The sequence below is a fragment of the Sphingobacterium zeae genome, assembly GCF_030818895.1.
Classification (GTDB): Bacteria; Bacteroidota; Bacteroidia; order Sphingobacteriales; family Sphingobacteriaceae; genus Sphingobacterium; species Sphingobacterium zeae.
In genome coordinates, this window is record NZ_JAUTBA010000001.1 from 3229604 (window position 1) to 3344946 (window position 115343).

Annotated in this window: 111 protein-coding genes, 1 tRNA gene and 3 pseudogenes (1 of these 115 cut by a window edge); 72 read left to right on the plus strand and 43 right to left on the minus strand. The window is 39.1% G+C overall.

What is annotated here, in order from left to right:
- The 10 genes from QE382_RS13485 to QE382_RS13530 form a co-directional block, all read left to right on the plus strand.
- Positions 1-594, plus strand: partial view of a FixH family protein gene (locus QE382_RS13485; protein WP_307186351.1) — the 3' portion only. The gene continues 255 nt to the left of window position 1, outside the view; the window shows 594 of its 849 coding nt (coding positions 256-849); its start codon lies off the left edge, out of view; it ends in the stop codon at positions 592-594.
- Between the two features lie 117 nt (positions 595-711).
- Entirely contained in the window at positions 712-1560 is an 849-nt protein-coding gene (locus QE382_RS13490) for an MbnP family protein (protein ID WP_307186352.1), read from the plus strand.
- Positions 1561-1577: 17 nt separating this feature from the next.
- Positions 1578-2660 carry a cytochrome-c peroxidase gene (locus QE382_RS13495; RefSeq protein ID WP_307186354.1) on the plus strand — a complete coding sequence of 361 codons (1083 nt, stop codon included), beginning with the start codon at positions 1578-1580 and terminating at the stop codon, positions 2658-2660.
- Between the two features lie 34 nt (positions 2661-2694).
- Positions 2695-3561 (plus strand): MbnP family protein, encoded by an 867-nt coding sequence (locus tag QE382_RS13500; RefSeq protein ID WP_307186355.1) that lies wholly within the window; start codon positions 2695-2697, stop codon positions 3559-3561.
- Between the two features lie 2 nt (positions 3562-3563).
- A complete protein-coding gene (locus tag QE382_RS13505) occupies positions 3564-4625 on the plus strand; it encodes a cytochrome-c peroxidase (protein ID WP_307186356.1) in 1062 nt (353 codons plus the stop codon).
- A gap of 8 nt (positions 4626-4633) precedes the next feature.
- On the plus strand, positions 4634-5575 hold the full coding sequence (locus QE382_RS13510; RefSeq protein WP_307186357.1) for a transporter: 942 nt from the start codon (positions 4634-4636) through the stop codon (positions 5573-5575).
- Between the two features lie 20 nt (positions 5576-5595).
- Positions 5596-6093, plus strand: a complete 498-nt coding sequence (locus tag QE382_RS13515) for a c-type cytochrome (protein ID WP_307186358.1) — start codon at positions 5596-5598, stop codon at positions 6091-6093.
- 425 nt (positions 6094-6518) lie between these two features.
- Positions 6519-7199 carry a type 1 glutamine amidotransferase domain-containing protein gene (locus tag QE382_RS13520; protein ID WP_307186359.1) on the plus strand — a complete coding sequence of 227 codons (681 nt, stop codon included), beginning with the start codon at positions 6519-6521 and terminating at the stop codon, positions 7197-7199.
- A gap of 141 nt (positions 7200-7340) precedes the next feature.
- Entirely contained in the window at positions 7341-8660 is a 1320-nt protein-coding gene (mdlD, locus tag QE382_RS13525; protein ID WP_307186360.1) for an NAD(P)-dependent benzaldehyde dehydrogenase MdlD, read from the plus strand.
- A gap of 311 nt (positions 8661-8971) precedes the next feature.
- Complete coding sequence (locus tag QE382_RS13530; protein WP_307186361.1) at positions 8972-9337, plus strand: response regulator; 366 nt, start codon at positions 8972-8974, stop codon at positions 9335-9337.
- 28 nt (positions 9338-9365) lie between these two features.
- Here the strand turns inward: QE382_RS13530 and QE382_RS13535 are convergent, their stop codons facing one another.
- The 3 genes from QE382_RS13535 to QE382_RS13545 form a co-directional block, all read right to left on the minus strand.
- On the minus strand, positions 9366-11345 hold the full coding sequence (locus QE382_RS13535) for a PAS domain-containing sensor histidine kinase (protein ID WP_307186362.1): 1980 nt from the start codon (positions 11343-11345) through the stop codon (positions 9366-9368).
- A 164-nt stretch (positions 11346-11509) separates the two neighbouring features.
- Complete coding sequence (locus QE382_RS13540) at positions 11510-12796, minus strand: RNA polymerase sigma factor (RefSeq protein WP_307186363.1); 1287 nt, start codon at positions 12794-12796, stop codon at positions 11510-11512.
- Positions 12797-12840: 44 nt separating this feature from the next.
- The gene (locus QE382_RS13545) at positions 12841-13185 is read right to left on the minus strand and encodes a YciI family protein (RefSeq protein ID WP_307186364.1); all 345 of its coding nucleotides are present in this window, start codon (positions 13183-13185) and stop codon (positions 12841-12843) included.
- A gap of 189 nt (positions 13186-13374) precedes the next feature.
- On the opposite strand from QE382_RS13545, the gene QE382_RS13550 reads away from it, so the two are divergent.
- Both QE382_RS13550 and QE382_RS13555 read left to right on the plus strand, forming a co-directional pair.
- The gene (locus QE382_RS13550) at positions 13375-14484 is read left to right on the plus strand and encodes an NAD(P)-dependent alcohol dehydrogenase (protein WP_307186365.1); all 1110 of its coding nucleotides are present in this window, start codon (positions 13375-13377) and stop codon (positions 14482-14484) included.
- A 173-nt stretch (positions 14485-14657) separates the two neighbouring features.
- Complete coding sequence (locus QE382_RS13555; protein WP_307186366.1) at positions 14658-16655, plus strand: PAS domain-containing sensor histidine kinase; 1998 nt, start codon at positions 14658-14660, stop codon at positions 16653-16655.
- A 470-nt stretch (positions 16656-17125) separates the two neighbouring features.
- On the opposite strand, the gene QE382_RS13560 is transcribed toward QE382_RS13555, so the two are convergent.
- Positions 17126-17692, minus strand: a complete 567-nt coding sequence (locus QE382_RS13560; RefSeq protein WP_307186367.1) for a TetR/AcrR family transcriptional regulator — start codon at positions 17690-17692, stop codon at positions 17126-17128.
- A 121-nt stretch (positions 17693-17813) separates the two neighbouring features.
- Here QE382_RS13560 and QE382_RS13565 point away from each other — a divergent pair, with 121 nt between their 5' ends.
- Together QE382_RS13565 and QE382_RS13570 are read left to right on the plus strand one after the other, a co-directional pair.
- Positions 17814-18158, plus strand: a complete 345-nt coding sequence (locus QE382_RS13565; protein WP_307186368.1) for a nuclear transport factor 2 family protein — start codon at positions 17814-17816, stop codon at positions 18156-18158.
- Between the two features lie 48 nt (positions 18159-18206).
- Positions 18207-18635: a GNAT family N-acetyltransferase gene (locus tag QE382_RS13570; RefSeq protein ID WP_307186369.1), complete on the plus strand. Its 429-nt coding sequence runs from the start codon at positions 18207-18209 to the stop codon at positions 18633-18635.
- 358 nt (positions 18636-18993) lie between these two features.
- Here QE382_RS13570 and QE382_RS13575 read toward each other — a convergent pair whose 3' ends face one another.
- Positions 18994-19413 (minus strand): TonB-dependent receptor domain-containing protein, encoded by a 420-nt coding sequence (locus QE382_RS13575; protein ID WP_307186370.1) that lies wholly within the window; start codon positions 19411-19413, stop codon positions 18994-18996.
- Positions 19346-21358, minus strand: coding sequence for a TonB-dependent receptor (locus QE382_RS13580; RefSeq protein ID WP_307186371.1), 2013 nt, complete (start codon positions 21356-21358; stop codon positions 19346-19348). Before QE382_RS13580 ends, QE382_RS13575 begins: the two co-directional genes overlap by 68 nt.
- Positions 21359-21835: 477 nt before the next feature.
- On the opposite strand from QE382_RS13580, the gene QE382_RS13585 reads away from it, so the two are divergent.
- From QE382_RS13585 to QE382_RS13615, 7 genes are all read left to right on the plus strand, one after another.
- Positions 21836-22276 carry a cytochrome c oxidase subunit II gene (locus tag QE382_RS13585; protein WP_307186372.1) on the plus strand — a complete coding sequence of 147 codons (441 nt, stop codon included), beginning with the start codon at positions 21836-21838 and terminating at the stop codon, positions 22274-22276.
- 14 nt (positions 22277-22290) lie between these two features.
- Positions 22291-23973, plus strand: a complete 1683-nt coding sequence (locus tag QE382_RS13590; protein WP_307186373.1) for a cbb3-type cytochrome c oxidase subunit I — start codon at positions 22291-22293, stop codon at positions 23971-23973.
- Positions 23963-24601 (plus strand): SCO family protein, encoded by a 639-nt coding sequence (locus QE382_RS13595; RefSeq protein ID WP_307186374.1) that lies wholly within the window; start codon positions 23963-23965, stop codon positions 24599-24601. The genes QE382_RS13590 and QE382_RS13595 overlap by 11 nt, the downstream gene beginning before the upstream one ends.
- Before the next feature lie 7 nt (positions 24602-24608).
- Positions 24609-25205, plus strand: coding sequence for a c-type cytochrome (locus QE382_RS13600; RefSeq protein WP_307186375.1), 597 nt, complete (start codon positions 24609-24611; stop codon positions 25203-25205).
- Positions 25206-25265: 60 nt separating this feature from the next.
- Positions 25266-26153 carry a helix-turn-helix domain-containing protein gene (locus QE382_RS13605; RefSeq protein ID WP_307186376.1) on the plus strand — a complete coding sequence of 296 codons (888 nt, stop codon included), beginning with the start codon at positions 25266-25268 and terminating at the stop codon, positions 26151-26153.
- 185 nt (positions 26154-26338) lie between these two features.
- Positions 26339-27718, plus strand: coding sequence for a type III PLP-dependent enzyme domain-containing protein (locus QE382_RS13610; protein ID WP_307186377.1), 1380 nt, complete (start codon positions 26339-26341; stop codon positions 27716-27718).
- 178 nt (positions 27719-27896) lie between these two features.
- Positions 27897-28532, plus strand: a complete 636-nt coding sequence (locus QE382_RS13615; protein WP_307186378.1) for a peroxiredoxin — start codon at positions 27897-27899, stop codon at positions 28530-28532.
- A 37-nt stretch (positions 28533-28569) separates the two neighbouring features.
- On the opposite strand, the gene QE382_RS13620 is transcribed toward QE382_RS13615, so the two are convergent.
- Entirely contained in the window at positions 28570-28962 is a 393-nt protein-coding gene (locus QE382_RS13620; protein WP_307186379.1) for a winged helix-turn-helix transcriptional regulator, read from the minus strand.
- Between the two features lie 131 nt (positions 28963-29093).
- Here QE382_RS13620 and QE382_RS13625 point away from each other — a divergent pair, with 131 nt between their 5' ends.
- From QE382_RS13625 to QE382_RS13670, 10 genes are all read left to right on the plus strand, one after another.
- Complete coding sequence (locus QE382_RS13625) at positions 29094-29921, plus strand: DsbA family oxidoreductase (protein ID WP_307186380.1); 828 nt, start codon at positions 29094-29096, stop codon at positions 29919-29921.
- Between the two features lie 24 nt (positions 29922-29945).
- Positions 29946-30593: an NAD(P)-dependent oxidoreductase gene (locus QE382_RS13630; protein ID WP_307186381.1), complete on the plus strand. Its 648-nt coding sequence runs from the start codon at positions 29946-29948 to the stop codon at positions 30591-30593.
- A gap of 119 nt (positions 30594-30712) precedes the next feature.
- Positions 30713-31150 (plus strand): DoxX family protein, encoded by a 438-nt coding sequence (locus QE382_RS13635; protein WP_307186382.1) that lies wholly within the window; start codon positions 30713-30715, stop codon positions 31148-31150.
- A gap of 167 nt (positions 31151-31317) precedes the next feature.
- Positions 31318-32004 (plus strand): hypothetical protein, encoded by a 687-nt coding sequence (locus QE382_RS13640; RefSeq protein ID WP_307186383.1) that lies wholly within the window; start codon positions 31318-31320, stop codon positions 32002-32004.
- 90 nt (positions 32005-32094) lie between these two features.
- Positions 32095-32667 (plus strand): Crp/Fnr family transcriptional regulator, encoded by a 573-nt coding sequence (locus QE382_RS13645; RefSeq protein ID WP_307186384.1) that lies wholly within the window; start codon positions 32095-32097, stop codon positions 32665-32667.
- 89 nt (positions 32668-32756) lie between these two features.
- Positions 32757-33278, plus strand: coding sequence for a YceI family protein (locus QE382_RS13650; RefSeq protein WP_307186385.1), 522 nt, complete (start codon positions 32757-32759; stop codon positions 33276-33278).
- 10 nt (positions 33279-33288) lie between these two features.
- Positions 33289-34356, plus strand: a complete 1068-nt coding sequence (locus QE382_RS13655; protein WP_307186386.1) for an NAD(P)H-dependent flavin oxidoreductase — start codon at positions 33289-33291, stop codon at positions 34354-34356.
- A 574-nt stretch (positions 34357-34930) separates the two neighbouring features.
- Positions 34931-35722 (plus strand): hypothetical protein, encoded by a 792-nt coding sequence (locus QE382_RS13660; protein ID WP_307186387.1) that lies wholly within the window; start codon positions 34931-34933, stop codon positions 35720-35722.
- A gap of 123 nt (positions 35723-35845) precedes the next feature.
- Entirely contained in the window at positions 35846-36166 is a 321-nt protein-coding gene (locus QE382_RS13665) for a PD-(D/E)XK nuclease family transposase (protein ID WP_307186388.1), read from the plus strand.
- 69 nt (positions 36167-36235) lie between these two features.
- The gene (locus tag QE382_RS13670) at positions 36236-36505 is read left to right on the plus strand and encodes a hypothetical protein (RefSeq protein ID WP_307186389.1); all 270 of its coding nucleotides are present in this window, start codon (positions 36236-36238) and stop codon (positions 36503-36505) included.
- Between the two features lie 65 nt (positions 36506-36570).
- Here the strand turns inward: QE382_RS13670 and QE382_RS13675 are convergent, their stop codons facing one another.
- On the minus strand, positions 36571-37098 hold the full coding sequence (locus tag QE382_RS13675) for a DUF4468 domain-containing protein (protein ID WP_307186390.1): 528 nt from the start codon (positions 37096-37098) through the stop codon (positions 36571-36573).
- 218 nt (positions 37099-37316) lie between these two features.
- Between QE382_RS13675 and QE382_RS13680 the strand changes: the two genes are divergently transcribed.
- Both QE382_RS13680 and QE382_RS13685 read left to right on the plus strand, forming a co-directional pair.
- The gene (locus QE382_RS13680) at positions 37317-38192 is read left to right on the plus strand and encodes an AraC family transcriptional regulator (RefSeq protein ID WP_307186391.1); all 876 of its coding nucleotides are present in this window, start codon (positions 37317-37319) and stop codon (positions 38190-38192) included.
- A gap of 77 nt (positions 38193-38269) precedes the next feature.
- On the plus strand, positions 38270-38764 hold the full coding sequence (locus QE382_RS13685) for a VOC family protein (protein ID WP_307186392.1): 495 nt from the start codon (positions 38270-38272) through the stop codon (positions 38762-38764).
- A gap of 158 nt (positions 38765-38922) precedes the next feature.
- On the opposite strand, the gene QE382_RS13690 is transcribed toward QE382_RS13685, so the two are convergent.
- Together QE382_RS13690 and QE382_RS13695 are read right to left on the minus strand one after the other, a co-directional pair.
- Positions 38923-39666, minus strand: a complete 744-nt coding sequence (locus QE382_RS13690; protein ID WP_307186393.1) for a LytR/AlgR family response regulator transcription factor — start codon at positions 39664-39666, stop codon at positions 38923-38925.
- A 2-nt stretch (positions 39667-39668) separates the two neighbouring features.
- Positions 39669-41672 carry a sensor histidine kinase gene (locus QE382_RS13695; RefSeq protein ID WP_307186394.1) on the minus strand — a complete coding sequence of 668 codons (2004 nt, stop codon included), beginning with the start codon at positions 41670-41672 and terminating at the stop codon, positions 39669-39671.
- A 211-nt stretch (positions 41673-41883) separates the two neighbouring features.
- On the opposite strand from QE382_RS13695, the gene QE382_RS13700 reads away from it, so the two are divergent.
- The 6 genes from QE382_RS13700 (at position 41884) to QE382_RS13725 (ending at position 47515) form a co-directional block, all read left to right on the plus strand.
- A complete protein-coding gene (locus tag QE382_RS13700; protein WP_293883424.1) occupies positions 41884-42342 on the plus strand; it encodes a hypothetical protein in 459 nt (152 codons plus the stop codon).
- Entirely contained in the window at positions 42329-42838 is a 510-nt protein-coding gene (locus tag QE382_RS13705) for a hypothetical protein (protein WP_293883427.1), read from the plus strand. The genes QE382_RS13700 and QE382_RS13705 overlap by 14 nt, the downstream gene beginning before the upstream one ends.
- A gap of 55 nt (positions 42839-42893) precedes the next feature.
- Complete coding sequence (locus tag QE382_RS13710) at positions 42894-44573, plus strand: tetratricopeptide repeat protein (RefSeq protein WP_307186395.1); 1680 nt, start codon at positions 42894-42896, stop codon at positions 44571-44573.
- Positions 44574-44609: 36 nt separating this feature from the next.
- Positions 44610-45110 (plus strand): GNAT family N-acetyltransferase, encoded by a 501-nt coding sequence (locus QE382_RS13715; protein WP_307186396.1) that lies wholly within the window; start codon positions 44610-44612, stop codon positions 45108-45110.
- Positions 45111-45197: 87 nt separating this feature from the next.
- Positions 45198-45734, plus strand: a complete 537-nt coding sequence (locus QE382_RS13720) for a hypothetical protein (RefSeq protein ID WP_307186397.1) — start codon at positions 45198-45200, stop codon at positions 45732-45734.
- A gap of 152 nt (positions 45735-45886) precedes the next feature.
- On the plus strand, positions 45887-47515 hold the full coding sequence (locus QE382_RS13725; RefSeq protein ID WP_307186398.1) for a sensor histidine kinase: 1629 nt from the start codon (positions 45887-45889) through the stop codon (positions 47513-47515).
- Between the two features lie 226 nt (positions 47516-47741).
- Here the strand turns inward: QE382_RS13725 and QE382_RS13730 are convergent.
- Positions 47742-47832: transfer RNA gene (locus tag QE382_RS13730), tRNA-Ser, on the minus strand.
- A gap of 144 nt (positions 47833-47976) precedes the next feature.
- Between QE382_RS13730 and QE382_RS13735 the strand changes: the two genes are divergently transcribed.
- Together QE382_RS13735 and QE382_RS13740 are read left to right on the plus strand one after the other, a co-directional pair.
- Positions 47977-48447: a hypothetical protein gene (locus tag QE382_RS13735; protein WP_307186399.1), complete on the plus strand. Its 471-nt coding sequence runs from the start codon at positions 47977-47979 to the stop codon at positions 48445-48447.
- Between the two features lie 74 nt (positions 48448-48521).
- Entirely contained in the window at positions 48522-49034 is a 513-nt protein-coding gene (locus QE382_RS13740; protein ID WP_307186400.1) for a BON domain-containing protein, read from the plus strand.
- Positions 49035-49109: 75 nt separating this feature from the next.
- Here QE382_RS13740 and QE382_RS13745 read toward each other — a convergent pair whose 3' ends face one another.
- The 6 genes from QE382_RS13745 to QE382_RS13770 form a co-directional block, all read right to left on the minus strand.
- Entirely contained in the window at positions 49110-49835 is a 726-nt protein-coding gene (locus QE382_RS13745) for a tRNA threonylcarbamoyladenosine dehydratase (protein WP_293957436.1), read from the minus strand.
- 74 nt (positions 49836-49909) lie between these two features.
- A complete protein-coding gene (locus tag QE382_RS13750; RefSeq protein ID WP_307186401.1) occupies positions 49910-50575 on the minus strand; it encodes a TatD family hydrolase in 666 nt (221 codons plus the stop codon).
- A gap of 61 nt (positions 50576-50636) precedes the next feature.
- Positions 50637-51923, minus strand: coding sequence for an anthranilate synthase component I family protein (locus tag QE382_RS13755; RefSeq protein ID WP_307186402.1), 1287 nt, complete (start codon positions 51921-51923; stop codon positions 50637-50639).
- 3 nt (positions 51924-51926) lie between these two features.
- On the minus strand, positions 51927-53204 hold the full coding sequence (locus tag QE382_RS13760) for an adenylosuccinate synthase (protein WP_307186403.1): 1278 nt from the start codon (positions 53202-53204) through the stop codon (positions 51927-51929).
- A gap of 127 nt (positions 53205-53331) precedes the next feature.
- Entirely contained in the window at positions 53332-53823 is a 492-nt protein-coding gene (locus QE382_RS13765; RefSeq protein WP_307186404.1) for a Fur family transcriptional regulator, read from the minus strand.
- A 108-nt stretch (positions 53824-53931) separates the two neighbouring features.
- Positions 53932-56151, minus strand: a complete 2220-nt coding sequence (locus QE382_RS13770; protein ID WP_307186405.1) for a RelA/SpoT family protein — start codon at positions 56149-56151, stop codon at positions 53932-53934.
- A gap of 152 nt (positions 56152-56303) precedes the next feature.
- On the opposite strand from QE382_RS13770, the gene QE382_RS13775 reads away from it, so the two are divergent.
- From QE382_RS13775 to bshB1, 3 genes are all read left to right on the plus strand, one after another.
- Positions 56304-56936, plus strand: a complete 633-nt coding sequence (locus QE382_RS13775) for a DUF4294 domain-containing protein (protein ID WP_307186406.1) — start codon at positions 56304-56306, stop codon at positions 56934-56936.
- 19 nt (positions 56937-56955) lie between these two features.
- Positions 56956-57447 carry a glutathione peroxidase gene (locus tag QE382_RS13780; RefSeq protein WP_307186407.1) on the plus strand — a complete coding sequence of 164 codons (492 nt, stop codon included), beginning with the start codon at positions 56956-56958 and terminating at the stop codon, positions 57445-57447.
- 125 nt (positions 57448-57572) lie between these two features.
- On the plus strand, positions 57573-58304 hold the full coding sequence (bshB1, locus tag QE382_RS13785; RefSeq protein ID WP_307186408.1) for a bacillithiol biosynthesis deacetylase BshB1: 732 nt from the start codon (positions 57573-57575) through the stop codon (positions 58302-58304).
- Between the two features lie 98 nt (positions 58305-58402).
- On the opposite strand, the gene QE382_RS13790 is transcribed toward bshB1, so the two are convergent.
- The 5 genes from QE382_RS13790 to QE382_RS13810 are packed head-to-tail and all read right to left on the minus strand — an operon-like array spanning position 58403 to position 62465.
- Complete coding sequence (locus tag QE382_RS13790) at positions 58403-58933, minus strand: hypothetical protein (RefSeq protein ID WP_307186409.1); 531 nt, start codon at positions 58931-58933, stop codon at positions 58403-58405.
- A gap of 54 nt (positions 58934-58987) precedes the next feature.
- Entirely contained in the window at positions 58988-59797 is an 810-nt protein-coding gene (locus QE382_RS13795; protein WP_307186410.1) for a phosphate ABC transporter ATP-binding protein, read from the minus strand.
- On the minus strand, positions 59755-60606 hold the full coding sequence (locus QE382_RS13800; RefSeq protein WP_307186411.1) for a PstA family ABC transporter permease: 852 nt from the start codon (positions 60604-60606) through the stop codon (positions 59755-59757). The genes QE382_RS13795 and QE382_RS13800 overlap by 43 nt, the downstream gene beginning before the upstream one ends.
- Positions 60599-61495: a phosphate ABC transporter permease subunit PstC gene (gene pstC / locus QE382_RS13805; RefSeq protein WP_307186412.1), complete on the minus strand. Its 897-nt coding sequence runs from the start codon at positions 61493-61495 to the stop codon at positions 60599-60601. The genes QE382_RS13800 and pstC overlap by 8 nt, the downstream gene beginning before the upstream one ends.
- A 1-nt stretch (position 61496) precedes the next feature.
- Positions 61497-62465: a PstS family phosphate ABC transporter substrate-binding protein gene (locus QE382_RS13810; protein WP_307186413.1), complete on the minus strand. Its 969-nt coding sequence runs from the start codon at positions 62463-62465 to the stop codon at positions 61497-61499.
- Positions 62466-62613: 148 nt separating this feature from the next.
- On the opposite strand from QE382_RS13810, the pseudogene QE382_RS13815 reads away from it, so the two are divergent.
- From QE382_RS13815 to QE382_RS13855, 9 genes and pseudogenes are all read left to right on the plus strand, one after another.
- A pseudogene (locus QE382_RS13815) lies at positions 62614-64720 on the plus strand (ferredoxin-like domain-containing protein).
- Positions 64721-64732: 12 nt separating this feature from the next.
- The gene (gene cobA / locus QE382_RS13820) at positions 64733-65491 is read left to right on the plus strand and encodes a uroporphyrinogen-III C-methyltransferase (protein ID WP_307186414.1); all 759 of its coding nucleotides are present in this window, start codon (positions 64733-64735) and stop codon (positions 65489-65491) included.
- A gap of 2 nt (positions 65492-65493) precedes the next feature.
- Positions 65494-66072: a precorrin-2 dehydrogenase/sirohydrochlorin ferrochelatase family protein gene (locus tag QE382_RS13825; protein WP_307186415.1), complete on the plus strand. Its 579-nt coding sequence runs from the start codon at positions 65494-65496 to the stop codon at positions 66070-66072.
- Positions 66062-66763 (plus strand): phosphoadenylyl-sulfate reductase, encoded by a 702-nt coding sequence (locus tag QE382_RS13830; RefSeq protein ID WP_307186416.1) that lies wholly within the window; start codon positions 66062-66064, stop codon positions 66761-66763. Before QE382_RS13825 ends, QE382_RS13830 begins: the two co-directional genes overlap by 11 nt.
- A 53-nt stretch (positions 66764-66816) precedes the next feature.
- Positions 66817-67707, plus strand: coding sequence for a sulfate adenylyltransferase subunit CysD (cysD, locus tag QE382_RS13835; RefSeq protein WP_307186417.1), 891 nt, complete (start codon positions 66817-66819; stop codon positions 67705-67707).
- Positions 67708-67736: 29 nt separating this feature from the next.
- Entirely contained in the window at positions 67737-68981 is a 1245-nt protein-coding gene (locus QE382_RS13840; RefSeq protein ID WP_307186418.1) for a sulfate adenylyltransferase subunit 1, read from the plus strand.
- Between the two features lie 477 nt (positions 68982-69458).
- Entirely contained in the window at positions 69459-70790 is a 1332-nt protein-coding gene (gdhA, locus tag QE382_RS13845) for an NADP-specific glutamate dehydrogenase (protein WP_307186419.1), read from the plus strand.
- A 101-nt stretch (positions 70791-70891) separates the two neighbouring features.
- The gene (locus QE382_RS13850; protein WP_307186420.1) at positions 70892-71137 is read left to right on the plus strand and encodes a hypothetical protein; all 246 of its coding nucleotides are present in this window, start codon (positions 70892-70894) and stop codon (positions 71135-71137) included.
- 10 nt (positions 71138-71147) lie between these two features.
- On the plus strand, positions 71148-71483 hold the full coding sequence (locus QE382_RS13855) for a hypothetical protein (RefSeq protein ID WP_307186421.1): 336 nt from the start codon (positions 71148-71150) through the stop codon (positions 71481-71483).
- 121 nt (positions 71484-71604) lie between these two features.
- Here the strand turns inward: QE382_RS13855 and QE382_RS13860 are convergent, their stop codons facing one another.
- Both QE382_RS13860 and QE382_RS13865 read right to left on the minus strand, forming a co-directional pair.
- Positions 71605-73974: an endonuclease MutS2 gene (locus QE382_RS13860; RefSeq protein ID WP_307186422.1), complete on the minus strand. Its 2370-nt coding sequence runs from the start codon at positions 73972-73974 to the stop codon at positions 71605-71607.
- A gap of 22 nt (positions 73975-73996) precedes the next feature.
- Entirely contained in the window at positions 73997-74743 is a 747-nt protein-coding gene (locus tag QE382_RS13865) for a DUF4296 domain-containing protein (RefSeq protein WP_307186423.1), read from the minus strand.
- A gap of 73 nt (positions 74744-74816) precedes the next feature.
- On the opposite strand from QE382_RS13865, the gene QE382_RS13870 reads away from it, so the two are divergent.
- The 10 genes from QE382_RS13870 to QE382_RS13915 all read left to right on the plus strand — a co-directional run bounded on the left by QE382_RS13870 (position 74817) and on the right by QE382_RS13915 (position 82756).
- Positions 74817-75509: a YggS family pyridoxal phosphate-dependent enzyme gene (locus QE382_RS13870; RefSeq protein WP_307186424.1), complete on the plus strand. Its 693-nt coding sequence runs from the start codon at positions 74817-74819 to the stop codon at positions 75507-75509.
- Positions 75502-75954 (plus strand): GNAT family N-acetyltransferase, encoded by a 453-nt coding sequence (locus tag QE382_RS13875; RefSeq protein WP_307186425.1) that lies wholly within the window; start codon positions 75502-75504, stop codon positions 75952-75954. Before QE382_RS13870 ends, QE382_RS13875 begins: the two co-directional genes overlap by 8 nt.
- A gap of 21 nt (positions 75955-75975) precedes the next feature.
- On the plus strand, positions 75976-76767 hold the full coding sequence (locus QE382_RS13880; protein WP_307186426.1) for a DUF3298 and DUF4163 domain-containing protein: 792 nt from the start codon (positions 75976-75978) through the stop codon (positions 76765-76767).
- Positions 76768-76790: 23 nt separating this feature from the next.
- Entirely contained in the window at positions 76791-78053 is a 1263-nt protein-coding gene (locus QE382_RS13885) for an aspartate kinase (RefSeq protein ID WP_307186427.1), read from the plus strand.
- Positions 78054-79241, plus strand: a complete 1188-nt coding sequence (locus QE382_RS13890; RefSeq protein ID WP_307186428.1) for a THUMP-like domain-containing protein — start codon at positions 78054-78056, stop codon at positions 79239-79241.
- Between the two features lie 46 nt (positions 79242-79287).
- Positions 79288-80277, plus strand: a complete 990-nt coding sequence (locus QE382_RS13895) for an LLM class flavin-dependent oxidoreductase (RefSeq protein ID WP_307186429.1) — start codon at positions 79288-79290, stop codon at positions 80275-80277.
- Between the two features lie 57 nt (positions 80278-80334).
- The gene (locus tag QE382_RS13900; RefSeq protein WP_307186430.1) at positions 80335-81147 is read left to right on the plus strand and encodes a hypothetical protein; all 813 of its coding nucleotides are present in this window, start codon (positions 80335-80337) and stop codon (positions 81145-81147) included.
- Positions 81148-81158: 11 nt separating this feature from the next.
- A complete protein-coding gene (locus tag QE382_RS13905; protein ID WP_307186431.1) occupies positions 81159-81815 on the plus strand; it encodes a DUF1345 domain-containing protein in 657 nt (218 codons plus the stop codon).
- A 43-nt stretch (positions 81816-81858) separates the two neighbouring features.
- Positions 81859-82245: a hypothetical protein gene (locus tag QE382_RS13910; RefSeq protein WP_293940083.1), complete on the plus strand. Its 387-nt coding sequence runs from the start codon at positions 81859-81861 to the stop codon at positions 82243-82245.
- A 91-nt stretch (positions 82246-82336) separates the two neighbouring features.
- Positions 82337-82756, plus strand: coding sequence for a c-type cytochrome (locus tag QE382_RS13915; RefSeq protein WP_293957396.1), 420 nt, complete (start codon positions 82337-82339; stop codon positions 82754-82756).
- Positions 82757-83027: 271 nt separating this feature from the next.
- Here the strand turns inward: QE382_RS13915 and QE382_RS13920 are convergent, their stop codons facing one another.
- The 5 genes from QE382_RS13920 to QE382_RS13940 all read right to left on the minus strand — a co-directional run bounded on the left by QE382_RS13920 (position 83028) and on the right by QE382_RS13940 (position 86638).
- On the minus strand, positions 83028-83282 hold the full coding sequence (locus QE382_RS13920) for a hypothetical protein (protein ID WP_307186432.1): 255 nt from the start codon (positions 83280-83282) through the stop codon (positions 83028-83030).
- 215 nt (positions 83283-83497) lie between these two features.
- Positions 83498-83956 (minus strand): DUF5675 family protein, encoded by a 459-nt coding sequence (locus QE382_RS13925; protein WP_307186433.1) that lies wholly within the window; start codon positions 83954-83956, stop codon positions 83498-83500.
- Entirely contained in the window at positions 83904-84548 is a 645-nt protein-coding gene (locus QE382_RS13930) for a DUF6266 family protein (protein WP_293886390.1), read from the minus strand. The genes QE382_RS13925 and QE382_RS13930 overlap by 53 nt, the downstream gene beginning before the upstream one ends.
- Before the next feature lie 490 nt (positions 84549-85038).
- Positions 85039-85347, minus strand: coding sequence for a helix-turn-helix transcriptional regulator (locus QE382_RS13935; RefSeq protein ID WP_209580632.1), 309 nt, complete (start codon positions 85345-85347; stop codon positions 85039-85041).
- A gap of 100 nt (positions 85348-85447) precedes the next feature.
- A complete protein-coding gene (locus QE382_RS13940; RefSeq protein WP_307186434.1) occupies positions 85448-86638 on the minus strand; it encodes a hypothetical protein in 1191 nt (396 codons plus the stop codon).
- Between the two features lie 195 nt (positions 86639-86833).
- On the opposite strand from QE382_RS13940, the gene QE382_RS13945 reads away from it, so the two are divergent.
- The 3 genes from QE382_RS13945 to QE382_RS13955 all read left to right on the plus strand — a co-directional run bounded on the left by QE382_RS13945 (position 86834) and on the right by QE382_RS13955 (position 89003).
- On the plus strand, positions 86834-87235 hold the full coding sequence (locus QE382_RS13945) for a hypothetical protein (protein ID WP_307186435.1): 402 nt from the start codon (positions 86834-86836) through the stop codon (positions 87233-87235).
- Positions 87236-87286: 51 nt separating this feature from the next.
- Positions 87287-88297, plus strand: coding sequence for an AraC family transcriptional regulator (locus tag QE382_RS13950; protein WP_307186436.1), 1011 nt, complete (start codon positions 87287-87289; stop codon positions 88295-88297).
- A gap of 493 nt (positions 88298-88790) precedes the next feature.
- On the plus strand, positions 88791-89003 hold the full coding sequence (locus QE382_RS13955; RefSeq protein ID WP_307186437.1) for a hypothetical protein: 213 nt from the start codon (positions 88791-88793) through the stop codon (positions 89001-89003).
- A 49-nt stretch (positions 89004-89052) separates the two neighbouring features.
- On the opposite strand, the gene QE382_RS13960 is transcribed toward QE382_RS13955, so the two are convergent.
- From QE382_RS13960 to QE382_RS13970, 3 genes are read right to left on the minus strand one after another with little or no spacing between them, the layout of a single operon-like run.
- On the minus strand, positions 89053-90276 hold the full coding sequence (locus tag QE382_RS13960) for a TlpA family protein disulfide reductase (protein WP_307186438.1): 1224 nt from the start codon (positions 90274-90276) through the stop codon (positions 89053-89055).
- A 1-nt stretch (position 90277) separates the two neighbouring features.
- Positions 90278-91627 (minus strand): RagB/SusD family nutrient uptake outer membrane protein, encoded by a 1350-nt coding sequence (locus QE382_RS13965; protein WP_307186439.1) that lies wholly within the window; start codon positions 91625-91627, stop codon positions 90278-90280.
- A 29-nt stretch (positions 91628-91656) separates the two neighbouring features.
- Positions 91657-95019: a SusC/RagA family TonB-linked outer membrane protein gene (locus QE382_RS13970; protein ID WP_307186440.1), complete on the minus strand. Its 3363-nt coding sequence runs from the start codon at positions 95017-95019 to the stop codon at positions 91657-91659.
- 557 nt (positions 95020-95576) lie between these two features.
- Here QE382_RS13970 and QE382_RS13975 point away from each other — a divergent pair.
- From QE382_RS13975 to ligD (QE382_RS13980), 3 genes and pseudogenes are all read left to right on the plus strand, one after another.
- The gene (locus tag QE382_RS13975) at positions 95577-96077 is read left to right on the plus strand and encodes a helix-turn-helix domain-containing protein (RefSeq protein ID WP_307186441.1); all 501 of its coding nucleotides are present in this window, start codon (positions 95577-95579) and stop codon (positions 96075-96077) included.
- Between the two features lie 76 nt (positions 96078-96153).
- Positions 96154-96462, plus strand: a pseudogene (ligD, locus tag QE382_RS23570) (non-homologous end-joining DNA ligase LigD); the annotation flags it as partial.
- A gap of 22 nt (positions 96463-96484) precedes the next feature.
- Complete coding sequence (ligD, locus tag QE382_RS13980) at positions 96485-96970, plus strand: non-homologous end-joining DNA ligase LigD (protein WP_307186442.1); 486 nt, start codon at positions 96485-96487, stop codon at positions 96968-96970.
- 7 nt (positions 96971-96977) lie between these two features.
- On the opposite strand, the gene QE382_RS13985 is transcribed toward ligD (QE382_RS13980), so the two are convergent.
- On the minus strand, positions 96978-102329 hold the full coding sequence (locus QE382_RS13985; protein WP_307186443.1) for an NACHT domain-containing protein: 5352 nt from the start codon (positions 102327-102329) through the stop codon (positions 96978-96980).
- 279 nt (positions 102330-102608) lie between these two features.
- Between QE382_RS13985 and QE382_RS13990 the strand changes: the two genes are divergently transcribed.
- Both QE382_RS13990 and QE382_RS13995 read left to right on the plus strand, forming a co-directional pair.
- Positions 102609-103334 (plus strand): hypothetical protein, encoded by a 726-nt coding sequence (locus tag QE382_RS13990; RefSeq protein WP_307186444.1) that lies wholly within the window; start codon positions 102609-102611, stop codon positions 103332-103334.
- A 659-nt stretch (positions 103335-103993) separates the two neighbouring features.
- On the plus strand, positions 103994-105226 hold the full coding sequence (locus QE382_RS13995) for an IS256 family transposase (RefSeq protein WP_307186445.1): 1233 nt from the start codon (positions 103994-103996) through the stop codon (positions 105224-105226).
- 68 nt (positions 105227-105294) lie between these two features.
- Here the strand turns inward: QE382_RS13995 and QE382_RS14000 are convergent, their stop codons facing one another.
- The 3 genes from QE382_RS14000 to QE382_RS14010 form a co-directional block, all read right to left on the minus strand.
- The gene (locus tag QE382_RS14000) at positions 105295-106284 is read right to left on the minus strand and encodes an IS110 family RNA-guided transposase (protein ID WP_293882805.1); all 990 of its coding nucleotides are present in this window, start codon (positions 106282-106284) and stop codon (positions 105295-105297) included.
- Between the two features lie 806 nt (positions 106285-107090).
- A complete protein-coding gene (locus QE382_RS14005) occupies positions 107091-108182 on the minus strand; it encodes a sensor histidine kinase (protein ID WP_307186446.1) in 1092 nt (363 codons plus the stop codon).
- Positions 108183-108193: 11 nt separating this feature from the next.
- Positions 108194-108988 carry an alpha/beta fold hydrolase gene (locus QE382_RS14010; RefSeq protein WP_307186447.1) on the minus strand — a complete coding sequence of 265 codons (795 nt, stop codon included), beginning with the start codon at positions 108986-108988 and terminating at the stop codon, positions 108194-108196.
- An 841-nt stretch (positions 108989-109829) separates the two neighbouring features.
- Between QE382_RS14010 and QE382_RS23575 the strand changes: the two genes are divergently transcribed.
- Positions 109830-109955: a helix-turn-helix domain-containing protein gene (locus QE382_RS23575; protein WP_370877896.1), complete on the plus strand. Its 126-nt coding sequence runs from the start codon at positions 109830-109832 to the stop codon at positions 109953-109955.
- 623 nt (positions 109956-110578) lie between these two features.
- On the opposite strand, the pseudogene QE382_RS14015 reads toward QE382_RS23575, so the two are convergent.
- From QE382_RS14015 to QE382_RS14045, 7 genes and pseudogenes are all read right to left on the minus strand, one after another.
- A pseudogene (locus tag QE382_RS14015) lies at positions 110579-111274 on the minus strand (IS256 family transposase); the annotation flags it as partial.
- A gap of 63 nt (positions 111275-111337) precedes the next feature.
- Positions 111338-112042, minus strand: a complete 705-nt coding sequence (locus QE382_RS14020; RefSeq protein ID WP_307186448.1) for an SDR family oxidoreductase — start codon at positions 112040-112042, stop codon at positions 111338-111340.
- Positions 112043-112184: 142 nt separating this feature from the next.
- Positions 112185-112400, minus strand: coding sequence for a hypothetical protein (locus QE382_RS14025; protein WP_307186449.1), 216 nt, complete (start codon positions 112398-112400; stop codon positions 112185-112187).
- Positions 112401-112466: 66 nt separating this feature from the next.
- Positions 112467-112739: a hypothetical protein gene (locus tag QE382_RS14030; RefSeq protein ID WP_307186450.1), complete on the minus strand. Its 273-nt coding sequence runs from the start codon at positions 112737-112739 to the stop codon at positions 112467-112469.
- 103 nt (positions 112740-112842) lie between these two features.
- The gene (locus QE382_RS14035; RefSeq protein WP_307186451.1) at positions 112843-113763 is read right to left on the minus strand and encodes an aromatic alcohol reductase; all 921 of its coding nucleotides are present in this window, start codon (positions 113761-113763) and stop codon (positions 112843-112845) included.
- A 420-nt stretch (positions 113764-114183) separates the two neighbouring features.
- The gene (locus QE382_RS14040; RefSeq protein WP_307186452.1) at positions 114184-114654 is read right to left on the minus strand and encodes a ferredoxin reductase domain-containing protein; all 471 of its coding nucleotides are present in this window, start codon (positions 114652-114654) and stop codon (positions 114184-114186) included.
- 9 nt (positions 114655-114663) lie between these two features.
- Complete coding sequence (locus QE382_RS14045; protein WP_307186453.1) at positions 114664-115254, minus strand: flavodoxin domain-containing protein; 591 nt, start codon at positions 115252-115254, stop codon at positions 114664-114666.
- Between the last annotated feature and the right edge of the window lie 89 nt (positions 115255-115343).

Genomic DNA, 115343 nt, shown 5'->3' on the forward strand with positions numbered 1-115343 from the left:
GGGAAACCTTACGATAGTTCATCCCTTGACTATTACCCACAGATGGATATGGGAATGATGAAACATGGAGGACCTTTTGAACATCCTATTGCTTTAGGCGAGGGCTGGTACCGTGGGGCAATAGTGTTTATCATGGCCGATATACCGGATATGGGACCAGGCTGGCATTTGTATACCCTCTTGGAAAGGGACAATATAAAAGATACCGTGGCCATTAAACTTCCGGTATCAGCCGCAAAGACAATGCGCACCATGAGTTCCGGTACCCGGGATGATAGTCGCGTATTTATATCTAACCTGCTACCTGACACAGTAAAGCAAGGACAGCATCCCATCAAGTTTTTGATGAGTAGGATGGAGCACAATAATTTTCCACCATTGGATGGATACGTCATCAAGCTGAAAACAAATATGCCATCTATGGGACACGGCTCTTCGGGCAATAAGGATGCTGAAGGAATAGGAAATGGCTACTATGAAGGCGAAGTTAACTTTTCCATGGCCGGACAATGGGAAATCATCGTTGAACTGTGGAAAGACGGCAAGAAAGCGAATCAGGATGATATTAAATATTTTGTTCAGGTAATTAAATAGTAATTGAAATAAAAATATGGAATTAGCATAACATACGGCTGTTTTTTCAACTCCAAATAGCTTCCAAGTTTGCGATAATTTTATAACCAACACACATATAAAAAATAAATTATTAAAATGAAAAAAAATCTAATGTTTTTATTGACTGCAGTTGCAGGTATTATTCTTTCATCTTGTGAGAAAGAAGTAGTTAAAGAAATCTTAACAGACAGCCAGGGAACAGCAACGCTCAAATTCGACGCAAGATATGGTGACCAGGATTTTGAACTGAACAAAAAATATGATTTCAAGCTGACCAATGAAAGTGGCACCTACAATCTTCAATTTGATTTTAGCAGATTCCGTTACTGGGTCAGCAATGTCAAGTTGATCAATGCTGCCGGACAGGAAATCTTGGTACCCAATTCATATTACCTGGTAGAGGAAACCCAAGAACTGGTCGTTGATCACTCCAATGATGTCTACCCTGCTACAAAAAGAGAAGAAATCCAGCTCAAAAATATTCCGGTAGGACAATACAAAAGTATCAAATTTTCGATCGGTGTTGAGCCTAAATATAATGATAACTTCTCATTGACCACAGGGGAGCTTGGCGTGCTGAACGGAATGGGGTTTGATGATGGATGGATGTGGTTTACAAGCTACAAATTCTTGAACCTGAAAGGAAATATCTATTGGGCTGATGGCAATCCAAACAAAAAAACATTATTGTGGGATATCGGTTCCAATGATCTCTATACTGGTGCAGAGAAAGAAGTTACATTTGATAAAAATATTGAAATCAGTGGTACCAACACTTCCAATATCAATTTTAATGTCGATGTGAAAGAGCTTTTGTCAACCACCCCTTATCCTTGGGCCAATAATACCATCAGTCAGACAACAAAAGATCTGATGAAAGGCTTGCGCGATACGTTTCTTTCCAAGGCAATAGTTTTCAAAGGAACTGAATCCAAAACAAAATAAGATCAGTAGGGATGTCAATGTCAAAAAATAATAAGGTACTGCATTTTGGATTTTTGTTGTTGGCCAATCTAATGTTTTCCTGTCAGAAGGAAACCATAGAAACGGTTGATCCGGAAGATAATACGCCTTACGTAATGGAAGTGCCCGCCAACTTTCCAAAGCCTGCCGCTATGCAAGACAATCCCCTGACCAAAGCTGGCGTCGAACTCGGACGGCACCTGTTTTACGAACCCTTATTGTCCTCTACCATGACAGTAAGCTGCGCAAGCTGCCATCATCAGGATCGTGCTTTTTCGGATGGTCTGATCCTTTCAAATCTTGGTATCTCTGGCAAAGCCCTGGATCGGCATTCACCTGCATTGTTCAATCTGGCCTGGGCCAATAATGGACTTTTTTGGGACGGCGGATCCAAAAATTTAGAATCGCAGGCCTTTGGTCCTTTGACGCACGAGGATGAAATGGGAATTTACTTTCCCGAAATGGTCGATCGTTTAATGGCAAAACCTCTTTATGTCGGTCTCTTTAAAGAGGCATTTGGAGAAAATCCTACGGCTGCGGGTGTGGTGAGGGCCCTGGCCCAGTTTCAGCGCACAATTATATCCGCCAATTCAAAATACGATCGCTACAAAAGGAAAGAGGGACAGGTTAGCTTCAGTGAAGACGAACGGCTGGGTATGCAATTGGTTCAGTCAAAATGTGGAGGCTGTCATTCTACAGACTTATTTACAGACAACAATTATCACAATAATGGTATAGATACCGATTTTAGTGACGATTCCAAAGATTGGGTTTACAAGGGGCGATATCGCATCAGCTACGATATCAAAGACTTAGGCGCGTACAAAACGCCTTCTCTAAGAAATGTCATGGTAAGCGCTCCTTATATGCATGACGGACGCTTCGCAACCATTGACGAAGTCTTAAAACACTATCGATCCGGAATAAAAAACACAATATATACAGACCGGCTACTTTTTCAGGCTAATGGAAATCCGGGGATTGCTCTTTCAGACAGAGAAGTAAAAGCGATCAAAGCATTTTTGATCAGCCTTACTGACGAGAAGCTACTTTCAGAAGCGAAATACGCTAATCCAAAGTAAAGCATCAAAAAAAAAAAACATAAAAACAAAAAATATGAAAACGATTCAATTTAATATTTCGGTATTCATTCTTGCTATTTCACTCTTTTTAGCTGCCGGATGTAGCAAGAAGGATGCACCTGCACCTGACGATACTAAAAAAGGAGTGTTCTCCATCGAATTTGACAATATCGTTGGCGATGAGACATTGGGATTTGATCCCCGAACCTATAAAAATGCCAGAGGCGAAACCTTCCGGATCAAGATATTACGATACTATATAAGTAACATTAAGCTCTACAAATCAGACGGCAGCGAATATGTGGTACCACAGGAAAAAAGTTACTTTTTTATCGAAGGTTCGGATAAAGCTACGCGGTTTGCAAAAGTTGAGGTTCCCGAAGGAGACTATAACAAGGTAAAGTTTATTATTGGTGTAGATAGCGCGCGTAGCACTATGCCAACGGAAGCACGCCAAGGCGTGTTGTCCTTCAATCCGGAAGAGGGACACGACGGTATGTACTGGGGATGGAATCAGGGATACATTTTCTTTAAGCTGGAGGGGTATTGTGATGCGATATCTGACGATCAGCAAGGGGATCCAACGGGCAATAAACAGTTTAAATATCATATCGGCGGATATGGAGGTTATAATCCCAAAGCACCTACGCTTAACAATATCAAGGAGATTACGATGGATCTAAATCAGGCTGGCATTGCACAGGTACGCGAAGGCTTGCGAAGCAATGTGCATTTGTTCGTTGATGTGATGAAAGTGTTCAATGGGCCTTACACATTTTCCATTGTGCAGCATCCAAATGTCATGTTTAGTGAATTCAGTCAGAATATCGCCAACAACTTTACCTCCTTGTTTACACATGACCATACCGAAAACTTTGTAAAAAGCGAATCTGAATTGTAACTATGAAAAAGTTTATTGTCTTTGCACTGGTCTTAGGCCTGGTCTGGGCCTGTCATAAAGCAGATGATATTACGGAGGATATATTTCCTGGCTTTGTACGTCCGGATAATTTTCCAGAACCCGTTTATAAGTTTGAACGTAATCCCATCACTTCGGATGTCTTCGAGTTGGGGCGGCAACTTTTTTATGAACCGCGTCTGTCACGCAACAATACCATTGCCTGTGGGAGCTGTCATATCCTTTCAGCGGCATTTACCCATCATGGCCACGATGTGAGCCATGGTATTGACGATAGGCTGGGCATACGAAATCCGATGCCGATTTTCAATATGGCCTGGCAAAAGGAATTCTTTTGGGATGGTGGTGTTTTCGATTTAGATATGTCGCCGGTTAACGCAATTACAAATCCTGTGGAGATGGACGAGTCAGTGAGTAATGTCTTGAGCAAACTGCGCAAAGATTCCGATTATCAGCAACGGTTCAAGAAAGCCTTCGGTAGCGATGGGATTACAGACGAGCGGTTCTTTAAGGCGCTTTCCCAATTTATGCTTATGGCCATTAGTGCCAATTCAAAGTATGATCAGGTTATGCGGAACGAAAATGGGGCCTCTTTTACAGATGCTGAGAAAAATGGCTACCTCTTTTATCAAAACAACTGTGCTCGTTGTCACACAGAGCCTTTGTTTACTGATCGTGATTATCATAACAATGGATTGTCACCCAACCATGCCAACGATATCGGTAGGGATACCGTTACCCTGAATCACAATGATCGCTATAAATTCAAGACGCCTAGCCTGCGCAACCTATCCTATACAGGCCCTTATATGCATGATGGCCGATTCTTGACTTTGGATCGTGTATTGGAGCACTATCGCAATGGTATGGTCGATTCAAAAACCCTGGATCCGGGATTTCGGAAAGCGGACGGTACTTTGGGTGTCCACATGTCGGATGAAGAAAAGGCTAATTTATTGGCGTTTTTAAAAACATTAAATGATGCCTCTTTCGTAAACAACAAAATATTGAGGGAACCTGGAAATACGGGTTTCGTGGTAAACTAAAATTAAATATGAAGCGAATAAAGATAAAACTATTAGTTCTAGCTATGGCCCTATTGCCCCTTTCATCATGGGCATGTGATATCTGTGGCTGCGGGGTAGGTAGCTATTATTTGGGTATACTGCCCCAGTTTAACAAGCGTTTTTTGGGTGTACGTTATCAGTACAAGACCCTACAGACCCATCTTGGACCCACTGGCAATCGGACGCCGATAAGTGCGGATGAGACTTATCAGACAATGGAACTGTGGGGGGCATGGAATTTTGGAAGCCGCTGGCGGGTTATGGCAATTGTTCCCTACAATTTCAATGAGCGTAAGATCCCTGGAAGTGGCGATATGGGGAAGATGGATGGGCTTGGAGATGTGGTCGTTTATGGTTATTACAAAATCTTCGAACAAATGGGAGGTACCCGCTCAAACAAGATGTTTAACCATTCCCTTTGGATAGGTGCAGGGATTAAAGCGCCTACTGGAAAATATGATAATTCTCAGCGATCATCAGCCAGTCAGGATGAACCCAACAACTTTCAGCTGGGTACAGCCAGCACAGATTTTATGGTCAATCTGGCTTACGACATCCGTATTATGGACCTTGGATTGAACACCAATGTAAGCTATAAGATGAATACAGAGAACAAGTACGATTATCGTTATGCGAATAAGTTTTCCGTCAATTCATTATTATACTACAAATTCAATATAAAAGATAAAGTCCGTATTTCGCCCAACTTAGGAGTAGGTTACGAAACACAGCCTAAGGACGTCACTATGGCACGATATGATGTAGCACAGTCGGGAGGATATAGTTTGGCCGGAATAGGCGGTGTCGAAGTCAATATGGGTAAAATCAGTGTGGGAGCCAACTATCAAGCCTTATTGTCCCAGGATCTAGCCGACGGACGTGCCAAGTCAGGTCCACGCTGGCTCACCCATATTTCCTATAGTTTTTAATCACCATAATATAAAAAGAGATGAACAAAAGAATTAATGTAATCCTTTCCTGTATGGGTATCGTCGGGATGATCGCTTGCGGCGGTAATGGAGAAAACAAAAAAGAAAACGATACCAGTAAAGCAGCAAACCAAAACGTGGCATCGACAGATGCGGCAATGTTGGATTTTAAATCAGATGGATCCAAGGGAGTGGGGCCTGTCAGCACAATCGAACACAAAGCATTTGATGCACAGCTAGCCAATAAAGGTGTAGAGCTCTTTGTTTCCAAATGTGCCATGTGCCACAATTTTGAACGCACTTTAGTGGGACCATCGTTGGATGGCGTTGTAAAGCGCCGTACACCGGAATGGATTATGAATATGATGCTGGATCCATCCACTATGCTTGAAAAAGATGCCGATGCAATAGCGCTGAGCAAAGATTTCAGTTCGCCGATGATTAGCTTAGGACTTCAGCAAGAAGAAGCCAGAGCTATTTTGGAATATTTGAGAGAACGTAATAGCGCCTCAAAATAAGTTTACCCATTTTATTTTTTACATTAAATATGAGACAATGGTTGTACCAAAAGAAAAACTAGATTTTTTAAGGATATTGATTCCTCTTCAAGCGGAATCGTGATTATGCCTATAGCCCAATTTTTACATGCTAAGAGATGCCAACCATTTTATAGTATTTGGTGTTATTAAGAGGGAAAGCGATTAAACTATACTTTTCAAGAAGGTGTTTGGAGCATATGGTAAAACTAAAGTCAAGATATATATATATCAATAGTATATTTTGCACAATATAGTTTTAGTTGTAACTTTGATTACACGATTAGTTTTTAAACTTGCCTGATCGAATTTGATCTTTACGTTACATTGACAATTATTTTTACTCCATAAGGTAATGGAGAGATATTTTAACACTTTATAAAAAAAATCACTAAATATTAAAAAACATGAAAGTACTATTTGTAGTCACTTCCCATGATGATTTGGGAAATACAGGACATAAGACGGGATTTTGGGTAGAAGAATTCGCTGCTCCCTATTATTCATTTAAAGATGTTGGCTTTGAAATAACCGTTGCTACTCCAAAGGGCGGGCAGGCTCCAGTCGATCCAAATAGCGAGGTTCCAGATGCGCAGACCGCGGCGACCGAAAGATACTATAAAGATGAGGAAGTACAGCGAATTATTGCCAATACCGAAAAATTGAGCGATCAAAAAGCAGGCGATTTTGATGCCGTATTTTATCCGGGAGGTCATGGTCCGCTTTGGGATCTGGCAAATGATAGGGATTCCCAACAATTGATTCTTGATTTCTATAATGGCAAAAAACCTGTAGGAGCTGTGTGTCACGCACCCGGTGTCTTTAAAAATGTAAAATTCGATAACGGTGAAGCATTTGTTAAAGATAAAAACGTAACTGGTTTTTCGAATAGTGAAGAAGCTGCTGTCAAACTAACTGAGGTAGTACCATTTCTTGTAGAGGATGAGTTAAAAAAATTAGGCGGTCATTATACCAAAACAGATGACTGGGGTGTGCATGTGGTGGAAGATGGTTTTCTTATCACTGGACAAAATCCTGCATCTTCAGAAACTGTTGCGGAGAAGCTTATTACACTTCTAAAAAAATAATAATAGACGATGAAAGGCAGTTTGTACTGCCTTTTGTCATTAAGCGGCACAACAACTCTACTTAATGTCAAATTAGTCACATGCACCCCACCTTACCGTTGCTGGACAAAATTTTTGAAGGTGGGAAAAAATAATAATAAAATGAACACTGAAATTCAAAATAAGATAAAAAACGTATTTGAAAAACAAAAAGACTTTTTCAGAACGCAGACCACGAAGGAAATTACGTTTCGCAAAATGCAATTGCAAAATTTCCGCAAGGTCTTTGCGAGTTATACTGACGCAATCTGTGAGGCTTTGAATATCGATCTTGGGAAAAGCAGGAAAGAAGCAGAATATGCCGAAATTCAAATTGTATTAAATGAACTTGATGATATGATCCAGAATATGGAAGAATGGGTAAAACCAACTTTCGTTAAATCAAAACCGCATACTTCAGGAGCTGATATCATTAGTAAATATATTTACGAGCCCTATGGCGTGAATTACATTATCGGTCCATTTAACTATCCTGTTCAGTTGACTTTCAGCCCGCTCATCGGTGCCCTGATGTCGGGTAACACGGCTGTAATAAAACCATCTGAAAACACCCCACATGTTGCACAGGTTATTGAAGATATCGTAAAAGAAGCGTTTGATGAAAATTACGTTGCTGTATTTCAGGGTTCTATCGAAGAAAATAGCTTCTTATTGACTCTTCCGTTTGATTATATCTTTTTCACTGGAAGTCCAAAGGTTGGTAAGATCGTCATGAAAGCTGCCGCTGAGCAGCTTATACCGCTAACATTAGAGTTAGGTGGAAAATCCCCAACGATCGTTCATCACGATGCTGACCTAGAAAAAGCTGTTCAGCGTATTTCTTCAGGCAAGTGGATTAATTGCGGACAGACCTGCGTTGCGCCTGATTATGTTTATGTTCATGAATCTATCAAAGACGAATTTATAGACCGATTTAAGTCGTATTTGAGAGCAACTTACGAAGACAAATCATTAGGAAAAATAGGGAAGATTGTCAGTCAGCATCAGATCAAAAACTTAGCTTCTTATCTAGAAGCAGCGTCAGAGAAAGTGATCTATGGCGGTAAATACGATCTTGAGACACGTCATTTCGAAGCTACACTCATGACAAATATAAGTTGGGAGGATGATGTGATGCAACAGGAAATATTTGGCCCAATATTACCTATCCTCACTTATACTGATATAGACGAAGCTTTAAATGAAATTAACAGTAGACCAAAACCTTTGGCGCTTTATGTGTTTTCGGAAGATCAAAAATTTGCAGACGATGTGATCGCACGATCAACAAGCGGTGATGCCGAAATTAACAGTACATTGATTCACGTAGGATCTCATTATCTCCCTTTCGGTGGAGTAGGAAATTCGGGAATGGGTAAATATCATGGTAAGTTCAGTCTAGAGAATTTTAGTCATCAACGATCTATTCTCCAAGTTATGTAGGATGTAACCTCAAATTTAATACAATAGAGGCTGCTTTGGTAAGAAGCAGCCTCTATTGTATTAAATGACTGATCGGGATAGTCGTTTCATTGATAGCATGAATAATATCCAGCTGTGTAAGTTACGAGCTGATAAATTTTAAAGTTTTGAGACCTGATGCGACTTTCAATTGTAATTTCTTAAAAGAAATTTATCATACACCATAACTTGCACAGTTTTTGTTTAGGTATCGTGAACTATTTAACGCTGCATTAGGTTGGTTATATAAGACCGTTTGCGCTGTCAATTTATTGGGTTCCTTAAGACAAAATATGAAAACTGTTTTTATTCTAGAAGATGAGGTTGGTATACAGGAAGTACTTGAACTTCTTCTATCATCACAAAATTATAATGTCGTAACCTTTTCAACCGTGAAGGAGTTCAACTGTAGGGAAATGGCTGTTCAGCCGGATTTATTTATGCTTGACGTGATGCTGCCTGATGGACTCGGAACCGAGGTGTGCCGAGAGCTTAAATGCGATCCAATAACATCTAAGGTACCGGTATTATTGATGAGTGCTCACGCTAAAATTATAAAAACCGATGATCCCCATAGCGCTGATGATTTTATGAGCAAACCATTTGATATCAACGATGTTATTTCAAAGGTTGATAAGTTGACCGCACTTCAGGCATAACACAGGCACGAATATAATGCTATTGTGATTAATGGGGGAATGGTAGGCTGAAGGAAAAGATACTACCTTCATTTTGATCACTCTCTACGCCTATAGTTCCATCATGGAGTTCTACTATTTCCTTGCATAGATAGAGACCTATACCAAGGCCCGCTGTTCCACCAGTGCTAATTTCCTTCACCCGATAATAACGTTCAAATATTCGTTCCTGGTCATCAAATGGAATGCCTTTTCCATGATCTCGAATACTAATTTTGATATTTTTATCCTCCAAAACATAATCTGTAATTATCGTCGATCCAACAGCAGAATACTTTATGGCATTGCCAATTAAGTTATGTATGACCTGCGCTATCTTTTCTCGGTCAGCATATAAATTTACTGCCCCACAAGATTTAAAAATAAAGTTATGGGTTTTGACAGTGAAGCATATCTCTTCTTCAATTTCTGAAAACAACAATTTAAAATCAAAAACTTTTTTATCCATATACATCATACCCGATTCCAACCGCGACACATTGAGAAAGCCATTAATCATACTTGTCATATAGTCAACTTGCTTTATAGATTTACCAAGCATATTTTGAGGAGCAGCTTCCTTTGTATGAAAGTCCATTTGCTGTAACATTTGCAGATAAGCTTTAAGCGATGTTAGTGGTGTCTTAAGCTCATGACTCACCATACCCATAAAATCATCCTTCCGCTGTTCTTCTTTTTTTTGCTCTGTCACATCCCTAAGTGTACCATTAAGACTTAGTGGATTTCCATTTTGATCGTAGAATACTCTTCCATTTGCCTGAAGAAGCCTTATTTTTTTATCAATCTTATTTTTAATCCTATATTCCACAAAATAATGACCATCGGACTCAGGACTAATCGCGTATTGAATTGCTGCCAACACATGATCCATATCCTCTGGTAAAATGACAGATAAGGCTTCTTGAAGATCTGCATTTTCATAAGTTGAAAGGCCAAACCAAGTCTTGAGCATGGAGTTACCCGAAAAATGATTTGTAGCAATCTGATAGTAGAAAGTGGCGAGCTCACCAGCTTCTATTGCCAGGGCGAGCATCTGCTGATTATTTTCATTCCGTCTTCTTTCCAAAAACTGTTGGGTAATTTCTTCTAGGATGATAAGCACACCTGAAATGTCGCCATCTCCTGAAAATATAGGCTGATAGATAGAATTTACGATCGCTTCTCTCAAGCCATCTTTGTGCAACAGTTTTACCGAGAATTCTGTATTAATTTTAGGCTCTCCGGTTTTATATACGTGTTTAATCCATTCGTTAACCGGCTGTCCCTGAAGCTCTGGCCGCGCACTTTCATGAGGAAATCCGATTAACTCTGACTCTTTGCGCCCCCAAATCTTGAGGATTGCAGGGTTGGCAATTTCAATGAGATGTTCGGGACCGTTTAACATGGCAATACCCACAGGTGCCTGCGCTATGATTGCTCGGATATACTCTCGACTATCTGCAAGCTGCTTTATATAGCTATTGAGTTCTTCATTCGTGGCGGTAAGTTCCTCAAGCGTAGCAGCCATTTCCTCATTGAGTGCCTGCTCTATTTCTTCTTTCTGCTTTATCTGCCTTAAAAACTCCCGGCGTGAAGTTACTTCGAGTGCAGTATTAAGAATACACCATGTTTTCTGATCTTGGTCAATGAGCGCTCTATATTCGTAATCAAAATAGTCCAATGTTTCCTTTCCGTTCTTGATCAATACGGCGGGAGCCTCAGAAACAGCATACGTCTTTCCGGTATGCCAAACGTCTTGCAACAGTTTTAGAAACGGCTGCCCCTCGAGTTCGGGAATAGCTTCCATTAACGGTTTCCCGATAACAGAAGATTCTTTACCCCAAAGTTCCAACATGCCTGCGTTAGCAAAGCGGATAATCATATTCTCACCGGAATATATAGCGGTAGGTGCAGGGGAGCAACCTAAAGCCTGAATAATTAATTCAGCACTAAAGCAACTATCAAATGGGCCTTCGGTTTGGGAGTTCATACACCAGCAAAAGTATGGAAAAGATAATTTATATTTATGAATAATTGTACTAAAATGCGCTATATGTTTTCTCATGCAACTTAATAATAGCTATAGTCTGCATGTTCTTGCGCATTTTCTGATTTTATTGTATCTGGCCAACTAGATTATCCATTTTTTATCGATCACATGTCATGTGATCTTTCAGATTTCTTCAAAATGAGATTAAGCTCCTTTATCTTCTTTGATAAAGTTTGCCTTTCAGAATTGGATTTCGTTAGGTTGACTGCCAGTTCGTAATGTTCAATAGCTCTTTTAATGTTCACGTTGGAATACAGGTAACCTAACAATTCATGATAATAATTGCTTTCAACTAAATTTAACTGTTTGGCTACAGCAATAGCCTCTTCGTTGCCATAAACTTTGGCAAAAGCAAAGGTTCGGTTTAATGCAGTAATGGGTGAATATTCAATTAAAATTAGTTTGTTATAAAGCTTTAAAATGTAATCCCATTTGTATTTATCGGTCGTTGTAGTATGCCAATAAGCAATTCCCGCTTCCAAATGATATTTTGAAAGTTCATTACCGGTCGTTGCATTTATCAGATAATAATTGCCTCTTTCAATAAGCGACTTATCCCACAAACTTTTATCCTGCTTGTCAAATAAAACAGCTTCGTTTTTATCATTCGTGCGTGCCCTAAGTCGTGAACTCTGAAAACACATAAGTGCCAATAAAGCATTACTTTCAGCTGTGTTTGTCAATGGATTCTCCGTCAATAACAATGTGAGTCGCGTTGCTTCTGAACAAAGATCTATTTTGATTTGCTGTTTGTTTGATTTGGAAAAATAGCCTTCGCTAAACAGCAAATACAATGTTCTCAAAACAATATCCAATCGTAAGCAAATTTCAATTTTTGTTAAACTTTTAATTTGAAAATTATCTTTTCGTAGATTTGCTCTCGCTCTTTGTAGTCTCTTTTTGATGGTCTCTGAATTTGTCAAAAACGCATTTGCAATTTCTTCAATGCTAAAACCGCAAAGAATCTGAAGTGCCAGGCAAATTTGGCTCTCATCTGAGTTAACAGGATTACACACCGCAAAAATCATCGCTAATTGACTATCAGAAACCATCTTTGAATCACACTCGAAATTCGGTTCAACTTGGAAGTGAGGCTGTATTTCGTTTTTAATTTTTTTTTCAAAAACCGATAGTTTCTTGAAGTAGTCTTTGGTTTTGTTTTTTGCCACCACATAGAGCCAGGCTCTCGGATTTTCGGGTATTCCGTTGACAGCCCAATGTTGCGAAGCTTTTAAAAATGTGTCGCTGACAATATCCTCTGCAATTTCTATATGCTTTAAACCAAAATTACGACATAAAACCGCCGTCATTTTTGTATACTCATGTCGGAATAAATGAGGCAGAAGCTCCATGGTATAGAATTTTGTTACACACTGCATTAAAATACACAAAACTTTCCAACAACAATGCAGTTGGAAAGTTTGCTTGGATTTATCTAATTACGTTTGACAACTTCTCGAACTTCAATACTTCCCCCCACTTGGGTAAAAATTGGATTGCCTTTTGCTATTTCTACCGCTTCTTCAATGTTATTTGCTTTCACAACAATATAACCGCTGATAAATTCTTTAATTTCTGTATAAGCTCCATCTGTTATCACATTGTTGGGCTTCACTATTTTCGCACTTCCCTCAAATGGCAAAAGTGTATTGCCTTTATCCACCAATTTGTTCTGTGATGCAATTCCAGCTAACCAATTCATACGTTCCTCAATTTGTTCAGGAGAAGGTTTGAAGTCTGAAATGTCCTTTAATCTAAAAATTAATGCAAATTCTTTCATATGTATAAAGTTTTTATTGTTTGCACTTAAGACGACTGATTAACAAATATAGGGACAATATCACGTTAATTTTAATTGCTTCCAGTTGCATCCTAAATACAACGATGGATCAGATCGCATTTTATTGATCTACATCATGAAAAAAAAACTTATAAAGTGATAATTTCAACCTAACAAAAAGATAATACAATGGAAATTACAGCCGCATTAGTAAAAGAGAAAGGTGGAAAATTCGAATTGGAAAAAATAACCTTAGAAGAACCTCGACAAGATGAGGTATTAGTACGAATTGTAGCAACCGGAACTTGCCATACTGATATGGCTGCCCGAGACCAGCAGACCGGCGATACACCATTTCCTATCGTATTGGGACATGAGGGGGCTGGAGTTATCGAGAAAGTAGGAGATGGTGTGACAAACCTTAAGGTGGGAGATCATGTTGTGTTAACGTTCGGTTTCTGTGGGGAATGCTACACTTGTCAGCATGGTAAACCTACCTACTGCGAAAATTTCCCAGCTTTGAATTTTGGGGGAGCACGTATGGATGGCTCTCATAGTCATCATCGCAATGAGCAAGATATTTTCGATAATTTCTTTTCTCAGTCATCCTTTGCCACCTATGCAATAGCAAATAAAAGAAACACTATAAAAGTTTCTGAAAAAGCGCCGTTAGAGTTATTGGGACCGTTAGGCTGTGGTATCCAGACTGGGGCAGGAGCAATCATCAACTCGTTGAAAGTGTCTCCGGGAAAAACAATTGTTATCTCTGGTGCCGGTGCTGTGGGATTGGCTGCTTTGCTGGCAGCAAAAGCATGTTCGGCTGCGCAGATCGTGTTAGTTGATATCAATCAAGAACGTTTAGATTTTGCGTTGGAACTAGGTGCAACCCATACAATTAACAGCCGTAATGAGAATGTAGTAGAAAGTTTACAAAAAATTTCCCCAAAAGGTTTTGACTTTGGTTTTGACACCACGGGCCGCAATGATGTCATTAATAGTACCTTATCAAACCTGAAGTCCCTTGGACAAATGGGAATTGTTGGAGTGGCTACAAAGCCCCTTGAAGTTGAAATGAACGCATATGTACTTAAGGGAATTAAATTAATTGGAATTGTGGAGGGAGATAGCGTACCGACCGAATTTATCCCTGAGATGGTACAGATGTATCTGAATGGACAGTTCCCTTTTGATAAATTGATTAAGAAATATAAATTTGAAGATATCAATCAAGCCATAGAAGATTCCGAATCAGGAAAGACCATTAAACCAGTAATTCTTATTGGTGAGTACAACGCTTAATCAAAAATAATGTATAAGTCAGTAGCAGTAAATGTTGCTGACTTTTTATGTTGAATATTTAGGTCCATTACATCAGTTATTTATGGGTTAAAGTTAATAGGGCTAGAACTATTTAACATGTTATCGGTTTATAGCAAATAAATTGATTACATTTGTCTTATTGATCTTATCGCATGAATTCTCCCAAAAACATTGATCCTGAGTCGTTGCTCAGTGTACTTTTTCACTCACCAAATGCTACGGCAGTCTATCAGGGAGAAGACATAAAAATATTAACCGCCAACTTAGCAATGCTTAATTTCTGGGGAAAAGACAGATCCATTGTTGGTAAAAACCTACAGGATGCCGTTCCTGAACTGAAAGGACAGCCTTTTGTTGATATTCTCAAAGGAGTATGGTATTCCGGTGAAACTTACATCGCAAAAAACTGTTCCGCATTTCTTCAAAAAGATGGTGTGCTCCAAGAATTTTTCTTTGATTTTGAATACAAAGCTATTTTAGATGAAGCTGGCTGCACAGCGTATATACTGCATACTGCTTCAGAAGTTTCAGAACGTATGGAAGCGTTAAGACTTGCAGTGGAAAAGTCACTTGCGGAAAAAAATCTTAACGAAAAACTTTTTGCCATAAATGAGGAATTTAAAGTAATAAACGCAGATCTCCTATCTAAAAACGAGGAACTCATTACTTCAGAAGACAATCTTCATAAGCTATTTTCTTTGTTGCACGAGCAGCAGCAGCTTTTCCGAATTATGATTGAGCAGTCTCCTGTTGCCATGGCTACTTTGAAGGGTCCTGACTTTGTTGTGGATGTGGTTAATCAGCATGTTCTTGACATTTGGGGTAAAGATCGCTCTGTATTGGGGATGCGGCTTGCTGACGCGCTGCCTGAACTGAAAGATCAGCAATTCCTCGATATTTTGAAAAATGTTTATGAAACCGATCAACCTTTTTACGGAAAAGAGCTTAAGGCCCTACTTACCGTAGATGGGGAAACGCTAGAGCGCTATCTTAATTTCGTTTACCAGCCTACGAATGGACTCTCAAAGGAAGAAAAGCTTATTCTTATTGTGGCGACGGATGTTACAGAACAGGTAAATAGTCGAAAAGCAATCAATGAAATAAATACCCGACTGGAGATTGCAATGGATGCTAGTAGATTAGGTTCTACCGAGGTGCAGCTAGCAACTGGAAAGATGGAGAGTACAGATCGATTTAAGATGAACTACGGATTTATGCCAGAGGAGGAATTTTGTTACGCGGATCTGTTTGAGGCAATGTATCCTGAGCATAGGGATAGGGTAAAAGCACTCGTGCAGCAGGCCATTCGTACCAATGGAATTTATAGTACCGAGTACCCTGTCAAATGGCGCGACGGCTCCACTCATTGGATTCAGGCTCATGGACGTCCTCGTTACAATGATATGGGTGTGGCGGATCGGATGGTAGGCATGACATTAGATATTACCGATCGTAAACTTTTTGAGCAGCAGAAAGATGACTTTTTAAGTATTGTGAGCCACGAATTGAGAACGCCAATAACGGTTTTAAAAGCTTCCCTACAGTATCTTGAACTTTTAAAGGATAAGCCCTATAGTAATCTTCATTCAAAAATGATCAACCAATCTTTAAGGAGCGTGGAGAAGATGAACGAATTGGTGGCTGAACTATTGCAAATACGTCGCCTTACTGAGGGACAGCTTGAAATTAAGAAAGATTGGTTTAATATGTTTGATCTTCTTCAGCATACCTGTGACCATATTTGCTTTGAGAAAGAATATCAACTGGTTGTTTCGGGAAATCAAACTGCAAGCGTGTATGCCGATGAGCATAGGATCGATCAGGTTGTTATCAATTTTGTCAATAACGCCATGAAGTATGCGCCGATGTCGAAAGAAATTCATCTAAATGTCGAGGTACTGGAAAATCAATCGGTAAAAGTCTCTGTCCGCGATTTTGGCATAGGCATCGAGCAAGAAGCCCTGCCTAAATTATTTGACAGATATTATAGGGTAAGTCATTCGGGTAAAGAATATTCTGGATTAGGACTTGGTTTATACATCTGTTCTGAAATTATCAGAAAACATGAAGGCCAGATAGGAGCCCAGAGTGTTGTTAATGAAGGAAGTACATTTTGGTTTATCCTACCGAATGGCAAGTTACCTGATTAGATTATGCTGTTTGGTTCTGAATTGAACGCAGTCGCTGCAGAACTAGATTGTAATGGTGAACGCATTGATAAGCTCGCCGGATATATAGAGGGTATTAATGCGAATAAACAGACTAGCCTTACAGTCGCATCAATTCTTTTAGGCGCTGTGACGACGGTGACTGCTACCACTGTAAATAACAAAAAAGCTTCACAACGGATTTAGTATTTCAAAACAATAATGCCCAAATTTATCCAAGTTCCATCTGGGGGATTATTCCAAAGAAGAATTTCATCAATTCCGTAAATCTTTCCCTAGTCGAAACAACGAGACAGCGTTGGTTACAATACGGCTTGGACGACAAAAAGGATAGCTCACTGGAGAAACTCTACTTTAGAGATGGTGGTATTTTCGCCGCAGTAGAACTTCATGATCTGGCAAATATGCACAATGAATTGCAGGCAATACCCGATCCGACAAAGAAAATGGTTTTACTTATCCAAGATAGAAATTACTTTTAACATCATTGCGATCACGTTTTCTTTGGTCGAAGGAATTACATTATGAACAATTGTATAACCTTCGACAAAAGGGATAAGAAAGCTCACAATATCCTCAGGTTTGCAGCAAAATTTGGCAACCAGATTGATCATCCAAAGACAATATGTTTTATAATATGCTTCTACTGCATGCTGCAATTCTTTATTTCTGGAGGCCAAAGTCCATATTTCCTGAAACATTAGTGTTTGATGACTAGATTTGCTATTGATTAATAACATGCTCAATACTTTTTTCAGAAAAGTATTTTTATCGGGGAGACTATCCTCAGTTAAAAGTTTTATAGCCTCTGTAAGCTCCTTTTTACAACTTTCAAAGTAAAACTCAACTGTGGCAATGAAGAGGAGATTCTTATCCCTATAATAATATTGGAGATTACTTAGCGATATATTGGCACGTTTAGCAACCATTCTCATCGATAGCTTTTCCGCTCCTTGTTCAGTAAGGATCGCTATCGTTGTTGATAAAATGTGATTTAAACGCTCTTCTTTTTTATCCATCCTTCAAATTTAAAAATAAATCTTAAAAATTTCAGTTATTTAGGTCGAATGACCTATATTTGAGCTAGGTCAAATGACCTAGGTTTTAATTTCATAGAATAGCAATAAAAAACATTCGAAAATGAAAAATACAACAATTTTACACACAGCCAATGAATTTGTATCCAAAGGAGATAATGAAAGCTTCTTATCATACTGTACGCCGCAAACAAAATGGGTTTTCGTCGGTGATCGGATTTTAAATGGAAAAGATGAAGTTCGTGCTTACATGAAAGAGTTTTATAAAGAGCCGCCAGTTTTCAACGTTGAAAAGACAATTGAAGAGGGCGATTTTGTTACAGTGACTGGAGAAATCCGACTGAAAAGTAAGACCGGAAAATATGAACATTTTGACTATTGTGATATTTGGAGATTTGAAGATGGAAAGATAGCGGAGCTTAAAGCCTTTGTCATCCAGAAACCCTAATAATTTCTACAAAACACATCCATATTGAACTAATATTATAGATATATCATGATTAAAATAGTAGTTTTAAACAATACCAATGTTGATGCAAATATTCAAAATCAAGTTTTTGAACTATTTAAGCAATTAAGCCCCAATAAGCGACAATCAAGATTGGATGAAATTTTAACGGAAGATAATAAGGTTACCGTACTTGCATGCTTTTCGAGTGACAGAATAGTCGGCATTGCCTCAATGGCCGTCTATCGTGTAATATCGGGCAGAAAAGGCTGGATTGAGGACGTCGTCGTAGACAAGGAATATCGCGGAATGGGAATCGGGAGGATACTCATCGAAAAATTGCTAGCTATCTCCAGCGAACTGCAACTCAGTGAAGTGCTACTATTTACCGAAGAACACCGCACATCGGCTATAGAATTATATCAAAAGCTTGGTTTTAATAAAAGGGATAGCAACATCTATATATTAAAGAACTAATCAAAATTATACAAATATTATCGACGTAAAGATTTGAAGTCATTGCAGTTTCAATTTTGGTTGTATTAAATTTGTACTATTTTTTTGCAATATGAGAAAATAGCAGTAATTGGTGGATTGGGTAACTTATCAGGTGGTGATCTTTTTCTAAAGCTACTTAAAGATCAGCGTGTCTTAAAAGAACAAAATAACTATCATTTTATTTTTGAACAGCATCCCTACAGTCAGATAAATTCACCTTTACATCATGTAGAAGTATGAAGGATCCGATGTACACGTAAAAAAGAAGGATAATCCGATAAATTATCCTTCTTTTTTTCTAACTATCATATGAATAGCCAATAGGCTTATACATATATTAAAGTTTTACGGCTAAATTAGCGGAAAAACGCCTAGGCATCATTTGGTTGACGTAACTACCCCAGTATAGCTTATTTGTGAGGTTGTCCACTTTAAAGCTTATCCGAAATCTTTTGATGTCATAACCCGCCACAGCATTCATGACCACGTATTCCGGAATATGAAATTCACCATACTGACGCGATTGACTGATGTAGGCTTTGCTATTATAATTACCACCTGCACCAATTGAGAATCCCTGTAAGGCTGTAGCCTGAAATGCATAGTTTACCCATAAATTGACAGTTTGCGCTGGTCCCGTCCACTGACGTAATCCATCGATATCGGCATTTGTATTTATGGAGTAAGCTTTATTGTAAGCATATCCAGCAATAATATTGAAACCTTTGACCATGTTGACAATCAATTCTGTTTCCATGTCCGCTACTGATTTGTCCCCCGTCCTGTATAGTGAAACCATTGCGGGTGGGATCAGGTCTGAGGATATCGTTCACTTTAATATCATAATAACTTATTGTCGAGTTTAATTTGCCATCAAGCAAATTAAGTTTGAGACCAGCTTCCCATTGATTAGCATTGCTTGGCTTAAAAACCGTTCGTGCACCATCGGGCTGTATAGCAGGACCATTGTTTGCGAATCCGTTCATGTAATTTCCAAATAAAGATATTTTGTCTGGTATAAGCTGGTACACGAGTCCCAATTTCGGCGAAAGATTTGTTTGGCTAAACTTTCCGGTAACCGTATCAGCCGCCAGATCGTATGAGCCCCCAGATGCAAAGTGGTCAATGCGAAGGCTCGCCATGGCCAAAAAATTATGAGTTATATTAAAAACATCAGAAAAGTAGGCGCTATAAGTACTTTGTTCACTGATTGTACGTATGGGATTTAGTGTGGCTAAAAATGCATCTACAGTAGCTTTCGAAATATGAGTATAAGCTGGATCTTTTCCTTTTAGACCGATACGGTCGAACGGGTAGGCAATAATGAAGTTTTCATTGGATCGGGCGTTATAATAATCCAGCCCCACTACCAAACGGTTGCGATGGCCGGCAAGCTCAAAGTCTCCAGTGAAATTTTGTTGAATTTCAATACTATTATAATTTGAGTTACTATATCGGATGTTTCTATTCACACTGTCCTGCATAATTTCATTCCATACGCGGTAGCCAACACTGGAGTGTTTTGTTTGCGAGATCAGCGTTTGTGACTTCCACTTAGCTGACAATTGATAAGCGGCTTCAGCATAAATGCTAACGGATGGTTTAGATTCCGTTAGGTCGTTCCCATGATAATATCTCTTCCAGTTGATTCCCAAGCTTTCTGTGCTTTTTTTTGTGAATGACATTTCGGGAAATAGGCGATGGAAGTCATTTGCTTTCTGTTGATAGATCTCCGCATCGATCGAAATTGTTAAACGATCATTTACTTTATACAAGAGAGATGGTGCAATAAAAAGACGTTTGGTAAAACCTGCATCCATGTAATTGCCTTCATCGTGGTAAGCAATATTTGTGCGCATCAGAAGTCCAGCATCTTTTACCAGGGGGGTGTTAATGTCGGCAGTAATTCTATTCAGGTCGAATCCGCCCAATGTATATGAAATCTCCCCCTTAGCTATGTCGAAAGGTTTCTTTGTCACCCGGTTAATCAATCCACCAAACGAGGTCAAACTATTTCCAAATAAGGTGGCCGACGGGCCTTTCAATACTTCGATGTGTTCAATATTAGCGACTTCCAAACTATTATCTTTTCTATCCTGGATGCCATTCCTAATGAAACTGTTGTTCTCAAAACCGCGCATATAAAAAGAGTTGCTTCCATTGACCAGACCCTGGCTCACACCGGTTACATTTTTTAGCACATCATTGTACGTCACGATGACCTGTTCCTGCAAAATTTCCTTGGGCACAACATTGTATACTTGGGGATTCTCCAAATTTTTTAAAGGTAACTTTGCTACCTGTTCGGATTCTTTCTTTCCAAACCTGCGGTATCCCGAGATTTCGATGCCGTCAAGTACCCTTTCTTTTAGACTTAATACAAAGTCTACCACCATTTCCTGACCATTAAGTAATGTGATTTGTTTTGACTCCATGTTTGCGCCCAAATATTTGGCAGAGATTATATAATTTCCAGCTTGTAATGTGGTAAAGCTGTAATCTCCATTATTGTCAGTTTGGACTGTTTTTTTGCTTTCCGAAAGCGACACCGTTACAAATGGCATTCGTTCCCCAGTTTGTGATTTTATTGTACCACGCACTGCTGCTGCTTGGCAGAATGCTTTATGGGACAATAAAATCATAACTAAAATAAAAAAAATCCCTATGGGATTAAAAAAGTTAAAATTGATCGGTGGTTTCATGTCAATGATATAGATGATTATGACTACAAGGTTGTATTTAATATTTATTTAGAACAAATATAAATAATAAACCTGTACTCCAAAATACTATTTGAATTTTGTGAATGAAGCAGCGTACCTCATGTGGGTAGCATCCAACTACGGAAACATTTTTTTGAATTGACCTAAATGCTTTCGTTAAAAATTTCTTTAGAAAATGAAACGGCATAGAATTGAGCAAGTAATAAAAGTTATTCATTGTTTCTCCATGAATAGTACTATTTAAGATGTCGTTTATACCTTGATATATATTGCTATCCCCAATAGTTTTGCATACAAATATTATATACGAATACGATGGATAATAAGAATAGTAATGAAGAACATTTTAGACCTTATGGTACAATTGCATTTATGTTTATGTTGTTGATTTTAACGGCGCTTGTATGGTTTAGCGTTTATTACATTCAGATTGATAGAGCTTAAACAAATAATATCATGGTAGATAAATACGAACTAAGAGCGATTATATCAAGTGGAGTACTTTTGTCCCTATTTTTCTTTGCAGTATTATACAATTCATACAGCCGGAAAATTGATATGCCAACTTGTGTGCCTTTTGAGAAAACTTTTGAGAAATCGGCAGTAAAAAAGATAGATGATGGGCTATACGAAATTTATCTTGTCGCACATATGTGGACTTTTGATCCGGAAGAAATCGAGATACCTGCTGGTTCAACAGTTGACTTTTACCTAACCTCAAAAGATATCGTCCACGGTTTTCATATTAATGAAGAAGGTGTTAACATGATGGCTGTTCCAGGAACAATCAACAAAATTACCACCAAATTTGAGGAGGAGGGTACGTATCGCTTTGTATGTAACGAATTTTGTGGTACAGGCCATCAGAACATGATGGGTAAAATAATTGTGAAATAAATTTTGTAAACAATATGATGGTGAGTAATCAGTTTAAAACAACACTGCTTATCGGTCTAACTATGCCGATGAGCCTATTTATACTTGGCGTATATAACGGAGTAATGCAGACGCTTTATCGATCCGGAGTGCTTCATCAACATGCTACTGCAGGGATAAATTACTATCAAGGATTAACGATGCACGGAGTTATCAACGCTATTGTCCTCACAACGTTCTTTGCGGTAGTTTTTGGGCACTATACTATTACAAACTACCTTAAAAAGGAACCATCAAAGTGGTCCTACATGTTATCCATGATTCTCATGGTTATAGGTTCTGCGATAGATCTCGTTGTGATGGTATTGGGAAAAGCTTCAGCGCTTTACACTTTTTATGCTCCATTGCAGGCATCAGCTTTATTTTATATTGGGACTGCAATGTTAATAATAGGTAGCTGGATAGCATTCGCGGGATGGGTCAAGATCTGGTTTGAATGGAAAAAAGAAAATCCGTCGCTACATATGCCTATTGCTATTCTTGGAACATTCGTAAACTTCACCATGTGGTTTATGGCTAGCATTCCGGTCATCTATGAACTGCTCGTTTTGTTGACCCCTTGGGCCTTAGGCCTTACCAACCAAGTTAATGTACCAATGACCAGAACGCTGTTCTGGATGTTTGGTCATCCATTGGTATACTTTTGGATTTTACCTGCCTATGTAGGATATTACACCATGCTGCCAAAAATAGCCGGTGGAAAATTATATTCTGGCAATGCTGCTCGCCTGGCTTTGTTACTATTTCTAATCCTCTCAACACCTGTAGGCGTTCATCACCAGTTCAGCGAAGGTGGAATAGCACCTAGCATCAAGCTATGGGTAAGCATATTGACATTTGGAGTTTCCATTCCTAGCTTTATGACGGCTTTTACAGTAGGCGCTTCATTGGAATATGCGGGCCGTAAGCGAGGTGCTAAGGGACTTTTTCAGTGGATGTCTAGACTCCCTTGGTTAAGGGCTGACAATTATCTTTTCGGATATTTTATCTGCGGTTTGATTCTTTTCATTTTTGGCGGACTCTCGGGCATTGTCAATGGATCTTATACGCTGAATCAGTTGGTTCACAATACGGGCTGGGTGCCGGGGCACTTTCATATGACTGTTGCCGGACCATCCATTCTTTTTATCCTGGGTCTCACCCTTTTTATGTACCAGCACCTATCTGGAAAACCGATGACATCTAAATTTACGGTAACGATCATACCCTACCTGTGGACGGTCGGTGTCTCACTCTTGTCACATGGACTTATGGCTGGCGGATTGATGGGTGAGCCCCGTCGAACTAATATGGGTCTTACCTATACAAATCCGGAGAGTCCATTATACAATAGTCATTGGGTACCTTCATCAACCGTCACGATGGTCGGAGGTCTTATTATGGGAACAGCTGCATTACTCTACTTTATCTCATTTTTTAAAATGCTGTGCAATAAAGCTGTAGAGCTTCCAACAATCAGCATGCCCGAATCTGAAGAACTACATAATGAACGGGAAATACCACTATTGTTAAACATGAAACCTTGGATCATATTAGCGGTGATCCTAATTGGAAGTACCTATATTCCATCATTCAAAAATGTTTTTAAATATGGAAAACCTGTCGAAAGTAAATATCACATGGATAATCCATCAAATCTGATCGACAATGAAAAGTAAAACAAGAGTATATAGTTGGTTTGTTGCATTGGTATTAGCTGTGCCCTTATTAGCATTTATGTTGGTCCGTTATGTAGCATCAAACGATATCGCACTTCCATATTACGGTGAAAACTTTCTTGAGATAAAGAAAGGTGAGGCAAAGCATATTGGTGCTTTCGAATTTAGTAATCAGGAAGGTAAGTTGATATCCAGTGAATTTGTGAAGGGTAAAGTATGGATCGCCTGTTATTTTTTTACATCGTGTCCGACAATCTGCCCAAAAATGATTGCAGGCATGGGAGATATTCAAGAGGAATTTTCAGATGAACATCAGTTAAGAATGGTATCCTTTACGGTGGATCCGGACAGGGATACGCCTGCAGTATTAAAAGAGTATGCAAATATCCGGAACATCAATACCGTACAATGGAATCTAGTGACAGGTAGAAAAAAAGATCTATACAGGTATGCCCGTAAAGATCTTAAAATAATGGCGACAGATGGAGACGGTGGCCCACAAGACTTTATCCATAGCGATCGCATCGTACTTATCGATCAAAGCGGATATGCTAGAGGGTATTATGATGGCACCGAGGCAGCTGATATAAAACAGCTTATTAAAGATATAAAAAAACTATTAAAATAATTGAACCATGATGAAATTTATCGGGATTATCTTGATTGCTCTATTTTTCTTTTCATTTCCCATTTATGGGCAACGAAATATTGAAGCGGGAAAAAGTATATTCAAAAGCAGATGTGCATCTTGCCATTCAATAGACAAGCGAGTAATTGGTCCCGCACTAAAAGATGTAGATAAAAGACATGAAGAAAAGTGGATTATTGACTTCGTTCATTCTTCACAGACACTGATTATGGCCGGGGATGAAACAGCTAAAATGCTCTTTCAAGAATATAATAGAACAATTATGCCTGATCATAAGGACCTATCCCCAGAGCAAATTAGAAATATTATTGCCTATATTAAAAATGAAGGTAACGGTGTGCCCGCAAAAGCTTCAAAAAGATATGTGCCCGCATACACTAACCCTTACAAAGATAAAAATGGATTCGTTGATAAAATTTTATATCTAAATTTTGACGAAGCACAAAGTCCCCTAAAGTTTAGCGATACAACATCATGGCTGATTATTGCTTCAATTATTGCTCTACTGCTTACGATATTTTACTTGAGCGCTTATCTTAATTATGTTAGCGACACCTTAACTTCAAAAAAGAAACGAACATGAGAAGAAAGGGAGTCCGTAAAAAAAGTTGTATTGCTATAGAATTAAAAGCATATTTGAGAAATGGATAAAACTTACCCCACTTTTGATATCTGTAATTTGATAACGAATAAGCTATCAAATGACCTTTTCAATGCAGACAGGTTTCATGGCTATTTATTAAACAATCCACCGATCAAGAAAGTGCATAAGCACTCTTTTTATCATTTGGTATATTTTACTTCCGGTAAGGGACAGCATATCATAGACTTTAAATCTTATCCCATTGAAGCTGGCAGTATCTACTTTATGCGTCCCGGTCAGGTGCATAGGTGGGAATTTGAAAGCGATGTAGATGGTTACGTTATCAATTTTTCTGCTACTTTTTTCGATCAACTCGGCATAAATTCATCAATGATTGACCATTTCCCATTTTTTAATATTTTTTCCAGTGGTCAAATGTTAAAATTGAGTGAGAGTAACCGTGTCAATATAGTTTCCATTTTTGAAGATATTTTAAGAGAGCTATGCGAAAATCATCATCTAGCGCCAACAATCATTGCAGCCGACCTGCTTAGGCTATTTGTGTTATCAAGCAGAGAAATGGATGCTGAAATGCCAATTTTCGCCAAGACAAACTATAATTCTTTACTTTTTAAACAGTTTCTAGATTTGATAGAGGAGAATTTCAAAGAACTAAGGCTTCCGAAAGATTATGCTGCACTACTTTATATCACCTCCAATCACTTAAATTTTATCTGTAAAGACCAGATTAATATGTCCTCTGGAGAAATCATTCGGAATAGGATATTGCTGGAAGCAAAAAGAATGCTTGTAAACGTTGAGTTATCTGTTGCAGCAATCGCCATAGATTTGAATTTTTTTGATACATCTTATTTTATCAAATTTTTTAAAAAATACACACAATTTACGCCTGAGGCATTTAGAAAACAATATTACAACAAATCATAACAGTTCTTCAAACACTACACTATTACAAAATATAATCTACACATTAAAAGCGGGAGTTTGATCGGTTACGGTCGAAACTGTATGTGCTACATATGTAAATTACCATTTTTTACAGGATTAATACCGTTACTCAAGAGGAAAAATGTAATAGATTCGCATTATTTTTTAAAAAAGGGTATTGGTCTATGAAAGAACATTTAAAGCCACAAAAGGATATTGAGCTATCACCGGAATTTAATGTAAAAGATGGAAGATTATTTTATAGAGATATCGATCTATTTCGATTAGCTAAGGAATACGGCACGCCATTAAGATTTACATTTCTACCATCAATTACAGATCAAATTAAGGCGATGGATAATTTTTTTACAACGGTAATCGCACAAACTGGATATAGAGGGACATATACCTACTATTATTGTACGAAAAGTTCACATTTTCGGCATGTATTGAAAAAGGCCATGGAATTGAATATAGGTATCGAGATTTCTTCCGAATATGATATCGCATTGATCGAAGCCTTAATGAGGGAAGGAAGTATCACAACTCGCATAAAAGTTATTTGCAACGGATATAAAACACCGAGGTATCAAGACGGTATCATTTCGTTGATTGAAATGGGATCTTGTAATGTATTACCTATAATTGATAGTAAGAGTGAGCTTCAGCATTACATTAACAATTTATCGCATTTAAAAGAAATACAGATTGGAATACGTTTAAATCTTAGTTTTCTTCATTTCTACCCCCATGAATCGAGATTTGGACTCTCTCCTCAGGATATTAGAACTTTATTCAACACTGCTATTAAAACGAATAATTTTCTAAAATTTACCACACTACATTTCTTTAACGAAAAGGGAATGGCAGAAAACGATAGCTATTGGGATGTCCTAGAAGAGGTTGTAAAGTTTTATTGTGAAATGAGAAGGGTAAATTGTGATTTAACGACGTTGGATATCGGCGGAGGAATGCCCTTTAGGAATAATCCTGGAACCAATTTCGATATAATCCTTTTTGTTCATCGTATCGTGACTACCATTCAATATGTATGCCGGCAGGAGGGAGTACCTGAGCCAGACATTATCACAGAATTTGGAAAATATACTGTGTCAGAAGCAACCACTACTATATTTAAGATTCATGAGAAAAAAAGAGGCACACTTATCAATTGGGCTATAATAGATGGATCGTTCATTACCCACCTTCCCGACACTTGGGCGATTAGGCAAGAATATCCTGTTCTTCCAATAAATAATTTAGATCAAGAGCAATCACCTTTTGTTTTGGGTGGATTGACATGCGATAGTGCCGATATCTATCCGAATTCAGAAAAAAGGGAATTTATCAATTTACCTAATGGTGATGCCGAACAGTTTATTGCCTTTTTTCACACTGGAGCCTATCAGGAAGCACTCAGCGGATTTGGAGGTGTTAGCCATTGTATGATTCCAGATCCTAAACATATACTTATAGATAAAGATAATGATGGCAACCTTGCGATCAAGGTATTTTCTGAAAGGCAGAAGAGCAAAAATCTGCTACGCATATTAGGATATCAATAATATCTTATTCTTTTTAATTCGAATATCAGTTGCTCGCAGAGCCCCATATTTTCTCACGTGCTAACAATATATCATAAAGACCATTTTTTCTAGAATTAATACCACAATTATAAAAAAGCTTCCAGTAATTTTAATGGAGTAATTTTTATCAACAGATTATTTTTAAATATTAGGTATTATGACATTACATTTAGGTGACGATGCGCCCAATTTTGAGGCTAACACAACACATGGATTTATTAACTTCCACAATTTTCTTGGAGATAGCTGGGGGATATTGTTATCCCACCCCGCAGATTATACACCTGTATGTACAACAGAGTTGGGGCGAACTGCGCAGTTGAGCGATGAGTTTAAAAAAAGAGGCGTTAAGGCAATAGCCGTAAGTGTAGATGCTATTGAAGATCATCATGAATGGATTAAAGATATCAACCAGGTTAAACAAACAAATGTTGATTTTCCTTTAATTGCCGATCAGGACAGACTAGTATCAACTTTATACGATATGATCCACCCAAATGCATCTGGCACACAGACTGTACGTTCTGTATTCATCATTGATCCGCAAAAAAAAATACGCTTAACGATGACTTACCCAGCGTCAGCAGGTAGAAATTTCGATGAAATATTGCGTGTTATTGATTCCCTTCAATTGAGTGACCAATATAAAGTTGCTACACCTGCCGACTGGAACCTTGGCGACGATGTAATCATTTCACTCGGTTTAACTACTTCGGAAGCAATTGAAAAATTTCCTAAAGGGATAACAGAAGTCAAGCCTTATCTTAGATATACGCCCTATCCGAAAGAATAATTAGATACAGCTATTATTGTAATCGACAATCGGATACCTAATTGTCGATTACTGTCGTAGGCAAGTTTTCGTTCGATCCATTTAAGGTATTTTGTCTATGTTCAATTCCCCAAATGATCATAGCATCAATCACACTTTTAAAAGATTTCCCTGAAGTTGTAAATTCATATTCTATGATAATTGGAAAGCTGTCATGAACAATACGATTCACCATTCCGTTGAGCTCTAAGTCCCGCAGCTCTTTAGAAAGCATTCTCGGCGTAATTTTAGGAATTTCTTTTTCCAGGTCCTTAAAGCGTTTCCTGCCAAATTGCAAGGACGCCATAATAGGCAGCTTCCATTTACCAGCCAATACATTTAGGGTGTCATTTACCGCCAAAAGATAAGTCTCTGGACACTTCTGAATGACGTTGATATCGATCAGTTCCATTTTTCAATTATTATTATCCAAATTATTCACTATACTTTAGTATAGCACTATACAAAAGTAAGTAATTCCTTCGTAATTTTGTATAATCAAAACAAAGAACTGAATAATGAAGTGAAGGAAAACAATTTTTAGTGTTTTTAGTTGCGATTATAATTATTGGAAGCTTTTTCGCTTTCAATGAAAACGATACTTTTAAAAATAAAGATCAGCGAATGGAAATAGTTTCAAATCAAAAATTAAATGGGAAAATGAAAATTGAAATATGGAGCGACGTGATGTGTCCTTTTTGTTACATCGGGAAAGAAAAATTCGAAACTGCCTTAAGTGAATTTGCTTATAAAAACCAAGTAGAGGTTGAATGGAAAAGTTACCAGATTATGCCGGAATTGCAAACCCAACCCGATAAGAGTATTCATGAGGTTTTAGTGGATCAAAAAAGGATAAGCTTAGAGCAGGCCAAACAGCTTAATGGATACGCCACACAGATGGCAAAGCATGTAGGTCTGACCTACAACTTCGATAAAACAGTTCCTGTAAATACGCTAAAAGCTCATCAGTTTCAACATTTTGCTAAAGAAAACGGTAAGGGAGATCAAGCGGAAGAGATTATGTTTAAAGCCTACTTCACAGACGGTAAAAATGTTGATGACATTCCTACACTCGTTAGTTTGGGTCAATCGATAGGTTTAGACGGAGTGGCATTACAACAAGCCTTAGAGAATCAAATCTATATACAAGCGGTAAAAAAAGACATAACGGAAGCTCAGGAAATTGGTGTCAATGGGGTACCATATTTTGTTTTCGACAGAAAACGAGCAATTTCAGGAGCTCAAGATCCTAAAGTTTTCCTTGAGATACTACGAAAATCCTTTGAGGAGTGGAGAGAAGAAAAACCGAAAGGCAAACTTGACTTAATAGAAGGTGCTGTTTGTAAACCTGACGGTACATGTGAACAATAAATTTTAACAATAACATATAGCAAAATGAAAATAGCTGTTATCGGTGCTACCGGTTTTGTGGGTAGTCGAATCACAAATGAATTAGTAAATAGAAATCATCAGGTTTTGGCGATTTCGAGAAAAGAAAACACTTCGGATAAAAGTAATCTGCAGTTTGCACAAGTGGATGTCACAGATATTACTACTTTGACAGCATCCATAGAGGGGGTAGAAATAGTAGTGAATGCGTTCAGTCCAGACGCCAATAATCCAAATTTAGCAGAAGACTTTATGAAAGGTTCATTAGCCATTCAGGAAGCAGTTAGAAGTGCCGGTATTAAACGTTATATTATCGTGGGTGGTGGTGGAAGTTTGCTAAACGAAGAGGGCGTAGCGATCTTGGATACTTTACCGCAGGATTTGCCTTTTATCCCGAAAGCTCAAGCAACAAAAGCTTATTTTGATGCGATCAAACAGGAGAAAGATTTGGATTGGGCGTATTTTAGTCCTGCTTTGGAGATGAACCCAGGTATCACGATCGGCAGAACCGGTCAATACCGTTTGGGAACAGACCATCCGGTGATGAACGCGGACGGAAGAAATTTGCTTTCAGCAGAGGATGTCGCTGTAGTGATTGCAGACGAAGTTGAAAAACCTCGACATCATCAAACTAGATTTACAGCAGGGTATTGATGGTCAACGGATCATTCATAGTACTAGGTGGAATAATTCTAGAAGCATATATTTATCAAAGGTAGGTTAGGCTATCTGCCTTTGATTAATCTTGATTTATTCATTATTGATGTTTTATCATGGGAAATTTAATTCATACAGAAGCTAATATTTCATTATTAATATTAAGAGTGGTAGCTGGTATTATCATTTTGCCTTATGGATTAAAAAAAATAGGATGGAAGAAAAATAGTCCCGGAAAAAGTTTTCAGGGTACTATTGAAATGGGCGTTCCTTATTTTATTGTATTTTTGCTGACCGTAGCACAAACACTCGGCGCAGCTTCTCTCCTTTTTGGTTTTTTAGTAAGAATATCTGCTCTTGGTAACTTTATTGTAATGTCGGGTGCATTAGTTGTACATTTTAAAGACGGGTGGAGCATGAATTGGTATGGTAAAAAAAACGGTGAAGGGATAGAATATTTTGTTTTGATTTTATGCATCTTGTTCGTATTAATGTTAGACGGTGGAGGGTTATTTTCATTCGACCGCTTTTTAATGAACTTTTTTTGTTATTAACAAACAATTCGGTACACATCTGCTCAGTATTTGCCTCGGGTTGGTATCAAACAGAGTAAATTAGGTTCATAACATGGATTTGGTCTTGAGTAGCAATTCAAATGCAACAAAGCGGAAGTGATAAGTGGATACGGATTAGGAACAAACGTTAATTTAGCGTATAAAAAATGGAAAATAAAGAATTTAGATTTCAAGGACTGGATGCTAAAGCTGAATTACAGATTTCCTTGTGGCTTGTTATTCCCGCATTAATTATGATGTTTGGAACCTTGTATCTATCCCATCAAATTTTTTCGAATGCATTTTTTCTTTTCCCAATTATTATTGCGGCACTGATTACAATTTTAGGAAGTATCACACTACTGCAAATCATCAGCAATAAGATAAACGATAAGCAATGGATCATCAGAATCAGTAAACAAGAAACTATTAACGCAAGATTTAGAAATAATGTATATGATTTTAATCTGACTGATATCGTGATGATTAAAAATATGGGAAATAAAGGTGTTCGCTATTTAACCATTAAAACTAACGGTAGGCTTCTTAAAATAAGAGTCGGCCACACTGGCTTCGCTCCTTTTTCCACCGAAGCAGATATCACTGAGCTGGATGCATTTATAGCTTATCTAAGGCCATATATAGATCAGAATTTTAACACAAAAGTGCTCAAGAATGCAATAAACCCCAACGTTATTCCAAATTTTGGTGTATTTGTAAGAAAAGGCGAAAAAATCAAATACAGCATCATCAATAGGATGGAACCCTGGCAGGTTATTGCAATGATCTTATCCATAGGCATCATCACCATGATCATTTTTTTCAGTGTAATGGAATATTATTTTTTTAAGTAAAGTAAAAATGGCCGGAAAAAAGTTGTAGCGAACTATTAATTTAATCATCGTAGAGCCAATATGATGAAAGATTTAAATGTAAATTTAGACATGAGTAAAATTTTGCGAGAACAGCTCCGAAACTATATCGATATAACAGATGTGGAGTTTGATTATATTTTGAGCCATTTTAGCTTTAAGAAATTCAAAAAGCATCAATTCCTCATACAGGAAGGTCAGTTCGTATTAAATGATTACTTTTTGCTCTCTGGCTGTGTGAAATCATATTATACTGACGAAATCGGTAAAATACATATTCTTCTTTTCGCTATTCAGGATTGGTGGATAACAGATTACGAAGCCTATTATTATCATAAGAACGCAAAAGTCAATATTGATTGTCTAGAAGATACCGAAGTGCTATGCCTTAGCAATGAAAACAGAGAAAAGCTCTGCCGCGAATTCCATCAAGTCGAACATTTTTTCAGAAAGAAAACAAACCGCAGGAACGTGGCGTTGCAAAACAGGATCCTATCCTTACTGAGCAGCTCTGCAAAGGAGCGTTATGAAAAGTTTGTACAAGACTATCCATCGTTGGTGCAAAAGTTGCCCAAGCACATTGTTGCTGCTTATCTTGGTGTAACAAGAGAAACACTGAGTCGCTTATACGCGCCAAACAATTGATCTACCTCACATTTTTTTTGTGAGGTACGTCCTTTATATCTTTAAAGAATACCCTGAATTTTGTTTTGTCAAATTAAAAATTAAGCACAATGACAACATTTAACATTCAAACAGCAAGCAGCACTGTGAACTGGACAGGAAAGAAAATTCTGGGCTTACACACGGGAACTATTCAAATCAAAAGTGGTTTTTTGACTTTTGAAAACGATCAGATCATCGATGGAGAAATACAGATTGACATGACTTCAATTGTAATCACCGATATTTCTGACAAATCTATTTACAAGGAGTTTTTTGATCATTTAAACCACGATGATTTTTTCTCGGTCGATCAAATTAAGACAGCTTCTATGAAAATCAACAATGGAAGAAAGGAAAATATGCATTACTTCATTAGTGGTGATTTGACCATTAAGAATATTACACAGCCCATTCATTTTACGGCGACTGTAGAAATATTCAGCGATTTCTTGCATGCATTGGGCGAAATCAACATTGACCGGACATTGTACAATATTCGGTATGGCTCCGGAAAGTTTATACCGAATTTGGGCGACAAATTGATTTACGATGAGTTTGTACTACAGTTCAAATTAGTTGGGCAACGCTAAATTTATTCATATGTGGACAAAAACAAAATTCACTAAACTCCTTGGAATAGATTTACCCATCGTTCAAGGTCCCTTTGGTGGAAAACTATCCTCAGAGGATCTTACAGCACTAGTGTCAAATAAGGGCGGATTAGGCTCTTATGGTGGACAGCCGTATGATGCTGCCGAACTAATTTCTATATCTAGAGGCATCAGAAAATTGACCTCAAAACCATTTAACATTAATCTATGGGTTAATGATCAAGATGCTACGGCCGGAGATTTTGATGAAAGCAAGTTTCAGCAAGTTATCAAACTTTTGGAGCCATACTTTGAAGAGGTCGGTGCAGAACCACCGACATTTCCTTTGCCAGCGAGTCCTAAGTTTGAAGAGCAGATTGAAGCTATTTTTGAGATAAAACCAGCGGTTTTTAGTTTTGTTTATGGCATACCCTCTGAAGCAATTTTGGAGAAATGCCGGCGATTAGGAATCATAACGATAGGAACTGCTACTACGTTAGATGAAGCTATCGCTATAGAACATGCTGGAGTCGATGCCGTGGTAGCCACAGGCTTTGATGCAGGTGGGCATCGGGTTTCATTTCTGGATAAACCCGAAGAAAGTTTAATAGGAACGTTTTCATTTATTCCGCAAGTCGCGGATACCGTAAGAATCCCTGTCATAGGTGCTGGCGGTGTTGCCGATGCCCGTGGGGTAAAAGCGGCAATGGCACTGGGTGCCGACGCTGTTCAAATAGGAACAGCTTTTCTGGCTACCCGGCAATCTGGAGCAAGTAAAATACATCGTGAAAAATTATTTTCAAAAGAAGCCCGCTATACAACATTGACCAAAGTTTTTACAGGACGATTATCAAGAGGATTGAAAAACCGCTTGACAGAGGAGTTAAAAGAATTTCAAAATAGTTTGGCCCCTTATCCATTGCAGGGAAAAATTGTTGGTAAACTGGGGGCGTATCCTGCAAATTCCGAATCGGATCCTGAATTGAAGTCGTTTTGGGCAGGTCAGGCGGCCTCTATTCTTCAATATCATGACGCAGAAAAACTGATTGCAGCTATTAGTGCTGAAATGGAAAGATAAGAAGTATGTGCAATTTAAAAACGATCCGAAACTTACCTTTTACTCGTTACATCAATTATAGAAAAGCCGAGTTTTAAAGGTCGGCTTTTCTATACTCCATGTTGGCATTTGGGATTCGTTTATATGAATGTTAGATAGTTTTTCGCGACATAATCTTTAGGCTTCTTGATTTTTCCTTAGAGAACACTTTTTCAGCTGTTTTTGTTCCATATCGACTATAGTCTAGAGCAAAAAGGTTAAGAGCATTTGCCGAACCCAATGGTTCGGGTAAACCAACTTTATATAAACAAATCAGCAGCCAGTTTAATACTGGCTATTTTGTTAATTCAGATGAGATTGAACAGGATATTAGTAAAGTTGCTTTATACATCTTAGTCACTTTGGATTAAAGCTTACTCAGGAAGACTTGGATCATTTTTTTTGCCAGGATCAATGTCGATCGACAATAAATCGTGCGATTCACCCTTCAAATAACTGCGCATCTTTTCGCTCATAGCTCCCATAGCGAACGGAAAGTAATGCATATAACATATCAGGTTTTACGGCCTCTTGAATACTGTCCAAACGGTTTAACATGACATTTCTATACCGATATCTTCGTCTATATGCGTTGCTAACTACATTGCTATTTTCTCTCCATGTTTTTTCGCAAAAGCAATCAGGAGTGGATAGCAATGCGTTGGCAATTCAGTTCGTTGAGCGACAGCTTCCCGAGGGCGATTATACCGCAGCGGTGTTGGGAGTTCCACGTCCCAACGCAGCGCAACGTGCAATCGTTGAGAAAATGAAACAAGCCGTGACCGCCAATGAAGATTGGTTTTATAAAACAAGGAAGGAATTAAAACCAGGAGAGCCGATACCGTATCACGAGAATCTAGGTATTAGCGAAGAGGAGTATGCTGTTTTTATGAAGTTCTCCCAATCTGTCAAATTAGACAAAATAGGGGTTATTGAACTCAAGATCGTGCGTAAGGAAAATAGTTTACAATTTGAACCGAAAGATTTCGGCGACTATTTAAAATATCTAGTCTTCGATTTAAAAGACAAGAGGGTCAGGGTTGATAGTCTGGTATTGGAATACAAAGAGCAGATCACGATGGATGCCAAAAGGACAACATTGGTTGCAGGGCCATGGGTAGGTTACTCCTGGCAGCTCGAAGAAGTTAAGAAAGACGGACAATTAATTTCAGATCCAAATAAAGTAGTTCCTGCAGAAATGGGAGAATTGGATATAAAATCTATTAAGGTAATCATTGGCGAACTCGCTCATAGCAATCAGCGTTTTCTATATCTCAAGAGTAACATTGTCAATAAAGGACATTTGCTTGCAAAACAGGATTTAGCTCTTATATTAACAAAAAAATAAGCTGAAATCCAACGTCATGCTTAACTTATTGACTGATCGGAAGATTACATAAGGAGCTCAATTCTGCGGCATTATCTCATTTGTTTGCTTAAGATAACTTTTTATCTTGAATAAACCTTTAAAGTGAAACCGACCAGTGTCTGTAACGAAGTGAGGTTTTCATCATTGAGATGCAGCAGCTTCTTTCAAGAATTTTTTAAGGACCGTGCAGTGTACTATACCTCAAGTCTCATCAATAAACAATTAGCACGAGGTATGAAGGATAGTGATTATTACCTACCAGAGGTTTACTTTATTGGTATTTTGGAGTTTGACATGGATAGAAATAGAAGTTCTGGTATATCACGTGTCACAGAGCGTCCTTATTTCTATGATGTGGCACTGTGTGGCAAATTGACCAAAGCAGTGGTTGTACTTACTCAAACATTTGAGTACCATGGATAGATTGCCATCATTTTTCGATAAAATATCATTTAGATAGGAGAGATAGGTAAATTAACGGAGGAGGAGCTAATGTTATACGAAGCAAGTTTAAAACATAAGCGTGATACTGAGAGCGTATTTAATTCGGCCAAAAAATCCGGAGAAGCCTTGGGTCACGCTAAAGGCCTAGCAGAGGGTAAAGCTAAAGGTTTAGCAGAAGGAGAGCGTAGAAAAGCGCTTAACACTGCTAAGGCATTCAAGGAAATGGGGCTACCTATAGCTGATATTGCTAAGGGCACAACACTTTCTGCCGAAGAGGTCGAAAACTCTAGTACATCGGTGCTAGCGTGCTATAAGTGAAACCTCTCTCGCACCAGGCTAAAACCATCAATCATTTTATTTCCAACTTTGCGTTAATACATGACTTACCAATTATCGATATTGGCGGATTTTTCAAGAATGGATTTAATCAGCCCATTAAAGTACGCGTTTACGAATTGATGCCTTTTCTCTTTTTTGGGGTTACCGTTGCCTTTGAAATAAAATTTTTTCACATCCATTTTATTCCAAGTGCCGTTGTAGTTCATAATTTGAGCACTGAAAGTTGGACTGTTGATTCTTATTTTTCCATCTTTAAACAAAAAAGACAAGGTGTAATCGACATCGTAGTAAGCGATAGCGGATGTTTTAAGTCCTCTTTGTTGGTAGGCTGCTAAAGTTATCGCTTGCCCGGGAACCAAAGTCAAGCCTTCTTTGGGATTGGAATATAAGCTATTGATCGACTTTAATACATTGTCGTAAAGTTCTTGCTGTTTAGCGCCAGGAACTTCTACTACGGTATAATCTAGATTCTCTTTTGAAACGAAACCTGTTGGCGCTAGAGTAAAATATTGTGAAAATGCTAAATTTGTAAACAGAAGCAAAAATATTCCGATAAGGATGTAATTTTTCATATTCAATTGTTTTAAAGGGAATTAAATAAGTCAACTTTACAAAAAGATCTTTAATTCCATCAATTCTTTTTGCAATGTACTTGTTTGTAAAGAAAATTCAAAATTAAATGGTTGGAGAATTAAAAGTAGCTGGCGCGCCGATGAGACATTAGTGTGCATTTTATTATTTTCTTACCTTAGTTACTTTGAAACGATGAAAAAGATATAGGGTGCCCGGTATGATTTCTATAGAAGATTTTTTAAGCGAATATTTTGGTATCCTGCAAATTGATGCAGATGAGGTCAATTGTTGTGTAATCAGTTTAAAGGACTATCAGTATGTTATTGACGCCGTCAAGTTAAATTTTTACCTGGTCATTTTATGCCATCGGGGGGAATGTAATGTCACTGTTGGGCACCACGATTTTTCAATAAGTACATCTACCATATCCATCATTCCGCCACAAACACTTTTTTCCATTAAAACCTTTGCTAAAACTTTTGTAGCTGATTTTTTGTTTTTTAAATCCGACTTTATCAAGAAAGGATTTGTAAAAAGTGAAGTTATGGAAGAGCTGCTGCTGATCAATCCAGATTATCCTCCCATTTTTGATCTGGAAGAAACGAAATTTCTGGATTTCTCTTATAAATTCGCGAAGATAAGGGACGAGACAGAAAGTCAGGCACCTTTTTGTCTTGAAGTGTCCAGGCTGTATATTCTGCAGATTTTATATGACTATAACAGAGTCTGTGAATTGTGTCTATTAAATTCGGATAAGTTAATTAATCGGCAGTACCAAGTTATGTATGCATTCAGAAAACTCGTAGATAGAAATTTTCATCAGTACAAAACCGTGAAGGAATATGCAGACCTCATGTATCTGTCGTCAAAATATCTAAGCGAGTGCGTGAAAAATCAGACCGGCATATCTGCTCTCGCTCTTATTCAAAACAGGATCATGCTCGAAGCCGAATTGCTCTTAAAATATGCGACGCTTTCCGTAAAAAACATTTCTGATAAACTGGGTTTTACTTCCGCGTCCTCTTTTTCCCGTTTTTTCAAATCCGTAAAAGGTGTTTCTCCCATACACTACCGTGAAAAACCGAAAAATTGACAACATAATCGGAACTTCCGTAATTGTTTTAATCTGTTTTCATTTAGAAATTTGTTCGAGGAAATTAAAGCAAATTTATGAAGAAATTAGTGATAACAATGGCATCTGCTACTGCTTTAGCTTTTGCTGCATCCTGCACTCAGCAGCTAGATAAACAAATTTCAAATGGAAATAACAAGATGAAAGCGGTACAATTCAGAATAGCACGGCCTACCAACAATTTGGATGAAGTAGTTAAATTCTATAATCAAATGCTCGGTATGGAAATAATCGGCAAATTTGAAGATCATTTGGGTTACGATGGCGTGATGTTGGGTATGCCTGACAAAACCTATCATCTGGAGTTTACCCAGCAAGCGGAAAAGGCTCCTTTACCCGAACCAACAAAGGAAAACCTACTCGTTTTTTACTACGATAATGAAGACGATTATAAACGCGCAAATGAGCGTTTAAAGAATGCGGGAATTGGTGGCGTCGAACCTGAAAATCCGTACTGGAAAGATAAAAGTGTCACTTATGAAGATCCAGACGGGTGGAGAGTTGTACTGTTTAATGGAGTATATAATCCGTGAGGAGGATATTGAGGTGAATGATCCTGAGGTGTATGCTGCGCCAGATGGGGCAAGCTGTTGGTGTTCATCATTATGATTGATAAAGAGCTTTATTGACTTCACCTGCAGCAGGGATCATTTTGCGGTTATGCATTTTGGATCTTTACCTGCGGTGAAGTCTAATGCTCTTCGTTTTTCATGATTCTAAAGAAATATTCTCTGTTTGCTCGCGATATGGGAATGGTATCATTGTTTAGCATCATGATAATCCCATCCTTAGAAAAGCTAGTCACGAAATCTGTATTTATTAAATGCGACTGATGTACGCGTATAAAATTGGGTGAAATAAGGATATCTTCGTAATATTTCAATGGTTTGGAAACAATTATGTGCTGCCCGTTCTTGAGAATAAATGTTGTATAGGAACCCGAGGTTTCACACCTGATGATGTTTTTGAGCTGCACAACATGCATAGCCTCTATGGTGGGAAGCACTATTCTATCATGCTTTTTTGCGATACTCGAAGAAGGAGGAATAACATGTTGAAAATCCATATATTCAGATTTTTTGCCTGCTATACGATAAAGCGTCTCTCTTAACTCATGATGGTCTATTGGTTTCAGAAGATAGTCGATAGCATTAAATTTGAATGCCTTTATCGCATGCTCCTCATACGCAGTAGTAAAAACAAGATGGAAATTCTTATGACTAATCTGTTCAAGAACATCAAAACCGGTCCCGTTTTTTAGCATGATATCCATAAAAACCAGGTCTGGCTTTAAACGGTCAATAATTTTGACGGCTTCCGGCAGCCCTTCCGCGTAACCGATCACCTGGATTTGTTCGGACGCCACCATTTCAAGAAGGATAGAAAGGGCCTCTCTTAGATGATATTCATCTTCTATAATAACTGCTTTATACATTTTTATACGATTGGAATATTGATCGTGATTGTGCATCCATCACCAGAGCTTTGGGAGGTAAAATGAGGTATACGCTCGCCTGAGTCATTCTTTGCATAGAGTGCCAGTCTTTCATCTATTATTTTTATGGCCAATGGATCATGTTTGTTTTTTTGTTTTCCTGTTTGAGAAGCCTCCATTCCAATTCCATTATCTTTGATAACACAAATCAATACCTGCTCCATTGATTTTTTTGTAAATGTTATAACCAAGTTTCCTTTCCGATGTGACAAAGGTTTTAGCCCGTGTTCGATCGCATTTTCCACCAAAGGTTGTATGAGCAGGGGTGGTATTTTTTCGTCCATATTGATGTCGTCTGCAAATTCGATGCTATAATCAAACGAATGGTTAAGCCTCAGTTGTTGCAGTTCAATGTAACTTTTCAAGTTTGCGGTCTCCTCCTGCAAGGTTACTGATTCTTTTCTGGAATGATACAAGGTCTCTCTGGTTAGCCGTGCAAATTTATTCAGATAGGTGAGCGCTTTTGTACGGTCATCTTTCAGGATAATGCTCTGAATATTCGCAAGGCAATTAAAAATAAAATGAGGGTCCATCTGAGACTGAAGAAACCGTCGTTCCAGCGAAAGCTTCGCCAATAGGTTTTCAAGACTGTCCTTTTCCAGCAGGTTGAGCTTGAGTTGATCATTTATTTGCTGCTGTTTCAAGTTATCCGCTTGCTTCTGGTAAAATCGTTTTCTATAGTAAAAAGAAATGAAAATAAAAATAACAATAACCAGCAAGATCAGGGAAATTACATAGCCCAGATTCTTATTTTTTTCCTGAAGCAATTTTTCATTCTCTAACTGCTTTATTTTACGAATTTTTTCAGCCGATTCAAATTTTATTTCCGCAAGCTGTAAATTCCGCTGCATGGTTTCGTCGTAGGTAAGGCGATTATATTTGCTAAAGGACTGGTCATAACGATAATAAGAAGAATAATCTTTTTCGCTAGCGGCGACTTCCTTGAGGCTGGCATAAAACTGGGCTAATATTTCATGGTCTTTATACGGTAGCCGAAGCTGGTAAGCAATTCCTTCCAGAAACATTTTCTTTGCTCTGCTATATTCCCCCTGATACAATAAATATTTTCCACGCAATCCCAGACTGTTTCGGTAAGTAACCTTCACATTGTATTTTTTGCTTATGGCAATGGCCGTATCCAATTGCCGTGTAAATAACATGCCATCCATCAGCTTTGGCCGTCGTATCAACAGTGCCGCAAGATTAAGATGAGAAATAGCAATGTTACTCTTACTCGGTATCCTATTGTTGTTCACAGAAGCGTAGTCTGCAGTCTGCTTTAAAAATTGTACAGAGTTCTCCCATAAGGAAATGTTATCTGCGTGTTTATCTGTCAACCCTGTCAGGTAAGAGCCCATTGCCAATCGGGCGTGTAGTATGCTTTCAGCATTTGAAGATTGTTGCGCATGTTTCATCGCTTCGCGCACATATTTTTCGACCCGATCATCCGAACTTAAGGAAAAGCTATAAGAAATATCGGCGCATATCTGAGCGCATAGCGCATAATTTTTATGCTTTTCAAAAAGTGTATTGGCTTGAAGCTGGTAATTCAGCGCGGCTGTATTTTCATCGAAATAGGACTTGAGGTTTCCCATAACCATATACGCGTAAGCCTTTGCCCGCTCATCATTTGTTTGTGAGGAAATTTTGTAGGCTTGCTCGGCATAGTTATTAAATTCCTTTGGGCTATTCAGTCTTCGATAAGTTAATGCCAAAAAGGCAAGACAGATTGCTTCATCTTTTTTAGAATTTGATTTCCTGGCCAATAAGAGCGCGTTATTGAGCATTTGTTTCGCTTTCGCACTATCCGTAAATCTGTACGAGTATCCCTGGGATGCCAATGATTCTATTTTTGAGTCCTGGGCTTTCAGTGAAGCGTTGAATACCATCAACGGAATTAATATTGCATGGAAAAAATAGCGTTTGGTGAAATGTAGGTGATCCATAAAATGCTGCAATATTTTTTTTTCAAATATAGCTATTAAATCATTGGGTTAGTTTTTCGTATAGGGGCTCAAATCTACCAAACAACAAGTAAAAACGTCCAGATACAAATTACCCCTTGGAATCGATCGCTTTAAAATAGTAATATTGATCTGCTTAACTGACAAAAACACATCAGCGAAATAAACGTAAACGGCGTAAAACTTGATTAATATGGAAAATACAATTAAAAATTTTAAGAAAGAGGGTAACCGTTATATACTTAAACGGCAGTATGGATTCGGTATATTGATTGTCGCTGGTCTTACAGTTTTGGCCTGGTTCGGATACACATCTAATAATGCAGCGATGATGTGGATTTTTGGAATCTTCGCGGCACTATGTTTTTTATCCATTTATACAGAGCGCATGGTGATTGATTTAGATGCAAAAGCTTTGTTTATCAAAAGAGGTTTAAAAGCAGAGACATGCATTCCATTTTCAGATATTGCCCATTACCAGATGAGTAGGTTGATCTACATCTTTATACCCGTCAATACATCACTCAATGTACGCTATTTTTCAAAAGGTGAGGAGAAATTTGCCATTGTTGCACAGGGCCTGTCAAAACGTGGTATGCAGGATATTTTAAATGATATCGAAGAAATAACACGTCCTTATGTCGGAAATTAGCATGTATAAAATCGTTGACAGTGGTAAACTATTTAGTTTTACGCCCAATCGCCAAAGCGTTAAGCTATCAGTTTGGACACTTGTTGTTGTTTTATCACTGGTTTTACTATCCATTATCTTTTTTCATGATATCAACCGGGGAATGGCCATTCTTCTTGTTGTGCTCGGTCCATATCTCATTCTACATAGCCTTTATGATATTTTCATACGCGCCGAAATCTGCTACATGTTTGATCAAGAAGACCGAATTGTATATAGGAAAAAGCCGTTATTTCCTACAAAAAAGATCATGGCATTTGAAGAAATGGTCATTTTCACCAGCACCACCGGAAGCTATTGGCACTATGCCATTGGGGCAAAAAATAATCATCTGGTAAAAAGTTATAGGATCAGTGAAGACTTTAGGGAGGGAAGAAAAAAATCCGCAAATGAATCAGCATACGAGAGCGCTATTTTAGCAAAGCTCCATGAAATGCGGCAATTGCCCGTAGGTTAGAATCGAACTATATGGTTGTCAGTTTCTCTGAATTTAAAAACAATTAAACAAAATAATGAAAGATACATTGCATCAGCACGCATTAAAAGCACTTGCCGAAGACAATTATGCCGTGGCAGCGAAATTTTGGCTGGACGGCTATGCTCTTCCCCATAATTTGGAGGAACTTCATGAATTATTTTACCATATCGATAACCTCAATAAGGCAAGCATTGACCCTAATCTATGTGCCATATTGGGTCTTATAGCACTCGACTATAATGAAATATTTGAATCCAACAGGGAGATAGCTTTAGAAAAATGCTTAGACTGGGCTATTGGTGGGCTTAAAATTGATCCTCACCATTACCACTGTTGCCGGAATGCTGGATCTGCGTTGTACTGGCTTGAAGACTGGGATGGGGCTTTGCATTATTACGAAAGATCCTGTCAATTACGATCGTCTCCGGTGTTAGAGGTCCGCATCTTCCGAATAATGAATAGACACAATGCCTATCCGGATTTTTCGCAACTTCGTCCTTCTGTGGATTCGCAATCAGCTATGGAATTATACAACGCCGGGGTTGAAATCGATTATGTTCTCAGGCAATATGCCGGAATGTCCGAAGTCGAGAACCTACGACTCACCGAACTAAAAATAGAATTGTACACCCAAGCTTATCAACTTTTTAGAACCGTAGTTTTTACCGAGCAGACAAACAGTCTTAATTACGATCCACATACCTTCGCCATGTGCTGTAATAATCTTGCTCGGGAACTCAATTTCAAAGAAGCATATCAAGATGCTGTCACCATTGTCAACGAGGGCATAGCGCAAAGCAAATTTATGGTGATTCTTCTCAATAGAATGTACATTTATATGTGCGCTGGTATGCCCAAAAATGCCATTATGGATGGTGAAGAGCTTTTGCAAGAATATGTTGAAGAAATGGACGTTATTACCATAATTAGCACTATTGATGGGATATGTCTTAGTCACTCGGATATGGGTCAATACAAGGAAATGCTGTACTGGGCCGACCAAGGACTTGAATACTACCAATCGGTAAATCCAAGTGACCCGATCCTTCAAGATGAGGAAATTGTACGCTGTGTGACCAATTTTTACATATCGAAATCCAAAGCTGCGTCAATGCTTGGCTTAGATGTTGATAATTCGGCGGATTCCGAACAGGCTGACTCCTTACTGGAAAATATGCCTGACAATCCGAGTTTGATGATAAGCAGAGGAGAATCGTTTTTAAGGGATAAACAATGGGAAAAGGCGTTGGAGTGTTATAATCAGGCAGTACATTTCGGGCTAGAAAAAGGAATGGCAAGATCTGTTCAGGTTGCATTGTACAACCGAGGATATGTTTTAGAAGTGCATATGAAAGATAGTGAATCAGCTCTTAAAAGTTTTGAGCAGAGCATTGGGCATGGCAACACAGATTTTTGGTGTTATTACTGGGCCGTACACAGTGCATACCACTTGACAGAAAATGAAAAAACTGTGCATTACGGTACATTAGCAATCTCCATGCTGCCGGAGCAGCAAGAAATTACAGATGACATCGCGGCAGAACTATATGAACATATCGGTACATCGCTGATTGATATCGGACACTATACAGAGGCAGTGAAAAACCTTCAAATTTCGCTTGAACTTTGCTATAATCGTATCGCAGAAGATAACTTAAAAATCGCACGGGCAAACGCCAAAGAGCCAGGCTTTTTTAGAAAATTTTTCGGATAATAGCAAAATTTCAGTTTTATAAATTTACTATCGCTTATGGAGAATGCAATCATCAGGAAAATAGAAAAATCGGACAACGATGCGCTTTCAAAACTTATCAGAGCTGTTTTTGAAGAGCACAACGCACCAAAAGAAGGGACTGTTTATTCCGATCCTACCACTTCAGACTTATATGCACTTTTTAGCAAAGAAGACGCCGTGCTTTGGGTAGGTGAGGTAGATGGCGTCCTAGCGGGCTGTTGCGGGATTTATCCCACCGCTGGATTGCCGCCCTACTGCGCAGAGCTGGTTAAGTTCTACCTCAATCCAGTGTTCAGGGGGATGGGGCTTGGTAAAGCGTTAATGAATAAAAGTATAGAAAGCGCAAAGCGTCTAGGCTACAATAAAATCTATCTTGAGAGCTTTCCAGAGTTTTCAAATGCGATAAAAATGTATCAAAATATGGGCTTCAGATTACTTCAAAAGCCATTAGGGAATTCTGGACATCATGCTTGTTCAATATGGATGCTTCGTTGTGAAGAACCTACGAGTATTTAGGCTTTGTAAGCAATCAGCCAAGTGCTTAGGTATGGTAATTGTTAGAAAATAATGTGTAAGTATCTTTAAAAAACCAACTTCATTTGTATGGCTTTAAAAAAATTGGGCATAGTTTCGTTTACAGTTTTATCGTTTGTATTGCTTTGTGGATGCATAAAGAATAAACAGGCCATTCAATTGAAAAAAATTATAGACGAGAAGGAGGGTCAGACAACTGCTATTTTGATTGGCGAAAAAGGTATGGAATCTGCTAAACTGAACTATTTGATCGAAGGTGATTATGACAGAGCCCTATTAGTTGTCGATCAACAGGAAACAGCTTTCAATGTTATCCTTAAAGATTTAAAAAATGTAAATGTTGTGGGTATAAAAAAAGGTAAAGAGCTCCAGCAAGCTGAGATTGATTATTATACGGCGCTTAAAAAGCTATATCTCTTCTCGAAAAAAGAAGTTGAGCAGCAAAAGAAAATAGAGCAGGAAAAAAACGAAAAGAAATTCAGGATTGCCATCGATGAAAGATATAAACTTGCTTTGGATAAACAACGCTTATATCAGTTAGTTTACGAAGCGGATGATAAAAGGAATCGTATAAAGAAGCAATTTGAAGTTGAAAATAGTCTTTAAAAATTTCAATTTTCCCTAATATTCTAGCCTTTTTCAATTTTGCGGCTACCGCCATCAATCTTAATAGTCTCTTTCCAAAAGGACATCGCCTAAATATCATAAATAAAAAGCTACATTTGTGCAGTTAATTTTGATAATCTCGCAATATAATTATGGCTGATCTTACATCTTTCAATGAGCAAAAAAGGCTGGAAGCTCTCCATTCTTATGATATCCTCGATACAGACGCAGAAGGTGATTTTGATGATCTCACCCAATTGGCTGCAGCAATCTGTGATACGCCGATTTCGCTGATAAGCTTTGTCGATAAAGATAGACAATGGTTTAAATCTCATCACGGTCTGGATGAGAGACAAACTGACCGTTGCCATTCGTTCTGTTCGCATGCAATACAGAATCCAGCGCACCTCATGCAGGTTGAAGATGCTCAAAATGATCAGCGTTTTCAAGATAATCCGCTGGTTACAGGAAGTCCTGATATCCGTTTCTATGCAGGAATTCCACTTTTGGACAGCGATGGATATGCTTTAGGCTCACTATGCGTGATTGATAATAAGCCGAAAATTTTAAATGAAAGTCAGCAGAAAGCACTTCGGACGATTGGCAACCAGGTCATCGACAAATTATTGCTCCGTAAGAATAATAAAAAGTTGCTGTTAGCCAACAAAAATCTTATGGAAAGCAATATTAAATTAAAAGCAACTGAAGAGAGATTAAAAGAAAGTGAGAAGCGTCTGAAGGCAGCTATATCTGCAGCCAATCTCGCGACCTGGCAAATGGACTTCCATAACAGACAACTATCTCCATCGCCCAGAATGAAAGAGCTCTTTGATTTCAATGCCGATGAACCGATGTCCTGCGAGGATGCTGTAAATCAGATTGCAGAGTCGCATCGGCAGCAAGTCATCGATAGTATATATTCATCCTTTTCAAAAGTTGAACCGACCGAATTTGAGTTTCCAATTATTGGTTTCCATGATAAAAAAATAAAGTGGCTGTGTGCAAATGTGCAAAGCTATCAAGATATGGAAAGTCCAAATATTTCATATTTATCCGGGACAATTGCTGATATTACCGAAAGAAAACTTGATGAACAGCGTCGCACGGATATTGTCGGAATGGTCAGTCATGAATTGCGGAATCCATTAACAGCCATAAAAGCTTATGCTGATCTGGTTAACAGATTAGCTAAGAAAGCCGAAGATGGATTCTTATCGGATAAGATGTCTAAAATCGACAGCCAGGTAAAGAGGATGGAAACTTTAATCAATGGATTTCTGGATGTGGCTCGTCTTGGCGAAGGAAAAATCATGCTGGAAAAGTCTAAGTTCGACCTCGCCAATCTGATAAATGATACAGAAATTGATTCCTTGGAGAAGATTACTTCTCACAAGATTATTTTTGAACCCGCTGAAATATGCATTATAGAGGCAGATCGAAATAAGATTGAACAAGTGGTGGTCAATTTCATTAATAATGCTGTAAAGTATTCTCCCGATGAATCTGTGATTACCGTGAACTGCTGCATACAAGCTGGGTTTGTTACCCTAAGTGTGAAGGATCAGGGAATGGGAATACCCTTAAAATATCGTCCATTCATTTTTGACCGATTTTTCAGAGTTGAAAGTGATGCCATGAAAAATAAAAAAGGATTCGGTATGGGGCTTTATATTTGCAAGGAAATCATTGAAAGACATAACGGGCAAATAGGTATGCAGAGCAATGAGGATGTTGGTACCACATTTTGGTTTAGATTGCCTGTCGCTCTGGCATCAGCCTAATAAATTTATATTTTTAAATAGGAGCTGAGGCACAATATGCTTTTTCTTAAATTTATAAGGATTATCAGCTATCTTTTTTGCCTTTTTTTTGAATTAAGGTATGCCTTTTACAAACCAATCAATAAATGAGATCTTCTTATCGAGCAAAGCCGCTTCCAGCGCGTAGTTTATAGTGCTAAAAACAAAAATGCCACGAATAGCGATTATTCGTGGCATTTTTACAATTTGGCGGAAAGGGAGGGATTCGAACCCTCGATACAGTCATCCCGTATACAGTCTTTCCAGGACTGCTCATTCGACCACTCTGACACCTTTCCGTGTTTCAGTGCACAAATGTAGCAAATTTTTAAGTTATTGCAACTTTATTCGTACTATTTACCGGTCGATTTATTATATGCTATTGACACTAAGCGTATTGTTTTTATTTTTTTTGGAATAAAACTTATTGCTTATTTTTCGGGATGACAAATAATTATTTCGACATCAAACGTGAACTTCTCGATACAGCCCTAAAACGCACCGAAGATCGTATTTCCATGATAGCATCTGCTTTGGAGACAGCAAGGGATTCGAGTACCGACGACACCAAAAGTAGCGCTGGAGACAAATATGAAACATCACGTGAAATGATTCAACAGGATATCAATCGCTACCAAAAGCAACTTCTCGAAGCGAATAAAGATTTACAACAACTCCTCCATATAGAAGCTGCATTGAATAGTGACACCGACGTTGCTCGAGTAGGGACCCTCGTTCAAACCAATGTTGGCCTTTACTTTATCGCAACAAGTATTGGAGCAGTGAAAATAGGAGATAGTAATATTTTCATCATCTCGCCGCTAGCGCCCATCGGACAGCTACTTATCGGGAAGAAAATAGGAGATAGTTTTGTATTTAACAACATCGACCAAAAAGTGAGCGCAATTTATTAGGTATCCAAAAAGCTGAAATATTAAACAATAGTGCGCTTCATCTGTTCTTATAAAGTACAGATATGACGAATGACATGAAACTAAATAAATTACTTTTAACCCTATCAGTTGGAGCTTTATCCTTTATTCAAGCTTGTAGATCGCCCGAATCGGACGAAAAACTTAAATCAACAATCCAGGCGGCCTTAGAAACTACGCCTGGTATCGAGGTAAATGTGGAGGAAGGAAATGTTACCCTGGATGGACAGATAGGTTCCGACTCGCTTAAACAGAACATAGAAGACAAAACGAAGATGGCAGGTGGGGAAAATATAAAATCCATCCATAACAATATCGTGGTAAACCTACCTGAGCCTGAAGATGCGCGTGAGAAATATCATGAAATTATTGGTGGGGCGGTGGATTCTACTTTGACAAGAGATGTCAACTTGGTTCTGGCAGATTTTCCGACGATTACAGCGCAAGTGAAAGAGGGAATTATTGTTGCGACTGGTAACCTTGAAAAGTCAAAAATAGATACACTGAAGAAACGATTGGAACATATCAAACCGAAAGGCATTGATATGAAAGGTGTGATTAGCCGTTAAGATTTAAAAAGATAAGCTCCCCATCTTGCAATAGGGAGCTTTATCTCTTGTTCATATGTTTATTCTGTTACTAAGTTAAACATTTTCGATCAAATCGCGTATCGCAACCGATGCAATTGCCCCACCAAACGCAGCAGGCAGATACGACATGGTACCATAAGCTGATTTCTTAAAATTACTCCCATCGGTATATAGCAAAGAATCCTTATTTGGCAACTCGGTTGAGAAGGCTACTTTAACGCCATCCCGAATACCATGTTTGCGCAATTTCTTACGAATATGCTGGGCCAATTTACAGTTATAAGACTTACCGATATCTGCAATTTTTATTTTAGTGGGATCCACTTTACCTCCTGCACCCATTGAACTGACAAAAGGAATATTCGCTTCCAACGCTCTTCGAATAAAAAATAGCTTCGGCGTAATACTATCAATGGCTTCCACACAGTAGTCTGGTGCCAGTTCTAATAATGCAGGTATCTTTTCCGGGATGATAAAATCCTGTATCACCGTCAGATCCAATTCAGGATTGATCGCTAACAATCGTTGACGCATAATTTCCGCTTTCGCTTCGCCATGATTGGTCGCTAAGGCTGGAAGTTGTCTATTACGGTTGGATGGATCTACTGTGTCGCCATCAATAATGGTCATCTTCCCGACACCTGCGCGGCATATAAATTCCGCAGCAAATGATCCTACACCGCCTAAACCCAAAATCATCACATGTGAATTCGCTAATTTCTCGACCGCCGCTCTACCAATCAGCGCTTCGGTACGTGACAGCCAACTTAAATCTTTCATCTATTTAATCTGTTTTATATCATCATGATGCCCGACTATCTTCTGTCCAAAAGGAATAACCAAAGTAAGCTGGTTCATCTATTAAATACTGCTTTGTAATTGTGGTACAAAATCTCTTTTAATTCATCCAATTCAATTGATCTAACTTGTGCCACATAGCGATAAATTGCCGCAATTTCTACGGTCCGATCGGTATCGGTTTCTAAAAATAAATGCCTCAGTGGGACATCTATCAAAACTTTATCCTGGCTTCCATTTAAACAATGTTTGCCAATGGATAAATAATAACCTTGATCGACCAATTGTTCCGCCAAGGTCTCATTTTTACGGTAGCCATGAAAAACAACAGGACCTTTGAAATTTGCGCTCTTTAAACTGGCTATAACCTCTTGAAAAGCGCGTACACAGTGGATGATCAATGGTTTCTGATATTTCTTGGCTATGCAAACCTGCTGATCAAAAACCACTTGCTGTTCGTTGAGAGAAATGCTTATAGTTTTGTCCATACCGCATTCACCTATGGCTAAAACCTGCGACAGGCCTGACGCATCCTCCATCAGCTCTAATTCGCGTTGTGCATCCCCATCGATATACCAGGGGTGTAGACCGATTGAACAATCCGCCTGAGTAATACGCTCGGAATGGTTCAATGCGATATTCTTTATAGAATAAACCGCATCCGATTCGACCGGATAATTCCGATGCGTATGAATATCGATATAGGGAATCTGTGTTGCCAACGGCACAAAGGTCGAAAAAATACTTGAAGCAAAAAATATTCCCTACAAAATTAGTATAGTTTTATTCCTTCAAGCTAGCCCCTAAGGCCTTCAGGATCGCAGACGCCTTCAAAAGACATTCTTGATATTCTTGTTCCGCAACGGCCTGGTTGGTCACCGCTCCACCAGTATGAAAAGACAGGTATTGTGTTTTTGCATTGTAAAGCAATGAACGAATAACGACGTTGAAATCGAATTCATCGCGAACAGTATCAAAGTAACCGATAGATCCTGCATAGATGCCGCGCTTCCGAGCTTCAACTTGATCACATATCTGCATCGCAGCAATTTTAGGAGCCCCTGTCATGGAGCCTGCTGGGAAGGTATTCCGAAAGACATCCACGTTAGCGACCTGTGGCGACTGCATGCAGGTAATGGTCGAAATCATCTGATGCACTTGCTCAAAAGACTGGATTTCAAAAAGCCGTGTAGCTTCAACTGTTCCAGGCAACGCACTTCTTGTCAGATCATTGCGAACCAAGTCGACGATCATTACGTTTTCAGCAATCTCTTTCTTAGATCTCAACATATCCGCTATAATCTGTTGGTCTTCTCGTGGATTTGCCCCCCTTTTTGCCGTCCCTTTAATAGGTTGTGAAATCAGCTTTCCGAGTCGCTTCGCTAAAAATCGCTCTGGCGAAGCACTCATGATAAAATGATGTCCAACCTTAAAAAATGCACTGAAAGGAGTAGGCGATATGGTATTCAATCGATGATAAAGTTCAACAGGGGAAACATCAACATTTTCAGCAAAAAATTCCTGACAAAGATTTACTTCATAGATGTCCCCACGCTGAATATGTGCCTGTACATTTTCAAAAGCATTCAGATATGCTCTTTTCGTCCAGCGCGATTTTACCTCCAACGCCATTGGAAATGCCTCAGGAATCTGCGTATCAGAAATAGCTTGGTAAATTTCAACAGGATTCTCTGCTTCTATATGTACCTGCTCAGCAGTCCATCGAAGCGTAATGGCGGGCACAAAAAAATAAGCTTCTGGAAACTCGAGCTGATCCATCCCTGTGGTCTGTAATTCTTCAATCTCATTCTTAAGGTCGTAGGAAAGAAATCCAGGTATAAATTCAGATCGATGTAATTTCAAAAAAGCATCGAGCCCGTCAAATACATTTTTATTGGCACGGAACGAAAACAACGCCTTGACGGCTAATATTTGCTCAAATTTGCCCCATTGATCGGACATCCCATTACTATTAAAGAAAGAAATTTCATCAAATTGCCCCGACCAGTGCAGGGCTTTTTGATGAAATTTATCTTTAGAATCGAGAAGATCAAAACTTTCGATCCGCATAGTTTATTTTGACAATGCTAACGTTTGTTTACGATCAGGACCTACCGATAGGATTGTAATCGGCACTTCAAGAGCTTTCTCTAAATAAGAAATATAATTTTTTAATGCTTCAGGAATTTCTCCTTCAGACGTTATGCCTGTCAAATCTTGTTTCCAGCCCTCGATTTCTTCTAAAATAGGCTCCGCTTGATGTGTGATAATCTCATAAGGCATATAATCAATCACTTCACCGTTATATTTATAGTGCGTACAAGCGTAGATTTTGTCGAAGGTATCCAACACATCAGCCTTCATCATAATCAAGTCTGTAACGCCATTCAACATAATCGCATACTTCAACGCTGGAATATCAATCCAACCCGTACGGCGGGCGCGGCCTGTAGTGGCTCCGAATTCATGCCCCAGTTGACGTAACTTTTCACCGGTCTCGTCATGAAGTTCAGTAGGGAAGGGACCGCCACCCACACGGGTAGCGTAGGCTTTAAAGATACCGTATACTTTACCAATTTTATTTGGCGCGATACCAAGTCCTGTACATGCTCCAGCTGTCGTGGTGTTGGAAGAAGTAACGAATGGGTAAGAACCAAAATCAACGTCTAATAACGTACCTTGTGCTCCCTCAGCCAATACACGTTTACCTTCTTTCAAATATTGATTCACCAAATGTTCTGAATCGACATGTGGGATAGACTTAATGAATTCGATAGCATCTAAAAATGCTTGTTCCTTTTCACTAAAATCAGGTATATCACCATAATGTGAAAGAATATTCAGATGCTTTTCTTTCAGCTTTTGGTAACGCTCTTGAAAATCAGGAAGTGTCGTATCACCTACACGTAAACCATTTCTACCGGTTTTGTCCATGTAAGTTGGACCAATACCTTTTAGCGTAGATCCAATTTTTCCTGCACCCATATTTGATTCTGAGGCAGCATCCAATAATTGGTGTGTCGGCAGAATAAGGTGTGCTTTGCGCGCTAGTACCAAATTGCCTTTACCCACCGGATCAAAACCAGCTGTCTTTAGATTGTCTAACTCTCTTTTTAAGATAATCGGATCGATAACGACACCATTACCTATAAGATTTAGTGTACCTTCATTGAAGATACCAGATGGAATTGTGTTGAGTACGAATTTCTTGTTATCGAATTCCAACGTGTGTCCGGCGTTAGGGCCGCCTTGGAAACGAGCGATCAAATCGTATTTTGGACAAAATACGTCTACGATTTTACCTTTACCCTCGTCACCCCATTGTAAGCCCAAAAGCACATCAACTTGCATAGCTTTTAAAGTATAGTAATTAAATGTTATTAATAAAAATAGACTCTATTTAAAAATAAAATGTTCAGGAATTTTTCTCCTGAACATTCCTGAACAAATGTACTATTATATTTAAGAAAATATAAGATTAATTTGAAATAGCTGTGTGCACTACAGCCTCATCTTTTTTGTTCTTAAGTTGACAGTCTTGACACACACCATACAAATTGAGCGAGTGGTGCTTAATGTCAAATTTTAAAAGATCTCCCATCAGGCTCTGAATTTGGTTGATACGGGGATCACAAAACTCAACAACCTTATTGCACTCAATGCAGATCACGTGATCGTGCTGTTTGAAACCATAAGATTTTTCAAATTGCGCCATGTTCCTGCCAAACTGGTGCTTTGTAACCAGGTCGCAAGACACCAAAAGTTCTAGGGTATTATAAACTGTAGCACGACTGACACGGTATTTTTTGTTCTTCATATGAATATATAAAGACTCTACATCAAAGTGGTCGGTACGTGAATAAATCTCTTCCAGGATCGCATAGCGCTCTGGTGTTTTTCTTAGATTTTTGTTTTCTAAGTAGGCCTCGAAGATTTTTTTTACAGTTGCAAAATTTTCAGCTTGATTCATAGTAAAAATATTCTTGTACAAATTTACCAATTAGGATTGATATTTCCGCTATTAAAAATAGGGGCAAGGTAAGTGCTTAAACGCGATTTCGAATCCAAATGCTAAAGATTAGTTTTCCGATTCATACCGATTAACACCTGTTATCCCTCTAACCTGCTTCAAATTTCTCATTAAACTTTCAAGTTGAGCAGTATCATTCACATAAACCATAATATTACCATCAAAAATACCGTCATTACTTGAAATTGACAACGATCGGATATTGACCGTAAACTCTTGGGAAATCACCGTTGTTAGCTTATTTACCAATCCAACATCATCGATACCAACAATATGTAAACCCGTCAAAAATGCAGAATCTTTTGTGGAGGCCCATCGCGCTTTTAAAATTCGATAACCGTAATTTGCCATCAATTTTGAAGCATTGGGACAGCTCGTACGGTGAATTTTTATGCCGTCATTGACCGTTAAAAAACCAAAAATATCATCACCAGGAATTGGATTACAACAGGGGGCCAAAGTATAGTCCACCTTTTGCATATCATCACCAATCAAAATCGTATCGAATTCCTTCTTATTGATCTTTTCGACCAATCCACCAATATGGGAGTTAAATTGGTTGCCAGAAGAGTTATTTACATTGACTTCGGCGGCCTTTTCGTGAGCAACATACTCTCGTAATTGCCTCATATCCACTATTCCCTTGGCAACATTGTAGAACAGATCTTGTGAACTGGGATACTTTAGAAAATTGGCAATTTTATTAATATTGTCTGTGTTGTACGTTACTTTAAGTGATTTTAACTTACGCTCCAATATCTCTTTTCCGTCCTCGGCAACTCTGCGCTTTTCTTCTTTCAGGGAAGACCTAATTTTAGATTTGGCTTTTGCAGTGACAACAAAATTTAACCAATCTTCCTTAGGAGACTGCTTGCTCGATGTAATAATCTCGACCTGATCACCATTTTGTAGAATATGACTCAAAGGGACCAGTTTGTGGTTTACTTTAGCGCCAATACAGCTTGCCCCAATATCGGAGTGAATTTCAAATGCAAAATCTAAAGCCGTGGCATTGTTGGGCAGTTGTATCAGCGTCCCTTTCGGAGTGAAGATAAAAATCTCATCCGAAAACAGATTCATTTTAAAGTCATCCACAAAATCCATGGCATTCTGATCCGGACTACTTAAGACATCGCGCACCTTTTTGATCCATTGATCCAATCCAGAATCAGAATTTGATTCTTTGTATTTCCAATGCGCAGCAAACCCTTTTTCGGCAATTTCATTCATGCGTTTGGTACGAATTTGGACTTCCACCCACTGCCCTCTGGGCCCCATTACTGTGGTATGCAACGACTCATACCCATTTCCTTTTGGCGAGGAAATCCAATCCCTAAGCCGGTCGGGGTTAGGACGATACAAATCTGTGACGATGGAGTACACTTTCCAACACTCGGTCTTTTCCTTCTCATCCACGGCATCGATCACAATACGTATCGCAAACAGGTCATAAACTTCTTCAAATGGAATGGACTTTTTCCGCATCTTATTCCAAATGGAATGAATTGATTTGGGGCGACCAAATACCGAAGCTTTGATTCCCTGTTCCTGCAATATCTCCTTGATGGGATCGATAAAATCACCTATAAACCGCTCACGCTCCGCTTTTTTCTCATTCAGTTTTCGTGCGATAAATTTATAAGTATCCGGATCGGTATATTTCATCGAGAGATCTTCCAATTCCGATTTTATGGCATAAAGTCCCAGACGATGGGCGAGGGGAGCATACAGGTAACTGGTCTCCGAGGCAATCTTCAACTGCTTATCCCGAGCCATAAATTCCATCGTGCGCATGTTATGCAACCTATCTGCCAATTTGATCAGAATGACACGAACATCGTCTGCAAGCGTGAGCAACATTTTCCTAAAATTCTCTGCCTGCATGGAACTATTTGGATCAAAAATTCCCGAAATTTTAGTCAGTCCATCGATAATGCGACGAACTTTTTTACCAAACATTTCTTCAATTTCATCCAATGTTACATTGGTATCTTCAACTACATCGTGGAGCAACGCACACACAATAGATGTTGTCCCTAAACCGATCTCTTCGGCCGCGATCTGGGCAACAGCAATTGGATGAAAGATATAAGGCTCTCCTGATTTGCGTCGCATTTCCTTATGGCTATCCAATGCCAAGTCAAATGCCTTGCGAATCTCCTGCTTATCCCCACGCTGTAAAGTTGGCTTACAGGCGCGTAACAATGCACGGTAACGTTTCCTTATCTCTTTGTTTTCTGCTTCAATATCAATCACATAATCTTTCATAAACGTTGCAGGTAAATGATGTTTTTTGAGTAAATTTGTGTAATTTAGTTAATGTATTCTTGAACACTATTTTTCAAGCTAACTTATTTTGTAATAAATCTACCAAAATATTATAGCATTGACAAATTAAAAAGCGTTATATAATTGCCCAGATGAAGACAATTTTGTTTTGTTTGCTTTTTCTAACAGGGACTTTGTCCAGCCGGGCACAGTCGCAATCGCTTACGCTCCCTCTTTATGGAGAAGGAGCGCAGGAGACCGTAAATAGCTATATGACGACAACATTGCCAACGGGTGAAATACTACCGTGGTTTCCTATACCAACGGTCACCGTGGTCGCCAAGAGGACCTGGTCAAGTGAAGAAGCGCGCAGGGAATACCTCCGCTTTAGAAGAAATGTCCTGAAGGTTCTACCTTATGCAATCTATGCGCAAAAAAGATATGATCAACTCGATAGAGAACTTGCTTTGACGGCGGACAAAAAAGAACACAAAGCCCTAGTGGAGAAGTGTGAAAATGATGTCAAACAGATGTTTGATCGAGAAATCAAAAATATGACGATTTCTCAAGGCAAAATACTTATTAAATTGATCGATCGGTATACCGGGCATACCGGTTACGAAATGGTAAAGGAAATGAAAGGCGGCATTTCGGCATTTTTCTACCAGGGAGTGGCGAAAATATTTGGACACAACCTAAAGTCGACGTATGACCCCAAAGAAGATTTTGCTATTGAAAATATTATAAGGGAATTCGAAAAATCGAGACCTCAGCCTGTTATGTAACCCAGTAAAAGAAAACCAGATGAAAACAGTATATGACTTTGATGCGCTTCAGTTTAATGGTAAAAAAAAGTCCCTCCCAGATTTTGAAGGGAAAGTGCTGCTCATCGTCAATACCGCTAGTCAATGTCTACTGACCAGGCAGTTTAAATCGCTCGAAAAACTATATCAGAAATACAAAGACCAAGGTTTCGAAATCCTGGCATTTCCAGCAAATAATTTCCGAAATCAGGAACCATTAACTGGTAGTACGCTCGAAACATTCTGCCGGATCAATCAGCAGGTGAGTTTCCCAATTTTTAAACGCAGCCATGTTGTTGGTGCGTATACTTCTCCGCTATACCGATTTCTCTCCAATAAACAGGAAAATGGACGTATAAACAGCAAACCTTCTTGGAATTTCCACAAATACCTCATCAACAAAAAGGGAGAGGTCATAGATTTCTATTATCCGATTACTTCGCCATTATCACGTAAAATTTGCCACAATATCGAACGTCTTTTACAAGAGTGATCTTTAAACTGCTTACCTTTGCAACTGCTTCCTATAGCTTATTCTAAACGGCAACACTATACATCGTTGAAACGGGATGATTTTACTATCAAAAGGGAAGATAAATTAAACAGAGAATTATTTATATGCTAAAATTAGATCTACTTGTCATTGCTGTCCATCCAGATGATGCTGAACTAGGCGCTGGGGGTGTGATGGCAAAATATGTTGCTCAGGGAAAAAAGGTAGGAATTGTTGATTTGACTCAAGGTGAGCTCGGCACGCGCGGCACAGCAGAGACCCGATCTCAGGAAGCAAAAGATGCCGCAGAAATTTTAGGATTAACCGTTAGGGAGAATCTTGGACTGAGAGATGGTTTCTTTGAAAATGCCGAAATGGAAAAAATGGCGGTCATAAAAGCTATCCGGAAATATCAGCCGGAAATTATTATTACGAACGCCATTACCGACCGCCATCCAGATCACGGAAGGGCAGGACAAATGGTTAACGAAGCCTGTTTTCTAGCTGGTTTGAGGAGAGTGGAAACGTTTGACCAAAACAATCACCCTCAAGATGCTTATCGTCCTCGGCTGGTACTCCAATTTGTACAGGACTACTACATCAAACCTGATGTTGTCATTGATATAACGGATTATTATCCTATTAAAGAAAAATCTGTACTCGCCTATAAAACTCAATTTTACACCGGAGAAAATGTGAACCCGGATGAACCGCAGACCTATATTTCCAATCCCGATTTCATGGAATCAACAGCTGCGAGGGCACGCGAATTTGGACGCTATATCCAGGCGAAATATGCCGAAGGATTTACATCAAAAAAAATATTGGGTGTAGATGATTTATTTCATCTGAAGTAGCGAATAGAATATTTATCAGGCACTATAGTAAAAATAAAAAGTGGAATTATTCCTCTAAAAAATAATTCCACTTTTTATTTTTGCACAAGTGATCTAATTTAATTCTTATTCAAACTGATGGGGATTTTAATTTCGCTAATGTGAATACCATTGAAACAATCATCCTGACAATTATCGGGGACATAGCCTGCAGAAGAAATTAGACCATTGTTTTTGGCTTCGAAATAGACCTTCGAATCTTTTCTTTTTATCAGCCAATCCTTCTTTGCTTTCTCATAAACTTGATCTAGCGTAGACGCTTCATAACCTTCGTCGTGCGAGTTTAACTCGTCCTTGTTTTCTGCCCATTTAGTATCAGTCTGCTCTTGACCATCTGCGAAACGTGTTTTAGCTTCATATAATCTATACTTGACCTGACCGTTAAATACCATTATTGTGGTTTCGCTGTGAGTTCCTGTCCAGGAAGAGCTGGTAACAGTATACTGGTAGGAATTAGCATTCTCCTTTTTAAATTTTTGATAAGCTTCATAACTTTTATCAAATTCAGAAGGATATTCAAAATCTTTACTACAGGAACTAAAAAAACCTGACAGGACCAAAAGCATGGCAATAAAATAGCTACTTTTCATAATTAAGTTATTTAAATCCTCATTAGAACGACGATGCCAAGGCATTTGCTACACTCAGGAAATAAATCCCTTCACATACTGCTTGGTAATTTCATTTTGGGGATTTAACAAAACCTGTTCTGTTGGCCCAAATTCAAGAACTTCACCATTATAAACAAAAAGTATATAGTCTGACACCCGTCGCGCCTGCCGTAGGATATGCGTCACCAAGACGATGGTATAATCCTTCTTCAGTTCGATCAACAACTCCTCAATTTTGGCCGTCGATAATGGGTCCAATGCCGATGTGGATTCATCCCCAAGGATAATTTCAGGTTCCACAGCCAATCCTCTCGCCAAACAGAGCCTTTGCTGCTGACCAATGGACAACCCGCTAGCGGAGTGACTCAAACGATCCTTTACTTCGTCCCATAAAGCAACATTACGTAATTGCGTTTCAACAATCTTATCGAGCTCTTTCTTACTTCGGGTACCATGTATTCGTGGACCATAGGCGACATTATCGTAAATGGACATGGGCAATGGATAAGGTTTCTGTGAAAGCAAGCCCATCTTCTTCCTGATATGCGTTACTTCGGCGTTCTTACCATAAATATCCTCACCATTAACCAGAACGGAACCGGTTATTTCAACCCCCTTAGTATCGTCGACCAACCTATTCAGCGTTTTTAAAAGCGTTGTTTTCCCACATCCCGACGGTCCAATAATAGAAGTTACACTATTGTTTGGCAGCGCAAGGTTGATATTTTTCAGTATATGACGTCCGTCAATATACACGTTGAGATCCTTTATTTCAATATGCGGATCTATCAAGGGATTTACTATCGGCGATTCTTTTGTTTCGATTGAAGGATATGAGTGCATACGACAATAATTAAGATAATGATTGTTAAAACTAAAGCTGAGGCATACGCCCGACCCTGTACTTCGGGGATAGGGCTACTTAACTGAAAAAATATAGATAAAGGTAATGTTGCCGCCGGCTCATCGATATATTTAGGAAGATTATCGCTAAAACCAGTAGTCAATAAAACTCCTGCCACATCACCTATGGCACGACCAAAAGCTAATAAAACAGCTGTAAGTAGACCTGTACGAACACTTCTCAGCATTACCTTGGCCAATTCCCAGCGGGTGGTACCCAGTGAAAGGGTAACATTTTTCAGATCTTCCGGAATGGTCTTGATCAATTCGTCCACAGTACGCACCACAATTGGAATAGTCAGTAGCGTTACTGTAATAATACCCCCCAATAGGGAAGCCCGAATACCCAAATAGACCATAATTCCAAAACCTACAGCACCATACACAATCGAAGGGACGCCATACAATACATCGAACAATAATTTGGAAAACTGTGTTATCCTGGATTGCGTGCCCAAATAGATATTCAGATATAACGAAATCGGAATCCCGATCAGCGCAGAAAGCGCAGTTGAAACACCAGCCAAGTACAGCGAACCCAATATCGCATTTAAAATACCACCTTCCTTTCCGATGTAAAATCCACCTTTAGGCAGCTGACTGACCATTTCCCAATTGAGATAGGGAAGTCCCTTATACAATATCGTGCCGACTATAAAAAACAGCGAGGCTGTTACCGTTATACCCGAAAGATGCATAAAAACTTTAGCCACCTTTTCGCTCAATAGCCGTCTTTTCGTATTATCCACCCTGACCTCCTTCCAGCCGTCTTAATATGAGACGGGAAATTAAATTAAAAATAAATATGATCACAAATAAGAGCAGTGCTGAGAACATCAGCGCTGACTCATACAGAGGTATTGACATCATTTCCCCAAAATTATTCGCAATTAAGGCGGGGATAGGATATCCCGCATCAAATATAGAAGTCGGCACCTTTGCAACATTTCCACAGACCATTAATACCGCTATCGTTTCACCAAAAGCTCTGGATGTAGACAACACGATGGCCGCAACAATCCCTGGTCTAGCTTTTTTGAGTATAACGTGTTTGATCGTGTCCCATTTCGTTGCTCCCAAAGATAGCGAGGCAGCCTTCAGGTCATAAGGAATGGTTTGGAGCACCTCCACCATAATGGAAATCATGATCGGAAAAATCATCACAGCCAATACAATGCCTCCGGCAAGCACTGAATATCCAGCGGTTACAACACCAAAGATCGGTGCAATGTAAAGCTGAATCAACGGTACAATAAACAACACACCCCAGACACCATAAAGCACTGGTGGAATTGCAGCTAAGATATTGACCAGCGGCAGCATCATGTTTTTCAAGGCATCAGATGCATACTCTGTTAGGTACACAGCAGTTAATATACACAGGGGAACTGCAATTACAAGAGAGATCAGCGTAACAGCAAGGGTACCGGCTATAAATGGTAAAAAGCCAAAAGACCCTTTCATCGGTGACCACAGCTTACCCGCTAAAAGCTGAAAAATATCACTGTATTCAAACAAAGGAATCGATTTGACCGTCAAACCAACCGCTATAATAACCACAACTGAAAGTGATACTAGCAAGAGGAGGAAAGTGGTCCGCTTAACGAGGATATCTTTTACGAGACGAGTATTTAGCATGCTATAACTTATTAAGTTCTTCTTTGATCAGTGTTTCATTTAGTGGAACATAACCATTTTCAAGCAACTGCGACTGTGCATCTTTCTGAAGCACAAAAGAGATAAACTCCTTCAAAAGAAGTGATTCGGTCTTATTTCGCGTTACAAAGGTTAACTCTCTTGAAGGCGGAGCGGGATATTTCCCAGTGGCTACAGCCTCGGTCAATTGCGGTAGTGTACCATAAAACTGCTCATCATCTTCAACGTGTCCATTTTTGTTCAGATCCAAAGGAACAACAGCAATACGGTCAAAAACCTTGTTGGTTTTCAGATTGTAGACATAATTAATATTATTAAACCCAATCCCATGTATATCATCTTTAATAGCCTGCGCAATACCTGGGTCACCAAAAATGCCAATACCTTGCAGATCTTCTTGCTTATGACCAAAAAATTTGGCCCAAGTCTCCGCTGCGCCAGCGGCATCAGAACGCACATACACGTTGATAGGATCTGCCGTAAACTGCGGATCAATTTCCTTCCAGGTCTTAAACTTTCGATTTACAAAAATATTCAGCAATTCTTCGCGACTCAAACCACGCTTTAAAATCGCTGGGTAATTCGGGTTGGCCGGATTAATCGTACAGATAACAGCATCTTTTGCCACAATAATCGGAATAGCTCCTTTTTTTATTTCCTGCTCATGTAGATCTCTCGATACCATTCCAATATCAACCATACCTGTCAGCACATCGGCGATTCCTTTTCCAGCACCTCCAGCTGAAATATTAAAGCGAACATTCGGATGTATTTTTTTAAAATCCTCGCTCCATACTACAGCTAACGGATATAGTGCGAAAGCTCCCGATAGCGAAATATTACCTTCATAACCATGCTCCTCTGTATATCCATTCTTCACTTTAGGCGCGCAGGAAGTCAATCTGAACATCATTAAAACACATAAAATAAGCACAATAAAAGGCTTTCTCATCTTTACTCCTAATAGTCTACAGGTTTTGTATATTAATTTTTATAAGGCAAATATATATTAATTTGGTAGATATTATAGAATATTAAAAAAATATTTTTACATTTGACATCGAGAAAAGAATACCAAATCAATAGATTTTATTTGTTATATGCAAAGCTTCCGCACAGAATTAGAAAACCCTATCGTGGAAAAGGAAATTATCGAACTTGAAAAAAAGATTCGATTGTTCCATGAGGGAAAAATTGCCGACGAGAAATTTAGATCGTTGCGTTTGGCTAGGGGGGTTTATGGACAAAGACAACCTGGAGTTCAAATGGTTCGTATCAAACTTCCATTTGGAAAGGTTACCTTCAAGCAATTGCTTAAAATTGCAGCAATATCCGATGAATATGCAAGCAGCAATTTACACCTTACAACACGCCAAGATATACAGATTCATTACGTTAGTTTAGACCGCACTCCCGAGCTTTGGGCGAAGTTAGCTGAAGACGACATTACTTTAAGGGAGGCTTGTGGGAATACAGTCCGTAATGTCACTGCTTCACCAACTTCGGGCATCGATCCAAAGGAACCTTTTGATGTTTCGCCATATGCTCAGGCAACCTTTGAATATTTTTTGCGCAATCCCGTATGTGCGGAAATGGGGCGAAAATTCAAAATGTCATTTTCTGCCAGTGATGAAGATACTGCATTTTCCTATATTCATGACCTTGGTTTTATTCCAAAATTAAAAGTTGTTGATGGTGTGGAAATTCGTGGTTTTAAAGTGCTATTGGGTGGGGGATTGGGATCTCAGCCTTTCTTAGCATCAGTAACTAACGAGTTTCTACCAGAAGATGAACTAATCCCATATATAGAAGCTACACTTCGTGTTTTTGATCGTTATGGCGAAAGAAATAACCGAAATAAAGCTCGATTCAAATACCTTATTCAGAAATTAGGCTTGGAAAGAAGTGCTCAATTTAATTGAAGCCGAAAAAATCGCCACGAAAGTAAAAAGCTATCCGATCGACCAAACCAAAATCCAACAACCCTTATCACCAGACGACAGCCAGCTATCAATTATTGATCTAGACAGCGATTTAAATTATCAGATATGGAAAAACACCAATACATTCGGACAAAAACAAGAAGGATATTACGGTGTCTATGTGCGGGTATCCACGGGCGATATCGGTACAGATAAAGCGCGCGCGTTGGTTGCTGGTCTGAAGGATTTGGTCGCGGACGATATCCGTATCACGCAGAACCAAAGCTTACTGCTAAAATATGCAACAGAAAAGTCACTGCCTCATATTTATCAATTACTTCAATCGTTGGATCTAACGCAGGTCGGTTTCGATAGTACTGCGGATGTAACCACTTGCCCGGGTACGGACACCTGCAATCTAGGCATCTCAAACAGTACCGAAATGGCCCGGGTGATTGAATCTTATATCGCCGAATTTCATCAGGACTTCGTCTTTAATCGCGATTTAAAAATCAAAATTTCGGGCTGTATGAATTCTTGCGGCCAACATGGTCTGGCACATATCGGCTTTCATGGTAGTTCGGTTAAAGCGGCGGGCAAAGTCGTCCCCGCAGCGCAAGTTATGCTTGGGGGTGGAACAATTGGTAATGGTGAAGGGCGTGTTGCCGAGCGTATTATTAAAGTACCAACAAAAAGAGTTTTGCATGTTGTCGAATGGGTGCTCAATGACTATAAGAAAAATGCGGAAGCAAATGAAAATTTCCATGCTTACTACGACAGACAAAGTAAAAATTACTTTTATAATCTTTTAAAACCACTATCGGATTTAACCAATCTTGCAGAGGACGAATTTGTCGACTGGGGACATGAAGGAACTTTCCAGACGGCAATCGGGGTTGGCGAATGTGCAGGTGTCGTGATTGACTTGGTTGCCACGTTGATCTACGAGGCGGAAGAGAAGTTACAATGGGCAAATGAAACATTTCAAGAATCCAAATTCTCGGATGCGATTTATCATGCCTATAATGCCTTCGTACAAGCTGCAAAAGCCTTATTATTAGATAAAGGGGTTAGCGCAAGCACACAAAATATCGTCATCAACGAGTTCCAGGCACATTTCGTCGAAACAGGTGAATATAATTTTGGCCAAACGTTTCCGGAATTAGTGTTACAGATGAGTAAAAATGAACCAACGGAGCATTTTGCAATCAACTACCTTCAGGAAGCAACAAAGTTTATCAATGAAGTCTATCAACGCAAAAATTTAAAACCAATATTGGTGTAGAAGGGAATAGATATGTCAATAAAAGCAAAAGTAACATTAGTAGGAGCAGGACCCGGCGATCCGGATCTGATCAGCCTAAAGGGGATCAAAGCCATAGAAAAAGCAGATGTCATTTTATACGATGCCTTGGTGAATGAAGAATTACTGGATTATGCACAGGCTGAATGCATCAAAATATATGTTGGAAAACGAGCAGAACAACTTTCTACTTCACAGGATGAAATTAATCGCCTTTTGGTAGATTACGCCTTAAACTATGGCCATGTTGTCCGCTTAAAAGGTGGCGATCCCTTTGTTTTCGGTCGTGGCGGGGAAGAAATTGATTACGTACAACAATATGGTATTGAAACGGCAGTTGTGCCAGGTATTTCCTCCGCAATTGGTCTTACCGGACTACAACAACTTCCATTGACTTACCGTGGAATCAGTGAAAGCTTTTGGGTCATAACGGGCTCAAAGTCAGACGGCTCATTATCATCGGACCTTTATTTGGCGGTGGAATCCAACGCTACGGTAGTGATTTTGATGGGGTATGGTAAATTGGCTGAAATCGTAGCCATTTACCGCGAAAGGAATTTACATAACCTGCCTATCGCACTGATTCAAAACGGCTCGTTACCGAATGAAAAGGTTGTACTTGGCACAATAGACAATATTCTTGATGAATCTGTAGAGAAAAGAGTAGGAGTTCCTGCCATCATCGTAATCGGTGATGTTGTCGCGAAACACCGTTCATTTCACGAGATTAAAGAAAAAGCATTAGCATTGTAACCATGAATCAACTCTTTCCCATATTCATTAAACTTAATCAGATCCACACGTTACTTGTCGGGGGAGGAAAAGTTGCGCTGGAGAAATTTGAGGCTTTGGCGTCCAATGACAACGCTTTAAATCTGACCATTGTAGCCAAGGAAATCATCCCCGAATTTGCACAATTATTAAAAGAGTATCCGCAGATTGATCTATACGTCCGCCCATTTGCATCAGAGGATATGATAAACAAGCAGCTCGTCATTGCAGCAACCAATAACATGGAGCTCAACGAGCAGCTGCGTAATTTAACCAGGCAAAATAACATCCTGTTTAATGCAGCAGACAAACCTGAATTGTGTGATTTCTACCTCGGATCTATTGTTAAAAAAGGAAATCTGAAAATCGCCATTTCCACAAACGGAAAGTCACCAACGATAGCTAAGCGCTTGAAAGAGTTGCTAAATGACCTGTTACCGGAGGAAATAGACGAAACATTATCACTCATGAGCACTTATCGGGATCAGCTCAAAGGGGATTTCGAATTTAAAGTAAAGAAGTTGAACGAGCATACAAAAGATATATTAGGTCATGAACGTTAAGGAACTCAAAGAAATTATTGGAGATAAAAAAGGAGTGGAGCTCCTGCAGACCGTGACTTCATTGTTTCCTAAGGAAGTCATTTTCTCAACCTCTTTCGGCATAGAAGATCAGATCATCACGGAGTGGATCGGTAAAAATAATCTGGATATTCAACTTTTCACATTGGATACTGGACGACTGTTTAAAGAAACCTATTCGTTATGGAGCCGTACGCTAGAGCGTTATCCATTGCAGATTAAAGCATACAGTCCTGATAACTCGTTATTGGAAGATTTTATCAGCAAGAAAGGTCCAAATTCGTTTTATGAATCGGTAGAAAACCGCAAAGAGTGCTGTAGAATCAGAAAAATTGAACCGCTACAACGTGCCATCAGCGGAAAGAAAGTTTGGATAACAGGCATACGTTCGGATCAGTCTGTCAATAGACATGATATGGACTTTATCGAATATGATGAGGTCAATCAAATTATCAAAATACATCCTTTGTTTGACTGGACTTTTGAAGCGGTAAAAAAGTACTGTAAGGAGCACTATATTCCATACAATGTATTACATGACAAAGGTTTTCCGAGTATTGGTTGTCAACCCTGTACCCGTGCGATACAAGCGGGAGAAGATTTCCGTGCCGGGCGATGGTGGTGGGAAGATCAAAGTAAAAAAGAATGTGGTTTGCACGCTGTAAAATCATAAAATAGCGAAATACAGACCCAAATTCATCAAATCAAATTTTATTATTTCAGAGAATGGACTATTTAGATCATTTAGAAGCGGAAGCAATATATATTTTAAGAGAGGTCGCCGGACAATTTGAAAAACCAGCGCTATTATTCTCTGGAGGCAAGGACTCCATTACACTGGTCCACTTGGCAAAAAAAGCATTTAGACCCGGTAAATTTCCATTTCCATTAGTTCACATTGACACTGGTCACAATTTCCCCGAAACAATCACTTTCAGGGATTCACTGATTGAGGATATAGGAGAAAAACTTATTGTTGGTTATGTTCAAGACAGCATTGATCAGGGGAAAGTCGTTGAACAAAAAGGAAAAAATGCAAGTCGCAACGCCTTGCAGACAGTTACCTTACTCGATACAATTTCGAAACATGGTTTTGATGCCTGTATCGGTGGCGCACGCCGGGACGAAGAAAAAGCCCGTGCTAAGGAAAGAATCTTCTCCGTGCGTGATGAATTTGGACAATGGGATCCGAAACGCCAAAGGCCTGAGCTGTGGAGCATCTTTAATGGCAAAATAAATAAAGGTGAAAATGTACGCGTGTTTCCCATTTCAAATTGGACCGAGCTCGATGTTTGGAATTATATTAAACGCGAACAGATTGCATTGCCATCTATCTATTTCAGCCATGAACGGGAAGTCATTACGCGCAATGGGCAATTGATGGCTGCCGCCTCATTCTTAAATATCGATGCAGAAGATGTCGTAGAACGCAAATCCGTACGTTTCAGAACGGTAGGCGACATGACTTGTACAGCAGCTGTAGATTCAACGGCAACGGAGTTAGATGATATTATCGCTGAAATCAAGGCCTCAACGGTAAGTGAGCGTGGCGCTAGAATGGACGACAAAGTATCGGAAGCAGCCATGGAAGAACGCAAAAAACAAGGATACTTTTAATTCAAATCAAATACCTGATATTGACAACAATGAATATATTGAAATTTATAACGGCCGGTTCTGTAGATGATGGTAAAAGTACCTTGATTGGCCGATTACTTTACGACACAAACTCCATTTTGGACGACCAATTGGAAGCTATACAACGTGCCAACCGAAAAAATGACGATGGCACGGTAGACTTGGCTATATTGACGGATGGACTTAAAGCTGAACGTGAACAAGGCATAACAATTGACGTAGCCTATAAGTATTTCCAGACTGAACACCGAAAATATATTATAGCCGATGCTCCAGGACATATCCAATACACCAGAAACATGGTCACTGGCGCTTCCAATTCGGATCTTATAATCATTTTGGTTGACGCACGTAAAGGCGTAATAGAGCAAACAAAACGCCATTCGTTTATTGCTAAATTACTGGCGATGAAGCAGGTACTTGTCTGTGTCAACAAGATGGATATGGTCGATTATAGCGCTTCTGTTTTCGAACAGATCAAAGCCGATTATTTAACATTAGCGACCAATCTCGGACTTAAGGATATTGATTTCATACCAGTTTCAGCCTTAAAAGGAGACAATATTGTCCATAAGTCCGAAAGAATGAGTTGGTATGCAGGCGAATCTTTATTGGATTACCTGGAAAATGTGGAAATTCACGAACAGGAAGCGGCCAGTTGGAGGTTTCCCGTCCAATGGGTTGTACGGCCGCAAACCGATGATTTACACGACTATAGAGGTTATGCAGGCCGCGTACTAGGAGAGGGCCTGACGGTTGGTGACAAGGTTATCGTTTATCCAGCAGAAACTTTTAGCACAGTAAAAGCCATCGAATTAAACGGGCAACAACTTCAACGGGCTGAAAGTGGACAATCGGTCATTATCCATCTCAGCGATGATGTCGACATTAGCCGTGGTGACACAATTGCCAGCGTGGAAAACCCACCAAAATTCGAACGTAATATCCAAGCAAATTTGTGCTGGTTTGACAACAAACCTTTGGATACGGATCAAATTTACCTCGTTCAAAGTCACAGCAAATTAACCAAGGTTAAGATCGTAGATGTGTTATACAAATTTGATATCAATACACAGGAAAAAATATATCATGACCCGATCAAACTAAATGATATCGGTCGAATAGCCATTAAATCTGCTGAGAATCTGGTATTTGATTTACAACAGGAAAATGCCGCAAATTCTCAAGCCATTGTTATTGATCCACGCACAAATTTAACAGTCGGCGCATTGATGATCCAAGCTGTAGACTAACAAAGACGATTAATCGTAAATATTCAACCTAAATATTTATTAAGGAACTCAGACCATGTTTGGGTTCCTTTTATTACAACCAACATCCCAGTATTCGGCTTATTATTAAAACCTGCTGATTTACATAAATACTATGGAATCGATACAGAAGGAGCATATCCAAAACTTCTATTTAACATAATATAAATTATAAACAAAACTATGCTAAAAAAGGGTATAGGTTTTACACTAAAGCAGAATCATTTTACACCAAAACAGAATCATGTCCGCTTGTTACCAATAAAAATCGAACAAAATACGGCTAATACATTAATGCACATACATTTCAGCAATAAATAATCGGTTTTAAATGATAAATATAAAGTATGAAATTTCATTAAAATAGATTATTATTTGTAAATAATTAACAAATATTGGTTGTTCGTTAAAAAATACATAAATTAGTGCCAGCCAAAGGGAAATTTTACTAATTAAAACATGTCAAAAAATTATAACGACTTTATCTCCATCGTTGAGAAACGAAATCCAAATGAACCAGAATTCTTACAAGCTGTAAAAGAAGTTACCGAGGACCTTTTTCCTTACATTACAGAAAACCATCCCGAGTTTTTCGAACAAAAGATTCTCGAAAGACTTACTGAACCAGAGCGTATTATATCTTTCCGGGTAACTTGGTTGGACGATAACCATGAAGTACAGGTAAATCGCGGATACCGTGTTCAAATGAACAGTGCTATTGGTCCTTATAAGGGCGGTCTTCGCTTCGCTCCTTCCGTGAACCAAAGCATCCTTAAATTTCTTGCTTTTGAACAGGTATTTAAAAATAGTTTGACCGGGTTGCCAATTGGCGGCGGCAAAGGCGGCTCCGATTTTGATCCCAAAGGAAAATCGGATAATGAGATCATGCGTTTTTGTCAGAGTTTCATGACCGAGCTTTATCGTCATATTGGCGCTGACACAGATGTTCCTGCCGGAGATATTGGTGTTGGAGGACGTGAAATAGGCTATTTATTCGGTCAATTTAAGCGCTTGCAAAATAACTTTACTGGAGTTCTTACCGGTAAAGGTGAGTTGTGGGGCGGTTCTTATATACGTCCAGAAGCCACAGGTTATGGCTTATTGTATTTTGTTGACTGTATTTTCAAACATCAGGGAAAATCATTGAAAGGTAAAGTAGCGACTGTTTCTGGTGCAGGCAACGTAGCATTCTACGCGGTTGAAAAAGCATTACAGCTCGGTGCTAAAGTGATCACAGTATCAAACAGTTTAGGAACATTGTATGATCCGGATGGTTTTGATGCCGAAAAAATGGCCTTTGGAGCGACATTAGGAAGAAGTTTGGATCAATATCCATCCAAATACCCGAATGCTCAGTTCTTCCCAGGCCAAAAGCCTTGGCAATTTAAATGCGATATTGCATTACCTTGTGCAACGCAAAATGAATTGGACGAATCCGATGCTAAAATGCTAGTGGCAAATGGTTGTACCTGTGTAGCCGAAGGTGCTAATATGCCTTCCACAGCGGAAGCTATTAAAGTATTTCTAGATGCAAAGATCAGTTTCGCCCCAGGTAAGGCAGCGAATGCCGGTGGAGTTGCTGTCAGCGGCTTGGAAATGTCTCAAAACTCCATCCGTACACAATGGTGTACCGAAGAGGTCGACAATCGCTTAAAAACCATTATGGAGAGTATCCACGAAACCTGTTTAAAATATGGTAAGGAAAGTGAATTTGTAAATTACTTAAAAGGTGCCAATATTGGTGGCTTTATCAAGGTTGCAAATGCCATGAAAGCCCAAGGTATCGTCTAGAAAGCCTTTTTCTAATCATATCATAATCCCGAGCGCTCAAATGCATTGCATTTGGGCGTTTTTTTATACTTTTATACCAAATTTAAAAACAAGACATTTACATGAGACTAATAGCTGAACTCCCCCATCCTGATTGCAAGATTTCAATTTTTGGCATGAACCAGAAATTCATTATTAAGTTTGAGCAGGGTAATTTAGAGCAATCCTATAAAATTGCAGAAATGGATATCATCGGTGGTGTAAATGGTGTTTTTGATTTGCTTGATGAAGAATTTTTAAAAACTGTGATTGACCAATTCGCATTGATGCGCCAATCCTTTAATAATGCTTATAGTCGATACGAATAACAACAAGCTTATGTTGAATTACCTATATTTTGCAGCATTTTGGGCATGCCAGATTATCTCCTCTATCCTATTTAAGCTCGGGGGAATACATCCAAAATATAAATGGACAGCTTTGATTGTCGGAAATATTATTCTGCTGTCTGCAAGCTGGTTCCTTGTACAGTTATTTAAAAATGTATCTCAGCCAATTGTCATCGCCTTGTGCTCTGGTGGCACTTTCTTGACCGTGCAATTAGCCATGGCACTGTATTTTAAAAGTCCGCTGACCTGGATGCAGGTACTGGGTATGTTTGTCATTATCTCCGGTATGGTGCTGATAACCTTTGGCGGTAAAGAAACGATGTAGCCTCAATTTACAGGACGAAAGCTTCCGTTCGACGCCCAGTTAAACGACCCTATAAATTTTAAAAATTTAAACGAAAATTGGAGCTCACAATTGCAACCTTTTGAGCTCCAATTCATTTTGTCTACAGATAAGCATAGGTGATACCATCACCACCACGGTCTTGATGTTCGTCCTCAAAACGACTAACATGACTATATTTGCGGAGATAATCACGGATAAACTTACGCAAAATACCATCTCCTTTGCCATGGATAATTTTTAGCGATGGATAACCTATCATTACCGCCCTGTCCAGCACGCGTTCCAACTCATGAAGCGCATCCTCCGTTCGCATCCCCCTTAGATCAATTTCAGGCTTAAAGTCCGCCACCGAACCTGCAGATGTTGACCTTGATAAACTTTTGGCAGATTTTTTTCCTTCCCGTCCCACTAGTTTAATCACATTCTTCCGCTTTTGTACGGTACGCAATTCGCCCATAGCAAGAATAAGATTATTTTTAGCAATTTCTACCACCTGTGCCTCAGCACCATTATCTAAAATTTGAACCCAGTCCCCAACAGTTAATTCCGTAGATTCTTGAACGTTTTCTTTGATGGCCTGCTTTGCCGGCTTTTGTTCTTTAGGCAGTACGGCCTGGAGTGCCTGATCTAAGTTATTGCGCAATTCACGGGTCTTTTCTTTATCTGCTTTGACAGATTTAATTTGAGCAACCGTATTTTCAATGAGTTTATTTGAATTCTTTATAATCTGTTGCGCTTCTTCTTTAGCCTTCTTCAGAATAACTTTTTTATTTTCTTCTAGATAGGTTTGAAGTTCCAGGTATTCTGCTTTGAGGGTCTCAAGTTCTTTCTCCCGCTTAATAATCGCTACTTTGGTATCAAACACCTCTTTCTTCTCTCTTTCGAGATCAATCAAAAGGTTGTCAACTTTCTTTTGCTCCACACCAATTTTGCTTTTCGCAGACGACAATATTTCCTTGCCTAAGCCAATTTTTTGAGCAATTTCAAATGCATACGAACTTCCCGGTTTACCGATCTGCAGAATATACATTGGTTTCATTTCGCGGTTGTCAAATAACATCGAAGCATTCTCTAAACCGGGCGAATTGCTCGCAAATACCTTCAGATTAGAATAGTGTGTCGTCACTACGCCTCTAATCTGCTTTTTATTGAGCGATTCTAATACCGCTTCAGCGATAGGTCCACCAAACAAAGGATCGGTACCGGTTCCAAACTCATCGATTAAAACCAAGGTACGCCCATTGGCAAATTCCGTAAAATATTTCATTTTAGAGAGATGCGCACTATAGGTACTTAAATCACTTTCTATCGATTGATCATCCCCTATATCTGCAAATATCTGCTTAAAAACGCCCACTTTCGTCGTTGGGTCTGCAGGAATTAATAGCCCAGATTGCACCATGATCTGCAATAGGCCTACCGTTTTCATGCAGACGGATTTACCCCCTGCATTTGGTCCCGAAACAACAATTACACGCTGGACATCGTCAATTTGTATATTCAGCGGCACAACAGTATGATGGTGATTCAATAATAAAAGTGGATGCCTAGCATTCACCAAATTAATCTCCACTTCTTTAGACAATTCGGGCATTTCAGCCTCAATATCCAAAGCAAAAAGTGCTTTTGCACGTACAAAATCTACTTTTGTCAGTAGTCCATGATAAGAAAGCAACAACGGAAGGTGCGGACGAACTTTATTGGTCAATTCCACTAGGATACGAATCACTTCTCGTCGGCGTTCAAATTCTAAATCTCTAATTTTATTGTTGAGCTGAAAGACTTCTTCAGGCTCTATATAAGCCGTTTGACCTGTAGCAGATTCATCATGGATCAGACCTTTAAGCTTTCTTTTATTCTCCGCTAAGACGGGAATACAAAGCCTTCCATCGCGGATGGTAAGATTGCCATCGGCGGTCCATCCACTATCCTGCGCACTTTTAAAGATACTGTTAATGCGCTTTAAAGCTTCCTGCTCGGCCTTTTGAATCTGTTGCGTGATCTCCAGCAGCAATCGCGAAGCATTATTTTTGAGCTTTCCACGCTCGTCGATCACCATTTCGATATCGCGAATAATGCCTTTCTCTATCGGTAAATGTTCAAAGAGAATCTCAAGATTGGGATAAAGCCCCTCACGTTCGTTAAAATAACGGATGATAGCGTAGACAGTCTTTAATGAAAGTAATACTTTAAAGAACTCCTCTTCAAGCAAAAAAGCTCCCTCTACCCGAGCTTTTTCGATAATGGACCGAAGTGGAAAAAAATTCTCGACAGGAAATGCACTGTCATTCACCAGAAGGTCTTTAAACTCACTGGTCTGTCGTAAAAATCGATCAATCTGATCAAAACGGGTCTGCGGTTGAATTTTATCTACCAAATCCCTACCCGATTCGCTCAAGCATTTTTGTCTTATTTTATCTTTTATCTCGGAAAATCCGAGCTTATCTATTGCATTTATTGGATATACCATAGAAATCATATTCGTTGAATGGTTAAAGTTTTACCGGAGGCTTCATTTGCCTCGGCGGACTGAGCACTGGTCCTCTGTCCAGTTCTGTCGTTGGTAACTGCCGAAGTGGAACCTCCTTCGGTGTTCGTATAGTATCCTTACCCGAAATACTCCCTGCGCCCGAAGACGCATCAACTGGTAAAGTTGGACTGCCTACAGCTAGTTGATTCATAAGATAACCATCTACACTGATACCGGTTTTCATTTGGAAATAGCGATTAAAAGACGAAGCGGCTTCTCTAAAACTCAATTTTGCTGTATCTGGAGTATAATGAATAAGTGCGGCAATTCTTTCCTGATAAGCCTGTTGCGCACGCATAACCCGATTGGTACTATCCTGAATACGTACATTAACAATCGAGTCTCTGCTACGGATAGAATCTTGTTTTCTCCTATCAATATCTGCATAAAACTTATTTTCTTTCGTTAGATTTTCTTCCACTTTTTTATAAATAGCAGACATGACTTCTGCATCCTTTCCATAATAGTCCAGATTTTTTTTAAAAGAAACGGAATCCAAACCATATTTATCGAAGGTAACTTGGTACAAAGGCAATATGACTTTGCGCGCGCTGTCGATAGGCAAAATATTGAGGTATGAATCTGTCAATTGAATTTCGGTAAGTGCATCCACAAACTCACTTTCGGAGATAATATCTTTGCCCCCTGTACGTACACAGGCAGCAAATAAAAAAATGACTGCAAGTAGATTCAGTATTAATCGTAGCATTTCGTAGTTTTGTACAAATTTACAAAAAGCACCGACATTTGGCACTTTTTACATCATCAAAACTATATCGGAAATGAGTATTGCTAGTAATTTAGAAGCGTTAAGATTGGAGACTGAAGCTGTCGGCGTACAACTTGTGGCTGTATCGAAGACAAAATCCAACTCAGATATCATGGAAGCCTATGAGGCCGGACAACGTATTTTTGGCGAAAACCACGTTCAAGAGTTGGTTGAGAAAGCGGAGCTTTTACCCAAAGATATTCAGTGGCATATGATTGGCCATCTTCAAACGAATAAGGTCAAGTATATTGCTCCTTTCATCAGTCTAATTGCCTCTGTTGATTCGCTCAAATTATTGAAGGAAATTAACAAACATGCTCAAAAATCCAAACGCACCATAGATTGTCTTTTACAAGTTTATATTGCTGAGGAAGACACCAAGTTTGGTTTTGATCATGCTGAACTCATCGAACTGCTCCGCGACGATGAATTTCTTGCATTGAAGAACATCCGTATTTGCGGTTTGATGGGGATAGCCTCCAATACCGATAACCAGAAAGTAATAAAAGCTGAATTCTATGAGCTTAAAATGTTGTTTGATGGGGTAAAAGCAAGTTTCTACAGAAAAGATGAACATTTCAACATTCTTTCCATGGGCATGTCCTCCGACTATAAATTGGCGATAGGCGAAGGTTCGACCATGGTGCGTATAGGAAGTACAATCTTTGGAAAAAGAGTAATCAAACACTTTAAAAACAATGACTAAACCACTTATAAGAGAAGCTATTAAATCTGACTGCCCACGGATGCTCGAATTGATCAATGAACTGGCCATCTTCGAAAAAGCACCCGATGAGGTCACGGTCTCACTTTCTGAGTTTGAGGATGCAGGATTTGGAAAATCCCCTGTCTGGGGTGCATTTGTCGCAGAAGTAGCGGGCGAAATTGTCGGCATTTCATTATATTATACCAGATATTCAACCTGGAAAGGCCGAAGACTCTATTTGGAAGATCTAATTGTGACAGAAAATATGCGCGGATCAGGAATTGGAAAACTACTTTTCGATCAGACGCTGGCCCACGGCAAACAGTGCGGTTACCATGGCATGGTATGGCAGGTCTTAGACTGGAATGAACCGGCCATTAAGTTTTATGAAAAATATAAAGCGGACTTTGATGCCGGATGGCTCAATGTATCCATTACTTATTAAATAACGGAGATAATCAGTTCAATGCGGTTTCATTTTTCCTTAAAAATTTTAGTTATCAGCTATCTGTTTTACGCTTGCAATGGCCAAAGTGCACCTGCTGATGGTATTCAACTTGCAGATACACTCTCCTATAGTAAAAAAAGCATAGACGAGCATAGCAATTATTTTCTAAAGGAAGAAAATCGACTGGACACGACGTATTTTCGCGCAAAATATCCTGTTTTTGCGGAAGATAAGATCAATGATCTCATTACCGATATTGTTCATCTCGAAGGCGATACCAGTATGCAGGAGGCTGCCCATCGTTTTATTAATGCTTACAATGAATATGTAGAGGATAATAACGGCAGATCTACGGCAACCTGGAACCGGCAGCTACAGGTCGATGTGATCGCCAATACGCCAGTTTTTCTGGGTATTAGAACCCAACAAGAAGAGTATACGGGCGGTGCGCATGGTGACCACTTTACCCTTTATTCAAATTTCGATAGACAGTCAAACAAACAGATTGTGATTGATGACATTATTCAATCACAGCATAAAGATGAGTTTGTCAAAATCGCTGAGCAATATTTCCGTACAAAGGAAGGGTTAAGTAGCGATGAACTATTAAATGGAAAGTATTTTTTTGAAGACGGTAAGTTTGCGCTCGCAGCTAATTTTACGTTCGAAAAAGACGACATCCTATTTCATTACAATGTTTATGAAATCAAATCCTATGCTGAAGGGATGACTGAATTGCGCATTCCCTACGCCGCTTTCAGGCATTTGATTTCAGACAAAGGATTACAGTATATTCATAGTATTAAATAGCAATCAACTAAACTAATAAATAAATGCAGGTTTTTAAATTTGGAGGTGCATCCGTCAAGGATGCTGAAAGTGTCAGAAACTCAGCACGGATTATCTCAAAATACAAAGGCGACGCCTTGCTCGTTGTCATATCCGCTATGGGAAAGATGACCAACCTTCTCGAAAGATTGACCAAAGAATATGTTAATAACACGGGCAACCCACAGCAGACACTGGATGAGGCCAAACAATTTCACTTTCATATCCTTCAAGAATTATTTCCTGAGGGTGAACACCCGATATTTGATGAAGTCGCAAACTGTTTTGTCGAGATCGAGTGGATTTTAGAGGAGGAGCCTCAAGATTCATACGACTATCTTTTCGATCAAATTGTATCGATGGGTGAAATTATCTCCACAAAAATCGTTGCGGCCTATGTAGCTTCGATTGGTGAAAAAGTAAAATGGCTCGATGCACGTGATTATATATTCACGGACAATACCTATCGTGAGGCTGTCGTCGACTGGAACAAAACGGAAGAAAAAATTCGCGCAGAGCTCCCCGCTATTCTCGACGAATACATTGTCATCACACAAGGATTTTTGGGCTCTACTTCGGAGAATTTCACAACCACCTTAGGCCGTGAAGGGTCTGACTATTCTGCAGCAATATTTGCATCCTGTTTAAATGCCGAAAACGTAACGATCTGGAAAGATGTACCGGGGGTACTCAATGCCGATCCCAAATGGTTTGAAAAGACTGAACTCATTCCTGAATTATCTTATACCGATGCGATAGAGCTTACCTATTATGGTGCAACGGTCATCCATCCGAAAACCATCAAGCCCTTACAGAATAAGAAAATTGCATTGAATGTACGCTCTTTTGTCGATCCTGACTCGCCAGGAACAATGATCAGGAGTACGAATCAGACTTTGCCCGTTCCGTCTTTCATCTTTAAGGTGAACCAGATTTTCATTTCAATCTCGCCAAGGGATTTCTCCTTTATCGTGGAAGATAATTTAAGGGACATTTTCAATCTATTCCATGAGCACCGTATCAAAATAAATATGATGCATAATACAGCCATCAATTTCACCGTTTCGGTAGACGATACAGGAAAAAATCTGGTGGACTTAATTAACGAGCTCGAGCAGCGATTCAAAGTCAAATATGAATCGGGACTTGAACTGATTACTATTCGCTATTACAACCAGGAGACCATTGATCGAGTTCTGGTTGATAAGGAGGTGATAAGCGAACTAAAAGACACCTATACTTGCCAGCTTCTCGTAAAGAAAATATAAATGAATACACTGATCCTTCAAGAGGAGATTCAGCAGTTTCTGGATAGAAACGCGGAGCAGTCTCCTGCTAAAATTGCACTTAAAAAATCTCCTTTTGAAGGAATATCGCCGTCCGAGCTTGCTACTCAACTGGACGGGAAGCAACGCGCAAGCACAAAAATCCCCCTGTGGGCCAATACGCCAGGAATCTATTTTCCCCCCAAGCTTAACTTGGAGCAATGTTCTTCGGAGAAAACAGCATTATTTAAAAGCACACTGATAAATGAGGGAACGCACTTAGTGGATGTCACCAGTGGTTTTGGTGTAGATAGCTTTTACTTCTCAAAACGGGCCGCACAGGTTACTGCCTGTGAATTAAATCCTGAATTGGCAGCCATCTCAAAACATAATGCGGCTGTATTAGCGGCAGACAATCTTCACGTCATTGCCGCTAACGGTGTGGATTACATCCTCAATGACGCAACCAAACGATTCGATTACATCTACCTGGATCCCTCCCGAAGAGTTCAAAACAAAAAAGTGTTCCTATTGGATGAATGCGAACCTAATTTAGTCCGGTTGCAGGATGACTTTTTCCGGCACTCGGATAGCATTATCAGCAAACTTGCACCACTACTTGACATCACTTCCGCCCTACAGCAATTGCGGTATGTCAAAGATGTGTATGTGCTGTCGCTGCAGAATGACTGCAAAGAACTTATTTTCGTGCAAGAAATAGGATATGAGGGTGAAGCTGCCATTCATGCTGTGCGGTTATTCCATGGGCAACAACAGGTCGTATCCTTTACCTATGAAAGTGAACGCGCCGTGGTTAATGAATACAGTGAACCACTGTCCTATTTGTATGAACCAGATGTTGCACTTTCCAAAGCAGGAGCCTTTAAAACCATTGGACAGCTATTTGATGTCAAAAAATTACATAAAAACACGCACCTCTACACTTCAGATAAACAGATTGAAAATTTTCCAGGCAAAACATTCGTTATAAAGCAAGTGGAGTCCTTCAGTGATTTCAAAAAAAATAAACAGTCAATGCAAGCAGGGATTATTGCCAAAAATTTTCCGCTCAAAACAGCAGAAATCAAGAAGAAGTTCAAAATCAGAGATGGAGGAAATTCGTTCCTATTCTTTACGACAACCGTCAATGATCAATTTAGTGTCATACATACACAACGAATTTTAGAATAGACATTTTCATTACAATTGTCGAAAATCTTCTCCGTAATTTTAATGCATGGATAAAATAGCATTATCAGCATTGGATTTGGCTCCTATAAAAAAAGGAGAAAATACAGCTAGCGCATTGGCCCGTACGGTCAAAATTGCCCAACATATAGAACAACTGGATTTTAAGAGGATTTGGGTTGCAGAGCATCACAATATGGAATATATCGCGAGTTCAGCAACATCCCTTTTGATACAACATATTGCATCAAACACAAACCGTATTCGTGTAGGATCTGGCGGAATAATGTTGCCAAATCATTCCCCCTTGGTTATTGCAGAGCAGTTTGGAACTTTAGAAACCTTATTTCCGGGCCGTATTGACCTCGGTTTAGGACGTGCTCCAGGTACAGACCAACTAACGGCAATGGCTTTACGCAGAAACAACCTAAATACCGCCTTTCAATTTCCTCAAGAAGTGAAAGATCTGCAACGTTACTTTAGCGCAAACAATTTCGATGCAAAAGTACGTGCCTTTCCGGGTGAAGGTTTGGATATACCCCTGTACATTTTGGGATCAAGTACCGACAGTGCCTATCTGGCGGCAAGCTTAGGGCTTCCTTATGCTTTTGCGACACATTTTGCACCAGCGCAATTTGCTTCGGCAAGTATGATCTATCATCAAAACTTCGTCCCATCTGACGTGCTGGAGAAACCTTATTTTATGTCGTGCGTCAATGTTATCGCCGCAGACAGCAACGAAGAAGCAGAATTTTTAGCCACCAGTTTCTTCAATCTCTTTGCTGGCATCGTCACAAATACAAGAAGACCATTATCAGAACCCACTCCGGAGGTAATTTACAAAGGTATACCGGCAATAGAGCAAGCTGTCAAGAGTATGGCTTCATGTGCTTTCATTGGTGACAAAGCCAATATACGTCCACAAATAGAGAAATTTGTAAAAGACCACAAAGTAGATGAAATTATCGCTACTTCCTATATTTTCGACGATGAAAAATGCCTTAAGTCATTTTCCTTGTTAAAAGAAGCACTCGCTTAAAAAATCGCTCGATTTATATACGGTGAATTTTATATATTTAAACTAAATTCACCGTATATGAATATCTATAATGCCTTTGCACTTCTAATGGGACTTTTTTCCCTCCAAGCATGCACGAATCCCACTTCTCAACAGGTCGGTGGAAAATCCGACACGGACAAAGCCACTGACACATTGTCCCAAGTTGTTGTGGACAGCAGTACAGTTGACCAACCCTCCATAGCAGATCCAAAGAAGGGACAGATTTTGCTCGTGCGTAGCTACCGCGTTTGGGAAAAGCAAGATCCTACAGCTGTTTTAAATAAGGATTGGTACGACCTTTATGAAGAAAATGGCAAATATTATCTCGAGAAAGTTGATTATGAAATAAAAGACGGTTATGACGAGTGTGCCGGCGTTCCAACTCGAAGCATTGAATCACGAAGAAATTCATTGCTGTTCCTAAAGTTGGAAGGACTGCAAGCCGGTGCATTAGAAAATTTAAAAGTTACTCATTCCGAAATATGGCCTCAAGAATCGGTCGAATATGCGTATAAAAATCAAAAAGTTACCCTGCGGGGATTGGGAACTATTAAATCCACAGAGGTGCAAACCGATGACAAAGGTCACGAGAAATTATTCCATGAGGTGACCAATTACAAACTACGCTACCTTTCAAATAAAGAAAACAAAGAAAAAACCCTATTTCATATTGATCAATATGATGATGTATTTATGTCAACACTTTTTGTTGGGGATATCGACCGGGACGGTGTTTTGGATTTTATCTTTTCTAATCCGCGTCACTATGAGGAGGAAGCAATGCTTCTATTCTTATCCAATCATGGCAATGCACTCACTTTTGAAGCTGATGCACAATTTGATTGTTAAAGCTGGGTAACATGGCTAGAATAAACGACTACTTACATCAAATGAAATCCATTGATCGCGCATTGCTTTCAGTGGGCATGTTTTTACTGATCTACTTTATTTCTCCAATCCAATCCCTTCCGCTATTAAACCTGCTGCTATGTTGGCTGGGGTTCTGTGTATCTTACATCGCCATATCCTGGTTTACATTTTATACCATGTCGATTGGAACAATGGCAAAGAAAGCGCAAAAAGAAGATGGAAGCCGACTTTTTGTCTCCTTATTCATCATTTTGGTCACTATAGGTTGCTTTGTTTCTGTGCTGATGATCATTATATCCAGCAAGGACAAACAGCTGAAGGATGCGTATATTATCGTCATTTGCATATTAGCCATGATGGCTTCATGGATATTGGTTCATACCATCTATACTTTTCATTATGCACGTCTATATTACGAAAATAGGTCCGATGGTGATGGCTTAGAGTTTCCCGGTGACGACAAACCTGATTATCTGGATTTTGCATACTTTTCATTCGTGATGGGATGCACCTTTCAAGTATCCGACGTGGGGATATCTTCAAAAAAGATCCGGAGGGTAGCACTTTTTCACGGTCTCCTCTCCTTCGCTTTAAATACATTTGTTGTTGCATTAACAATAAATATCATTTCTGGATTAATCAATTGAGTTTTCGATCAAAAAGTCTTAATTTAGAGCAAAAATTACACACATGAAGTTTTTCAACGCCTTACTCACGCTTTGTATCATCATTATTCTAGTAGCTTCGTGTGCGAAAAATCAAGATTCAGGTAGCGCTACTGCAGCAGCAGCTGGCAGTTTTATCGGGCGTATCCAATACCAGGATAATTCGTTGGAAGTAGATCGGGATAATCGGCTTATTCGTGTTTTAAAAGAAAGCGGCGATACCTATAAAGTCGAGTTCTTCACAGGTATCCCTAATATCACTTCCCTTCGATTGAATCAAGAAAACGATACTACTTGGGTATCCGCTGACACGACTGGATTAAAGAATGTCAAAATTGAAGGAAAGCGATTAACGATCAATTATCAGGCAAATAGCCAAAGTTGGGTTGTTGAAAATGCAGTCCGTAACTAATAATCAATCTAAATTGTCATATTAATTTCATTTTCTATTTGAAAATTATTGCTTTCTCCCTATATTTAGTCAAGCATAAAGGAAGAGAGAAATGAAACAATTCAATAAATTAGGTGCGATTGCATCCGTGTTGGCTATTGCGCTTGCGTTGAGTGCATTTAGTTTCCAACAGGACAAACCAAAGGAAGAGCCAAAACCAACCAATCTAAAAGTTCTCCCAAAAAATATTTCCCATGACGAATTGATTTCCACCATGAAGGAATTTAACGTTGCCTTGGGCGTAAAGTGCGGTTTCTGTCATGCACCATCAAAAGAAGATCCTAAGAAATTGGATTTTGCCAGTGATGAGAACCACAAAAAGGATATTGGGCGGGCGATGATCAAGATGACCCAAAAGATCAACAAAAAGTATTTTAACCGCAGTTGGGACAATGCTCCAGCCAAAGCAATATCCTGTAAAACCTGTCATGGCGGAAAAGAAGAACCCGAGATGGTCTTAGCGAAAAACTAATCAAACCACATATTCATGTAACACCATAGTCCTTGTATTATGGTGTTTTCTTTTGTTTTGGACCTTCGTCTTACGACAAAGGCGCACAATGCCGTGCGCCTTAATTACCACTCACCTTTTCTGCTTGGTGCGCCATCTGCCCAGTAGCCTACTCGTGGCAAAACTGACCAAAGTACCCAGTGCCGCTGTCAGGGCTGTTTGCAACACATCCCCCAGGGAAATGCTGGCCCAGATGGAACAGAGGGTACCGCCTATGGCCGAGATGCGGATATTATTCACTTTCATCATCCGCGCTCCTTTCAGCCGTAGTTTTGGCCGTATCGTTTGCCACATTCAAATCAGCTTCCGATGGCGGTTTTCCGTCACTTACCTCCGGTTGGGGTTCATCTTCATCCAATACCGTTTCCACGATCCCCAACCCCAGGGCCAGGTATTTCAATACGTTGCCGACCTTTCCCGGAAGTTTAACAGGAGCCGCCAGCACCAGCTGCAGCACCTGTCCTATTTTGTTAAAGATTTTTTTCATACTCTTTGCATTTTCAGTAGAGCCACCATCAACTCACCTTTCGTTAAGCTAGGAGATCATGGAATTGAAAGCCTTGCGTTCCGACTGCCTATCGCTGACGCGAGATGACGATAGCATAAATCATTGTCCGAGCATAGCGAGTTTGATTTATGCCGTCAGCTTGCTAAGAAGAAGGCACAAAGGAATGCAGCAACTAATTCCAGATCTCCAAAGCCTTAACGAATACTCAAATACACTTCATCACCCATATCCCACAGGCTATACACCAGCGCTTTGAGCTTTGCTAGAGCCTTGCCGCTATAATCCCCAGTACCCTCGCCTGTTAACGTCGTCACCGGCGCAATGCAGCCCTGCAATTCACGGAGTGCATTGTTGGCCGCATGGATCAGTATTGCTTCGCGGCCGAGCACCATTGGGATACCAATCTGCTCGCCATGTTTGGGGTAGCGCCGTTTCTCCAACTTATATCGACCAATTGGAATACAGCTAATCCGTGGTGTATTATTTCTATCAGGCAGCTCGATGGTATGGCATATCTCTTCGCCTTGATAGCTGATGGTACCATTGGTTCCCCGTGCTCCATACTTTCGTAGGAGCAGCAGGGTGTGTTTAACAGCCATATTAGCTAATGGATAATTTACCCAGGTAAACACTCGGAGAAGTCTTGATACCATCCTGATGACCGGTAAATACCCAGCCTTCCAGCGTGTCACCGGAGTAGCTAGTAGGTAGCTTGAAACTCATACTTGCTTCTTCGCGAGTCGCAGACTCCAGGATACTAAAGAAATTCTTGCTGCTGTTGTACATGAGCAGAATAACAGAATCGCCGGCGAACGCGTTAAGTTTGTTGAACTGCGGCTCCCATGTCAACATGATCTCCTGCGGAAAAGCTTCTGACCATTCCGCACCCATCAACGTTGCCAATGAGCCCTTGGAAATAACGATCTTTGCATAATCTATTTCAAATGCAGGGTAAGTACCTGTGACGCCACCATAATTCAGGAGATATTGTAGCGCCTTGTTGTAGCCTGTTGCTTTACTCTGCAATTTGTCCGAATAGCCCAGGTTGAGTAGATCCTTGATCGGCGATAGAAAAGCTACCGCGGTTGCAAATCTTGCCCGCTGTGCAATCTGTCCTTCACTCGCTTTTTTGCTTGTAATCTTGGAGAGTGAGCGGACATAATCCACACCTCGCCAACTGCTTCCTATTACACTTCCTACTTTCCCAGAGTAAGCTCCGTGTATACCTTTTAAAAATCTTGCCATGATTATACATGTTTAAATAATAAATAGTTACGACTGTCATGAGCAGTCTTTGTTTTGCTAGCAAGAGCTAAATTAGCATGACTTTTTTCAGTAGAAGGATAAATGCAGGGATTGATAGTACACGGATGGCCATGCTGTCATTGCCTGTCAACTTTAACAGATAGGCAGCCCCTCGGCAGTCCTTTGAGTCGTTAAGGGATTGTATTCGGGACATCTTCGGAAAAGATTGCAGACAGCTTCGACACCACTTCGGCTGCTGTTCGGGTATTGTTCGGGTGCTGTTCGACTGGGAGTCGAAGCCGACTCGAAGCGTTGTCGAAGCCCACCCGAAGGAGCGTCGAAGATGTCCCGTAGCTGTGTCGAAGCAAAGTCGAAGGATAGCCATAGCGTCGCCGAACAGGTGCCGAAGCGTAGCGACGTGAAAGAGCTTGCGTTCGCTTGCTCCCAGAAAATAAAAAAAGAGCCAAAAGGCTCCTTTTTTTACAACACGCTAAATCCGCCCTTTGCGTCTGCTCTCTTCCAGTTGCTGGTGTAAATCTGACAAGTAATAATAGTGCCGCTTGCCCAGCTTCCTCGGCCTAAGCTTTCCTTCGCGGACCAGCCGGTAATACTTCGATTCAGAGATACCCAATTTGTCGAGCACATCAGCGATATCAAGCATATGATCCAGTTCGGAAGGTATCTCCGCTGTGTCCGTAGATACTTTATTCATTTCTTCCGTTATATGGGTCAATATCGCTTTCAATAAGGAGGTTATGACCTCCAAAAGGTCACATATGCGATTCATTAAATTTAACATAACCATGCAATTAAACATGCTGGTCGCCGAAACGAGTCACTTTGCACAATTGGCACTGTGCAGCGGCTCCATCACCACAGCGTTAGACAATACTTCTGTTTTAAGCCAGATTAAATTCCTCTTCCAATTTGCTTTCATCTAGCGTATCTATTATTCCCCAAAAATTATTGATGTTGTTGCGCAGCTCACGCGAGGGCGTGACCATTATTTTGAGCTTATCCTCCGGCAACAATCGATGTAGTTTCTCCTTGATCTCAGCGGTAAGTTCCAACATGGTGGGCCGATTTACGGGCACGCGAAAATAGAGCATATTGACATACACTCTCGCCCGTATTTTAACCAACCATGGATTTTCACGCAGTGCTTTGGTTGTCACCTCTATCCGACATAACTTTCCGTCATGCAGATAGACATCTGCCGTACGTTGTTGTTTATAGATGATCACCGCGTGTAGGCATTTTATCGTGGTTCCGTCTGTCGGTTCTTTATCCTCCCATTTACGCAAAAGGTAGACCATCAGTGCTAGCCGATCCCGATCGCGCTGCCACAGATTGAACAGTGTAGCCTGGGATTCTGATTTTGTCACAGCTGGAAGATCGATTGCTGTCGTGTGGACATTGTTCCGGGATAGCTGCCTTGGGCTCTTAACCAGCAGGTCGGTCGCATGTTCAAGAGAATCTCTATTTTCACCAGTTTCGGATGCACCTGCTACTAAAAGTGGCTCGTGATCTTGATCGAGCTGTGACTTGGACTCCGGCGGTATCTGAATCGCCGTGTGAACAAAGGATTGCCAATCGAGCAATACCCATTTTGGAAAGCGATTTACCAACAGTACATAGGCGGTCACTATGGGAAAGAAAAACCAAAAATCAGTGGTCAGATACCATCGCGAAAGCAAGATCAATCCCGGCCTGTGCGGTAGCAATACTTCCAGTACGACCCCGTGGATGGCTAGGACAATACCGGATGCGCAGAGCAGATAGATCATAAAATTCAGCTTGGTATTCCTACTGAACCGCTGCCTTACCACCAAGGCTGCATGTATGTAGCTGATCAGCATAGCGTAGACCAGCAACAGCAACACCGTGCCGATCCATACCGCCATAAAACGCTTGCTCTGGATACGGCCGAGCATCTCGCTGCCGGCAGAACCCACATTGATGATCAAAGCAAAGATAATGCAAAAGAAAAAATGAAGTGGATAATAGCATATGTGGCTCCATCGGGCAATAATAGTCTTTAATAAATACGGAAATAATCTTCTACTTTTATTTAAATTCTCCGATCGCATAAGGAATACAAATTGGTCTGGTGATTGATTCAAAATAAAACACTTACCTCAAATTTACAAAATTTCTTTAAAATAATACTAATTTCCCGATGAAACATTCCGTCAAAATGTACCGAATCCAGTCATATCTGACCAAACAATTTGTTTTCTATGGTTTTAGCTGATTTATTTGTGGTTTTACGTAACAGCAAAAATATGAAAAGAACATTTGACCAAGCAGGTGTCAACGACCTGCAGCTAAAAGTATTGACCCTTCCTTATGCCGAGCGTCTTCCTATCATCAACTCCGTCATGAGCGATTTTGTCGGCTTTATGCATGCCTATTTTGAGCTACGCCTCAGCCAGATCCAATATCTAAACACCATGTCTCTTGCACTCAAAACCGAACTTAGCATTGGGATTGCCGACAGCTGGAACAACGGTCAAGCCGTTGACTTCCAAAAGAACAGCAGCTCGGTCGATGAAGAAAAAGACACACCAAAGGACATCATCCTTTCACGATACAATTCATCCAGTGACCTACCTGTTACGAACAGATTGTTGCCGACAGGTTATTTTTCTATCCGCATTGTCTATCGGCATACCGCAGGCAGCTAATCCACGTTTCTCCGAAACGGACGTGGCCTATTCCCCAAAAATACCAGCGCTATGCGGACCCCATCATTCAGGTTGATAGAAGAAGAAATGGATTTTGTGAGCAAGAGTACGCTCACAAAATCCTTTCAACAGCGGTTGCCCGGTAGCCGGACCCGACTGCTATGCCATCCACAAATTTGTCTGTTTGAGGAGTATCTGCAGACCGGCAATTTGGAGAGCTATTGCTATCAGTTCGAAGTGCATAGCTTAACAACAATCCGTTTTGAGATATCCAGTCCGCAGACCCATCTGCTCTACCATCTCGTAGGGCATGCTCCGATCCATTACAGCCAGCCACAGGTCAAAGAAACCTTTATTTTCCGCCCGCGGCATGGTGCGTTTCTCTATGCCCCCGAAACTGAAATTAGAGTAAAATTTGAACCCGGAACATATCTCATTCAAGGGTTTACCTTACCGTTGAATCTGCTTCATATCGGCGGCGTTCCCGGCTTTGGGTATCTCTCCAGCGTGATCGCAGCACATAAAGGCAAGCTTGCACAGTACCGAGTCAGCCTGGACTTTGCCGCTTTGGAGCAGACCCGACAGTTATTTGCTGAGCTCACGAGGGAACTCAGCAAGAAGCCGTTGATACCCAAAAGTATTATACTTCACAAAATTCAGGATCTGCTCCTTCTGAGCAAAAATAAGCTACTCAAAGCGCAGGGTCTCCTGAGCCATCATGACTATTTGGCTCTACAGGCCCGAGCGCTGATCAGCAAGCGGATCGAAGAAACGGAAGAGCGGATTTTGATCGGAGATATTGCTGCTACGCTGCACGTTGCAAAAGATCAACTCAACAGATACCATATGCAGCGCTATGGTGAGACGCTATTGCATTTTCGCAACCAAGTATTGGCCGACAAGGCAAAGCATCTGCTGGATCGAAAAATGCCTGTACAGCTTGTTTCGGACTTTTGTGGCTTTGGTCAGATTTCTAGTTTTACCCGATTTTTTAAAAATGAGACCGGGTTATCTCCGACTGCCTACCAACAGCTTACCTTTAATCCCAAAAAGCAGGGGTAGGTTTAGATTCACGGATTTTGTCAAATCCTGATTCGCTTTATGTCAAATTATGCGCAGCGTCGGTCACTATCTTTGAATTATGAACCATATACCCATAGGACTGGGTGAATTTATAAACAAAGAAGTATGATCAAGCAAGAGCGTATACAGCGTACACAACGAGTCAGGGTAAATTCGCTAAATGAACAACCATTCGCCGCGGATATGAGCGCCTCACGTCGGCAATGGCCTTCGCAACTGGTGCAGCGAAAATATTCTGGCTTGTCGAAGATGAAACTTTTGCTTTCAGTGACCTGCTGCTGTGCTGGTCCTGTACGTGACAGGCACGGCCGCAGGTTTACCACATTCCCGTGTGGCGGTACGATACAGCATTTACGTGAAAAGGGCTGGCCTCATGCGGCGTTTCGGTCAGCCCGGCAGAATCTGTGAAACCGGATACATCTTGGGTGTAGCTGATTAATGAACAAGATTTGACTAATTAAAATTTTGCACTATGGCACTATTTCAATTGAATGATCCAAGTGACCCTGGTAATCCAGACAGTTATTCAGCAGGATCACCTGGTTGTTCGGGCAATAATCAAATCTGTACTATCGACGCTCCTAATGTTGGGGGAAAACCAGATATTACAGAAGATTTGAGAAACGAAATGCTCGAAGCTTTAAATACCAGGACGAATACATCGCATGTGACATTAAAGTCGTAGACATGCCATTTTAATTATAGGGTGCATATTTTTATGCACCCTAAGTTGTTTAATCTGCCAATACAAAAACCTCTGTTGCTCTCTTTGCCTTGACAAGATCATAACCTGCATCAAGTAGTAACGATCTAAGTTCATCAAAAGACTGATGAGATCGCGCTGGAATTTTGTTATCCAATGTACTTTCATCCAGAATAACAGGATATGCACTATTGAGGTCTACCATAAATACAAAATCTCTTTTGGACTGGCCGACATCCTGCATATTTTTACTTTTACCCTTACCATCAATAATAACCCAACAATCAATCATTCTTTTTTCTATCGATGTCTTTACATGTAATCTATTGTCGAGATCCTGAATAATACTTCCCATTCGCTTATCTTTTGATTTCCGTTCTGTAAATTCAAATTCGTACGAGATCGCATTTTTTAATAACCAATCTTCTTCGTAGCCATCCCGATCGGAGACATAACTATATTTTTCCGGATGGGTTGATTCTATTATGATCCGATCAGCTTTCATATATGGCAATCGCTTAGTTTTTCCATAAGCATGCATATAGGCCGAAAGTATCGGCACATTGATCATATACTCCCTTATACTGCTCGAATCAGACGAAATATCCGTACCATACTTGGTATCAGCATCTGGAATATAACCAGTCAGAGCAGCGTACGATCTTAGGGGGTAACGAAGATCCTTCAGTGATTTCGAATAATCAAAGGTTTTAAAATCATTTTTCTGAGGCACATCAAGTTTACCCTCTTTAAGCATGGTATTTACCATCTTTTCATCCAGGTATTCCACATGAGTAATTCCTTTCACTAGACCATCGAGAATCCATACCACGTGTGAAACGGTCTGATGCGGAAAAAGCGTTTTTAGATTCTTATCTTCAACAATAAATTTCAAATCTGTGGCAGCTATAATATCATTTAACTTTCTCATTTTAGCTATCCGGCCGCGATCCTCATACGTTACAGGATAAATCTGAATATCTTTTCCAAATTTCTTGGCAACCTGAGACAGCCTAGGCAGCGCGGCTATACAACTCATACAAGACGAATTCATAAAGTCAAGAATGACAAGACGCGCAGCCGCCTGTTGTGAAAACTTTCCTAACGGGACACCATCTTCAAGAGTACCCATATCCACATTGGGCATTTTCATTCCAGTAGTCAATGTATCTGCCTGAGAGGTGCTACAATAAGCAGTATGTATTGTATGCAATAACAAAGCTATAACACACATATTTTTAATCAATTTTTTCATTTTAGCGTTCAGTTTGAGTCAGCGAAGAATTGTTGAGGACAGTAAATGATATCAAAAAAGTATATTGAGGAGCATTCGGATGTAATTCTGCCAGCTTTTCTGGCCACGATCTTTTTAAAGTCACTTCCGTTTCAGCCTTGAGGTTCAATCTTTTTAGATCTGGCCAGCGCCGCTGGCGCATAATCAATTCTTTTCTCCTTTCCTGTAAGATAAAATTCAATAGTGTAACCTGATCAGTATCTGTACGATCTGTATACGTACCAGATTTCCACCGCGACCGTAACAGATCGTTGATATCCTTAAGTGCCAAGGCAATCTTGCCTAGCCGAGCATTTGATTCAGCCCTGATAAGATATATCTCGTCTACAGCCAAGCCACTGAATGGAGCCTGATTCAAAACACCGTCGTAATTTCCCTTGAAAGAATAGGTACCATCGTTATTATTGATAAAAAACACTGTCCTTCGCAGATCGTTAGCCTGATAAGTTTCCATTAATGCTGCAGACACTTTCCAACGTGTGCGGGTATAGGTCGCACTCCCACTTGAAATAGCCTGAAATAACACCTCCGTATTAAATCTCGAAATCGGCGTATTGCTCGACTGGTTCAGCACATTGAAGTCCAATAAAGATGCATTTCGTTGCAGACATTTATCTGCATAATAGGCAGCCTGCTCATAATCTTGGAGATAAAGATATACTCTTGCCAATAAAGCTAAACTGGCTGTATAAGAGGGTCTAGAAGCCTTATCATTGTTATCTTTCAGTAGCTCGGTAGCCGACAGTAAATCGGCTAGCAACTGCTCATAGAATTCACCAATGGTCACTCTGGGACTACGCTCCTCAATATTCGGCGTTTTACGGTAAGGAATAGCCATTTTATTTGCATTGCTTTTATCCGCTCTGGGCACATCCACAAATAGTTCACCCAACGCTAGATGCGCATAAGCCCTAAAAAATAAGGCTTTACCTTTCAGTTGTTGCGAGCGATCATTGCTGGGTAACTCATCCATCATTGCAAGTACTTGATTGGCATTATAGACCACCCGATAAGGCGCAGACCATTGCGTGGCTGGTGGAGCAGCCTGTATATTCCATACAAACAGGTCCCTATCTTCATCAATCGTGATCGCAGACCAATCTGAATAGCTCATTTGAAAATTGTCGCTACACAATTCACCGATATAAGGATAGCCTTGATTTAACATGCTATAATTGTCCATTAAGGCCTCTCCATCTTCAATCGATTCTGGAATAGCCATTTTTAGATCAGCTTTTTTGTCTAAAAATTTATCACAGCCAGTCAAGGTAAACAGTAGGGCTGTGATAAATAAAATAGGATATCTTTTCATTCTCAATTCGTGTTAGATTGCAATTCGATTTATAAGTTCAGTGTTGCGCCCAGCGTGTACGTACGTGGGATTGGTATGGAGCGGTAATAATCGGAATCCACATTATACCCCGTCTTCTTCCAGATGATCAAGTTCATATTATCCATATTGAAAAATACCTGACCCCGAATTTTCCCTTTGCCCAAGCCATTAAAATTATAATTCAGATTAATGTCCTTTATGCGGATGGCATCTCCCCGTTCAACAACCGCGTCAGAGAAGGTATAAAAATTGTCACGTGCGTTATTTAAAGGATATATAAAAGCAGGCACATTGGTTTTCAGCTCGTCCCCTGGCTGCCGCCAGCGATTGTCAAAATCCTCATTCATTGTCCAGTAATTTGCTAAAGCCGAATAATTTATTGTCGGTCTTCTAAATACGAACTTTAACTTGTATTGAATATTTGTACTTAAAGACCAATGGCCGTAGTTGAAGGTGTTACGTACAAAACCCGAATATAGCGGAATCGTTGATCCCATAAATTTAAGCGTCTCTACGGGTGAAGAGGCAAATTTTGTATACTCCTTACTCTTCTCGCCATTCATCCAACCTAAGGGCTCACCAGTCTGTGGATCCAGTCCTGCAAATGGGTAGGCATACAGTCCGTAGAGATCGCGGCCTTCCACCGGATTCGGTGAGGTAGCTGCATCAAGGTATGAATCTGCCCGCGCGGGTCTATAATTGTATTTTTTAGTAATATTCCGCTGATAATTGAATATCAGATTGGAAATCCAGGAAAATTTACCTCCTTTGATATTTACGGTTTGCAGATTAGCTTCAATGCCACGGCCGGCAAAATGGGCGACATTCAAGATCTGTGAATCAAACCCTGTTGTTGGATCGACCATCCCCCTAGCAACGATATCCCGGCCATCTTTCTTATAAAAGTCTACTGTTCCCCAAATACGATTGCCAAGGGCCGCAAAATCAAGTCCGAGATTAAAAACGCCTACCTTTTCAGATCTATAATCCGGATTGGAAGGATTGATCATATAGGCATAAGTGTACGAGGTAATACTATGCGTTCCGCTATATTCCATAATCGGGTTGGCTGAGTAAGAATTGTTGGCGTTGCCATTATAGCCATAGGTTCCCCGGATTTTCAATCGAGACAGCGCACTGAAATGATAAAAAGATTCCTTTGTTATATCCCATGCTAAGCCAGCAGACCAAAGCGGTTGCCATCTATTGTTGGTCGACACACCAAAAAGATTAGAGGCATCCCTGCGTATACTCCCACTCAGAAAATACCGATCCAAGAAGGTATAGGTCGCATTACCAAAGAAAGACGTGAACCGTTGATTCAGCTCGTCAAATTTGACACCGTCAATGATCTGTCCTGATCCCATGATCCCATTCAGCAAAGGGAAATTGGTTAGGTAATTCACACGTGCATAACTCAATGTATTGCGATCATAACCATAGAGGTTGTGCCCATCCATCCGATTGTTCAAATCCTTCATTTCAGCTCCAGCGATGGCATTGATTTTATGTCGATCCCGATCGAATGATTGATCCCAAGCTAGATTTCCCCTGAGGTAATGCGAATTTATGATACCATTGTTTTGGTAAAATATATCACCGATTGGTACATTTCGTGTTATCGTGGTCGGCGTCCACTGCGTAAACATATTGATGTAATGCTGTGTAAAATAAGAATCGATCCCCTGCCAGTTGGTTATTTTATTTGCTGACTTCTGAAATTGATAGGCTACATTTGCGCTGATGAAAGGTGTTAATTTCCAGTTCGCACTTAAATTGAGTGTGACATCTTCGGTACTATTTTTATTTTCGCTGCTGGCAAATTCATTGAAGATGTTATAGTGGGCTGGCATAAGCCTTCCACCCGCAAGCGTATCGATGTAAGATTTACGGATCGTCACCGTCTCCAGATCAATAGCCTTTCCGTCATCGTCGACCAACCTGAGATAAGGATAAAAACTACGTCCTGCGCCAGAATACAGGGAGCCAAAAGAAAGCTGCGAATCAGTGCCAATCCCTTTGATGGCAGAGTTACCATACATCAGCTGCATGCCGATCTCCAACTGTTTGACCGGGCGGATGTTTGTCACCAACCGGGCAGTAACCCTTTCCAGACCTCCATTTTGAATGTTATTACGGTTTTTATCGTATCCCACACTCGCCTGAAAATCATAGTTAGCACCGCCCCCCGTTATATTGGTTGCATATTGCTGGTTATAGCTGTTTCTATAGATGTACTTTAAGTAATCTGTTCGCACATCCTGTTTACTCCATTCAGCTTTCTGACGATCATAGGCTATTTGATCTATCTCGCCTTTGCGCAGCTTGTCCATTAACACAACCATTGGCGTAATGCTCCGATCCAAAGAAGTGATCTGCCAGTCGAAAAAATTGTTTTTAAATAACAGCTCTTCCATCTCCATAAAAGATGAACTGGACATGTAAGGTTTTTTATAGATATCCGGCTTTTCTCCCAACTGGTTTGCTACCTGGACTGACAGTTTTAGTTTTCCATCCTTAGTCCCTCTTTTTGAAGTCAAAACAATCACTCCATTTCCTGCTCTGGTTCCCCAGATGGATGCCGCCGCGGCATCTTTAAGGATGGTTACCGATTCAATATCGTTGGGGTTTATGTTTGCGATATCACCCTCGTAAGGAAAGTTATCTAATATAACCAGTGGGTTATAATACCCATAATAGGTAGAAGTAGTACGGACAGATAACTGCTGCAACGGAGACAGTCCTTCCACCCTTTTCTCAAAACGGAGTGCGGGCGACAAGCCTTCCAGCCGATTGATAATGTTGGTACTTTTGCTGATATTGAGCTGTTGTTTTCCGATTACTTCAAAACTCCCCGTTGCCCGCTCCTTCGGAATTTTTTGATACCCAGTAGAAACCACTTCCACCTCATCCAACTGATTCTCCAGTGGTATCAATTTCACTTTCAATGATACCCCAACAACATAAGGCAGTTCTAATCGCGTGAATCCCATATGGGAAAACGAAACTGTTCCTTTAGTATTGGAGACTTGTAACGAAAAGGAGCCGTCATTTTTAGATGAGGTCCTACCCTTTTCACCATCTACTCGAATGGAAACCCCTTGGATGGGTTTTCCATCGATGGTGGATACAACAGTACCGCTGATAGATAACAACCCATCGGCCCCGCTGTCCTTGCGGGGCGTCTGAGCTGATAAACTAAACATATGAAATACAGTAGCAATTACTAAAAGAGTCCTTATGGTTAATAGTTCTCTTAAGCTATATGCTTTATTTTCAATACACTTATGTTGTGCATTTATTAAATTTACATACTGGGCTTCCTGTTTTGAACAGGCAATACCTCTCCCAGTCCTTATAAAATTGTTCATTTTAAGGTTTTAAAATGGTCATAATCTTTCCCTTTCCTCGCGAAGGCGATGGATCAGGTCATTAGAATAACTCGTAAAAATGTTCCGATATAGTAGTCTCTAATTGGTTACAAAGCAGATGATATATTTACAATGACACTTTTTTCGGATGGTCATACAGACCTCTAGCCTTAATAGAACTAAGGCGGAATGGGATTTTTTGAATGTTTGTTTTTAATAATCATAACTCACCTTTTAGGGTTATTTCGATGAGTCTCATTTAGCTTAGATAACTATAGCGGGCTACTCCAAACCGTGCCACAGGGTTCCGACGCCCTCCAAAACGGAATTACAGTAGTAGCCCGTGCGCTATAGTACGCATCTAAGATACGTAAAATACCGTCACAGGCATTGAACTACCGCCTCGTTTGGATCAAATTGTCGGAATTTGTGACCGAGACTTTCTATTCAAATGCCAGATTAAGAATCTCTCAATCAACATATCAAAAATACAAATTATTTTAAAATAATCAAATAATTGGTCAATTTAAAATGATTTCAATTTGTGTATTTGCTAAATGGAATCATATTTTGGAAAAAACATTCGAGCAATACGGAAAATGCTCAATCTTTCCGTAAAACTTTATTCGGATTTGACTGGAGTGTCTCAAACTACTATCGTTAACATAGAGCAAGGACATACTGGGTTAAAAGTCGAAACAATGAAAAAATTAATCGAATTTACAGAATATTCGATTGATCAGGTTTCATCAAGTAATTTCAAAGTTCCTAATAACCTTAAAGAAGAATTGTTCTCTAAGTTCAAAGATGATCCTCAGATGCGAGATTTTTTTATGAATAAACCAAAAATTCTTGACGCTATTAATAAGAACCTAGTTGATAGCAAGTTTTTTGAATCGTTTGTAGAGACTAATGAAATCGTGCAGTACTTTAAGGATAAGGGATTGAAAATTAACGGAACATCGTTACAAAATGAATTGAAAAAGCACAAACAGGTTGAAATAGTGGAGCATCCTTTAAAGAAAAATACAAACCTTTACCGTAAGAAGCTAAAGTGAGTCAATGACAAATCAAGACGAAACTTATAATGAGAGTTTGGTGAAGAGATTGCTTGAAATTATGAATATTTGACTTATGACCACCTACATACTACCATACCTTCAGGACAGACCTCAATCTTTGAATCTTAAACTTACAAAAGCAGGTGGACCAACTACATTCATCAAAGACATGGAAAACCGCCAGCCTGATTGCGCTAACATATTTACTGATCAGCGCCGGGTAAAGAAAGCTGGTAAAAGAGATACCATTGATTACCTGGTCTGCAATAACGTTGAAACACTACTAACAATGGTGGATTGGGGTTGTATAGACATAAATCCCTGGGCATCCAGAACACAAAATCCGGAGCAACCGGATTACATATGGCTTGACCTCGATCCAACTGTAACCAAGACCACAGAAAATGAGGGGTTTCAGAAGGCTATTCAAGTTGGGATTGCTGCAAAAAAAATTCTCGATCATTATCAAACTGAAAAGCTTTGTAAAGACTTCAGGAAAAACTGGCCTACATATCTATATTCCCTGCAGCGGCTTTTCTTTTGAGCAAACCAGGATTATCGCAAATCATTTAGCGGATCAAATTCACGAACTTGTCCTGGATATCAGCACAAGGAGCGAAACGATCAATCATCGAAAAGGCAAAGTTTACATTGATGCCAATCAAAACGATTATGCAGATACCTTGGCAGCTCCTTATTCTGTAAGGCCTTACCATAAGCCGATCGTCAGTACGCCTTTGGACTGGACGGAAGTTAAGCCTGGCCTTGATCGGTATAAATTTACGATGGACAAAATTTTAACAAGGTTGAAAAAGAGAGAAGACTTTTTCACCGGGATTTTCGATGAAAAAGTCGTCCGCAGAAATAGCCAAAAATTGAAACTCCTTTAGCTTTAAATTATTTATCGTTTAAAGCTGCAAAAATTCGTAGGACTTTACATATGGATTTGATCTCAGGAGTACCTTTATCGGCACCAAATTCTACGACTTCATGTAATACTCTAGGTTCGATTTTTTCATAAATAGTCAAGCTGTGGTTTAACAGCTCCCTTCCTTTGAATTTAAAACTGCGGTTGTTCTGATTCATGTATTGATTGCCATCGTCAAATATAAAAATAGCTTCTAGGCCTAGAAGATAAGCTGTTCGAGAATATGGTTCGGATTTTTGATCAACATAAAAACATATTAGTGCAAACATCCAAAACATAAGGGTCCGATCCTCAAAATGAATGTCTTTTTCATATCTACCTAATAATCCCTTAATATAATCTGCTGCTAATTTGCTTAGATAGGTAAAGTCCTTTTTTTCAACCTTTTCAGCTACATAATCCAGAATTCGGTAAAGTAATTCGCCTTTTAACAAATAGTATCTGTTTTCAATAATATCGAACAAGATACCCAACAATTCTACTGGAAATAGAATATTTAAGTTGAAGAGTTCCTTAAAATGTTCATCTATTTCGCTATGATATTGGTTTTGGTGGTCCTTGATTCGGTCAATAAGCATTTTTCCATAAAGCTCTCTAGAACCCTCCCTTTCCAGCATCATCTCTTTAATTAAGTAAACCGTGGACCTTAAATTAGCGTTTGCTGGCTTATTGTAGAAAGGCCAGCCAATTCTATCTCCTGCAGAAATCAATGTGTCAAAATCAACAGTTTCACCTCGACAGAAAGAAATAATGGATTTGAATAGTAACGCTGTTTGCGACGTAGCTCCAACTAGGGAATCTTTAATTTCAATTTTATAAAGTAAGCTGGAGAGAATACCGTCAAGGAAAGCGTCGGGAATTTCACTGCTATCTACTAGTAGTTGATCAACAGCAGTATCATTTATCAATTGGATAATTTTTGTTTTATTTTCGGCAAAAAAGTTCAAGTAGTAAGGATATGATTTGCTTCCTACAAATTTGATATTTGGTTTGCCACTTCGATAAAGCAATGAACAAGTTAGCTCATCTTGACTACCATAGTTCTGTAATATTTTTACCAGTTCGACTTTCGGTACATTGTTAAACTCGCTTGCAATTACAGCCAATTGATAGAGTACGGGGTTGTAATCTTTTCGGTCAAGTATAGCTGGAAAACCTGTAAGTTCCCATGCTGCAATGCCTATAGGTTCTGAAATTGATGGATAGTTTTTAGCCAGGGTTTTGAACCAACGATAGGCAAGATCCAACTCATGAACACCTGTGGGACTCTCATCAAAAACTATTTTTTTTAAGATATTTAGCGCAATATTTTTATTTGGCGATTGAATGAGTCGGTAACATTCATACAATAATGGATAATCGCCGGTATCTGCTTTTATAGATTCCGCTCCTGCTGATAATGCCAACATAAAGTCTACGTTATTGAATGGCGCTTGATCAAAACGTTGAAAATGGAACAAAGCCCAACTATTATCCTGACATTCCTGTAAGTAAACCTTCGCTTGCTGCTGCGGAGTAAGATTGCTGAGCTGAAAATAATAGAGTTGATGGCCTGCTTTTTTTATTTGATGCTTGTCTCCACTTTCAAATGCATGTATGATTAATGGAAGAAGTTTCGAATCCTTGGCTAGTGAATTTAAGCCATCACCACCAAAATAATTGGAATCATGATCAAAATGATCACCCCGACCTAATAACCCTCGAACCAATTCTTCTATTTGGGATGATTGTAAAGAATATTTTTGATGATATAGGATGAATAGCACATAATACCTTGCGCCCTCAGGTAAATCAGGAATTAAACCTTCTAAACGAACAAGGGTTGAATGATCATAGTTTAATTTCATGCAAAACCTAATCCATTCTTGAGATTCCGAAATCCTCTTATCAGCAGCTCTGACAGAATTCTCAAGTTCTTTAAAACTATTTTCCGGGAAACAAGCCAATAAAATAATACTGGCGTTGAATCGGAGCCTGAAATCCAAGTTTTCTGTAGCAAGCTGTAGACTTTCTCGATATTGTGGGTAGCTTTCTAGCAAATTACGAAAAGCTTCCCTTATCTCAGGATACCGTACGATAGGCGTGTATTCCTTCATATATCGAACTATCTGTAGAAAATGATTAATGTAAATATCTTGAGAGCTCAACAAAAGCTTTAAGGAGTAAAAAAGATACAGTTCAGGAATCTGCTCTTCATCTTTTTTAAATGGTATAAACTTTAAAAGATACTGTAGAGATCGCTCTTGATCAGTCATCAACACTTGATCTAATATCTTTCTTAACACTGGCGTTTCGTAATCCGTCCAATCGCTTTGAGAAAAAAGAGGTCGTGAAATAACATACAGATCCTTAACTTGATATTTTTCATGTAAAAGTATTGCAGCATCTTTGGCACCTTTGTGCATGTTTATGCTGGTAAATGTTAAATATGGTTTTAGTCCTTCGTTGCCAATTCTTCTTACTAAGCTTTCAAAAATAAGGTCATCACCTCTTGCTGCAAGGTTAAGTGCCGATTGCAGCACCACTTGATTCATTGGCCCCTCACTAAGCTCTAACCACAATCGCACCGCTGTTGCCTTTGAGAAATGGTCTCTCTGTGATTCAATTTCCAAAGCTCCTAAGATCAATTTCAACTCCCCGGCTTTTATGCCTTTGTCAATCACGTTTTTGCTGACAGTATATAGAAGACGATCATTGATGCTATCAGCGACAAGACTATATCGCTGTTCCTGGGCGAACGCATCTGGGATCACCAAAGCTAGTTGTGAAAAGATTTCGCCACACCAGCCGGTTTTCGCAGCCATATGGTATGGAATAATATCAGTGAGTGAGTTTCTTTCCCCATCTGTCAATTGGAATGAACGAATGGTAAAATAATTCTTTAGGATATGCGCAATCAAATCTTCATCACTATGGTGAGTGGGGTGATGAGGATTCAAATATTCTTCAAAAAACCAATTGAATCCTATTTCCCCAGCCAGACTCATGGTATCAGCTAGGACATATGGTGAGTAGGAATCTGGGGTATTAAAATTTCCTTCATCACGCCACACAGTTAATGGCCTAAACTTTAATAAACTTACTAACTCAAAATAATATTGGGCTACCTTTTCATTTTTCGACTCTGAAACTATGGATGCCGCATAAGAAGTATTACCTTCAAAATTTAACAGTTCAGCCAACGCCGTCCTTATAAAAGGTACAATCATTTCAGAATAGCCTTTTAGACGGGAGATCGCAGTTGCGAAAGAAACAGCACGCCAATTATTAGTTACAATCTCTAATTTGAAGTCTGGCTGCCGCATTAGATCAGCTAGGGCAATGCCGTATGAAATCTCGAAAAGGGGTTGAGAGGTAAAGGAAAAAGCTTTATCAGATTCCTGAAGGAAAATATTTTTGTAAAATTGTATAGCCTCGTCAACTACGGTATTTCGGTCAGGAATCTGTCCGATATTTTCATTTATCAGTTCGAATAATTGCGCTTCATGGATAAATAGTTTATCCGTTCCGGCAATTGCTGCAGCAATAACTCCGATTATTTTCTCCCGTTGATAGGTACTAGGAAAGACGTCAAAGAATTTTTGGTAACTCGTTTTTGCGTCGGTTTTGTCCCATTCCAACCGCTTAGACAGAATTTTATACATTAGAGTACCAAGGCTTTCCTCTTCCAAAGATTCCGTCAAATAGTCGCGTAGCAAACAGATGATCAAGGGTGTTCTCGCGATACTAAAAAGTTCTTTCCGACCATTTAAGAAATGTAACCTAAGTTGTGTATCAGCCTCAGCATCTTCATCATTGGGGAATCCGTTATTCAAAGCTTCATTTTTGAGGAGTTGGTAAATCTCATTCTCCGTCAAATCAAGGGTAGTGAGGCAGTTCCAATCATTGAAATTGACGAGGTGTTGTAATTCCAAAGGACGTCCAGTAGCAATAACGGCGATATTTTCATAATTATTAACTGTTGTTTTCAAATGTGCAATGAGCAACTTAGTATCACTAGTGCTCAATTCATCTAAACCGTCAATCACGAGGGTAGCCCGTTGTTGACTTCGTAAAAGCATTTGAATATTAATTTTTTTATCCGCAACCATAACATTATGATTGACAAAATTTTCAACTGCAGATATGAACGGTTCAAAATCTAAAGTAATTCGTCCCTTTAGATAACTAATCGGAATAAAGATGATGGTCCGCTCCAGATCTCGTATTTGATCAATTACAAATTGGCTAATTATTGAACTTTTACCACTACCAATTTCTCCAAATAGGAAATTCGGTTTTGATGAAATAATTAACGAGCTCATATCACCAGTAATAACATCCTGGAGAACCACCTGATTTCCGTTCGATTCAGAAAAACTTTTGGGATTGATGCGGACTTCATTTGCATGTTTTTTGACAACACGCTTTAAGTAAAACGGAGACGAGTTGCTTTGTGATAATGCAGTATATTTAGAATGCAGAAATGATTCAGTAAACTCAACAGTTCTTCTTCTAAATTCTGAATAATCTACGTCAATATAAGAATATAAGTTATTAGGAATCTGATTATTGCTAATTTTGTAGAATATATTTTGGATTTCTATATTGTTTAAAAAGCGCTGTGTTATATCTTGTTCATATTGGTTGTCTTCTAACCTTTCGCGGAGCCATGCACGGATGAATTCCTCTTTGCCATCAATTGGAATCCTACACCGCTGACTGTAGTTGTGGATGGCTTGAGTAAGTTGATCTTTAACCAAAATGTGATCGGGCACGCCGAAATTCCAAATAATCTGATTAAAAAAGTCATGCCACTCTTTAAGACTCCATTCAGACAAATCATTATAATGGTTGTTTTTACCTTTATATTGGCTTTCGTATTCATCCAAGACAAGAGATCGACAAATACCCATTAGTGATTCGTTTAATTCACTTTTCTCTTCCAATAGTGTTAAAATAGCGTTGTCAGGCAAAATGATCCCTAAAGAATTTAGCTTCTCAGTTTGTTTTTCTTTAGCAATAGCATTGGTACTATAAAAGCTGAAAACAACATTTTTACTTCGCCCAATAGTATCCTTCATCCAATAATCAAGAAAATATACTATAGTATTAAGAACCTGCGGACTAACAAAAGAAAAGTTTCGAGAATCATAATTCTTATTTTCTTCAATATGCCTACGATTTTCACTGTATATGTAAACGTCACCTACATATTCTATTGCAATATGAAGCTGCGCATTCTCATTCTTCTCAATAGTATCAAATGCCAATGTTAGTGCCCTGAGTTTTTGGAGGGAAATCCCTTTAATCTTGTCTGATGCTTCTCTTATTATATCCATAAAAATTGTACAGTTCGGTTAAATTCAATCCAATGACCTGGCGCCTATCAATATAACCTCGATGCCAAGGTTGATATACGTTTAAAGAGGTAAAAATAACTCATTATAATATAAGCATTTTGATCATTTTATGCAAAAAATGAATTATTTAAATGCAGTTGATTAGAAAATTTTACAAAGGTATACATTAAAAATAGCTCGATTTAAACTTAAGAATAAAAAAATTATTTGTATGTTTATATACTCTTAATAGCTTAATATATTTAATTTTTTTTGAAAATGACACTAGAAATAATTAATAAACACAGGAACGATTATAATTCTGAATACTGGGATAGCGTATTGGAAAAATATCCTAACTTGAAGATCGAAGAAACTGCATCTGAAGTTTCAGGAGCTTGGTCAAATGCAACAGACGCCAGGATTACCATAAATGTCAGGAGTAATTTTGATTCTACTCTTACTCACGAAATGCTTCACTTGTATCTGGATTACTTGAAAATAAGGCCATCATTTGTTCTAACACAGAAAAGCTATGATTATTTTTGGATTAGAGAAATCTTCGAAAGAAGCGAACTGGACGATAGTGGAAATCTGATGAGCCATGTCAAGATGTTCCCAATTTTTACAGAGTTAGGATTTGAAGAAGAGTTATTTATCGAAAACTTTAATACAACAGAAGTTAGTAAGAAGGTGGTTCGAGAATTAAAGGATGCGTATAAATCTTTAAAGGGCAATGAAACTTTGACAAGAAGTTACGTTCGAAATTATTTTAAGGCCATGTTTTTAATGAAAGGATGTATCAACAAAAAGATTCATTATTTTGAACTTCGGGAGGTTTTAAGAAAGACAGATGAAAAACTTTTTTCAATTCTAAATAATTTTTGGAGTCAATGGAATTCATTGGACATTTATGATGGGATGAATTCAGAAGCGCATTTAGAAACGATGGTAGACGAACTTTATAACGGGATAGAACTCTACATAGAAAACAAACTGATGTGAATCGCTGCCCCAAAGTTCAATTCAACTCTTTGAATCACACTGAGCCACTCAATTTTGAGTGACTCAGTGGAAAACCAAAGGATTTTATGAACTCCAAATTTGAAGTCGATGTTTAAGTCGTTGAGGATTGAATCAGTGGCTGCTGTTTCATTCCTTGGCCCCCACCGTGAAATAATTGCAGAAAAGTATCTATTGAGCAGAAGCAAAAAATACCCAAGATGGATATTTTTGATGCAATCTTTTACTTTAAAACTTGGAAAAAAGGTTTTAAAGGATTCTAAGGAAGGTAGGTCAGACATCAACAATTATTTGGATCAAATAATATAGCTCAATGAGCCCCAATAAAAGAAATTTTTAAAGTCAATAGTACAATTTTCAATACGCTCCAGCACATCCCTATCTTGAAGAAATTCATCTAAATGACGCATTACAGCATCTTTTCCTAAATAAAAAAGCTGTATTGTTCTACCAATACATTCATCATACGGCATAGATTGACTTAAAAATGTGGCTAATAAAAGCCCATGAATAAGGCTTCCAATATTTTCTACAGGCCAACTATGTCCAAGTAATGATTGACATTCGTTAATAACACTGACGCCTAAGAGGGTGTAAAGTAAACTGTGTCAAATAAAGAATTTTTATATTAGACACAGCAAATGGAAAAAGAGGAATTTGATTTTAAACGCTTCAAAGAGGAAGCAATGAGAGGCCTTTATGCAGGCAAGAAAATGGGCGGTACGGACGGAGTTTTCGCTCCGATGTTGAAACATCTTTTGGAAAGTATGCTTGAAGGTGAGCTGGATCATCATCTACAGGAAAGTAAAGCTTCAGGAGAGGTTAACCGTAAAAATGGGAAGACAAGAAAGACTGTACGGAGCCTTCAGTCCGGACAATTTGAATTGGAGAGCGGTCGTGACCGAAACGGTACTTTCGAGCCTAAGATAGTCCCTAAACGTCAATTGATCATTACGGAGGAGCTTGAAGGCAATGTTATCTCCATGTATGCCAGAGGAATGAGCACACGGGATATTTCAAGCTATGTGAAGGAAATGTATGCCATGGATATATCTGCTACGGAGATCTCCAATATTACCGACAAGGTGATTCCTGCACTGAATGAATGGCGTAACCGTCCGCTTGAATCGGTATATCCTTTTGTATTTCTAGACTGTATGCACTATAAAGTTAAAGACAATGGCAGCGTTCAGAACCGAGCAGTATACAATATACTTGGCGTGAACCGAGATGGTCGAAAAGACCTTATCGGTATCTATCTTTCAGAAAATGAAGGCGCTAAGTTCTGGCTGTCGGTACTGACTGATCTGAAACAGCGTGGTGTAGAAGATATCCTGGTCGCCTGCGTCGATGGTTTAAAGGGTTTTCCCGATGCCATCGAAGCCGTATACCCGAAAACCCAGGTTCAACTTTGCATTGTTCATCAGATACGTTCAAGTCTGAGGTATGTTCCGGAGAAAGATAAAAAAGCTGTTGTTGCAGATTTAAAACCTATCTATCAGGCAAATAACCAAGAACAGGGCTATGAAAAGCTACTGGAATTTGACGAAAAATGGGGTAAGAAATATCCGTTATCTGTAAAGGGATGGTTGGATAATTGGGGAAATCTCTCTACTTATTTCGAGTACTCACCCGATATCCGCAGAGCTATTTATACCACAAATGCTATTGAGGCTATGCACCGTCAGATTCGAAAAGTGACCAAAACCAAAGGAGCATTTACTTCTGATCAGGCACTCTTAAAGTTGGTTTATCTTACGGTTAAGGAGATATCAAAAAAATGGACCATGCCTATTCGGAATTGGGGATTGACAATGCAACAATTACATATTAAATTTGGGGATAGAATTAAAGCCTTCGGCAACTCCTTTTAGGGTTCGCACTCGAGGCTTTCAGCCTCTGAGCACGAACCCTAAAAGGAGTGATGTGACACGAACTATGTTCAAATGCAAGAAAAATTCGAAGTTTTTTCTTTCTTCGAGATATATCCATCAATGTATATCGATTCTGCTTTACAGATAGCAAATGCTTGCCTCACTAATTTATTGGCAACTGCTATTAGAGCTACCTTGGAAGGCTTCCCCTTTGCTTTTAATCGCTGATAGGTTTCCCGGCAAGCCTGATTATAACGAATTGCAGACCACGAGGCTATGTAAAGTAAGGAGCGCAGGTCAGAATCACCATTTCTGTTAATTGTTCCTTTTATATTGATAGATGTACCCGACTGTTGATAAGTAGGGCAAATTCCAATATACCTGGATAGCTGCTTGGGATTTTCAAACTGAGTAAAGCCGGCAGTGGAAATGATCAGTGAAGTAGCCAATGTTATTCCTATGCCCTTGACAGAAGTCAGAGACTTGATTTGTTTACTAAATTCCTCATTAGCGATGTTGACTATATCTGCTTCCAAGCCTCCAATCTGTTTCTCTATAAAGGCTATTGTTTTATCTAATGCCTTCAGACTGTTTTTATCTATCCGCGGAAGCACAGTAAAAGAGCCTCTAAGGTTTGTTAATGACGTTAATTGCTTCTTGAGCTGTCTTAAAACCACTTTTTTGTGCTTCATCAGGATAACTGCTTCTGCTGGCACCTTGTAGACGGGAGGGTGCATCTTTTCTCCATATAACGCTATCAGTCTGGCATCAACGTCATCCGTCTTGGTAACTGCCATCATCATTCTGGCAAAGTGCTTGATCTGTTTAGGATTGACAAGGCTGGCTGCTATATTCTGCTCGCAGAGCATGTAGAGCAATAAGGTGCCATAGTTTCCCGTGGCCTCCAGCACACATTGGTGATCCGCAACGGACAAAGAGCTAATGAACTTTTTTACCCCCTTTATGTCATTCGTGTACGTGTGGGTTTGGTAACCTTTTAGCTGAGGGTAAGCTGCTACAAATGTACTTTTTGAAATGTCGATTCCAATAAATTTCATAACCTTAGGATTGAACAAAAATTACACATCTAATAAACTATCGTCGCATACACAGGCTCTTAGCCTACCGAACTATTCAGTTTTTAGATGTAAAAACGCATGGGAGCAGAACGTGTCAGACGGTATTTTATACCAACAGTTCATCGGCTTTATTCCATGCGCTTTCTATCTTATTTATTCAAATGTACGACAGTTCAGTTTACACTACCTTATAAGCTAATAAAAAACAGTTGCAAATCTATTGGATAAATCAAATACAATAACGTCCACGGTTTTTGAGTATAGAACAAAAAATAGAGTTGACGGCATGCCAACTCTATAAGTTCAACACTTATGTTTTACGTAAAAGTAAATTTTAAAATAAAATTTTAAACGAACAGATCTATATAGATAATCATTGTGTTAATTATAATATTGAAAAATTTAATGGAAATATAGCTTATTAATTTTTAATTCATGAGTATTCTAGGCATCTTTTTGGTTAAACTTACGAGAAGGCTTAAAAAACAGCTAAATCAACCATTACTCGAAGTATATTCTAATAGGATTTTTGAGAACCACTATATAAATTTTCCAGAAATACCAATTAGACTCCACTGTATGCATATTTTCCCCTAAATACCCGATAGAAATATACAATACTCGGACATATTTCATTATCATATCCCGTGATATGAGAAAATTGAAAGAAATTAAATTTCATTAAGCATCACTATCAATAAATTATTGCCAAACATATAATATATCTTTAAACTAATCTCAAAAATGGTACTTTAACTTTTTATGGTCATTAACTTAAAAATCAATCACATATTAATCCTAACTACCTTAAAAGTAAAACAGGTTTGCTCTTTTTCAGATACAACTGATAGATCGCCTTTATGTGCTTTCGCTATTTCTGAAGCAATATAAAGGCCCAGTCCTAATCCGTTATTTAAATTGGAATCTCCCCTGTGAAAAGGATTAAAAATATATTTTAATTTTTCCTCTGGAATTGGCTCACCCCTATTTGTAACAGATATTTGCCAAAAGTTTTCAGAGGCTATTGATTCTAGGTACACAGGGTCATTCGATGAACCATGTGTTATTGCATTTGCAAGAAGATTCGATACCATTTGTGCAATTCGTGCCGCGTCACACTCAACATAACTGTTAATATTGTATTTTCTCACAATAGTTCTGTCGGGCCATGCAACTTGCAATTCATCCCTAACCTGATCTAACACCTGTTCAAGATCCGTGGCGATAGAATTAATTTTAATACCGTCACCTAAACGTCCTCTAGCAAAATCCATAATATTATTTATCATTTCCAACATTCTCTTCCCACCCTTCTCTATAATATTTACAAGTCTGACTTCTCTCTCATTAAGCATAAAACGAGCTAAAACAGTAGAAGCACTCATAATTCCGGCTAGCGGATTCCGAAGGTCGTGCCCAAGAACAGCTATAAATTGCTCCCTCAATAGAGCCTGTTCCACCTCCAATTTTAGTTTCTCTTCAGCTATCTTTTTGGCCATTTTAAGATTTTCTTCGTATAACCGCCGATCTGACGCTTTAAATAATGTAAAAATCTTAAAAAGAGATCGTCCACCTCTATCCTTTCTATCATAACAATTCATATATATAGGCAGCCTTCCTTTTCCAGTGTCATTCAATTCTAAAGCAATCTCCTCAAAATAACCCTGCATATTCAATAATGGCCATAAATGAGTTTCAAAATAAATTCTGCCTCCAATAGAAAGAATATTTGAAAAACGGGCTCCATAAAAGAACTGTGGTTCACAGTTAAGCCAGTCACTCATCCGTTTATTCATTTTTAAAATCTTCCCTTCGGCATCAGTAATCACGAATCCGTTTAGCGGCGATTCAAAAAAATCTTCAAAGTCTAATACCATAAAATGTAATACTAAATAGTTAGAAATGTTCTAATCATTTCAATGGTCTCTTGAGGAGCACTAAGATTTGGGCAGTGTCCAGTGGCTTTCATAATCCTCAATATACTATTGGGAATTTGTTGATGCATATAATAACCCACTTCGACTGGTGCAATAATATCATTACTACATTGCAGTATTAATACAGAGGCTTTGGTATGCTTTAACATCTCACGTTTGTCTGTTAGAAATGTAGTCTTTGCGAAATGCTTTGCTATTTCGGGATCCGTTTTACAGAAACTGCTTGCTAATTCTACGCTAAGTTCTTTCTTGTCAGGATTTCCCATGATAATTGGAGCCATCGTCATTGACCAGCCGAGATGATTATTATTCATAGATTCCAATAATTCCTCAATTTCAGATCTGCTAAATCCGCCGATGTAATTATCCTCATTGATATAATAGGGTGATGGTCCAATCATGATAAGTGTTTCAAAAACGTTAGGAGCCAAATCTGCAACTATAAGTCCTATCATTGCACTTACCGAATGTCCAATAAAGATTCCATTTGTAATGTCCAATTCAGTTGCAATTTCGATGATATCAGATGCATATCCCTCAAGGCTGTCGTATTTTGTAAAGCAATAAGCAGACAAATCGGAATGGCCAGCTCCAACGTGATCGAAAAGAATGATCTTGTAATCTTGCTCAAAGTCGGGATAAATATACCGCCACATATTCTGATCACAACCAAAACCATGAGCAAACATTATAGTTTTATTACCTTTTCCTTTAATAATGACATTATTTCTTTTTATTATATTCATGGCTAAATACTTTGAATAAATATAAACTATTTACAGAACTTTTTTATAACCATTATTTACAAAAATGTGATTTCAAGACATGAATTATTTTAGCAGAAAATTTAAAAAGGTTAAACCCTCACAAATCTGTTCATTTCAATTAACCCCCAATTTAATAATAATTGTAAAATTATACTTGAAAATGAGTTTTCAAAGTGTATTATAATGGTTGGTTCGAATCTCTCCCTTGCATATAAAAAAATGAAATTATAAAACTTGTAATTGACATCAATAACATGATTAAAATATATAAAAAAACAATCCTCTTTATAAACTAAATTGGAGCTGTTTTATCATCAATTCCAATCTGTAAATATGTATTTTGGTTATTACAAAAAGTCCGAAAACTTAATAAAATCAATATGGCAAGAGGATTCGAATTTTCCGAACATACACACAACAAACTAATCATCAGATATTTAACTTCATAATCCAATTTAAATCTTGTATCAGACGGTTCGAAGATCATCCTTTCAAGTTCGCATGAAAGGATTGCTAAAAATTTTAAGCCGTATACAATTACGTTGCTAAAATGCGTATGCAATAGGCAATACGAATCACTTAACAAAGCACATGACATATTAGGAAAAGATAAGTAACATTTGGAAAACTTCCCTTTACCAGCATTGTACTGATATAATTTTGAATTATTCAAAACGTACAATATGGAAATTATATCAAAACAAGATCTTGAATTATTCAGAATTAGAATACTGTCGGATATCGGTAAGATGCTGGAAGCTAATTTAAATCATTCCACCGATGATTTTGGGTGGCTCAGAAGCAAAGCAATTCGAAGATGATGAATATTTCTCCAGCAACATTACAGACCTTAAGAGTTACTGGCAAAATTAGATTCAAAAAAGTTCAGGGCTCGTACTATTACAGTAAGGATGATTTACAAAAACTGTTTGAAGATGAAAATTGATTTATCAAAAAACGGATTGCAATATCTCGATAATGCTTGTAGTGATGATCGATTAAATGTTTGGCATATTTCTTTGCTCGTCGCGATAACTCGATTGGCATACCGGCAAAATGAAGGTAGGATTATACGGGTGAGTAGAAGTAAGCTAATGAAAATTTCTCATATTGATACTGCTCCTACCTATCATAAATATTTTAAGCAATTACAGAATTTTGGTTACATAAAATATGTGCCATCTTATCATCCGGGTTACCGTAGCACTATTGAATTACTTTAGTATCCCTACTTTGGGCTTAAGAATAAATATTTAAAACTAGGTTTTATGGAATTTAGTGAATTTAAAAAAGAGTTCAAGCACTAATTATTTTTATTTGCAAGATCATGGCAGTAAATTTTTAATCGTGCAAAAAGCAGGCTATATTGAACTCTTAGAGGTGTAGTTCGAATATAGATAGAGATCAGAACCACAGATTCTTCCAAATCTATATTTTCTATTGAATTTAGTAAATCTATCATCGAAAGAGATCTCAAAAAAGTGCAAAATCTCCGAGGGTGTAAAGTAAACTGTCACATCACTCCTTTTAGAGTTCGCACTCAGAGGCTTTCAGCCTCGAGTGCGAACCCTAAAAGGAGTTGCCGAAGGCTTTAATTCTATCCCCAAATTTAATATGTAATTGTTGCATTGTCAATCCCCAATTCCGAATAGGCGTGGTCCATTTTTTTGATATCTCCTTAACCGTGAGATAAACCAACTTTAAGAGTGCCTGATCAGATGTAAATGCTCCTTTGCTTTTGGTCACTTTTCGGATCTGACGGTGCATAGCCTCAATAGCATTTGTGGTATAAATAGCTCAGCGGATATCGGGTGAATACTCGAAATAAGTAGTGAGATTTCCCCAATTATCCAACCATCCCTTTACAGATAACGGATATTTCTTAGCCCATTTTTCGTCAAATTCCAGTAGCTTTTCATAGCCCTGATCTTGGTTATTTGCCTGATAGATAGGTTTTAAATCTTCTACAGCAGCTTTTTTATCTTTCTCCGGAATATACCTCAGACTTGAACGTATCTGATGAGCAATGCAAAGTTGAACCTGGGTTTTCGGGTATACGGCTTCGATGGCATCGGGAAAAACCTTTAAACCATCCACGCAGGCGACCAGGATATCTTCTACACCACGCTATTTCAGATCGGTCAGTACCGACAGCCAGAACTTAGCGCCTTCATTTTTTGAAAGATAGATACCGATAAGGTCTTTTCGACCATCCCGGTTCACGCCAAGTATATTGTATACTGCACGGGTCTGAACGCTGCCATTCCTCTGGCATACTACGGTATTAATTGAATTACCCAGGCTAACCCGCCTAAGTACTTTACTACCTTATTTTGTTTTTGTCGGACGTACTTCGATCTTACTTGGAAGTACATTCTGATTCATTTTCAATAGATCTACCACCATTTGTCCGATATCAGCGGGTTGAATTTTCCAATGATCCTCTTCGTTAGGGGTATGACCATTGAAATTTGACGTAACTGATCCCGGCATTATGGTAGTACATTTCACATCATAATTCCTAAGGTCAAGCATTGCGGCTTGTGTAAATCCCACAAGACCAAATTTGGTCGCATTATACCCTGCACCTTGAGCAAAGAAATTTGTTCCAGCTAATGATGCGATCGAAATAAAATATCCTTTATTTTCCTTTAGCTGCTCAACACCGGCTTTAAGGGTATGAAAAGCCCCGGTCAGGTTGGTATTGATCATGGCGTTCCAATCGTCAAGTGACATTTCGTCTACGGGAGCAAAAGTCCCCATACCTGCATTGGCAATGATGATATCCAGCTTTCCAAATTTTTCGACAACTGCATCGACAGCCTTTTTTTCATCTTCAAAATCTGTCACGTCTGCTTGGATTGCGATTACATTCTGATTTCCTAATTCGTGTTTTGCTTTTTCTAAATCTTCCATATTACGGCCTGAAATAGCTACCTTAACCCCTGCTTCAATAAGCGATTTCGCTATTCCAAAACCTATCCCTTTTGTTCCGCCAGTTATATAGGCCACTTTATCCTTAATATTTTGCATAATATTCTATTTTTTTGATCTTGAATGTATAGTTCCTTCTGTCAATTGTTATTAAAACCTTCTCTTACCTATTTACTAATCCGTTGCAATCCGTCAGAATCAATAACTCGAAAAGTCGTGAAAAGGTTCTTTATATTTTATCTTATTGTACAATTTTAATAATTTTGTTCGGGTATTTACTTGCGTAAGAAAGGATCAATTGGGCCATATAATGGTTCCCATTATAACGGTCTAAACTTTCCTTTACATCCATTATATCACTGAACTGGTTGTCCTTGTCCACATCCCCCATTCCATAAAAGTTTCCTTTCTCTAGCCAAATACAACTTTTTTCCTCGCGTTGTCTTCCTTTATCCATGATTGCAAATGAAGGTCTACTATTTTCCAGATCATATAAGGCTTCATCTATAATTTTGAGAACACATCAAAATAACAGTATAGATGCAAAAATCCCATAGCTATTTTCCTTCTGTTTCATTGGCCCATACCAGTCAAAATTTGTTGCAGCGCCAATAGTAAATTCTTTATAGCTTAAACCTGCTCTGAACATGACGTAGCTTCTATTGTGATTTCCAGATTCAGGAACAAATCCATAAAGCCCCTGGACACGACTATAGAAATTAAGTTTATCATTAATTTTCGGTTTATACTCCACTAATGCCAAGTTTTCAGACGCAAAATCACTTGCCAAATCCACCTTAGGATTAGTTTCAACAAAATTAAGGTCCCAAGTTTCCGATCACGAGCCCAACACTTTTTCTAAATGAGTACTATAATTTTCTAATGATGCTGCAACCTCGCTACCAATCGATATTATCTTTTGCCCACTGCTTTGCCGAAGTTGTAGGAATTCTGTTCTTTCCATTGAAAGTATTTTCTACTGGCCACGAAACACCTCTTCCCGATCCAAAGATCGAACGATACTTCTTAACGAAATTGGTCGGATCGCTTTTAAGATCATTTGTAATCTCATCGATATCAGAAAGTGTACGTTCGTACTTATGGCCGGATAATGATTCTGCAATATTAGCCAGATCTTCATAAGTGATGGTATCCCCTGCAATGTAAACAATCTCGTTCTCGATGGCTGGTTCCGTAAAGAAGATCTCAGCCGTAAGTTTACCGATATCATCAGGTGTTGTTAAGGTTACTGCAGTATCCCATCCCCCAATGGCATTGATCGATTTGTTCTCTAAATCTAAAATGCCAAAGAACGGTTCAAATAGATAACTGGTAAACATTCCAGTAGAAACAATGACCCATTTTGTTTTACTTTGTGATCTCAAGAGCTCACGTACATCTAACTGTTCATCGAACAGATCCTGCGCACTGCCCCGTCCGATCACTTCAAAATCAACGCCGAACTGCCACGGAAAATATCTTTTTACTCCTGCATCCAGCACTGCTTGAGCCAGCTTCATCTGAAAACCTCCAGCACCTGTACCGTAACCTGTACAGGAAACAACAGCGTCGTAATTTTTAAATATATCAACAAGTTTCTCAGATGAAGCAGACAGGTCACCTGCAAGTAGTTCAACGCCTAATTCTCTAATTTCGGTAACATTCTTTTTTTTATCCTCATCATCAGAATGGATTGTCTCTTCTCTAAGAAGAACGGTAACGTCTACATGACTATTGTCTTTAGCTTTTTTTGCTATGTTACGGATGACAGGCATACCTAATTCACCCGCTCCTAAAATTAAAATTGATGTATTTTCCATATTAAAAATATAAGGCATTCAATCACTTGATGCAGTTAAAAATTTTCTCTACACAAAGGTAAGATGTTTAGTATCAGGACGCAATAAGGCATCTGTTGGTGAGTTACTTACTTCGATGTTAGTTTTTTCATTTAGAGTATTCTAGCTTTTGATAGAAACAAACATTTAACAAAATTCAGACAATCGGGATTGGAATATCTACATCTTACATTTTTAAATTTCTAGATATCCGTAGCCACACTTTCTCCTATCATGGTTTATAGATTATATACTTTCGACATACGCTGTCTAGTAATATTCTATTCTTATAGGGACTTCGGTATATAGGTTTCGGGCAATGAACATTAAAAAATAATTAAAGGCGCAAAAAGCACCCTTAAAATTTTTTTCAGCTATCTTTTGATAAAACCATTAGTCGGTTTAATAGCAATCTGATACTATCTGCCCGTTGTCCAAATATGTCTGTATTTCCATTTTTAAGGTTTCATTACAGGTCAAAGATATCTGCGCTATGACATCTTTTTGCATACTCAACGAACCACAAATCATAATAGTACCCTTATCACGCAATACCTTCGTCACGAGCTCCGACTGTTGTTTAAGAAGATCAGTGACGTACAGCTTTTCTTTATCACGTGAGAAAGCCAGGTATTGCCCAGAAAGTTTTCCACTCAGCAGGTATTGATCCAGCTCATGTTTCAAAAAACTGTCAAACAGTTCTTTTTGCCTTGAACCATAAAAAAGGTAAACGGTCATTTGCTTGTTTGCGTTGATCATACCCCTGAAAGGTGCGATACCAGTTCCATTGGCTATCATTATTACAGGACGTTTATTATCAGGAAAATGAAACTTAGGGTTACCCATTACCCTTGCCTGAAACGATGTGCCCACAGGACTATTTTACAGAAAAGGACTTCCGAGGCCACTGGGGAATTCACGTACGACCAATTCAATTCTATCACCTATTCTAGAAACGGAATAGAAACGTTCCCTATGATCACCGGCAGGCTTAATGGCTAAAAGATCACCGGAGGTAAATCTGACATTAGAATCAGTTTTGATACATACTCTGAATAGCTGACCGTCCTCCGAAAAAAATCTTTCGTCAATTACAAAAGTATTTATTTCCTTTGACCTACCAGAAAAAAGAGCAGGTGATGCTATTAGGGGCATCGTGTAATAGTTTATCAGCGCTTTAATCCAATCGCAGAACTGATCGACAGATTTGTCATTTATCTTGTGTAGGGGTATAGGCATGTCAGCCCAGCCTTGTCGCTCCAAAGCTCTGAACACCGTTTCAGAATAACCACAAAAATCAGCGTAATCTTTTGACCCAAAACCTAATACAGAAACATTTACCTTGTGTGTTTGCCCTGTTTTCTGCAGTAGGTTTAAAAAGCGGGAAGCACTTGAAGGGGCATCCCCTTCCCCATAAGTAGAAGTAAGCAACATCAAATATTTAACCTGCGGATATTCGGTATAGTTATTCATATCTGTTATAGCACTTCAAACCACTATTTATCAACTGGCTAAACAATTGCTGCGCAAAAATTTGCGTGCCGCCGGTTTCCGAACCTACT

Bases quoted from the DNA above. Each gene is read 5' to 3' on its own strand.
- QE382_RS13490 (WP_307186352.1), top strand. From the start codon at position 712: ATGAAAAAAAATCTAATGTTTTTATTGACTGCAGTTGCAGGTATTATT.
- QE382_RS13495 (WP_307186354.1), top strand. From the start codon at position 1,578: ATGTCAAAAAATAATAAGGTACTGCATTTTGGATTTTTGTTGTTGGCC.
- QE382_RS13500 (WP_307186355.1), top strand. From the start codon at position 2,695: ATGAAAACGATTCAATTTAATATTTCGGTATTCATTCTTGCTATTTCA.
- QE382_RS13505 (WP_307186356.1), top strand. From the start codon at position 3,564: ATGAAAAAGTTTATTGTCTTTGCACTGGTCTTAGGCCTGGTCTGGGCC.
- QE382_RS13510 (WP_307186357.1), top strand. From the start codon at position 4,634: ATGAAGCGAATAAAGATAAAACTATTAGTTCTAGCTATGGCCCTATTG.
- QE382_RS13515 (WP_307186358.1), top strand. From the start codon at position 5,596: ATGAACAAAAGAATTAATGTAATCCTTTCCTGTATGGGTATCGTCGGG.
- QE382_RS13520 (WP_307186359.1), top strand. From the start codon at position 6,519: ATGAAAGTACTATTTGTAGTCACTTCCCATGATGATTTGGGAAATACA.
- mdlD (WP_307186360.1), top strand. From the start codon at position 7,341: ATGAACACTGAAATTCAAAATAAGATAAAAAACGTATTTGAAAAACAA.
- QE382_RS13530 (WP_307186361.1), top strand. From the start codon at position 8,972: ATGAAAACTGTTTTTATTCTAGAAGATGAGGTTGGTATACAGGAAGTA.
- QE382_RS13535 (WP_307186362.1), bottom strand. From the start codon at position 11,345: ATGAACTCCCAAACCGAAGGCCCATTTGATAGTTGCTTTAGTGCTGAA.
- QE382_RS13545 (WP_307186364.1), bottom strand. From the start codon at position 13,185: ATGAAAGAATTTGCATTAATTTTTAGATTAAAGGACATTTCAGACTTC.
- QE382_RS13550 (WP_307186365.1), top strand. From the start codon at position 13,375: ATGGAAATTACAGCCGCATTAGTAAAAGAGAAAGGTGGAAAATTCGAA.
- QE382_RS13555 (WP_307186366.1), top strand. From the start codon at position 14,658: ATGAATTCTCCCAAAAACATTGATCCTGAGTCGTTGCTCAGTGTACTT.
- QE382_RS13560 (WP_307186367.1), bottom strand. From the start codon at position 17,692: ATGGATAAAAAAGAAGAGCGTTTAAATCACATTTTATCAACAACGATA.
- QE382_RS13565 (WP_307186368.1), top strand. From the start codon at position 17,814: ATGAAAAATACAACAATTTTACACACAGCCAATGAATTTGTATCCAAA.
- QE382_RS13570 (WP_307186369.1), top strand. From the start codon at position 18,207: ATGATTAAAATAGTAGTTTTAAACAATACCAATGTTGATGCAAATATT.
- QE382_RS13575 (WP_307186370.1), bottom strand. From the start codon at position 19,413: ATGGAAACAGAATTGATTGTCAACATGGTCAAAGGTTTCAATATTATT.
- QE382_RS13580 (WP_307186371.1), bottom strand. From the start codon at position 21,358: ATGAAACCACCGATCAATTTTAACTTTTTTAATCCCATAGGGATTTTT.
- QE382_RS13585 (WP_307186372.1), top strand. From the start codon at position 21,836: ATGGTAGATAAATACGAACTAAGAGCGATTATATCAAGTGGAGTACTT.
- QE382_RS13590 (WP_307186373.1), top strand. From the start codon at position 22,291: ATGATGGTGAGTAATCAGTTTAAAACAACACTGCTTATCGGTCTAACT.
- QE382_RS13595 (WP_307186374.1), top strand. From the start codon at position 23,963: ATGAAAAGTAAAACAAGAGTATATAGTTGGTTTGTTGCATTGGTATTA.
- QE382_RS13600 (WP_307186375.1), top strand. From the start codon at position 24,609: ATGATGAAATTTATCGGGATTATCTTGATTGCTCTATTTTTCTTTTCA.
- QE382_RS13605 (WP_307186376.1), top strand. From the start codon at position 25,266: ATGGATAAAACTTACCCCACTTTTGATATCTGTAATTTGATAACGAAT.
- QE382_RS13610 (WP_307186377.1), top strand. From the start codon at position 26,339: ATGAAAGAACATTTAAAGCCACAAAAGGATATTGAGCTATCACCGGAA.
- QE382_RS13615 (WP_307186378.1), top strand. From the start codon at position 27,897: ATGACATTACATTTAGGTGACGATGCGCCCAATTTTGAGGCTAACACA.
- QE382_RS13620 (WP_307186379.1), bottom strand. From the start codon at position 28,962: ATGGAACTGATCGATATCAACGTCATTCAGAAGTGTCCAGAGACTTAT.
- QE382_RS13630 (WP_307186381.1), top strand. From the start codon at position 29,946: ATGAAAATAGCTGTTATCGGTGCTACCGGTTTTGTGGGTAGTCGAATC.
- QE382_RS13635 (WP_307186382.1), top strand. From the start codon at position 30,713: ATGGGAAATTTAATTCATACAGAAGCTAATATTTCATTATTAATATTA.
- QE382_RS13640 (WP_307186383.1), top strand. From the start codon at position 31,318: ATGGAAAATAAAGAATTTAGATTTCAAGGACTGGATGCTAAAGCTGAA.
- QE382_RS13645 (WP_307186384.1), top strand. From the start codon at position 32,095: ATGAGTAAAATTTTGCGAGAACAGCTCCGAAACTATATCGATATAACA.
- QE382_RS13650 (WP_307186385.1), top strand. From the start codon at position 32,757: ATGACAACATTTAACATTCAAACAGCAAGCAGCACTGTGAACTGGACA.
- QE382_RS13655 (WP_307186386.1), top strand. From the start codon at position 33,289: ATGTGGACAAAAACAAAATTCACTAAACTCCTTGGAATAGATTTACCC.
- QE382_RS13660 (WP_307186387.1), top strand. From the start codon at position 34,931: ATGACATTTCTATACCGATATCTTCGTCTATATGCGTTGCTAACTACA.
- QE382_RS13670 (WP_307186389.1), top strand. From the start codon at position 36,236: ATGTTATACGAAGCAAGTTTAAAACATAAGCGTGATACTGAGAGCGTA.
- QE382_RS13675 (WP_307186390.1), bottom strand. From the start codon at position 37,098: ATGAAAAATTACATCCTTATCGGAATATTTTTGCTTCTGTTTACAAAT.
- QE382_RS13680 (WP_307186391.1), top strand. From the start codon at position 37,317: ATGATTTCTATAGAAGATTTTTTAAGCGAATATTTTGGTATCCTGCAA.
- QE382_RS13685 (WP_307186392.1), top strand. From the start codon at position 38,270: ATGAAGAAATTAGTGATAACAATGGCATCTGCTACTGCTTTAGCTTTT.
- QE382_RS13690 (WP_307186393.1), bottom strand. From the start codon at position 39,666: ATGTATAAAGCAGTTATTATAGAAGATGAATATCATCTAAGAGAGGCC.
- QE382_RS13695 (WP_307186394.1), bottom strand. From the start codon at position 41,672: ATGGATCACCTACATTTCACCAAACGCTATTTTTTCCATGCAATATTA.
- QE382_RS13700 (WP_293883424.1), top strand. From the start codon at position 41,884: ATGGAAAATACAATTAAAAATTTTAAGAAAGAGGGTAACCGTTATATA.
- QE382_RS13705 (WP_293883427.1), top strand. From the start codon at position 42,329: ATGTCGGAAATTAGCATGTATAAAATCGTTGACAGTGGTAAACTATTT.
- QE382_RS13710 (WP_307186395.1), top strand. From the start codon at position 42,894: ATGAAAGATACATTGCATCAGCACGCATTAAAAGCACTTGCCGAAGAC.
- QE382_RS13715 (WP_307186396.1), top strand. From the start codon at position 44,610: ATGGAGAATGCAATCATCAGGAAAATAGAAAAATCGGACAACGATGCG.
- QE382_RS13720 (WP_307186397.1), top strand. From the start codon at position 45,198: ATGGCTTTAAAAAAATTGGGCATAGTTTCGTTTACAGTTTTATCGTTT.
- QE382_RS13725 (WP_307186398.1), top strand. From the start codon at position 45,887: ATGGCTGATCTTACATCTTTCAATGAGCAAAAAAGGCTGGAAGCTCTC.
- QE382_RS13735 (WP_307186399.1), top strand. From the start codon at position 47,977: ATGACAAATAATTATTTCGACATCAAACGTGAACTTCTCGATACAGCC.
- QE382_RS13740 (WP_307186400.1), top strand. From the start codon at position 48,522: ATGAAACTAAATAAATTACTTTTAACCCTATCAGTTGGAGCTTTATCC.
- QE382_RS13745 (WP_293957436.1), bottom strand. From the start codon at position 49,835: ATGAAAGATTTAAGTTGGCTGTCACGTACCGAAGCGCTGATTGGTAGA.
- QE382_RS13755 (WP_307186402.1), bottom strand. From the start codon at position 51,923: ATGCGGATCGAAAGTTTTGATCTTCTCGATTCTAAAGATAAATTTCAT.
- QE382_RS13760 (WP_307186403.1), bottom strand. From the start codon at position 53,204: ATGCAAGTTGATGTGCTTTTGGGCTTACAATGGGGTGACGAGGGTAAA.
- QE382_RS13765 (WP_307186404.1), bottom strand. From the start codon at position 53,823: ATGAATCAAGCTGAAAATTTTGCAACTGTAAAAAAAATCTTCGAGGCC.
- QE382_RS13770 (WP_307186405.1), bottom strand. From the start codon at position 56,151: ATGAAAGATTATGTGATTGATATTGAAGCAGAAAACAAAGAGATAAGG.
- QE382_RS13775 (WP_307186406.1), top strand. From the start codon at position 56,304: ATGAAGACAATTTTGTTTTGTTTGCTTTTTCTAACAGGGACTTTGTCC.
- QE382_RS13780 (WP_307186407.1), top strand. From the start codon at position 56,956: ATGAAAACAGTATATGACTTTGATGCGCTTCAGTTTAATGGTAAAAAA.
- bshB1 (WP_307186408.1), top strand. From the start codon at position 57,573: ATGCTAAAATTAGATCTACTTGTCATTGCTGTCCATCCAGATGATGCT.
- QE382_RS13790 (WP_307186409.1), bottom strand. From the start codon at position 58,933: ATGAAAAGTAGCTATTTTATTGCCATGCTTTTGGTCCTGTCAGGTTTT.
- QE382_RS13795 (WP_307186410.1), bottom strand. From the start codon at position 59,797: ATGCACTCATATCCTTCAATCGAAACAAAAGAATCGCCGATAGTAAAT.
- pstC (WP_307186412.1), bottom strand. From the start codon at position 61,495: ATGCTAAATACTCGTCTCGTAAAAGATATCCTCGTTAAGCGGACCACT.
- QE382_RS13810 (WP_307186413.1), bottom strand. From the start codon at position 62,465: ATGAGAAAGCCTTTTATTGTGCTTATTTTATGTGTTTTAATGATGTTC.
- cobA (WP_307186414.1), top strand. From the start codon at position 64,733: ATGTCAATAAAAGCAAAAGTAACATTAGTAGGAGCAGGACCCGGCGAT.
- QE382_RS13825 (WP_307186415.1), top strand. From the start codon at position 65,494: ATGAATCAACTCTTTCCCATATTCATTAAACTTAATCAGATCCACACG.
- QE382_RS13830 (WP_307186416.1), top strand. From the start codon at position 66,062: ATGAACGTTAAGGAACTCAAAGAAATTATTGGAGATAAAAAAGGAGTG.
- cysD (WP_307186417.1), top strand. From the start codon at position 66,817: ATGGACTATTTAGATCATTTAGAAGCGGAAGCAATATATATTTTAAGA.
- QE382_RS13840 (WP_307186418.1), top strand. From the start codon at position 67,737: ATGAATATATTGAAATTTATAACGGCCGGTTCTGTAGATGATGGTAAA.
- gdhA (WP_307186419.1), top strand. From the start codon at position 69,459: ATGTCAAAAAATTATAACGACTTTATCTCCATCGTTGAGAAACGAAAT.
- QE382_RS13850 (WP_307186420.1), top strand. From the start codon at position 70,892: ATGAGACTAATAGCTGAACTCCCCCATCCTGATTGCAAGATTTCAATT.
- QE382_RS13855 (WP_307186421.1), top strand. From the start codon at position 71,148: ATGTTGAATTACCTATATTTTGCAGCATTTTGGGCATGCCAGATTATC.
- QE382_RS13860 (WP_307186422.1), bottom strand. From the start codon at position 73,974: ATGGTATATCCAATAAATGCAATAGATAAGCTCGGATTTTCCGAGATA.
- QE382_RS13865 (WP_307186423.1), bottom strand. From the start codon at position 74,743: ATGCTACGATTAATACTGAATCTACTTGCAGTCATTTTTTTATTTGCT.
- QE382_RS13870 (WP_307186424.1), top strand. From the start codon at position 74,817: ATGAGTATTGCTAGTAATTTAGAAGCGTTAAGATTGGAGACTGAAGCT.
- QE382_RS13875 (WP_307186425.1), top strand. From the start codon at position 75,502: ATGACTAAACCACTTATAAGAGAAGCTATTAAATCTGACTGCCCACGG.
- QE382_RS13880 (WP_307186426.1), top strand. From the start codon at position 75,976: ATGCGGTTTCATTTTTCCTTAAAAATTTTAGTTATCAGCTATCTGTTT.
- QE382_RS13885 (WP_307186427.1), top strand. From the start codon at position 76,791: ATGCAGGTTTTTAAATTTGGAGGTGCATCCGTCAAGGATGCTGAAAGT.
- QE382_RS13890 (WP_307186428.1), top strand. From the start codon at position 78,054: ATGAATACACTGATCCTTCAAGAGGAGATTCAGCAGTTTCTGGATAGA.
- QE382_RS13895 (WP_307186429.1), top strand. From the start codon at position 79,288: ATGGATAAAATAGCATTATCAGCATTGGATTTGGCTCCTATAAAAAAA.
- QE382_RS13900 (WP_307186430.1), top strand. From the start codon at position 80,335: ATGAATATCTATAATGCCTTTGCACTTCTAATGGGACTTTTTTCCCTC.
- QE382_RS13905 (WP_307186431.1), top strand. From the start codon at position 81,159: ATGGCTAGAATAAACGACTACTTACATCAAATGAAATCCATTGATCGC.
- QE382_RS13910 (WP_293940083.1), top strand. From the start codon at position 81,859: ATGAAGTTTTTCAACGCCTTACTCACGCTTTGTATCATCATTATTCTA.
- QE382_RS13915 (WP_293957396.1), top strand. From the start codon at position 82,337: ATGAAACAATTCAATAAATTAGGTGCGATTGCATCCGTGTTGGCTATT.
- QE382_RS13920 (WP_307186432.1), bottom strand. From the start codon at position 83,282: ATGAAAAAAATCTTTAACAAAATAGGACAGGTGCTGCAGCTGGTGCTG.
- QE382_RS13925 (WP_307186433.1), bottom strand. From the start codon at position 83,956: ATGGTATCAAGACTTCTCCGAGTGTTTACCTGGGTAAATTATCCATTA.
- QE382_RS13930 (WP_293886390.1), bottom strand. From the start codon at position 84,548: ATGGCAAGATTTTTAAAAGGTATACACGGAGCTTACTCTGGGAAAGTA.
- QE382_RS13935 (WP_209580632.1), bottom strand. From the start codon at position 85,347: ATGTTAAATTTAATGAATCGCATATGTGACCTTTTGGAGGTCATAACC.
- QE382_RS13940 (WP_307186434.1), bottom strand. From the start codon at position 86,638: ATGCGATCGGAGAATTTAAATAAAAGTAGAAGATTATTTCCGTATTTA.
- QE382_RS13945 (WP_307186435.1), top strand. From the start codon at position 86,834: ATGAAAAGAACATTTGACCAAGCAGGTGTCAACGACCTGCAGCTAAAA.
- QE382_RS13950 (WP_307186436.1), top strand. From the start codon at position 87,287: ATGCGGACCCCATCATTCAGGTTGATAGAAGAAGAAATGGATTTTGTG.
- QE382_RS13955 (WP_307186437.1), top strand. From the start codon at position 88,791: ATGGCACTATTTCAATTGAATGATCCAAGTGACCCTGGTAATCCAGAC.
- QE382_RS13960 (WP_307186438.1), bottom strand. From the start codon at position 90,276: ATGAAAAAATTGATTAAAAATATGTGTGTTATAGCTTTGTTATTGCAT.
- QE382_RS13965 (WP_307186439.1), bottom strand. From the start codon at position 91,627: ATGAAAAGATATCCTATTTTATTTATCACAGCCCTACTGTTTACCTTG.
- QE382_RS13970 (WP_307186440.1), bottom strand. From the start codon at position 95,019: ATGAACAATTTTATAAGGACTGGGAGAGGTATTGCCTGTTCAAAACAG.
- QE382_RS13975 (WP_307186441.1), top strand. From the start codon at position 95,577: ATGGAATCATATTTTGGAAAAAACATTCGAGCAATACGGAAAATGCTC.
- ligD (WP_307186442.1), top strand. From the start codon at position 96,485: ATGAGGGGTTTCAGAAGGCTATTCAAGTTGGGATTGCTGCAAAAAAAA.
- QE382_RS13985 (WP_307186443.1), bottom strand. From the start codon at position 102,329: ATGGATATAATAAGAGAAGCATCAGACAAGATTAAAGGGATTTCCCTC.
- QE382_RS13990 (WP_307186444.1), top strand. From the start codon at position 102,609: ATGACACTAGAAATAATTAATAAACACAGGAACGATTATAATTCTGAA.
- QE382_RS13995 (WP_307186445.1), top strand. From the start codon at position 103,994: ATGGAAAAAGAGGAATTTGATTTTAAACGCTTCAAAGAGGAAGCAATG.
- QE382_RS14000 (WP_293882805.1), bottom strand. From the start codon at position 106,284: ATGAAATTTATTGGAATCGACATTTCAAAAAGTACATTTGTAGCAGCT.
- QE382_RS14005 (WP_307186446.1), bottom strand. From the start codon at position 108,182: ATGGTATTAGACTTTGAAGATTTTTTTGAATCGCCGCTAAACGGATTC.
- QE382_RS14010 (WP_307186447.1), bottom strand. From the start codon at position 108,988: ATGAATATAATAAAAAGAAATAATGTCATTATTAAAGGAAAAGGTAAT.
- QE382_RS23575 (WP_370877896.1), top strand. From the start codon at position 109,830: ATGAATATTTCTCCAGCAACATTACAGACCTTAAGAGTTACTGGCAAA.
- QE382_RS14020 (WP_307186448.1), bottom strand. From the start codon at position 112,042: ATGCAAAATATTAAGGATAAAGTGGCCTATATAACTGGCGGAACAAAA.
- QE382_RS14025 (WP_307186449.1), bottom strand. From the start codon at position 112,400: ATGGATAAAGGAAGACAACGCGAGGAAAAAAGTTGTATTTGGCTAGAG.
- QE382_RS14035 (WP_307186451.1), bottom strand. From the start codon at position 113,763: ATGGAAAATACATCAATTTTAATTTTAGGAGCGGGTGAATTAGGTATG.
- QE382_RS14045 (WP_307186453.1), bottom strand. From the start codon at position 115,254: ATGAATAACTATACCGAATATCCGCAGGTTAAATATTTGATGTTGCTT.